92 protein-coding genes, 1 tRNA gene and 1 pseudogene (2 of these 94 cut by a window edge) are annotated in these 115343 nt (G+C 67.1%); 51 read left to right on the forward strand and 43 right to left on the reverse strand.

The genetic code is table 11. From position 1 onward, the window contains the following. The 3 genes from Pla133_RS06175 to Pla133_RS06185 form a co-directional block, all read left to right on the forward strand. Positions 1-88: the 3' end of a hypothetical protein gene (locus tag Pla133_RS06175; protein WP_145063557.1), read on the forward strand. 1310 nt of this gene lie to the left of the window's left edge; only the last 88 of its 1398 coding nucleotides appear in the window; its start codon lies beyond the left edge, outside the window; it ends in the stop codon at positions 86-88. 161 nt (positions 89-249) lie between these two features. Next, on the forward strand, positions 250-3108 hold the full coding sequence (locus Pla133_RS06180; RefSeq protein WP_145063559.1) for a sulfatase: 2859 nt from the start codon (positions 250-252) through the stop codon (positions 3106-3108). A gap of 327 nt (positions 3109-3435) precedes the next feature. Then, positions 3436-4464, forward strand: a complete 1029-nt coding sequence (locus Pla133_RS06185; protein ID WP_419192473.1) for an NADH:flavin oxidoreductase/NADH oxidase — start codon at positions 3436-3438, stop codon at positions 4462-4464. A gap of 1016 nt (positions 4465-5480) precedes the next feature. Here Pla133_RS06185 and Pla133_RS06190 read toward each other — a convergent pair. Then, entirely contained in the window at positions 5481-5687 is a 207-nt protein-coding gene (locus Pla133_RS06190; RefSeq protein WP_145063563.1) for a hypothetical protein, read from the reverse strand. 728 nt (positions 5688-6415) lie between these two features. Between Pla133_RS06190 and Pla133_RS06195 the strand changes: the two genes are divergently transcribed. Together Pla133_RS06195 and Pla133_RS06200 are read left to right on the forward strand one after the other, a co-directional pair. Then, positions 6416-6625 (forward strand): hypothetical protein, encoded by a 210-nt coding sequence (locus Pla133_RS06195; protein WP_419192180.1) that lies wholly within the window; start codon positions 6416-6418, stop codon positions 6623-6625. A 351-nt stretch (positions 6626-6976) separates the two neighbouring features. Continuing rightward, complete coding sequence (locus Pla133_RS06200) at positions 6977-7114, forward strand: helix-turn-helix domain-containing protein (RefSeq protein ID WP_419192474.1); 138 nt, start codon at positions 6977-6979, stop codon at positions 7112-7114. A gap of 314 nt (positions 7115-7428) precedes the next feature. Here the strand turns inward: Pla133_RS06200 and Pla133_RS06205 are convergent, their stop codons facing one another. After that, on the reverse strand, positions 7429-8529 hold the full coding sequence (locus Pla133_RS06205) for a hypothetical protein (protein WP_145063567.1): 1101 nt from the start codon (positions 8527-8529) through the stop codon (positions 7429-7431). A 665-nt stretch (positions 8530-9194) separates the two neighbouring features. On the opposite strand from Pla133_RS06205, the gene Pla133_RS06210 reads away from it, so the two are divergent. After that, on the forward strand, positions 9195-9755 hold the full coding sequence (locus Pla133_RS06210; RefSeq protein WP_419192181.1) for an ECF-type sigma factor: 561 nt from the start codon (positions 9195-9197) through the stop codon (positions 9753-9755). A gap of 9 nt (positions 9756-9764) precedes the next feature. On the opposite strand, the gene Pla133_RS06215 is transcribed toward Pla133_RS06210, so the two are convergent. Beyond that, complete coding sequence (locus Pla133_RS06215) at positions 9765-13010, reverse strand: protein kinase domain-containing protein (RefSeq protein ID WP_419192182.1); 3246 nt, start codon at positions 13008-13010, stop codon at positions 9765-9767. 656 nt (positions 13011-13666) lie between these two features. Between Pla133_RS06215 and Pla133_RS06220 the strand changes: the two genes are divergently transcribed. From Pla133_RS06220 to Pla133_RS06260, 10 genes and pseudogenes are all read left to right on the forward strand, one after another. Then, positions 13667-13849 carry a hypothetical protein gene (locus Pla133_RS06220; RefSeq protein ID WP_145063570.1) on the forward strand — a complete coding sequence of 61 codons (183 nt, stop codon included), beginning with the start codon at positions 13667-13669 and terminating at the stop codon, positions 13847-13849. A 141-nt stretch (positions 13850-13990) separates the two neighbouring features. Then, complete coding sequence (locus Pla133_RS26010; RefSeq protein ID WP_419192183.1) at positions 13991-14302, forward strand: hypothetical protein; 312 nt, start codon at positions 13991-13993, stop codon at positions 14300-14302. A gap of 63 nt (positions 14303-14365) precedes the next feature. Beyond that, on the forward strand, positions 14366-14689 hold the full coding sequence (locus Pla133_RS06230) for a hypothetical protein (protein WP_145063571.1): 324 nt from the start codon (positions 14366-14368) through the stop codon (positions 14687-14689). After that, positions 14683-15312 carry an IS66 family insertion sequence element accessory protein TnpB gene (tnpB, locus tag Pla133_RS06235; protein ID WP_145063572.1) on the forward strand — a complete coding sequence of 210 codons (630 nt, stop codon included), beginning with the start codon at positions 14683-14685 and terminating at the stop codon, positions 15310-15312. The genes Pla133_RS06230 and tnpB (Pla133_RS06235) overlap by 7 nt, the downstream gene beginning before the upstream one ends. A gap of 176 nt (positions 15313-15488) precedes the next feature. Continuing rightward, positions 15489-15584, forward strand: a pseudogene (locus tag Pla133_RS26015) (IS3 family transposase); the annotation flags it as partial. After that, entirely contained in the window at positions 15564-15887 is a 324-nt protein-coding gene (locus Pla133_RS06240) for a transposase (RefSeq protein WP_419192475.1), read from the forward strand. The pseudogene Pla133_RS26015 and the gene Pla133_RS06240, both read left to right, overlap by 21 nt. Positions 15888-16616: 729 nt before the next feature. Further along, a complete protein-coding gene (locus tag Pla133_RS06245; protein ID WP_145063573.1) occupies positions 16617-19619 on the forward strand; it encodes a hypothetical protein in 3003 nt (1000 codons plus the stop codon). Beyond that, positions 19619-20371 (forward strand): hypothetical protein, encoded by a 753-nt coding sequence (locus Pla133_RS06250; protein ID WP_145063574.1) that lies wholly within the window; start codon positions 19619-19621, stop codon positions 20369-20371. The genes Pla133_RS06245 and Pla133_RS06250 overlap by 1 nt, the downstream gene beginning before the upstream one ends. 41 nt (positions 20372-20412) lie before the next feature. Beyond that, positions 20413-22557 carry an IgGFc-binding protein gene (locus Pla133_RS26020; protein WP_419192184.1) on the forward strand — a complete coding sequence of 715 codons (2145 nt, stop codon included), beginning with the start codon at positions 20413-20415 and terminating at the stop codon, positions 22555-22557. 256 nt (positions 22558-22813) lie between these two features. Next, the gene (locus Pla133_RS06260; protein ID WP_145063575.1) at positions 22814-23272 is read left to right on the forward strand and encodes a helix-turn-helix domain-containing protein; all 459 of its coding nucleotides are present in this window, start codon (positions 22814-22816) and stop codon (positions 23270-23272) included. Positions 23273-23668: 396 nt separating this feature from the next. Here Pla133_RS06260 and Pla133_RS06265 read toward each other — a convergent pair. The 4 genes from Pla133_RS06265 to istA (Pla133_RS06285) form a co-directional block, all read right to left on the reverse strand. Continuing rightward, a protein-coding gene (locus tag Pla133_RS06265; protein WP_419192185.1) for an IS3 family transposase occupies positions 23669-24813 on the reverse strand; the annotation gives its coding sequence in 2 pieces (ribosomal slippage) (positions 23669-24540 and positions 24540-24813; 1146 coding nt in all). Between the two features lie 130 nt (positions 24814-24943). Next, positions 24944-25594 carry an integrase core domain-containing protein gene (locus Pla133_RS06275; protein WP_145063578.1) on the reverse strand — a complete coding sequence of 217 codons (651 nt, stop codon included), beginning with the start codon at positions 25592-25594 and terminating at the stop codon, positions 24944-24946. Positions 25595-25640: 46 nt separating this feature from the next. Then, a complete protein-coding gene (gene istB / locus Pla133_RS06280; RefSeq protein ID WP_145063580.1) occupies positions 25641-26414 on the reverse strand; it encodes an IS21-like element helper ATPase IstB in 774 nt (257 codons plus the stop codon). Beyond that, positions 26411-28039 carry an IS21 family transposase gene (istA, locus tag Pla133_RS06285; protein WP_145063582.1) on the reverse strand — a complete coding sequence of 543 codons (1629 nt, stop codon included), beginning with the start codon at positions 28037-28039 and terminating at the stop codon, positions 26411-26413. The genes istB (Pla133_RS06280) and istA (Pla133_RS06285) overlap by 4 nt, the downstream gene beginning before the upstream one ends. A gap of 280 nt (positions 28040-28319) precedes the next feature. On the opposite strand from istA (Pla133_RS06285), the gene Pla133_RS06290 reads away from it, so the two are divergent. The 3 genes from Pla133_RS06290 (at position 28320) to Pla133_RS06300 (ending at position 30639) form a co-directional block, all read left to right on the forward strand. Further along, a complete protein-coding gene (locus tag Pla133_RS06290; protein ID WP_145063584.1) occupies positions 28320-29000 on the forward strand; it encodes a hypothetical protein in 681 nt (226 codons plus the stop codon). A gap of 6 nt (positions 29001-29006) precedes the next feature. Continuing rightward, entirely contained in the window at positions 29007-29324 is a 318-nt protein-coding gene (locus Pla133_RS06295) for a hypothetical protein (protein ID WP_145063586.1), read from the forward strand. 439 nt (positions 29325-29763) lie between these two features. Beyond that, complete coding sequence (locus Pla133_RS06300; protein ID WP_145063588.1) at positions 29764-30639, forward strand: DUF2971 domain-containing protein; 876 nt, start codon at positions 29764-29766, stop codon at positions 30637-30639. A gap of 453 nt (positions 30640-31092) precedes the next feature. Here Pla133_RS06300 and Pla133_RS06305 read toward each other — a convergent pair whose 3' ends face one another. From Pla133_RS06305 to istA (Pla133_RS06315), 3 genes are all read right to left on the reverse strand, one after another. After that, positions 31093-32646 (reverse strand): hypothetical protein, encoded by a 1554-nt coding sequence (locus tag Pla133_RS06305; protein WP_145063590.1) that lies wholly within the window; start codon positions 32644-32646, stop codon positions 31093-31095. Between the two features lie 548 nt (positions 32647-33194). Further along, positions 33195-33944 (reverse strand): IS21-like element helper ATPase IstB, encoded by a 750-nt coding sequence (gene istB / locus Pla133_RS06310; protein WP_145061396.1) that lies wholly within the window; start codon positions 33942-33944, stop codon positions 33195-33197. After that, positions 33928-35523, reverse strand: coding sequence for an IS21 family transposase (gene istA, locus Pla133_RS06315; protein WP_145061394.1), 1596 nt, complete (start codon positions 35521-35523; stop codon positions 33928-33930). Before istA (Pla133_RS06315) ends, istB (Pla133_RS06310) begins: the two co-directional genes overlap by 17 nt. Before the next feature lie 1174 nt (positions 35524-36697). Between istA (Pla133_RS06315) and Pla133_RS06320 the strand changes: the two genes are divergently transcribed. Continuing rightward, positions 36698-37330 (forward strand): ECF-type sigma factor, encoded by a 633-nt coding sequence (locus Pla133_RS06320; RefSeq protein ID WP_145063592.1) that lies wholly within the window; start codon positions 36698-36700, stop codon positions 37328-37330. A 4-nt stretch (positions 37331-37334) separates the two neighbouring features. Here the strand turns inward: Pla133_RS06320 and Pla133_RS06325 are convergent, their stop codons facing one another. Next, complete coding sequence (locus tag Pla133_RS06325) at positions 37335-39764, reverse strand: serine/threonine-protein kinase (RefSeq protein WP_419195432.1); 2430 nt, start codon at positions 39762-39764, stop codon at positions 37335-37337. A gap of 555 nt (positions 39765-40319) precedes the next feature. On the opposite strand from Pla133_RS06325, the gene Pla133_RS06330 reads away from it, so the two are divergent. From Pla133_RS06330 to Pla133_RS06345, 4 genes are all read left to right on the forward strand, one after another. Next, entirely contained in the window at positions 40320-42821 is a 2502-nt protein-coding gene (locus Pla133_RS06330) for a hypothetical protein (protein ID WP_145063596.1), read from the forward strand. Positions 42822-43565: 744 nt separating this feature from the next. After that, the gene (locus tag Pla133_RS06335) at positions 43566-44726 is read left to right on the forward strand and encodes a hypothetical protein (protein ID WP_145063598.1); all 1161 of its coding nucleotides are present in this window, start codon (positions 43566-43568) and stop codon (positions 44724-44726) included. Between the two features lie 629 nt (positions 44727-45355). Continuing rightward, positions 45356-46423: a hypothetical protein gene (locus Pla133_RS06340; RefSeq protein ID WP_145063600.1), complete on the forward strand. Its 1068-nt coding sequence runs from the start codon at positions 45356-45358 to the stop codon at positions 46421-46423. A gap of 448 nt (positions 46424-46871) precedes the next feature. After that, positions 46872-47753 (forward strand): tyrosine-type recombinase/integrase, encoded by an 882-nt coding sequence (locus Pla133_RS06345; RefSeq protein ID WP_145063603.1) that lies wholly within the window; start codon positions 46872-46874, stop codon positions 47751-47753. A 114-nt stretch (positions 47754-47867) separates the two neighbouring features. Here Pla133_RS06345 and tnpC read toward each other — a convergent pair whose 3' ends face one another. The 12 genes from tnpC to Pla133_RS06415 all read right to left on the reverse strand — a co-directional run bounded on the left by tnpC (position 47868) and on the right by Pla133_RS06415 (position 61343). Next, entirely contained in the window at positions 47868-49454 is a 1587-nt protein-coding gene (tnpC, locus tag Pla133_RS06350) for an IS66 family transposase (RefSeq protein WP_145063606.1), read from the reverse strand. A 31-nt stretch (positions 49455-49485) separates the two neighbouring features. Continuing rightward, entirely contained in the window at positions 49486-49863 is a 378-nt protein-coding gene (gene tnpB / locus Pla133_RS06355) for an IS66 family insertion sequence element accessory protein TnpB (protein ID WP_145063612.1), read from the reverse strand. After that, the gene (locus tag Pla133_RS06360) at positions 49857-50201 is read right to left on the reverse strand and encodes a hypothetical protein (RefSeq protein WP_145063617.1); all 345 of its coding nucleotides are present in this window, start codon (positions 50199-50201) and stop codon (positions 49857-49859) included. Before Pla133_RS06360 ends, tnpB (Pla133_RS06355) begins: the two co-directional genes overlap by 7 nt. Positions 50202-50506: 305 nt before the next feature. Continuing rightward, on the reverse strand, positions 50507-51106 hold the full coding sequence (locus Pla133_RS06365) for a hypothetical protein (RefSeq protein WP_145063622.1): 600 nt from the start codon (positions 51104-51106) through the stop codon (positions 50507-50509). Positions 51107-51888: 782 nt separating this feature from the next. After that, positions 51889-52398, reverse strand: coding sequence for an IS3 family transposase (locus tag Pla133_RS06370; RefSeq protein ID WP_145063625.1), 510 nt, complete (start codon positions 52396-52398; stop codon positions 51889-51891). Beyond that, a complete protein-coding gene (locus tag Pla133_RS06375; protein ID WP_145063628.1) occupies positions 52392-52658 on the reverse strand; it encodes a transposase in 267 nt (88 codons plus the stop codon). The genes Pla133_RS06370 and Pla133_RS06375 overlap by 7 nt, the downstream gene beginning before the upstream one ends. A gap of 343 nt (positions 52659-53001) precedes the next feature. Then, positions 53002-54906, reverse strand: a complete 1905-nt coding sequence (locus Pla133_RS06385; RefSeq protein WP_145063635.1) for a TIR domain-containing protein — start codon at positions 54904-54906, stop codon at positions 53002-53004. 585 nt (positions 54907-55491) lie between these two features. Next, positions 55492-56526 carry a hypothetical protein gene (locus Pla133_RS06395; protein WP_145063640.1) on the reverse strand — a complete coding sequence of 345 codons (1035 nt, stop codon included), beginning with the start codon at positions 56524-56526 and terminating at the stop codon, positions 55492-55494. Between the two features lie 532 nt (positions 56527-57058). Then, the gene (gene istB / locus Pla133_RS06400; RefSeq protein ID WP_145061396.1) at positions 57059-57808 is read right to left on the reverse strand and encodes an IS21-like element helper ATPase IstB; all 750 of its coding nucleotides are present in this window, start codon (positions 57806-57808) and stop codon (positions 57059-57061) included. Next, the gene (istA, locus tag Pla133_RS06405; protein ID WP_145168304.1) at positions 57792-59387 is read right to left on the reverse strand and encodes an IS21 family transposase; all 1596 of its coding nucleotides are present in this window, start codon (positions 59385-59387) and stop codon (positions 57792-57794) included. The genes istB (Pla133_RS06400) and istA (Pla133_RS06405) overlap by 17 nt, the downstream gene beginning before the upstream one ends. A 469-nt stretch (positions 59388-59856) precedes the next feature. Further along, on the reverse strand, positions 59857-60741 hold the full coding sequence (locus Pla133_RS06410) for a nucleotidyl transferase AbiEii/AbiGii toxin family protein (RefSeq protein WP_419192186.1): 885 nt from the start codon (positions 60739-60741) through the stop codon (positions 59857-59859). Then, a complete protein-coding gene (locus tag Pla133_RS06415) occupies positions 60738-61343 on the reverse strand; it encodes a type IV toxin-antitoxin system AbiEi family antitoxin domain-containing protein (protein WP_145063650.1) in 606 nt (201 codons plus the stop codon). The genes Pla133_RS06410 and Pla133_RS06415 overlap by 4 nt, the downstream gene beginning before the upstream one ends. Positions 61344-61955: 612 nt before the next feature. Here Pla133_RS06415 and Pla133_RS06420 point away from each other — a divergent pair. The 6 genes from Pla133_RS06420 (at position 61956) to Pla133_RS06440 (ending at position 66315) form a co-directional block, all read left to right on the forward strand. After that, complete coding sequence (locus tag Pla133_RS06420) at positions 61956-62831, forward strand: helix-turn-helix domain-containing protein (RefSeq protein ID WP_419192187.1); 876 nt, start codon at positions 61956-61958, stop codon at positions 62829-62831. A gap of 29 nt (positions 62832-62860) precedes the next feature. After that, positions 62861-63004 (forward strand): RNA-binding protein, encoded by a 144-nt coding sequence (locus Pla133_RS26025; RefSeq protein ID WP_419192485.1) that lies wholly within the window; start codon positions 62861-62863, stop codon positions 63002-63004. Positions 63005-63550: 546 nt separating this feature from the next. After that, positions 63551-63967, forward strand: coding sequence for a hypothetical protein (locus Pla133_RS06425; RefSeq protein ID WP_145063656.1), 417 nt, complete (start codon positions 63551-63553; stop codon positions 63965-63967). Positions 63968-64195: 228 nt separating this feature from the next. Next, entirely contained in the window at positions 64196-64636 is a 441-nt protein-coding gene (locus Pla133_RS06430) for a hypothetical protein (protein WP_145063661.1), read from the forward strand. A 201-nt stretch (positions 64637-64837) separates the two neighbouring features. Beyond that, positions 64838-65905 carry a restriction system modified-DNA reader domain-containing protein gene (locus tag Pla133_RS06435; protein WP_419192189.1) on the forward strand — a complete coding sequence of 356 codons (1068 nt, stop codon included), beginning with the start codon at positions 64838-64840 and terminating at the stop codon, positions 65903-65905. A 143-nt stretch (positions 65906-66048) separates the two neighbouring features. After that, positions 66049-66315: a hypothetical protein gene (locus Pla133_RS06440; protein WP_145063668.1), complete on the forward strand. Its 267-nt coding sequence runs from the start codon at positions 66049-66051 to the stop codon at positions 66313-66315. Between the two features lie 6 nt (positions 66316-66321). On the opposite strand, the gene istB (Pla133_RS06445) is transcribed toward Pla133_RS06440, so the two are convergent. Further along, complete coding sequence (istB, locus tag Pla133_RS06445) at positions 66322-67095, reverse strand: IS21-like element helper ATPase IstB (RefSeq protein WP_145061753.1); 774 nt, start codon at positions 67093-67095, stop codon at positions 66322-66324. Beyond that, on the reverse strand, positions 67092-68720 hold the full coding sequence (gene istA, locus Pla133_RS06450) for an IS21 family transposase (RefSeq protein WP_145061410.1): 1629 nt from the start codon (positions 68718-68720) through the stop codon (positions 67092-67094). The genes istB (Pla133_RS06445) and istA (Pla133_RS06450) overlap by 4 nt, the downstream gene beginning before the upstream one ends. Positions 68721-69052: 332 nt before the next feature. On the opposite strand from istA (Pla133_RS06450), the gene Pla133_RS06455 reads away from it, so the two are divergent. Then, positions 69053-70159, forward strand: a complete 1107-nt coding sequence (locus tag Pla133_RS06455) for a hypothetical protein (protein WP_145063673.1) — start codon at positions 69053-69055, stop codon at positions 70157-70159. Positions 70160-70422: 263 nt separating this feature from the next. On the opposite strand, the gene Pla133_RS06460 is transcribed toward Pla133_RS06455, so the two are convergent. Beyond that, positions 70423-70498, reverse strand: a tRNA-Gly gene (locus Pla133_RS06460). Positions 70499-70698: 200 nt separating this feature from the next. Here Pla133_RS06460 and Pla133_RS26030 point away from each other — a divergent pair. The 14 genes from Pla133_RS26030 (at position 70699) to Pla133_RS06535 (ending at position 87243) form a co-directional block, all read left to right on the forward strand. Further along, positions 70699-72108 carry a sensor histidine kinase gene (locus Pla133_RS26030; protein ID WP_419192190.1) on the forward strand — a complete coding sequence of 470 codons (1410 nt, stop codon included), beginning with the start codon at positions 70699-70701 and terminating at the stop codon, positions 72106-72108. Positions 72109-72129: 21 nt separating this feature from the next. After that, complete coding sequence (locus Pla133_RS06475) at positions 72130-72699, forward strand: response regulator transcription factor (RefSeq protein WP_145063679.1); 570 nt, start codon at positions 72130-72132, stop codon at positions 72697-72699. Between the two features lie 397 nt (positions 72700-73096). After that, entirely contained in the window at positions 73097-73738 is a 642-nt protein-coding gene (locus Pla133_RS06480; RefSeq protein WP_145063685.1) for a cytochrome c3 family protein, read from the forward strand. Between the two features lie 2 nt (positions 73739-73740). Beyond that, a complete protein-coding gene (locus tag Pla133_RS06485; protein ID WP_145063687.1) occupies positions 73741-76848 on the forward strand; it encodes a TAT-variant-translocated molybdopterin oxidoreductase in 3108 nt (1035 codons plus the stop codon). 4 nt (positions 76849-76852) lie between these two features. Further along, entirely contained in the window at positions 76853-78298 is a 1446-nt protein-coding gene (nrfD, locus tag Pla133_RS06490; protein WP_145063689.1) for an NrfD/PsrC family molybdoenzyme membrane anchor subunit, read from the forward strand. A gap of 13 nt (positions 78299-78311) precedes the next feature. After that, positions 78312-79622 carry a quinol:electron acceptor oxidoreductase subunit ActD gene (locus Pla133_RS26035; protein ID WP_419192191.1) on the forward strand — a complete coding sequence of 437 codons (1311 nt, stop codon included), beginning with the start codon at positions 78312-78314 and terminating at the stop codon, positions 79620-79622. Next, on the forward strand, positions 79622-80881 hold the full coding sequence (locus Pla133_RS06500; RefSeq protein WP_145063694.1) for a quinol:cytochrome C oxidoreductase: 1260 nt from the start codon (positions 79622-79624) through the stop codon (positions 80879-80881). The genes Pla133_RS26035 and Pla133_RS06500 overlap by 1 nt, the downstream gene beginning before the upstream one ends. Positions 80882-80884: 3 nt before the next feature. Next, positions 80885-81175, forward strand: coding sequence for a hypothetical protein (locus Pla133_RS06505; RefSeq protein ID WP_145063697.1), 291 nt, complete (start codon positions 80885-80887; stop codon positions 81173-81175). A gap of 41 nt (positions 81176-81216) precedes the next feature. Further along, positions 81217-82128, forward strand: coding sequence for an SCO family protein (locus Pla133_RS06510; RefSeq protein ID WP_145063702.1), 912 nt, complete (start codon positions 81217-81219; stop codon positions 82126-82128). A gap of 2 nt (positions 82129-82130) precedes the next feature. Beyond that, positions 82131-83132 (forward strand): cytochrome c oxidase subunit II, encoded by a 1002-nt coding sequence (gene coxB, locus Pla133_RS06515; protein ID WP_145063710.1) that lies wholly within the window; start codon positions 82131-82133, stop codon positions 83130-83132. Between the two features lie 13 nt (positions 83133-83145). Beyond that, positions 83146-84867 (forward strand): cytochrome c oxidase subunit I, encoded by a 1722-nt coding sequence (locus Pla133_RS06520; RefSeq protein WP_145063715.1) that lies wholly within the window; start codon positions 83146-83148, stop codon positions 84865-84867. 5 nt (positions 84868-84872) lie between these two features. After that, positions 84873-86006, forward strand: coding sequence for a cytochrome c oxidase subunit 3 (locus Pla133_RS26040; protein WP_419192192.1), 1134 nt, complete (start codon positions 84873-84875; stop codon positions 86004-86006). A gap of 17 nt (positions 86007-86023) precedes the next feature. Continuing rightward, positions 86024-86368, forward strand: a complete 345-nt coding sequence (locus Pla133_RS06530) for a cytochrome C oxidase subunit IV family protein (RefSeq protein WP_145063717.1) — start codon at positions 86024-86026, stop codon at positions 86366-86368. 236 nt (positions 86369-86604) lie between these two features. Further along, positions 86605-87243 (forward strand): cytochrome c oxidase subunit 3, encoded by a 639-nt coding sequence (locus Pla133_RS06535; RefSeq protein ID WP_145063722.1) that lies wholly within the window; start codon positions 86605-86607, stop codon positions 87241-87243. Positions 87244-87438: 195 nt separating this feature from the next. Here Pla133_RS06535 and Pla133_RS06540 read toward each other — a convergent pair whose 3' ends face one another. Beyond that, positions 87439-88035, reverse strand: coding sequence for a helix-turn-helix transcriptional regulator (locus tag Pla133_RS06540; protein ID WP_145063727.1), 597 nt, complete (start codon positions 88033-88035; stop codon positions 87439-87441). Here Pla133_RS06540 and Pla133_RS06545 point away from each other — a divergent pair. Further along, positions 88034-88660, forward strand: coding sequence for a DUF2231 domain-containing protein (locus Pla133_RS06545; protein WP_145063732.1), 627 nt, complete (start codon positions 88034-88036; stop codon positions 88658-88660). The genes Pla133_RS06540 and Pla133_RS06545 overlap by 2 nt on opposite strands. Positions 88661-88791: 131 nt before the next feature. On the opposite strand, the gene Pla133_RS06550 is transcribed toward Pla133_RS06545, so the two are convergent. The 4 genes from Pla133_RS06550 to Pla133_RS06565 all read right to left on the reverse strand — a co-directional run bounded on the left by Pla133_RS06550 (position 88792) and on the right by Pla133_RS06565 (position 95088). Continuing rightward, on the reverse strand, positions 88792-89058 hold the full coding sequence (locus tag Pla133_RS06550) for a hypothetical protein (RefSeq protein ID WP_145063735.1): 267 nt from the start codon (positions 89056-89058) through the stop codon (positions 88792-88794). A 168-nt stretch (positions 89059-89226) separates the two neighbouring features. Then, complete coding sequence (gene typA / locus Pla133_RS06555; RefSeq protein ID WP_145063737.1) at positions 89227-91050, reverse strand: translational GTPase TypA; 1824 nt, start codon at positions 91048-91050, stop codon at positions 89227-89229. A 262-nt stretch (positions 91051-91312) separates the two neighbouring features. Then, positions 91313-92824, reverse strand: a complete 1512-nt coding sequence (locus Pla133_RS06560; protein WP_145063739.1) for a right-handed parallel beta-helix repeat-containing protein — start codon at positions 92822-92824, stop codon at positions 91313-91315. Positions 92825-92985: 161 nt separating this feature from the next. Then, positions 92986-95088 carry a protein kinase domain-containing protein gene (locus Pla133_RS06565; protein ID WP_419192193.1) on the reverse strand — a complete coding sequence of 701 codons (2103 nt, stop codon included), beginning with the start codon at positions 95086-95088 and terminating at the stop codon, positions 92986-92988. A 100-nt stretch (positions 95089-95188) separates the two neighbouring features. On the opposite strand from Pla133_RS06565, the gene Pla133_RS06570 reads away from it, so the two are divergent. Continuing rightward, positions 95189-95962 (forward strand): hypothetical protein, encoded by a 774-nt coding sequence (locus Pla133_RS06570; protein WP_145063743.1) that lies wholly within the window; start codon positions 95189-95191, stop codon positions 95960-95962. Positions 95963-95984: 22 nt separating this feature from the next. Here Pla133_RS06570 and Pla133_RS06575 read toward each other — a convergent pair whose 3' ends face one another. The 8 genes from Pla133_RS06575 to Pla133_RS06610 form a co-directional block, all read right to left on the reverse strand. Beyond that, positions 95985-96713: a redoxin domain-containing protein gene (locus Pla133_RS06575; protein ID WP_145063745.1), complete on the reverse strand. Its 729-nt coding sequence runs from the start codon at positions 96711-96713 to the stop codon at positions 95985-95987. Between the two features lie 141 nt (positions 96714-96854). Then, positions 96855-98045 carry a hypothetical protein gene (locus tag Pla133_RS06580; protein WP_145063747.1) on the reverse strand — a complete coding sequence of 397 codons (1191 nt, stop codon included), beginning with the start codon at positions 98043-98045 and terminating at the stop codon, positions 96855-96857. A 177-nt stretch (positions 98046-98222) separates the two neighbouring features. Next, positions 98223-99545, reverse strand: a complete 1323-nt coding sequence (locus Pla133_RS06585) for a right-handed parallel beta-helix repeat-containing protein (protein ID WP_145063749.1) — start codon at positions 99543-99545, stop codon at positions 98223-98225. Positions 99546-100324: 779 nt separating this feature from the next. Then, positions 100325-101920 carry a B12-binding domain-containing radical SAM protein gene (locus tag Pla133_RS06590; protein WP_145063754.1) on the reverse strand — a complete coding sequence of 532 codons (1596 nt, stop codon included), beginning with the start codon at positions 101918-101920 and terminating at the stop codon, positions 100325-100327. A 122-nt stretch (positions 101921-102042) separates the two neighbouring features. Continuing rightward, positions 102043-103659 carry a B12-binding domain-containing radical SAM protein gene (locus Pla133_RS06595; protein WP_145063756.1) on the reverse strand — a complete coding sequence of 539 codons (1617 nt, stop codon included), beginning with the start codon at positions 103657-103659 and terminating at the stop codon, positions 102043-102045. Positions 103660-104006: 347 nt separating this feature from the next. Beyond that, a complete protein-coding gene (locus Pla133_RS06600) occupies positions 104007-105299 on the reverse strand; it encodes a hypothetical protein (RefSeq protein WP_145063761.1) in 1293 nt (430 codons plus the stop codon). Then, positions 105299-106027, reverse strand: a complete 729-nt coding sequence (locus tag Pla133_RS06605) for a hypothetical protein (protein ID WP_145063765.1) — start codon at positions 106025-106027, stop codon at positions 105299-105301. The genes Pla133_RS06600 and Pla133_RS06605 overlap by 1 nt, the downstream gene beginning before the upstream one ends. Then, positions 106024-106710, reverse strand: a complete 687-nt coding sequence (locus Pla133_RS06610) for a hypothetical protein (protein ID WP_145063768.1) — start codon at positions 106708-106710, stop codon at positions 106024-106026. The genes Pla133_RS06605 and Pla133_RS06610 overlap by 4 nt, the downstream gene beginning before the upstream one ends. Positions 106711-107083: 373 nt before the next feature. Here Pla133_RS06610 and Pla133_RS06615 point away from each other — a divergent pair, with 373 nt between their 5' ends. Then, the gene (locus Pla133_RS06615) at positions 107084-108778 is read left to right on the forward strand and encodes a hypothetical protein (RefSeq protein WP_145063770.1); all 1695 of its coding nucleotides are present in this window, start codon (positions 107084-107086) and stop codon (positions 108776-108778) included. Between the two features lie 200 nt (positions 108779-108978). Then, positions 108979-110844 (forward strand): ABC transporter ATP-binding protein, encoded by a 1866-nt coding sequence (locus Pla133_RS06620; protein ID WP_145063774.1) that lies wholly within the window; start codon positions 108979-108981, stop codon positions 110842-110844. Between the two features lie 122 nt (positions 110845-110966). On the opposite strand, the gene ispF is transcribed toward Pla133_RS06620, so the two are convergent. Both ispF and ispD read right to left on the reverse strand, forming a co-directional pair. After that, positions 110967-111443, reverse strand: a complete 477-nt coding sequence (gene ispF / locus Pla133_RS06625) for a 2-C-methyl-D-erythritol 2,4-cyclodiphosphate synthase (protein WP_145063780.1) — start codon at positions 111441-111443, stop codon at positions 110967-110969. Beyond that, positions 111440-112147 carry a 2-C-methyl-D-erythritol 4-phosphate cytidylyltransferase gene (ispD, locus tag Pla133_RS06630; protein ID WP_419192194.1) on the reverse strand — a complete coding sequence of 236 codons (708 nt, stop codon included), beginning with the start codon at positions 112145-112147 and terminating at the stop codon, positions 111440-111442. The genes ispF and ispD overlap by 4 nt, the downstream gene beginning before the upstream one ends. A 257-nt stretch (positions 112148-112404) precedes the next feature. Between ispD and ruvC the strand changes: the two genes are divergently transcribed. Then, on the forward strand, positions 112405-112953 hold the full coding sequence (gene ruvC / locus Pla133_RS06635; RefSeq protein WP_419192195.1) for a crossover junction endodeoxyribonuclease RuvC: 549 nt from the start codon (positions 112405-112407) through the stop codon (positions 112951-112953). A gap of 385 nt (positions 112954-113338) precedes the next feature. Further along, a complete protein-coding gene (locus tag Pla133_RS06640) occupies positions 113339-114322 on the forward strand; it encodes a hypothetical protein (protein WP_145063794.1) in 984 nt (327 codons plus the stop codon). On the opposite strand, the gene Pla133_RS06645 is transcribed toward Pla133_RS06640, so the two are convergent. After that, the gene (locus Pla133_RS06645; protein WP_145063799.1) at positions 114301-115047 is read right to left on the reverse strand and encodes a lipid-A-disaccharide synthase N-terminal domain-containing protein; all 747 of its coding nucleotides are present in this window, start codon (positions 115045-115047) and stop codon (positions 114301-114303) included. The genes Pla133_RS06640 and Pla133_RS06645 overlap by 22 nt on opposite strands. Next, positions 115044-115343, reverse strand: partial view of a glycosyltransferase family 2 protein gene (locus Pla133_RS06650; RefSeq protein WP_145063804.1) — the final stretch only. The gene runs 561 nt beyond the window's last position; only the last 300 of its 861 coding nucleotides appear in the window; its start codon lies beyond the right edge, outside the window — the gene reads right to left on this strand; the stop codon is at positions 115044-115046. The genes Pla133_RS06645 and Pla133_RS06650 overlap by 4 nt, the downstream gene beginning before the upstream one ends.

Genomic DNA, 115343 nt, shown 5'->3' on the forward strand with positions numbered 1-115343 from the left:
CTACCAGGTCATGTTCATGGACGCGGGCGCGGCCGGCCCGCTCCACCTCGCGATGACCAACGGACTGAACCACGTCTTCGGTTGGTAGGCGCCGCGGCTTCCACGGCAGAACATGACGAGCCGCTTCTCTCGAGCAGGGGGGCGGCTCCCTCCATTCTCCGGGGCCCCGCGCCTCGTCGCGATTCCTCCCACCGTCGGCGCTCTCGACCGGCAGAATGACCGCCGCCACCCCCCTCGGGAGACTCTCCAATGATGCGCTACGCTGCTCTCGCGCTGCTCCTCTTCGCTCCGGCATGTGCGGACCGTGAACCGGCCCCGTCGCCGCACCGGATCCGGCTCTTCGACCTGATGGACAGCGCGACCCTGGAGACCCCGTCGCGACCGGACGCCCCGCCTGCTACCGAGACCGTCGTCCTGGCTGACTTCGAAGACAGGACCATTGGACGCATGTGGATGGTCGTTGACGAACCGGGGTCCGAGGTCGTCGACGACGACGGGCGCCTCGGCATCGGCGACGGGGCAGGCGGGATGGGGGCCGGCCTTGCCGTCGGTCCCCTCGCTCCCGGCGAGGCCGGAGCCGCCGTCCTCTTGGTCCCGGCTCACGGCTTCGCTCGCTACGACATCACGGGGCGCGTCCGACTGGATCACAACGGACAGCAGGACTCCGCGTCGACGCGCGAGGCGCTGCGCGTGCTCGAGCACCGGGGCGAGGTCGAGGACCCGGGAAGCGTCCAGTCGTTCATTCGAAGCCTCGCACCGACCCACCGAGTCTCACGCCAGAGCGATCCCTCCGGGTGGGATCGGTTCTCCGTCTCCTTCGTGACCCGGTCCGAGACAGGCACCCTCGAGCTGCAGCTCCGACACCAGGACGATGGCAGCGGCCAGTCGGTCACACGCTTCGACGACCTCACGGTGCGGCACACACCCCTCACCGAGGCGGACCTCTGGGATCACTTGCGAGGGCTCCACGCAGCCCGGGACGGCGAGCAGGTTTCGACCCCGTGGCGGATCCGTGCCTTGCTCCCGCGGGCCGGCATCCGCGCGGAGGAGGCCCGGGATGCGGTGCTGCTCCCGCCGCCTTCGACGCTCTCCTTTCCGCTCACCCTGCCCCCGGCGAAGACCGCGCCCCGACTCCGCTTCCACTGCGGGATGCTGCCTGACGCTTTCGAGGCGCCGGGCGACGGCGCGCGGATCGTCGTCCGTTTCCGACCCGACGGCGGCGAGCTGACCGAGGTCGGCGCAGTTGACTTCGACCCGAAGCAGAATGAGAAGGACCGGGGTTGGCAGTCCGTGGAGCTCGATCTGACCGCCCATGGCGGGCAGACGGGAGTGCTGTCGTTCGAGAGCCGCGACGCCCCGGGGAGCTCGAAGGACCCGTTGGACGCGGTGGTCCTCGGGACCCCGCGTATCGAGCCGGGGAGCGGGGCGCCGGACGCCCTCAACGTGCTGCTGATCGGGGTCGACACCCTCCGTGCCGATCGAGTGAGCGCGCTGGGGTACGAACGTCCCACGACTCCTCAACTCGAGCGCATCGCCCGTGAGGGGATCCGATTCCAGAAGGCCCGGTCGCAGGCGCCGTGGACGCTGCCCTCCTTCGCGTCGATCCTGACCTCGCTCTACCCGTCCGCGCACGGGGCGGGCCGCGGCGGTCACGGGGAGTGGACCGGGATCGACCCCGGCACCACGTCCCTCGCCGAGCTCCTCGCGCGCGCCGGCTACGAGACGCACGGCATCGTGGCCAATGGTCTGCTGTCACCCAGGTACGGCCTCGACCAGGGCTTCGAGGGGTATCACTTCAGCTGGGCACGGGAGTCGGCGAAGGACGACGCGAGCCTCGCTGCTGAGTTCATCGACGCGCACCGGACGACGCCCTGGCTCCTGTTCTGGCACGTCATGGATCCCCACCTGCCGTATGCGACGGAGCCGTCCTTCTGGGAGGAGTTCACCGATGCGGACTACGTCGGCCGCTTCTCCGCACGGAGGTCCGTGCCCACCCAGGCCCTCCACGAGCCAGGACGGCGGGCGTTCGAGGGCCCGACGCCGGCGCCCGAGCTCTCGGGCGCCGACCGGCGCTTCGTGAGCGACCTGTACGACGCCGAGATCGCAGAGACCGACGCCGCCATCGGCCGGGTGCTCGATGCCCTGGTGAAGAGTGGCCAATGGGAGCGCACCATCGTCGCGCTGGTCGCGGACCACGGCGAAGCGCTCGGCGAGCGTGGCTACTACCACCACGGGTACACGCTCTACGACGACCAGGTCCATGTTCCGATGCTGCTGCGGATCCCCGGTCGGGACGAGGGCCGGGTCGTCGACACCGCGGTGGCCTCCATTGACCTCATGCCGACCGTCCTGGCCGCCTTGGGGCTCGAGCGGCCCGATTACTTCCACGGCGTTGACCTGCTCGCGCGAGACTTCGAGGAAGAGCAGTCGTACTTCATCGAGAGCCCGACCTACGACAGCTCGGCGCAGAAGGCCTGGGTGCTGGGCGACTTCAAGTACTTCCACGACCCCGTCTTCCGGACCGAGGCCCTGTTCGATCTGGCGCACGACCCCGGCGAGGTCACGGACGTGGCGGCGCAGCATCCGGAGCTCGTCCAGCGAGCGCGGAGGGAGCTCGAGCGGTTCCGCTGGGAGCACCTCCAGCTCGGGCGCTACCACCTGCGCGTCGTCGGCCGACCGGGTCAGCGCCTGACCGTCTCGATCGGGACCGACGACGTCTTCGACGCCAACTTCACCACCCGACCCGCTACGCCCGAGGCCGACGTCGAGCTGGACCTCGACCGCCGGAGCCTGGTCCTCGACACCACCCTCGAGGACTCGCGCTGGGAGCTCGTCTTCTGGGGCCGCGGGCAGCAGCTAGATGTCGACGTCCGCCTCGACGGTCAGCCCCTCGAGGCCGGCGCCCTCCTCGGCAACGCGGACCGCTCTCGATCGCTTCCGCTGGCACTCACCCGGGACGAGATCCCCGCCCTCGATGCGGACGATGTCTCTGGACCGAAGCTCGACCAGGCCCTGCTCTGGCTCGACGCCGGCGCCTCCACCGAAACGTCGACGCTCTCTTCACCGGACGAGCTCGAGATGCTGAGGCAGCTCGGCTACGTGCGGTAGGGGAGCGCGGGACTCGCCTGAGTCTCCGGACCCCTCGAGCGAACCCGAGTACTGCACCAAAGCCGGGCAGCGGCCGGACGACGGCCAGCACCTTGCTAGCCTGGCCTGCATCGCTCTCAGGGGAGGGAGTCCAGCGCCCTCGATGACGACGACGAGATCATGAACAGACGGCTCTTCTTCCAATCCGCACTGGCTGTCGGTCTTGCCGCCACGACCGCGACCAGGATCGGATGGTCTCGGGCGCAGGAGGGCGAGCGCCGGGCCGGAAGCCCGAGCCTCTTCACCCCGCTCCAGCTCCGCGGGGTGACCCTGCGTAACCGGGTTGCGATGTCGCCGATGTGCCAGTACTCCAGCGAGGATGGCTTCGCGAACGACTGGCACCTCGCGCACCACGCCGCGCGCGCCGTCGGCGGCGTGGGGTTGCTGATTGCGGAGGCCACCGGCGTGGTGCCCGAGGGACGCATCACGCCGAACTGCCTCGGCATCTGGAAAGACCAGCACGTGCCCGCGCTGCGCCGCATGACCGATTTCGTGACCGCGAACGGCGCGGTGCCCGGCATCCAGCTCGCGCACGCCGGAGTCAAGGGGTCCCGCCATCGCCCGCTCCACCCGCAGCGGAACCGGTATGTGCCGCTCGAGGAGGGCGGCTGGCTACCCGTCGGCCCGACGGCGAAACGATACGGCTCGGACGGCCCGGTGCCACACGAGCTGACCGTGCCTGAGATCCACGAGGTCACCAACGCGTTCGCGGCGGCGGCCGAGCGATCGATCGCCGCGGGCTTCCGCGTGGTCGAGCTGCATTTCGCGCACGGCTACCTCGGCCACAGCTTCCTGTCGCCGCTCATGAACGAGCGCGAGGACGACTACGGAGGCTCGTTCGAGGGCCGCGTGCGGTTCCTGATCGAGACGGTCCGCGCGGTCCGCGCGGTCCTGCCCGAGGACGCCCCGCTCTTCGTGCGGCTCTCGTGCACCGACTGGGTCGAGGGCGGCTGGTCGCTCGACGACTCGGTGGAGGCCTCCCGTCGCATGAAGGAGGAGGGGGTGGACCTCGTCGACTGCTCCACCGGCGGGGCCACGCGGGACGCCAGCATTCCGGTTGGACCGGACTATCAGGTGCCGTTCGCGGAGCGGATCCGGAAGGACGCCGGTATCGCGACCGGCGCCGTGGGCCTCATCACCGAACCGGCCCAGGCCGAAGCGATCGTCGCCGAGGGACGCGCGGACCTGGTCCTGCTGGGCCGCCAGCTCTTGCGAGAACCGCACTGGTCGCTCCGCGCATGGGGCGAATTGGGGGCGACGACACCTGCGCCCATCGCGCCGGAGTACGCCTGGGCGCTCGCCGAGACGCGCCGGTGATCGAGGGTGGGTGGGTCATGGGGTCCATCGACTCGGCCCGAATCGGAGCGGCTGGCAGATCACCCGTAGCTGAGACAAGAAGGGCAACCGCGGCGATCGCATCGACTCCTGGTCGGAACTTGGGGAGGAGGTCACCGCTCGAGGTTCAGGGGAGCTGCCGCCTGCGCCTCACCGACGACCTGCGCCGGCGGCTCGCCGCCGAGGTCCAGAGCCTCGGCCGGTGTCAGCGGGAAAGGCGTGTCCGCGCGTCAACTCGCACCGTCACGCACCGCATCGATCCACGGCCGCCACCGCCGCGGGAGCGTGGACCGGGTGCTCGGACGCCAAGCGCTCACCTTCGCGGCTACGGGGATGTGTCCAGCGGGCCAGACGGCGGCCGGATCGTCCGTTGGATGGGCTCCGCCTGACGAGGCCGTCGTGCCCGCGCCGCCCGATAGCGGCGGTCTCGGCTGAGAGTCGGCGCAGACCGGGTGTCGATCGTGCGAGCGAGCGAGTGATTGGGGCCGGATGGCGCTCAGCCGAGTCCCCGCAACTTTCGAGCGGCACGGGAGCGGGTCGGACCGAGACGGAGGCCGCGCGATAGGTGGACTGATCGACCTGCGACCAACGGAAAGGGCTGCTGCGGGGTGTGGCTCCGTCGGCAACCAGGCCGTCGGCTAGTGTCCTGGATCAGAAATTCGGCGTCACTTCCCGGGCTCCGATCGCCGCTGGCGTCGTTGCGCCTCCTCCGAGTATCGCAGCGGATACGCGTCGTCGGCGCGCCTAGCCAGCATCGATCGGACCTCCGGGCAGTGACGCCGAATTTCTGATCCAGGACACTAGCCCGGACTATTCATGAAGACGTGCTCGAAACTGCCCAGCTCGGTTCCTGCCGGCACTTTGCGGACGGCGGCCGCGCAGGCGACCCCTACGGGTCGTCGAGCACGCCGGCGTTCGCATAGTGCCGGCAGGGGCCGAGAGGCCGGCACGGCCGGCCGATTGGGCTGTTTCGAGTGCGTGTTCATGAACAGTCCGGGCTAGAGGCCGAAGAAGTCGATCCCGTTGCGGACGCAGGAGATGAACATCCACACCAGACCGACCCCGACGAAGGCGATTCCAGCGACACCGATGATCGTACTGTCCGTCGCTCGGGCGAGCGCCAGGAGGCCGCCCCCACCGAGAACGAGAAGGAGCGGAGCCACGAAGCCCCGCACAAAGCTCTTCAATTCTCGACCGTCATCCATCTGTTTCTCCGTCGGTCGAACCTAGATCGTCTAGAGGGGGCGGGGCCGCCGTGGCATGGCCCGATCTTCAGCACCGGAGGATTCCGGCGCGACGACATCCGCGCATCTCGCAGACCCGGCTCGATTGGGGGGTGGGCAGCGCACAGCGCGACGTCGCATCAAGTCCGCGAGAGGGTATCCGCCGCGCGCGCCACGGTTTGTTAATTGGGGACTCGGTCCTGGGCCATCAACTGTGGTCGGCGGCTCGCAGCCCAGGTCGTGCGAGGGGCTTACCGCTCGGCCAAGACTCGGCCGATCACCCCCTCTCGCGCGACCCCGCCCGGCCCAGCCCCTCGATCCGTCGACGCCCGGCCCCGTCTGCCCGTCCCCGACCTTGCTTGGCTTTCCTGAGCAGTTGTGGTTCGAGCGGCGGGGTGTAGCGATCGCGCCATTCCCTATGACCATGATCTTGTCTGGGCTTGCGGCGATCAGAGTTCGGCGGCGCTGTCGAGAGTGTCGGGGCTACATGGCTTCGTTTGGGGTGACGAGCCCCGGCCTACTCATGCGCCCTATGGTGGCGCCACGGGCCTTTGCGCCGAGGAATGCCTCTGGGACTCACTTCGGCTGCCGATTGCAGGACCGAAACGGGAGGCGGCTGTCTTGAGACGTTGGCCGCGCCCCCAGTATCGAGACCCGAGGCCGTGGACGCCCAGGTCGCCGATCGGTCGTTGAACGAACGGCAGCGCAGGATGCTGAACCGGCTCCTCGACGGGTTCGAAGGCAAGCTCACGTCGTCCAAGTACGCCAAGCTCGCGAAGTGCTCGAGCGACACAGCGCTGCGCGACATCCGCGATCTTCTGGAGCGCGGCCTCCTCTCCCAGAACGAGGGCGGGGGGCCGGAGCACGAGCCACCGGATCGCGGACGACGTCTGAGCGGCGGAGCTGGGCGGGGCGGGTGATGCTCGCGGATGCCAGATCGATCCAGACCAGGCAGCCCCGGGACGCTCGTGAGAGGTGGCCAGCCCCCGGGGCTATCCGGCCGATTCCGGGCCGCAGGTGCTGAGCTACGCGGCATCCGGCAGATGCTCCGGCTCGCGGCGAAGCCGCTCCGATGGATCGGTGGTAGCCAGGTCAAGACGCCGCCGGTAGGCGCGAGGCTCGGCGAGACCTCGACGGCGCGTTGTGGGTGCTGCGGTCCGGTGAGCAGACCGGGATGCCGATCCCGCGGTCGATGCTCTTCGCTGGCCCGCAATGCCTCGAGCTCTGTGTCCGCGACGAGGGCAAGCAGTGCCAGCTGATCTATCGGTTGGATCGGCACTTCGCAGGCGCAGGTCTCCAAGCTGGAGGCGGGCTATCCGTCGATCACGGTCGATCGGATTCTGAGGGCTCTCGCTGCGCTCGGTGTCTCCTGGCCGGCGATCGTGCGCGCGCTCTCGTCGGCGCCCTGACGTCGCGATCGAGATTCACCGTGGCTTCGATCCTCCAAAGCCAACTGCCGCTCGGCCTGGTGCAGGTCCTGTTCGGGAAGGGGCCCCTTGGAGCCCCTTCCCGGCGGCGACTAGGTCTTCGAGGCTGAGCCCGCCGAGGGCCGACTGGCCCGGACGGTAGTGAGCCACCGCGATCTGCAGGCTCGTAGGCAGCGCCAAGGCAAGAGGGGTCGAACCCAGAACCCACCTCAGCGACGTGCCACGACGCAGCTCGATCGAGAGCGACGGTATGGGTGGCCCGAGTGGGGTGCTCATAGCCCGGGCTCGCTACCTCCCTACTGGAAGGTCAGCGTCCACACGTTGCTGCTGTACCACTCGAACGGGGAGCCCTGGTAGAGCTGGAAGGCCTGCAGTCCGAGCGAGACGCCCGAGACCGCCGGTGACGTCGTGAAGGGCAGGGTGTGACTCCCGGCGCCATCCGCGATGAACGGTACGGAGACGAGGGGGCTGGGGAGGATGCCGAGGATGGCCCAGGGCCCGAACGGGACCCCTAACCCGGTCGGGAGTCCACCGACGAGGTAGACGCCGAGGCTCCCGGCCTGGCCGTCGGCGAAGTAGAGGTTCGCGCCCGAGCCCGCGACGAGCGGCCAGTCCGAGCCCACGAACGGAGTGATCTGGGGCGAGGCGACCGAGCGGACGTTGTTCACGATGCCGGCCTGCGCCGAGTCGGCCGTGATGCCGGCGTTCAGCACGAACGGCACGCTGCTCCAATCGACCCAGCCGGTGGAGGCGCCGTAGGCGCCCTGGTTGCCGCCTCCGGAGAAGAAGGCGTCGATGCGCAGCTCGTAGGTGGTTGCCGTCTTCACGCTGAGTGAATCGGAGACCACGGTGAAGGGAATGCCGCCGCTCGGGGAGTAAGGCTGCGAACTCCAAACCGGGCCCAGACCGTTCGGATCGATGAACGTCGCGGTGATGCGCAGCTTCGCGCTGCTCGGATCGTTGCCCGAGAGCAGGTCGACCGCGGCGGTGAAGTCGAGCGCGACGGACGTCGGGTTGACCGCGCCCGGGCTCGCCGTGTCGGTGAAGACGACGTCGGTGAAGACGTAGCTCGCGATGCCCTGCCCGGTCGCTGAGACCGCGGGTTCCGCATAGCCCAACCCGTAGCCACTCAGCCGATCAGGGGCGCTCGTGGCCCCCGCTCTCTCCTCGTACTGCGTTTGGGCGCAGTTGAACGGGGAGAAGGGCAAGCCGTCGCAGGCTCCGCTGATGGAGGCGATGAACGGCGAGGTCATCGACCCTCCACTGACGAAGCCGCTTCCCGCGCCGATCTCCCAGGTGATCTCGGCTCGGTAGGGGGATTGCGCGTGGGCCGGGCTCGAGCCCAGTGTCAGGCCGGCCAAGGCGGCGAGGCAACCGAGGAGGGGGGTCATCTTCATGGTGAGGTTCTCTATAGATGTGGGGTTTGGTGGGGAGGCGTCGCCGAAAACGATTCCCGACCAGACACGTCCTCAGGAGTCCTCGTTGTCCGCGCAGTGAAGCCCTCACGCTCGCTGCGATTGGGTCTGGCCTGTGGGTGCAAGTCATTGACTGAAAAGGCCTTGAGGCTGCCTGCATAGGAAGGCGGAAAGTGGCCTCGCCTGGTGACGCGGTCGGCCCCTCGGCCTCGAACCCGTGGCGCGAGGGGGCTTGCGGAGCAGACTGTTTGCTGCGGCGGCGGGCCGCAGTCGGCGGCTTCGCCCGAGTCACGGACACGAATCGACTTCCCGACCGGAGGCGTGCCGGTCCTGCGCTACTGCGCATTCGCCACAGCACGATCGCGGCAGAGCTGCGGCTTCTCGTCCTCCGCCTCTGCATCCGGGGCTCCCGAGCGCGCGTAGCCAGCCTTCGAGCGTCGACCTCGGCGCGAGTTCCATCGCCACCGGGGACGAGGCTTCGCTCGCGCCTTCCGGCAGATCACCTCCGCTTCCGCAGAGGGGTCCCCGTCATGGAGCCCGTAGCTCCCTCAATCGAATCTGCGCGGGGTCCACAACACGCTGCAAGAAGAGGCCTTAGGATGTCTGGATCCGGTGCCCTCCCAGACCCATCCGGTGCTCGACCGACCGTGACTCTCCCGAATTCGACCAACGGCTACACGCGGACCGATTCGCAGCTCTACGAAGTGCTCGCGGCTCAGCTCAAGGGCCTAGCGAGCGCCAGCCTGCGCCGGCAGGCGCCGGGGCACACGCTGCAGACGACTGCGCTGGTGCACGACGTGTGGCTCCGGCTCTTGGGACCTGGCGGATCGGAGTCGGAGGGAGCGCCGCGCACCTTCGCCAGCCGCGAGCACTTCCTCGCGCTCGGTGCACGGGCGATGCGCAGCGTGCTCGTCGACCACGCGCGGCGGAAGGGCCGCGACAAGCGCGGGGGCGATCGCAAGCGCCTGCCCATCGAAGACGCGTACGAGATCTACGACGAGCGCTCCGTCGACCTCGTCGAGCTGGACGACGCGCTGCGCAGCCTCGCGGAGCGCGACGCACGCCAGGCGCGGGTCGTCGAGCTGCGCTTCTTCGGCGGGCTCACGATCCGCGACGTCGCGCGAGCACTGGAGATCTCCGAAGCGACCGTCGAGCGCGACTGGCGCATGGCGCGGATCTGGCTGCTGCGCGAGCTTGGCGAGAGCTGAACGCGGGGATCAGTCGGCGGTCCAGAAGCGCACCGTGCCTTCGCCGCCGCACGAGACCAGGGTGTCGCCGTCGGGCGTGAACCGCAGCGCGCCGACAGGGCCAGAGTGGCCGCGCAGCAGCACCAGCGTCTCGAGCCGCTGGCTCTCGAGAACGCGAATGTCGCCGTTCTGCTGCCCGACGAAGAGGCGCTGCTCCTGCGGATGAAACGCGAGCGAGCGGAGCTGCGCCGCGATCGGCACGCGACTCGGCGGTCCGTCCGTGTCGGGCTCCCAGATCGCCAGGAAACCCTCGGCCGAGCCGTCGCTACAGCCGGCTACGAGCCGACCGCTCCCGGGCTCGTACGCGAGCGCTGTCACGGCTCCGTGCTCGCGATCGCGGCAGGCCTCCCACTGTCCGAGATAGGCTCCCGACGGCAAGCTCCAGCGCAGTACCTGCCCCGACCGCGATGCAGCGAGCTCGCCCCCGTCAGGCCGCATGGCGACGACGCCCGACGTGCTCAGGGCTTGCCCCCCCTCGTCGACGAGCTCTGTCCGCCGGCCGCTGCGCAAGTCGACGAGCAGCGCGTCCGCGCCGAACACCGCCAGCAGCGGCGACGCCGGCACCGGCGCCACGGCGATCGCTCGGTCCGCATTCGTAGAGCGGGCGACGCGCGCCAACGCGGTTCCGTCTTCGACGCGACGCAGCTCGTAGGCGTCGCGCTCGAGAGACAGCGAGACGAGTCCGTCCACGCCCCAACCCAGCGTGGCGCGGTGCCCCACGGCACCCCCGGTCGACGGCGGCAGGTCGGACCACTCCAGCGGCTCGCCCGCGCTCGTCCAACGACGAATCCTCCCGTCCCCGCCGGTGATGGCGACCTCCGTTCCGTCCGGCGAAAGGACCAAGGCCTTCGAGTACTCACACGAAGATCGCGTGGGGACGTCCTCGTCCAACAGCGACCAGCACCGAACGCCGTCCGTGCCAGCCGTGACGAGTCGCCCACGCACCCCGTCGACAGCGACATGCTGCACCAGACCTGTGTGGCCGATGAGGCTCGTCACTTGCTTGCCGCTGTCGAGCATCCAGCGCAGAACCTGGCCGCCGTAGCCCACGCTGATCGCCTCGGTGTCCCCGGGTAGCACAGCCACGTCGCTCACGCCGCCCCGATGCAGCCGTTCGCGCACCAGCAGAGCGCCGCTGTCCGCGTCCCACACTCCCACGGTTCCGTCGAGCGAAGAGGTCGCGATCCGCTCGCCGTCCTGGGTCCAGTCGAGCCCCGTGACCCAGCGCTCGTGGCCGCGCAACGTTGCGAGATGCCGTCCGCTGGCGGCTTCCCAGACCTTGACGTCTCCGTCCCACGACGCGGAGGCCAAGCGATGCCCGGTCGGCGAGTAGCGCAGCGTGAGCTGACCGCGTCCGTGGGCCTGCCAGCGCGCGAGCTCTACGTTGCGCTCGAGGTCGTGAACCGCCACCGTCCCGTCGTAGCTGCCCCAAGCGAGGTGCGGCTCGGTGGGGGCGTAGACCACGTCCACACTCAGGGTGTCCGGCACTGCGATGGTCCCCACGACGCTGCGGCGCACTGGATCCACTAGCGAGACTTGGCCCTGGCCCCCAACCGCGAGCTCTCCGCCGTCCGGTCGCCAGGCGGCCCCGCCGGCGACGGACAGCTCGAGCGCTTCCTCGCGGCGTCCGGACTCGAGATCGATCCACTCCAGACGGTCGTGTGCGAGAGCGACGGCCAGGCGCGCGCCATCGGGGGACACCGCCACGCCGCTCGAGACCTCCGAGGTGACGATCCCCGTCCAACGGTGCAGACTGCGGTCCGCGCGCGTGCTGAGGTGGCGCCACTCCCAACCGCGGAGCTCCGGCGACGCGTCGCCAAGGGCCGCAGCCGCCACGCCCGCCGCGCTGCGCTGCAGCTCTCCCTCCGCCGCGACGAGCGACGCACGGTAGGCTGTCCGCGCCTCGGTCGCTCGCGCCCGGAGCGCATCGCGGTACAGCACGAGCGCCACCAGCAGGCCCGCGCCAAGCGCGAGGATCGTCGCCGCCGTGCCGGCCGTCAGCCCGCGATGGCGCTCCACGAAGCGACGCGCACGATAGACGCGGGACTCCGGCCGGGCGGCCACCGGTTCGCGCGCGAGGTGGCGCCGGAGGTCGTCGGCGAAGTCGCCCACGGTCGCGTAGCGCCGGTCAGGCTCCTTGCGCAGCGCCGCCAGCAGGATCCAGTCGAGGTCGCCGGTGAGACGAGCGCGCAGTGATCTTCGGTCGGGCAGGCCGCGCACCACCCACGGCGGCTCGTCGTGCCCGCTCGCCTCGATCACGGTGCTCGGGCGCGCGGGATCCTCCTCCAGCGTTGCTCGCTCGAGCGCGAACTGCGACGAGCCCTTCGCGGGACACGGCGCGTACCCAGTGAGCAGCTCGTACAGCAGCACCCCGAGCGAGTAGACATCCGCCGGGGCGCTCGTGGGCTCCCCGCGCACCTGCTCGGGGCTCGCATAGCGCGGCGTGTACAGTCGCTGGCCCGTACGGGTCACGCCGGGGCTCTCGAGCCCCTCGATCTGGCCCACCTCGCCGACGACCTTGGCAATCCCGAAGTCCACCAGGCGCGGCGAACCGTCCGCGCCGACCAGCACGTTGCCGGGCTTCAGGTCGCGGTGCAGCACGCCGCGCTCGTGTGCGTGCTGCACCGCGTCGCACACTCCCAGAAAGAGCCGGATTCTATCGTCGAGCGCCAGGCGCCTCCTGTCGCACCAAGTGTCGATGGGGTCGCCGTCGACGAACTCCAGCACCAGATAGCGCGTGCCATCTTCCGAGCGCCCCCCGTCGAGCAGCCGTGCAATGCCCGGATGCTCGAGCGCGGCCAGGATGCGCAGCTCGGCGTCGAAGCGCAGCTCGCGGTCGGCGAGCCCGAGGCTGATCTTGAGCAGCTTGACGGCCACGCGCATCGAGAACGCACCGTCCGCGCGCTCGCCGCGCCACACCACGCCCATGCCGCCCTCACCGACGCGCTCGATCAGCCGCCAAGGCCCCAGGCAGGTGCCCGGACTTGCGCTCTCGACGCTATCGAGCGCGCCCACCAGCACCTCCGCCGTGGGCGGAAGGAGCCGCTCCTGCGCATCGGCCCGGCGCTCCATCGCGATCAGCCGCAGCACTTCGTGCGCCTCATCGGGCCGAGCCTCCGCCCGCAAGAAGGCCGCACGCTCCGCCTCGGCCAGCCCGAGGCAGCGCTCGAGCAGCGGCTCGATGCGCGTCCAATCGGGGCGGGGGCGTGCTTCCATCGTCCCATCATCATGGGCGCGTTGCCTAAGGGCAACCAGCAGGCCTTTCGATGGCAGCGCGCGGCTTGGATCAGCCCCTTGCCCCTCGCTCGCAAGTCGTCGAGGGCGCGCGCGTCGCCGCATGGCGCGGGGGGCCTGCGGGATCTCGAGGAAGCGCCTGGGCCCGGCGAGGCGTCGGCTCCGGCGCGCTGCGATGGACGCGGAGGTCTCCAACGCTGCCAAGCTGCTCGAGGTCTCCGCTGCCGAGCCTCGATCAGACGAGCTGGAGGCCCGCACCGATGGGCGACTGACGCCGCAGTGGACCCACTCGGCCGTGGAGATCTGGAGCCAGGTGTGGCTCACGTCGCCGATGGGGCGCTGGACGCTGCGCAACACGCTGTTTCACTCTCGCGAGGCGCGGTGGAGGTGGGGCCGATCCCGGAGCTGCGTCGACCGCGCCGTCAAGAATGGCCACGGCGTCGGAGGAGTCGGCTGGCCCGAGGCAGAGCGATTCTCAAGTTGATTGTCGGGTCCACGGCCTCGGCCATTGGCTCCCGAGCCCATTCGAAACCTTGCGTCGGACGGGACGGCGTTGGCTGACAACGGGGAGCCGATGGTGGCGAGCGAGCCTTGGGCCGACCTGGTGCTCTGCGTCCTGGTCGTCGAGGCCTCCTGCCGTGCGCACGCTCATCCTGGAGGGGCATGCGGAGGCAGTTGCAAGCAGCCCAACTCGCGAGGGCTCGAGCGCTCGCGGGACCGGCGCGCCGCAGGTGCTGCGTCGCCAGCTCCTGTCCGCGGTGCCCGCCTCGGTCAGCGACCTGGACGCTGGTGGCCCCCTGGTGCGCGGGCGCTGTGCGTAAGACGGGGGAGCCCCGAGTGGCCCCTGGGAGGAGCGGGAGACGGGGGCGCCGACCTCCCCAGTCGGATTTCGGGGAATTCGACTGTTGCGGTTGCTGCGATTGAACGACACGCCTTCTCAGCCCCCTCAGTGAGGACGCATCATGGTCTCCAACGACACCCCTGAGCTGACCGCCCGCCCCCCTGACGAGGCTGGGATCAACCTGGCTCGCGAACTCACCCGGAGGCTCGCGCCGCCGTCGCGCCGGCAGCTGAGCACGTGGCTCGCGGAGGACGGCGAAGCCGAGGAGATCGCCCTGTCGCCCCACATCGTCGAGCTGCTCCTTCAGGTGCTGACCGAGACGGCGAAGGGCAATGCGGTCACGATCGTGCCGATCCACGCCGAGCTGACGACCCAGCAGTCCGCCGACCTACTTGGAGTCTCCCGGCCCTTCTTGATCGTACGTGTCCGGTGAGCCCATCTTGCGCGTCCGAAGGGAGACGGGAGGCTGCGCGGGATGAACCCCAACTCGAACTCCGTGCCCCGTTCAGTCCCGGCCGAGGAGGCACTCGCGCTGCTGAAGGAGCACTCCAGGTCCGATGTCAGCTTGGCCGCGTTCGCCCGCTCCAAGGGAGTGAAGCCCTGGAGCCTCTACAACGCTCGGGCGGCCGAACGTCGCCGGGCAATGCGTCCGCGACCGGAGCCCTTCTTCGAGTTTCGGCTCGAGGAGCCGGCCGCAACTAGGTACGCCGACGCAACCCTGATCGAGCTGGTGCTGCCCTCGGGCCTGACGCTGCGCCTGCGGCGTGACTTCGACGAGGTTGCGCTTCGTCGCCTGCTCGGCGTGCTCGGGTCATGCTGAGCTTTCCGCCCTCACCGCAGGTGCGGATCTTCGTGTGTCGCACGCCGGTGGACATGCGAAAGAGCTTTGACGGGCTCAGCGGAGCGGTGATCGACGTCGTGGATCAGGACCCGCAATCGGGGCACCTGTTCCTCTTCTTCAACAAGCGCCGCTCGATGATGAAGGCGCTGGTCTGGGAGGCTTCGGGGTACTGGGTGCTCTCGAAGCGACTCGAGGGTGGTCGCTTCCAGGTCTTCGACAGCGCAGAAGCGGTCTGGCCAACCGGAGCCACGGGCCAAGCTATGCTGGCGGGTGCCAGGAGGAGGGGCATCAGTAGCCAGATGAAGCGGAAACGCAGGACGCACAGCGCCGAGTTCAAGGCGCGAGTCGCGATGGAGGCACTCAAGGGCATCAAGCCGGTGCACCAGATCGCGGCCGAGAACGAGATCCACCCAGTCCAGGTGTCGCAGTGGAAGAAGGAGCTGGCCGAGCGGGTCGGCGAGATCTTCGAGCGCAAGAACGCTCGCTCGGACGAGGCGGTGGACGACAAGCGGCGAATCGCCGCGCTCGAGCGCAAGCTGGGCCAGGTAATCATCGAGCGGGACTGGCTCTCGGAAAGGTCCAAGGAGCTGGGGATCGACTGATGAGGAAGCAACTCATCGACCGAGGCCATTCCCAGCTCAGCATCCGCCGGCAGGCGGACTTGGTCTCGGTCAATCGGAACCGAATTGAGGTGAGCGAGCGTCGGCTGAGCGCGGACGACCTCATCCTGAGGCGGGCGATCGACGAGCTGCATCTCGAGTAACCCGTTTTCGGGTCGAGGCGGCTGGTCGTGATGCTCGAGCGGAGAGGGATCGTGGCGAGCCGTGACCGGGTGAGGCGAGCGATGCGCGAGATGGGGCTCCGGGCGACCTATCGCCGCCCGCGCACTTCGGTCAAATCGCCCGAGAACCGCGTCTACCCGTACTTGCTTCGAGATCTGGCGATCGAGCGTCCGAACCAGGTTTGGTGCTCGGACATCACCTACGTCCCCATGGCTCGGGGCTTCGTGTACCTCGTAGTGATCATGGACTGGCACAGCAGAGCTGTGCTGTCCTGGCGCATGTCGAACACGCTGGACACGGACTTCTGTGTCGAAGCGCTCGAGGCGGCTCGCGAAGCGGCGGGCAGCTGGCCCGAGATCATGAACACGGATCAGGGCTGCCAGTTCACCCGTTAGGACCGCCGCAGAAGCGTCGGCCGAGTATTCGGACAGTACGGTCTCAATGGCGCGACTGGGGCAGTTTGCCAAGGCCAGGTCCCCCTTGGTAGACGCCTTGGTTCCGCCAAAGGGCCCTGCGTCCGGGGTTGCCTGGTCGGCATCGAGGGAGGTCCAAAATTTTTCAAGCGATTCCGACTCAGCCATGGCGCCCATGCGTTAAAGGGGACGAGCAGTGAGATGGCCCATGGTGCATGTGCAGCAAGTGGTGGCCGGCGACGAGCGAGCTGTCTACCCGCCTCGGCGGGGCCGCTGACGCCAGCGCCGCGGCGTCGCCGGCAGGATCTGACGAAGATCTATGGGTATGACCGCCCGCCGAACTTGACGGCCTATCCAGTACAGCACTTCGAGCGACCTGTTCGATCTTGCTCTGCATCCCGTTGCTATCGGGCAGAGACCGCAGCTTCGGACCTCGGTTCCCGGCCCTTGACGATTTCATCCACAATTCCTCCTCGACCTCGCACCTGCAGATCGAAGGAGCCTCCGATGTCAGCTTCGACACCCCACGACGGCGGCCGCGCCGTAATAGCGCTCGCCTGTCTGCTCGCCCTCGCAGCTCTCTACGCTTGCGAAGGTGGGGGGAATTCTGTGAAGGCAACGGCGGCTCCGCCCTCCTCCACGACTGGCCCGACCCTCGACCAAACGGCTTCGCCAACCTCGGCCACGTCCGCGACTGTGAAGGGCGTCGCCTTGAAGATGGGCAGCACGATTCGGATCGAGAGCAGCCTCGCGCTTATGGAGGTCGCCGCCGCTGCGGACAAGTCCTTTGAAGTGGTCGTCGATCTACACGCCAACGCCGTTAACCACTTCGTGGTGACCGAGCTGTTCGCCGGCGGCGGCGTGAGCCCCGCGGTAGCCCTAGAGGTCGTGCAGGACGGGCAGCCACCCAAGCTGTTCATCGACTTCCCTGCCGACGGGGAGGTGCTCTCCGCGCCCAAGACCAACGTCAGCGGCCGGGTGAGTGACGTCCTGAGCGGCTTCCTCGGGCTCGACGTCTTCGTCAACGGTCAACCCGCCGCCGTGAACGTCGGCATCGGGACTAATGCGACCTTCGAGTTCCAGAAGCTCCCACTCGTCGCCGGGGCGCCGAACCAGATCGTCGTCCGGGCCGTGGACGCAGTGGGGAACGAGGTCGAGAAGGAGATCACGGTCCAGTACGAGGCCCCCTCAGGCAACCTGGTCGAGAAGCTCTCGGGCGACGACCAGAGTGGCTTGGTCGAGACGCTACTCGCGGAGCCGATCCGCGTGAAGGTTCGGCGGGCAAACGGTCTCCCGTTCGCCGGAAAGGTCATCTGCTTCGCCGTAACAAAGAGCGACGGACAGCTCACGCCCAACGGGAACGGTCCGGGGAAGACCGCATTGAGCGTCTTGAGTGATGCGTCGGGAATCGCGGAGGTCTACTGGCGCCTCGGCTCGGACGCCGGATGCGGCAACAACCGCCTGGCGGTGACGAGCAAGGACGTCAGCGGCACGGTCTACTTCTGCGCCTCCGCTCTCGCCGCGCCGCCCGACCAGGTCAACGTGGGCAGCGGCAGTGAGCAGGTGACTCAGGTCGGCGGTCCGGCTCCGGAAGTCTTGCGCGCGTGGGTCAGCGACGGCTGCAATGGCGTCGCTGACGTGCCGGTCACTTTCAAGGTGACTCAGGGCGGCGGATTGGTGTCCGGGGGAGGAATGTACAACCAGACCTTGGTTACGGTCACGACCGGGCCGACGGGACACGCGCAGGTGACTCTCATCGTGGGCCCAAAACCGGGCAACAACCGCGTGGCGGCGACAATCGAGGGCTCCTCCACGCCCGCGGTCTTCGGCGTCGTCGGCGTCGAGGGCGGCGCCGACGAGACCCGCTTCGAGGGCCAGGTCCTCGACAACTCCGGGCAGCCGATCCTCGGTGCTACGTGCATGCTCGAGTTCAGCGACGGGACCGAGGAGACCACGACGACAAGCGAGGAAGGCTGCTTCGAATTCACGGACCTCCAGTCCTCGGGCCTCGCCCACCTCCACATCGACGGCTCAACCGCGACCGAGGTCGGCGGCCCGACGGAAGGGGGGACCGTGCCGATCGACCCCGAGCTTCTTCGCTTCCCCGCGCTCGCGTACGAGCCGGTCGTCATCGCAGGAGCGGTCAATTCGCTCCCGCGTCCGATCCTCCTGCCTCGTCTCGACCCCGCAAATGACGTCGTCTACGACGGCCTCGCGGACGTTGAACTCGGCGTCGAGGGTATCGACGGCTTGAGGATGTTCGTCACCGCGGGATCGATGACGCTGGCGGACGGGACGGTGCCCGACGAGCTAGGCCCCGTCACCCTGTCTTTGAACCAGGTGCACTCGGACGACATCCCGATGCAGCCGGGCGACGGCGCCGCGCCGCCCTTCGCCTGGACGCTCCAACCCGCCGAGGCGCGGTTCGATCCGCCGGTGCGCGTGTCGTACCCGAACATCTCCGGCCTCGCGCCAGGCGCGGTCTCCTTCTTCCTCAGCTTCAACCACAGCACTGGCCGGTTCGACATCGTCGCCACAGGGTCGGTGAACGACGACGGTTCGTGCATCGAGACCGACCCCGGATCCGGCATCGAGGTCTCTGGTTGGGGCTGCAATTGTCCTCCGTACTCGGTCGCGGGGAGCGTGGTGGTCCCCAATGTCGAGATTTCGGGACCGGACACGGTCACGGCCGCCGCCGATGCGGAGTCCACCTTTACCGCCGCCGGCTTTCCCTCGCCGGGCACCTACGCCTGGACGGGCGGGGCGGCGGTCGGGTCGACGACGGGCGCATCCTACAAGACCAAGTTCCTGAGCTCGGGGACGGTGGCCGTGACGTACACGTGTCAGAGCGGCGCGACCGCGACCGACTCGGTCAAGGTCGATGTCGACACGCCGGTGAAGGTCAAGATCGACGATCCGGCTCCCAACCCGCTCTACACCTGTCCGTCGACCCAGGTCACCTTCAAGGCCACAGGGTCACCCGCGGGCGGCACGTGGTCGTGGTCCGGCGGCACGGCGGTCAGCGGAGCGTCGACAGCAAACTACACGGCGGAGTTCTCCAGCGCCGGCTCGGTGAAGGTCAAAGTGACCTACACGGGACCCGGCGGCACGTCAATGGACACTGCCGACCTAACCGTCGAGGTCGAGAGACCGACCAAGGTCGTCGCATTCACTCGCTCGCGTCACCCCAACCTCGCGAGCCCGAACGACCTCCAGTCTCTCTTCGACTCGGGGGCTGCGCTGGTCAAGGGCGACGACGACGGACCCGGGGACGGGGGATTCGACGACGACGTCTGCCTCGACCTGTCCTTCACGCTGACCGTGGCAGCGCAGGCGACCTTCCCGGACCAATCGGCCGGGACTTTTCCCCCTGCGGAGCAGTACGATTACACGCTGCCTATCTACAACGACATCCCCAACTCGACGGCGAAGTCGCAGCTCCTCGCCGCCACCTTCGCCAACCTGAAACAGGTCAACTCCGGCCAGAACGGACCGGGCAAGGTGTTTACCGCGTCGGCCAAGAAGCCCGGGAAGTCGATTGTTTTCACCCAGATCGCCGTGGCCGCCACGACGGTACACGAGTGGGGTCACAACGCCGGTCTCGGCCACCGTCCGGAGACCGACGACCAGAAGCCGGCAATCCTCTACTTCTCGAACGTCCCGGGTCGCAACGAGATCAACCGCGACGAGCGCAAGAAGATGGAGGCGTTCTGATGGCTGCCCTGACGGCTCCCCGAGGCGCCCTGCTCGCTGCCGGCGCTGCCGTCCTCATGGCGGGCGCCTACTACGTCGCGTTCAGCGCCGGAGCGGGAGAGCGGAGACATGCAGCGACCCGCGACGGAGGCTCGCTCGTCGACCTGCTCGTCCAGCACCGCGGCCCCGAGGCGTCGGAACGGGTCTGGGCGCTCGTCGATGAGGGCGGTGCCGATGCGCTGGAGGAACTCGAGGGGCTCCATGACCACGACTACGAAGGGCTCCCGCTCGACAACGAGCAGGAGGGGGTCCTGATCGAGGCGGTGCTCGGTCTCGGCGCCCTGGCGCAGGACTCCGACCTCGCATACGCGCGCGTCCAGGCGATGAGCGATCCCGAGTTCTGGGCGGCGCACTGCACCTGGACATCGGGGCGTCGCGACTACGCGCCCGACTTCTTCACGAGCTTCGGCATCCAGTCGCTCGGCGTCGCGGGCCGCCCCGACCTCGACGAGCAACTCGGACGCCTCCGCGCGCGCGACGCCAACTTCCTCCACCGCTTCGCAGGCGACGTCGTCCAGTCGAGCTTTTACGGCGACATGCGCCGCGAGCTCGGCGGCGAGTTCCTGAGCTGGCTGCGCGGCAGCTCGCACGAGCAGGATGAGGACTTCGAGGCTTGGACCGCAACGGAGAGCGGACGAAATTGGTTCGAGTGGGCCAACGCCTGCATGCGCGGCCCGCGCCCGCCTGCGAGTAGCGAGGAGGGCGGAGGGTGACCTCGGCCATGGACCGGCACACTCCCCTGGGAGAGGACGACATGCAGCAGGTACAGGGAATCCCGTGCTCCGAGGTCCGCGCGTTCGGCCGAGGAGGGCCGTTCGCGCTCCTGCTCGTGGGCGCGCTGCTCGGCGCTCCGGGCGGGCTCGAGGCGCAACAGCTCGACGAGACGTGGACCTTGACCGTGAACGGTCAAGCCGCGCAGGTGAACCCCGACGGGACGTTCGAGATTCCGAACGTCTCCGCCGCGGACGAGTACGGAGCGGGGGGGCCGGGGACAGCACCCGACTTCCTAAGCGACGAGTTCCTCCGCCTGACCGGCGTCAGCACCGTCAACGGAGTGGCGACGTACGTCTTCAGCGAGTTTTTCCAGATCGCGCAGAACCAGGCGTACGCCGTCTTCCCTCTGACGTTCACGGGTGACCCGCCCCCGTTGCCGGTCTCCCTCTCCATGGCGCTCGAGTCGAGCTCGCTCGCCGTGGACGAGGGCACCCGGGCTTTAGTCTACGCCGCGCTGGCCGACGGGAGTGTCGTCGACGTCTCCCTATCGACCGAATGGACCGCCTACAAGACCTCGAACCCGAATGTCGCGACGGTCGACTCCGACGGCAACGTGATGGGCATCGGCGGGGGCGAGGCGTTCATCACCGCGATCAACGGCGGGGCGACGGCTGTGCGCAAGCTCGTCGTCTCCCCGGCCGCGTCGCTGACGACCGTGGTCGGCTTCGTTGAGTACGAGGACGGCTCGCCGGCGGTGGGAGCGGAGGTCCGCGTCGCCGGGCAGCTCGCGATGGCCTCGGTTGGGTCGGACGGGGGCTTCCAGCTCGCGAACGTGATCGTCGACGGCGCGCCGATCTCGGTGATCGCAACGGTCTCGACGCCCGAGGGAACGTTCTCCGGCGCCTCCGGCGACCTCCAGGGGGTGCCCGGAGAGTTCACCGATGCCGGCATCATTACGGTCATCATGGCCGACTCGTCGGGCAGAGACTTCGCGTTCTGCTTCCCGCGGAACTTCATCGAAACGCCGACCTTGACCGTCTTCATCGCCGGAGACACGGCGACGACGGGGGAAGTGCGCGTCCCCGGGATCGGCTTCAAGGAGGCCTTCGCCGTGAGCCCCGGCAACGTTACCGCCGTGACCCTCCCGGCGACCGCTCAGAGCACCCAATCTGACGGAGTCGATGCCCGAGCGGTGCTGGTCAGCGCCGAGAACGACGTGTGCGTCTACGGGCTCAGCCGAATCGCGTTCACGACCGACGCGTTCGCCGCCTTGCCGGTCGACACCTTCGGTCAGCGCTACCGCATCGTCAGCCACGCCGCCTTGGGCTCCTCCCAGAACGCGACCGGCTTCGCCGTCGTTGCGACCGAGAATGCGACCACGGTGACGGTCACGCCGAAGACAGCAGTGGACGGACATCCCGGGAGCGTTCCGTACGACATTGAGCTAGACGCCGATCAGGTGTACCAGTTCCTCAGTGCGAGCGGCGACGCCACGGGTACGCTGGTCCAGTCTGACAAGCCGGTCGGCGTCCTCGGTGCTCACTCGTGCGCCCAGATACCGGTCGGCTTCAACTTTTGCGACCACCTGATCGAGATGCTCGCGCCTGTCTCGACCTGGGGCGACGAGGTGCTGACGGTCAACCTCGCCCAGCGACTGAACGGCGACTTCTTTCGCATCGTGGCGGACACCGACGGAACGACGGTCGAAGTCGCGGGGGTCGTGCCGGCGTCTTTCACGCTTGACGCTGGCGAATTCGCCGAACTAAACCTGGGCGGAACCAACCAGATCACCGCGAGTGCTCCGATCCTGGTCGCTCAGTACGCGACAGGCTCGACCTTCGGGGGCAACCCGGGGGATCCGTTCATGATGACACTCCCACCAGCGGACCAGTACCAGAACTCCTACGTCTTTAGCACCCCGGCGTCGGGGTTCAGCGTGAACTATGTGAACGTCGTTGCGCCGACGAGCGTGGCGGCCTCGGGCGGCGTGTTGCTCGACGGAACGCCGATCCAGGCCGGTCTGTTCGTCCCCATCGCGTCAACGCCATTCCAGGGGGCACAGGTTTCAATCGCGCTCGGCAGCCACGACATCGCGAGCGAGTTCCCGATTGGCATCTTCGTCTATGGCTTCAACAACGACGACTCCTACGGCTATCCGGGAGGGATGGCGCTGAACGTGAAGTAGCGCCGAGGATCGGCGTTGGTGCATAACTCAGCCCGCCCTGGGCCCCGTGAGGCCGTATTGTCCGAATACTCGGCCGGCCGCTGGTTGCCCCCTGGTGCGCGGGCGCGGGGCGCAGGTCGGGGGAGCCCCGAATGGCCCCTGGGAGGGGCGGTAGAGAGGCCGCGCCGACCTCCCCAGCCGGATTTCGGTGACTTCGACTGTTGCGGTTGCTTCGATTGGGCGATACGGTTCCTGAGCCCCTCAGTGAGCACGCATCATGGTCTCCAACGACACCCCTGAGCTGACAGCCCGCCCCCCTGACGAGGCGGAGATCAACCTGGCTCGCGACCTCACCCGAAGGCTCGCGCCGCCGTCGCGCCGGCAGCTGAGCATGCGGCTCGCGGAGGACGGTGAGGCCGAGGAGATCGCCCTGTCGTCCCACATCGTCGAGCTGCTCCTTCAGGTGCTGACCGAGACGGCGAAGGGCAATGCCGTCACGATCGTGCCGATCCACGCCGAGCTGACGACTCAGCAGTCCGCCGACCTTCTTGGCGTTTCCCGGCCCTTCTTGATCGGCCTGCTGGAGAAGGGAGAGATCGAGTTCCGGCGAGTGGGGACCCATCGCCGAGTGCGGTACCAGGACCTGGCCGCCTACGCCGAGCGCCAGCGGGCAGCGCGCAAAGCCGCCCTGGACGAGCTGTCTGCGATCGGGCAAGAGCTGCAGCTGGACGATTGATCCTTGTCCACTTTCACCGCCGTCTTCGACGCATGCGTTCTGCACCGAATGACGGTCACCGATCTGCTGATGCAGCTCGGGGCCACGGGGCTCTTCCGCGCGCGATGGACCGATGAGATCCACGAAGAGTGGATTCGGTCGCTGCTGAGGGTCAGGCCCGACCTGAGCCGAGAGGCGCTCGAGAGGCGGAGGCGGGCCATGGACCGAGCTGCCGACGGATGTCTGGTAGAGAAGTGGTCGAGTCTTCGGAGCCAGCTGAGGGCCGGGATTAGCTATGCCGAGGATGCCCGGAGGCTTGGGGACTTGGCTTGGGTTGTTGGGGTCGTGGGTGGTCGCGGTGCCGAGGGCCCGCGGAGGCCGTAGGCCGGAGCGGGCCCTCGGCACCGCGGGTGCTCGTTAGGCAGCGGGTGCCTTGGCCTGCGGCGCGTAGACATCCATCGGCGTTTGCCAGCCGAGGGATTGGTGAGGACGGTCGTGGTTGTAGTGGGTCAGCCACCGGTCGAGTCCGACTTCGAGCTCGGCCAAGTCCTGGTAGGCCCTGAGGTAGATGTCCTCGTACTTCAGGCTGCGCCAGAGGCGCTCGACCATCACGTTGTCGATCCAGCGTCCCTTGCCGTCCATGCTGATTCGGACACCGGACTCGCGAAGCACAGAGGTCCAGGCGTAGCTGGTGAACTGGCAGCCCTGATCCGTGTTCATGATCTCGGGCCAGCTGCCCGCCGCTTCGCGAGCCGCCTCGAGCGCTTCGACACAGAAGTCCGTGTCCAGCGTGTTCGACATGCGCCAGGACAGGACAGCTCTGCTGTGCCCGTCCATGATCACTACGAGGTACCCGAAGCCCCGAGCCATGGGGATGTAGGTGATGTCCGAGCACCAAACTTGGTTCGGACGCTCGATCGCCAAATCTCGAAGCAAGTACGGGTAGACGCGGTTCTCGGGCGATTTGACCGAAGTGCGCGGGCGGCGATAGGTCGCCCGGATGCCCATCTCGCGCATCGCTCGCCTCACCCGGTCACGGCTCGCCACGATCCCTCTCCGCTCGAGCATCACGACCAGCCGCCTCGACCCGAAAACGGGGTACTCGAGATGCAGCTCGTCGATCGCCCGCCTCAAAGTGAGGTCGTCCGCGCTCAGCCGACGCTCGCTCACTTCGATTCGGTTCCGATTGACCGAGACCAAGTCCGCCTGCCGGCGGATGCTGAGCTGGGAATGGCCTCGGTCGATGAGTTGCTTCCTCATCAGTCGATCCCCAGCTCCTTGGACTTTTCCGAGAGCCAGTCCCGCTCAATGATGACCTGGCCCAGCTTGCGCTCGAGCGCGGCGATTCGCCGCTTGTCGTCCACCGCCTCGTCCGAGCGAGCGTTCTTGCGCTCGAAGATCTCGCCGACCCGCTCGGCCAGCTCCTTCTTCCACTGCGACACCTGGACTGGGTGGATCTCGTTCTCGGCCGCGATCTGGTGCACCGGCTTGATGCCCTTGAGTGCCTCCATCGCGACTCGCGCCTTGAACTCGGCGCTGTGCGTCCTGCGTTTCCGCTTCATCTGGCTACTGATGCCCCTCCTCCTGGCACCCGCCAGCATAGCTTGGCCCGTGGCTCCGGTTGGCCAGACCGCTTCTCCAGTTGCCAAGGTGAATGACCCGCTCGCCGCCCGCTCTCGATGGATGCGTTCACTAACTGTTGCTGCCGTTGCCCCTGATTCGATGCCCCTGGATCGCGCATGCCCTGCCTCCGTCCCGCATCGTAGCGAGTGGGCTTCGCCTCGGGGTGCCCAGGATCCGGGCTGACAGGATGCGGCGCCAGGACAGGGGCCCGGCGACGATCCCGGCCTGCTGAGCCTGTGTCCGCTTCTTCCGCCCAAACTTCAGCGACGAGTGCGGGCGGATGAAGTTGTAGTAGCAGCGCAAGAGCTCGAGCTGCTCGCGCAGGCTGGCTTCGGACCGGCACATGGCCGTCGTCTTCCGCTGCAGGCAGGCGAGGGAGCGACGGATGGTCAGGTTCAGCCGCTCGACGTAGGACGTGTTGATCGTCTTCGAATCCTCCGACCGCCCCAGCGCCTCGTCGAGCATCCAATCCTGCCCGAGGACGAGCCTGCGTTCCGCTCGCACGACCCGCCCCTTTCGGTACCGCTTCTCCACCTGGGCGTGCACGCAAGTTGGGCCGAAGACGCGCGCGATCACCCGCTCGTTGTACTTGAAGGCATCCGTTGTCACGAGCGTGCGTCCGGCCTCCACGCGGCACCTCCACCGCGCCTCGCGAAAGTGCAGCAGCGTGTTGCGGACCTCGGGGATCGGGTCAAAAGCGGCCAGTTGTGATCGGGTCAAATGCGGCCAGTTGGAGCGACCGGGACGGGTGTCGGTTTAGCGGATTTCAGTCGTTCAAGGCAAGCACGGGTTGATCCGTTCTTGCGCAGGCCCGCTTCTGAGTGCGCCAGCTCTTGGGTCCACACTTCAGGACGTGCGCGTGGTGCAGCAGCCGATCGAGCAGTGCTGTGACAGCCGCGGTGTCTCCTAGGAGCTTGCCCCAGTCGTCGACAGGCCGGTTCGAGGTCAGGATGGTGCTGGTCCGCTCGTAGCGCCGGATGATGAGCTCGAGCAGATCCTCGGCCGCGGTATGCGGCAGCTTGCGCATGCCCAGGTCGTCGACGATGAGCAGTGGGACCTTCTCCATCTTGGCCAGGTACTCGCTGCGGGCGCTGTCGAGCGTCGCGTCGGCCATCTCCTCGATCAGGACGTGGGCCTCGCGGTAGGCGACGGCCCAGCCTTGCAGGATCGCAGCCTGCCCGATCGCCTGGGCGAGATGACTCTTGCCGGTGCCGGGGGGGCCCAGGAAGAGAGCGTCCTCAGCCTTCGAGACGAAGCGAGCGGTCGCGAGATCGAAGACCAGCCGGCGATTCATCTCCTTGTTGAAGTCGAAGTCGAAGTCGTCGAGCCTTCGATCCGCATCTCGGAAGCGGGCGTACTTGATGCGGCGCTCGATCAGTCGATCCCCTCGCCGCTCGAGCTCGTCCGAGACGAGTTGGGAGAGGAAGTCGATCGGAGGCATGCGCTCGGTCTGGGCTTCGAGCAGTCGTGTCTCCAGGGTGTTGGCCATGCCCGAGAGCCGCAGCTTCCTCAGGGCCTTGTCGATCTCGATCCTGTTCATTGGGTTCCGGTTTCGGTTCTAGAGTCGATCAGGTCGCGGTACAGCGAGAGTTCGCGGATCAGCGGATCCACCTGCCGCAGCGAGAGCGGCGCCGGTGGCTTGCGGTCGATCCACTTCTTGACGAAGCGGTAGTTGGGAGCGCCGACCTCGAGGGCGACGGCGCACGCCTTCTCGATCGGTGCGTCGCCGTACTTCTTTACGAGGGACAGCACGCCCTGGATCTGGCGCACGCCGCCTTCCTCGCGCCTCTTGTGGATCTCCTCGCACAGCGCGCCCACGGATGCACCCGCGCCGCGAGACCTGGCAAGCAGTTGCAGCGTCGTGACAGGCGTCTTAGCCGGACGATCCGACGGATGGACCGAGCGCCATCCTCGACGCTTCTTGCGATGCTCGCGCAGGAGCTCGCCGGTCCCGAGGTCGAGCAGACGCACCCAGCTACAGCTCCACTGCACCGCGACCTGGCGACCGATCCAGCCGGGCGGCGCTCCGTAGTAGGCGGCATCGACTTCCACGCAGCCGTCCAGGTGGACCGTGCGTGTGCCGTACTGGTAGTAGCCGAAGGGCTCGACTGGCAGCGCTTGCAGCGTCGGCTGCTCCTCGGCAAACATCGCGGCGACCTGACGCTTGGTCGTGCCGTGGATGCGCGTGTCGGCCCAGCGTTCCGTCCAGCGATCGAGATGAGCCTGAGCTATCTCCAAGCTCTCGAAGCGCATCCCCTTGAGCGCCGTGTCCTGGGCGTAGCCGACTGAGCGCTCGACCTTGCCCTTGCGATCGGGATGCCGCACGCGCGCAGGCAGCGCGACGACGCCGTAGTGCGCGAGCATGTCGCGGTACAGCGGGTTCAGATCGGGGTCGTACACGTCGGGTTTCAGCACGCCTTCCTTCAGGTTGTCGAGCACGACCGTCCTCGTCGTGCCGCCGAGACGGCGGAAGGCGTCTTCGTGCAGCTCGCACCACGTCTGCGAGCTCGACTTGAAGCACAAGAGCCACACCGCCTTGCGGCTGCACCCGAGCGTCAGCGCGAAGAGCCGTGTCCGGCGGTACTTGCCCGTCTCGGGGTGACGCACCATCGGGCCCGTGCCGTAGTCCACCTGTGCTTCCTCGCCCGCCGCGGTCACGATCGTGGGGTGGGCTTCGCGAGCGACGCTGCCCCGCAGCTTGTGCACGAAGCGCCGTACGCTCTGGTAGCCGGCCTCGAAGCCGTGCTCGTCCACCAGCTCCTGCCAGATCGACTTCGCATTACGGCCCCTCGCCACAGCCGCTTCGATCTGCTCGCGGAAGGCCTCGCACCGGCTCGCCATCGGACTCCAGCCTGGAGCCGGCGCCCGCTCGAGGTCGGTGGTCACCTGACTGGCCGCTCTTGGATCCGGCCCGGGGTCGGTGATCGGGTAACTGGCCGCATTTGAATCGGCCTCGGAGTCGGTGGTCGGGCAACCGGCCGCATTTGAATCGGCCTCCAGGCGCCGCTGACGCCGCCCCCGGACTTCGATCCCGGCCGCCTTCAGATGACGGCTCACCGTCTCACGACGCACCCCCGTCGCATCCTCGATGCGCCTCATCGACCAGCCCAGCCGGCCCAGTGCTCGGATCTGCTCTTGCTTCTCGTGCTTCAAGACGTTGCCCATCCGGCACGAAGAGCACACGCCCTCCTGCCGCGTCAACGTCCCGGGATCACCCCTTCAACTGGCCGCTTTTGACCCGATCACTACTGGCCGGTTTTGGGTGATCCCCAAGGCTGGAGGGAGCGGCTGCTCAAAAAGCGGGGGCAGGTGGGGTGAGGGCTGGCGGGGTGGTCGTGGAACGCCTCGTACTGGCCCGGTAGCCTTGTCATCTACAGGAAGGCTGATGGAGTCGATGACTGGCAAGTGGCGGGGTAGTGACCAACAGCGAACCGATGATCCATTGTTGAAGATCATCGATCGTCACGAGAAAATGCTGGGCATGTTAAAGAAGTTCACCATCGCTGCTGCGGCTCTGCTGCTGTCGGCATGTTCGACCGTGACTGCCTCGTATGAGCCGCCCACGCCGTCTACGGACCCAGGGGACTGGTCGAGGGTGATCGACCTTCCTATGGATCCTGTGTGGGAGGCGCTTGTGGACCACGTTTCTGGGACCTACTTCGCGATTGACAACTTTGAGAAGGCGTCGGGGCTCATGACGCTGTCGTTTGGGGCGTCGAACGTCGGTGATTTCGTCGATGGCGGGACGTGGGACTTTAAGCAGACGCAGGGGCAAGTTGGGGCTACGGGTGAGGTACGTCAGCGGCTGGTCTTCAACGGCAACTATGCAGAGTTTCTCGAGCTGTACCGGAGTGGCGATCTGTCCGGGCGGATGAACCTCTTCGTTCGGGAGGTCGGAGAGGCGACGACTGAAGTGAAGGTTCGCGCTAGGTACGTCGTGGAGTCCTTAGGCGAGTCGGGCGGAAGCGTCATACGCAGCTCGTGGGCATTTGATACTGGCGGTTCAGATACTCTCGCCATTGCGAATCCAACTCGCGGCGCTGGGCCAACGCGAACGATGTGTCCGACGCATCTTGCTGAGCGTTCGATCCTTAATGCGGTTGAGGCGCTCGCGGCGGACGGCTGAAGCACCATGATCCACTTTCGCCTTCCGCACCCATCGACTTTGTTCGTCCAGCGTCTATGCAGCTTCACCCTCTGCGCCTGCGTCCTCGGCTGCATTTCAGTTCGGGGGCCACAGTTCGATCTGGAGGACGCTAAGCGCGTCGAGCTCGGCATGACAAAGGCCGAGGTGGTCGAGATCCTCGGCAGCGAGCCCTCCGACACAGCAATCGATGCAACAGGCGAACTCTGGATGTGGATCCGCGTCGTTGTGACGCCTACGTCGTCAAGCGCGAAGAGCTTCAGCGTCAAGTTCCAGGGCGATCGCGTTGTTTTCATCAACCGCTAACCGTCCCCCACCCTTGGTGCATGGAGTTCGAAGTCGACCTAGATGTGCTTCGTCGAACGGCGGAATGTCACCATCCTGCGCGCAATTGTGTCCCTCCGGCGGAAGGCCGCGGCAATGTGGCGATCCAAGGAGAGACAGCGCAGGCTCCTGCACCGCTACTACAACTTCATCCGCCCGCACTCGTCGCTGAAGTTTGGGCGAAAGAAGAGGACGCCGGCTCAGCAGGCCGGGCTCGTCGCCGGGCCCCTGTCCTGGCGCCGCATCCTGTCAGCCCGGATCCTGGGCACCCCGAGAAGGAGCCCGCTCGCTACGATGCGGGACGGAGGCAGGGCATGCGCAATCCAGGGGCATCGAATCAGGGGCAAGGGCAGCAACAGTTAGTGAACGCATCCATCGAGAGCGGGCGGCGGGCGGGTCATTCACCAGTTGACGAGAAACAATGTTGAGTGAGCACGAGCAGCCCCCGTACCTCTACCGCTTCCTCGATCTCTCGACCGGATTCGAGGGGTGGTTGTCGGAGCTGCTGCTTGCGCGTGTCTGGCGTCTTCGGCCGCTAGCATGGCTGAACGACGCGTACGAGGGCCAGTTCACGGTCGAACAGCCGACCATCGACGATGGGCGGAGGTTCATTGAGCGCCATCTTGATCCAGATGCTAGCGAGCTCGAGGTCACGGATGAGATGGCGATGACGGCGGCCGGGGCTCTTGATCAGGGTCGCAACCAGCTCGTTGCTTCGCTCCGGAAACACGCAATGACTGGCGTCGCGAGCATGTCGTTGTCCGAGAGCCATGGCTCGGCAGTTCTCTGGTCGCTGTATGCAGGCGGGCACTCCGGGATCGCGATCCGCGTCCGAACTGGCGTCCCGTCTGGTCTCTTTGAGACCATCTCGCAAGTCCAGTACTCCTCCGCTCCTCCTCGTCTGGAGTCCGATGTCTTGGTTCGGGACAGGGACTCGGCTTGGTGGCAACAGACGATCTACCGCGCATTCACTACGAAGTCCGCCGAGTGGAGCTACGAGAGGGAATGGAGAGTCCTCTTCTCCGACGAAAGCGAAGGTCGGCGTGACGCAGACATCTGGAAATGCTCGGGCGAGGGTGAGATCAGCTCGATCCTCATCGGTGTACGCGCACAGCCAGCGATCGCGCGCCAGGTCTATAAGCTCGCTCAAGAGGCTCCGGATCAACCAGATGTTCAGGTCGTTGTTCAGGGCGTGGATGACTACGCTCTCTCGACTGTGCGAGTCGAGAATCATGCGACGCTTGACGCGCTTCTCGGCAGCGCGCGAGACTCGCCCGACAGCCTCCAGAAGTCCTGAGGTACCCTCCGAGTCCGGGTCAACCTTGTGGTGCTCAAGAAACTCGTGCCAGCTAGCCCCAACGGTCGCAAGTCTCGCTACCGGCCTGAGCACGATGTGATCACGCCGTAGGTCGGACCGGGCCTGGTGGACCACGGGATACGCCTGCTCTAGATTCTCCAGTGGAACGGGTGCCACGGACGGTCGTCACCCGCTAGCGTCGACCTCTACAGGAAGGCCGATGGAGCCCACGACTGGCAACTGGCGGGCTGAGCACCAACAGCCAACGGATGAAGCATCACGCGCGGCGCAGAGCGCGGGAGACTGGCCTGATCTGGCAGGGATCAGCGGGAGAGGTGTGCCTGCTCATCAGATCGACCGGATCAAGCACGACCTCGACGCCCCGTCAGAACTGCCGGAGAAGCGTTGGCGGAGTATTCGGGCAGTACGCCTTCGGGCTCGAACCCGCGACATTCAGAACGTCCCTATGGTGATGTCTAGCCCGTTGGTTAGTGCGATGGCCGTCGCATTGATCGAGACGCCTTGAGTGCAGAGGGTGACCCCGACGAGGCTGCAGTCTGATGGGACCAGAACGCTGAAGGGAATCCCGGCCGCCGACTGGACGAGTTGAAGGGGCCCTGCAGGATCACATAGCAGGGTACCGAGCGGCGGAGCGGGGATGTTGACGGGACCGACGCCGAGCGCGAGGACGTCAACTAGAGCGCCAGGCATGAACGTCGTGTGGTCGATGACCGGATCCCACATCGCTCCGATCACTGGTCCACTCGTTTGGCCGGGCGAGAGTGCCGCGGGGTTGGGCGGGACTCCCTGGCGTATGGTTTCGCTGGCAAGCAAGTGGGTCGCCGTAGTCGCGTAAGCTAGATCATCGATCAAGACGCCGTCGATGTTCGCGCCAGTGGCGAAGTGAATGTCGACCGCAGTGAAAGGCACAATGCTGACGACGCCTAGAAAAGAAAACGTCCCCTGACCTTGCGGCGACGAGAACGCAACGTCGGGTAGAGCTGCGCCGAGAGACAACCCGAGCCCGGTCGATGCGAAGTCCGCCTCGACGTCGATAAAGATGGCGCTGACTGCTCTGACGGGTTCGCTGAAACTCACGCGAATTACGCCCTCGCACGATGGCGTGCATGCGGGCGAAAGCATGTTCGGAGGGCTCGGCGGGTTGGGCACTTGGCCGGGCGCGGGGTTGCCGACGAATATCCCGTTCCCGGATGTGTCTGTAAGAATCGGGCAGGAGAGCTCGGCCAAGAACTCGTTACCGACGATCGGGACGGAAGTCGATCCTGCGACGTTGTCGAAGTCCAGAGTGACGACCGAAGACCCCGCGGTAGCGATCAGCCAACCAGACGGGTCGTTTTCATACACCGTGAGCTGCGCCGCCGCAGTTGTGACTACGCGTAGCTGGTCAAGCTCTTGCACTACCGACAGGGATAGCTCGAGGGTGTGCAGGTCTTCTGAGATCCAGACTGCATCCTCTTGTGCTGAGGTGTTCAACTCGAGTCCGCGCTGGGACGGAGCTATTGGATAGGCGACCTCAGCAAGTCCAAGCACTGAGTCAGTAGCGTCGAGTCTTGAGGTCGTGAGGATCAGACCAGCCACCTCGCCTTCGAAAGTAAGGTGGATCGACCCTGGCCAAGAGTCCAGGTCTACCGGGTCATAGTGGACGAGGTAGCTCGAAACAATCTCTCCAGCCCCAATTTTGCCGGGTATTAGGTCGGCATCTGTATCGAAGCAACCGGCCCCTGCGGCGTCGAGCAAGAGCGGTGCCTCTAGGAGTAGGTCCGTGCGTTCCTCGATCACCCGGACCGAGTACCCCTCATACTGGTCCTGTTCGATGGACGGAGGAGGCAGGCAAACCGGAGACACGGCACCGGCAACCGACAGCAGCCCGGAGACACACAACTCTGGATTCGAGGCGAGGGGCTCGAAGGGGATGCAGTCCTGCATCAGCGTCGGAGTCAAGCCCGTGCAGGCCGATGCCAAGGCGATGGTCGAGAAGATGTTCATGGCAGTGCGAAGTCGATGTTGGCTCTCGTCGATTGGAACGAAAATCGCGGGCCTCGAGAATCAAGATTGCTCAGGTTTCCTGTGGTGTTGACGAAACTCCTTCTACCCTGTTGTAACTGCTCGATCCACTGCCGACGGTTCGTGAGGTGAGTCCTTCGTGCTCAAGCGCGCCGAGGATTGCTTCGCGCACGGCCCTCCGACGAGCACGACCACGGGGAGAGCCTTGCAGGGCCGCCTCGATCGCGCAAGCCACTCGCGTTTGTAACTTGGCGCGGGTCGTGCATGCGCTCCAGCGGGGCAGTGCACGGTCCATTGCGGAGGCCGTCAGCCAGCCCCGACTGCGCCGCGGGCGGTGATCGTCGAGCTGTCAAGGTTCGGCTGGTCAGGTCCACCCTCAGTTCGGCCAAGCTGGTCCAGCTCAGTGCCCTCGGAAATCAGTCATTGAGTGCTCGGCAAGGGAGGTTCGGAGCGCCAGAAAGGGGCGCCCAGGAGGGGCTGGAAAAACAGATCCTCCAGTTCGGCCAAGCTGGTCCACCTCGATCGGGGCATCAGACAGCCTCGCGCCCTTTGGTCGGCGGGTTGCGGTAGGAGCTCCCTTCCATCACCAGGACGTGCGAGTGGTGGAGCAAGCGGTCCATCGCGGCGGAGGCCATCAGGTCGTCGCGGAAGAGCGGGTACCACTCCTCGATGGCGCGGTTCGACGTGACCACGATCGAGCCCCGCTCGTAGCGAGCTCGGATCACCTCGTACAGGTCGATCGGCTCGTCACCTTCGAGCGGCCGCAGGCCGAGGTCATCGAGGATCAGCACGTCCGGCGTTGTGTAACGCAGGAGCCGCTTGTCCCAGCCTTGGTCGGCCCGTGACGACCGCAGCTGGGTGAGCATCCGGTGGGCGGTCGTGTACAGCGCTGAGTGGCCAGCGCGGCAAGCGCGTTCTCCCAGCGCCTGGGCGATGTGGCTCTTGCCGACGCCGGCAGGCCCGATCAGCAGCACGTTCTCCTGCTTCGCGACGAAGCCACAGGTCGCGAGGTCGATGATCTTGGTCTTGGGGATCTGCGGGTTGAAGGACCACTCGAAGTCGTCGAGCCGCTTGGTGGTTTCGAAGGTCGCGCGTCGCAAGCGCATCTCGAGCTGCTTCGAGTCGCGCCGCTCGACCTCGTCGCTGCAGAGGCGGAAGAGGAATTCGGAGTGGCTGAGATCCGCATCGACGGCTTCCTTCGTGCGCAGGTCGAGCGTCTGAAGCACGCCCGAGAGCCGGAGCTTCTTGAGTACGGGGACGAGGTCATCGGCGATCGCCATGGGTCTTCTCCTGGATTGCTGTGAGCGTTTCGCTCGGGTTGCGGGCGAACATCGATCCCTGAGACCACGCTCGCCCGGACTCCTCCGGCAGGGGCTCGAGGTCGAGCCCCTGCTTGAGGATGCTCTTGATGCTGCGGTACTCGAGGCAGCCGAAGTGCAGCGCGCGTCTGGCCGTCGCGCGTGCGCGCTCGCGCGGAAAGCCCTCGAGATGCGTGACGACCGCCTGCACCTTGCGCAGCTGGTAGAGCACATCGTCGGAGTCGAAGATCGCGGCAGCGAGCACTTCGACCTCCTCACCGATCACCCGAGCACGCACGATCCAGTGCTCGCGGCTGCGGTGCCGGAGGTCACGGCGGTGCTCGGGGAGATGCGACTCGATCGTGCTGCGCTTGCCGCGCGGCACACGCGAATGAGCGTGAAGACGGCAGTCCTCGGCGTAGATCACAATCGAGTGCGTCGTGCAGCGCAGCCAGAGGTCTTGGCCCAGCAAGGTCCACGGCGCGGAGTAGAAGGCGCCGTCGACCTGGACGTGGCTGTCACGATGCAGGCGTGCCTTCTTCCAGATCACGAGCTCCCACCGCGACTGCGGCAAGCTCAGCAGGGCAGCGCGCTCTTCCTCCTCGAAGTACTCGAGCGGTGCGCGGCCAGTCGTCCCGTGCCGGCGCCGCCCTGCGATCTCCAGCGTCCAGCGCCGCAGCGCCCGCCGGTCCTCGTGGATGTCGACGGACTCGTGCGTAGCGAAGAAGTTTCCCTTCGTGTAGCGCACTCCGCGCTCGACCTTGCCCTTCTTCTCCGGCGCGCGTGGCGGCGTCGGGTCGATCTGGAATCCGTAATAGCGTGCGAGTTCGACGTACGTGCGGTTCAAGACGGGTTCGCCGTCCACGCCGAACGAGGCCCGAATCACTGCCGCCTTCAAGTTGTCGGGCACGATGACGCGCGGCACGCCGCCGAAGTACTCGAACGCCTCGACATGCAGCCTCACCCAGGTCTCGATCTTCTGGTCGAAGACGATCTGGGTGTGCATGTGGCGGCTGCAGCCGAGCGTCATCACGAAGAGCCAGCTCTTGCGCAAGACGCCGCGCTCGGGGTCGTAGCGCTTCCCGACGTAGCCGAAGTCGACCTGGGCCACCTCGCCCGCGGTCGTCTCGACGGAGATGGCTACGTCCGTCGGCTTGGGACCCTCCGCGTCGGCGAGTCGCAGCACCAGACGCTTGATGGCCGAGAGGCTGCCGTCGAAGTCCGGCTCGTTCAGGCGTAGCCAGTCGTGGATCGCACTCGGCCCGGCCCCCTTCTTCCGCAGCCGCTCGATCGTCGCGACCCACCGCTCGACCGAGGAGCGCTGCTGCGGCGCCTGCCTCGACTGGACGTGCTCCTCGACTGCCGCTCGCAGCTGATCGAGGTCGGGCAGCTCGTTAGGCGCGCCCTCGAGCAGCCCCGCCGTAGCGAGCGCGCGCATGTAGGCACGGATCGTGTCCCGCCCAATGTGCAGCTGTCGCGCGATCCCTCGCGATCCCTGCCCCAGCCTGTGCAGGCGGAGCATCTCCTGAAGTCTGTGCATGTCGGTCCTCCTGGCGCCCATCCATCCTCCTTGGCTCGTGGGAGCCGAAGAGGATGAGGGCGGTCAGTAGACCGGCGGGAGGACCTTCGGGACTGGCGGCGGTGGACCAGCTTGGCCGAGCTGAGGTGGACCAGCTTGGCCGAACCAGGGTGGACCAGCCTGGCCGATCTCACCCGCCCATCACCCCGCCGCCGGGGTGGACCAGCTTGGCCGGGCTACAGGTGGACTTGATACCCCGAGCTGCAACATCGAGCCGATGACGGGCGGCCTCGAGCGCGACCAGGCATCCATCCAGGTCGACCACGCCGCCCTTGTGCCTCGACCTGTCGCCGCAGCCACGCAGTCCCAGGCCGGCTTCGCGCTTCAGCTCGCCGACGCCGTGTTCCGCCCACGGTAAGCGTCCGGCAGCCCCTCGGAGCGATGCTTCATCCGCTCGTTGTTGGTGACCCGTTCAGGCTAGTGAAGCGCCCTGGCCCGCGATGAGGCGAGGGCAGCCTTAGCTGAGAGCGGTGAGCCGATTGCGGCGAGCGAGGTCTGGGCCGACCTGGGGCTCTGAGTCCTGACCGTCGGGCCGTTCTTCTGGACACGCGCTCACCCCGCAAGCGCTTGCGGAAGCGGTGGCATGGCGCCGACCCCCCCGAGGGCGCATGCTCTGGGAGGTCCGGCGTGCCACTGGTCCTGCGCCGGCAACTGTTGCCGTCGGCTCGCAACCCAGGCCGGGCCGGGGACTTGCCGCTCGACTGAGAGTCGGCCGATCAGGCCCCCTCCCGCGAACCCTCGGCCCAGCCCCACGATGCCCCGACGCCCGGCCCCCGTCTGCCCGTCAACACCGCGTTCATTGGGCGGTTGAACCTCACCATCCGCCAGAGCTCAGCCTACCTGCGCCGCAAGGCCTCGGCCCACCCGCGCTCGATGCGGCGGCTGTCTGGGAGACTCGAGCTGCTACGGGCCTGGTACAACTTCTGCCGACCGCACCGCGGGCTGAAGTTCGGGCGCGAGTGCCGGACTCCGGCGCAGCTGGCGGGGCTGGCGAGCCGTCGAATGCGCCTGCTCGAGATTCTCCGTTGGAAGGCGTGCCACGGCCGGTCGTCACCCGCTAGCCTCGACCTCTACAGGAAGGCTGATGGGATCCACGACTGGCAACTGGCGGAGTGGCGACCAACAGTGACCGGGTGAAGCATCGGACGTTGGCACGATGGAAGAACCGACCAGATTGATCAAGCGAGCCGCCGGCGGCGACCTCGAGGCCTACGACACCTTGTTTGCCATCCTACGACATGACATGGAAGCGATCGCCGGGTCCCTGATGCGTGGCGAGTCCCGTGAGATCACGCTCGAGGAAGGCGTGCTCCTGTCAGAGTGCTATCTGCGACTGCGCCACCTGTTCGAGCAACGCGGCGAATCCGAACGCCTGCCCAAGCCCGACGATTGGCAGAGCCGTGAGCACTTCCTGCGCTTCGCAGCGCGCGCGATGCGCTCGGTCCTGCTCGATAATGCACGCCGCCGCGGTGCACTGAAGCGGGGTCGGTATGCCTCCCCTGCTCGGATTGACGAGGCGGCGATATGCGTTCATGCATCTCCGGACGACGTCATCTTCGTTGACGAGGCGATCGAGAGACTCAGTGCTGTCGACGCGGACTACGGTGCGCTGCTCGAGTTGGTCCGTTTCGGCGGCCTCCGGCCACGCGAAGCCGGTGTCGCATTGGGCCTCTCACGAAAGCGCTTCGAGGCGGCTTGGGCCTACATTAGGGGCTGGTGGATGCGCGAGTGCGACCAGCGCGGTAAGCGGGCGCACAAGGGAACTCCCGAAGGGGAGTCGCCAGAGTGACCGCTCATTCGAGCAGCTCGCGGTAGACGCGCGCGCGCTCACCGAAGCCCTGGTCGGGGCGCATCGCGTCCAACCCCTCGAACAGCTGAGCGGCGAGTGCGTAAGGCTCGACTAGCTTCGCGTGGCCAGGGGCGAAGCGCGCTTCGTAGATCGCTAGCGATGCGTCGAGCGCCGCGAGAGCCTCGTCGAGTTGAGCTAGACCAGCCAGGGCCACGACGCGCCTGAGCAAGAGCTTGGCGGTCACCTCATGCCCCACCGGCAAGTTCAGGTGGGCCAGCTCCAGGCTCGCGTCGCACAGCGCCAGGGCCTCCTCGCAGCGGCCGAGCGTCGCTAGAAGCTGGACTCTTTCGGCCCTCAATTGCAGCGACGTTGGATGACCGGCGGTCGCGCGGGCCTCGTGCCCGAGCGACGCCCGGTCCATCGCCTCAAGCGCCCCCGCGAAGTCCGCTGTCGCCTGTCGCGCGCGGGCCAGGGACGAAAGGGCGATTGTGGTTCGATCGTCCTCGACTCCGAGCGTCTGACAAAGATCCTCGACGATCTCCTCGAGCAGCACCCGCGCGCCTTCGAGGTCGCCGAGCGCGCTCCGCGTGCGCGCCAGTCCGATCTCGGGTCCCCGCCCGGGGAAGTCCGACGCGAGGTGCCCCTCGGTGACCAACTCTACCGCGCGCTCGTAGGCCTCGAGCGCGCGGGGGTGGTCGAGCCGTCCCTCGTATACCGCCGCGAGTGAGACCCAGGCGTTCACCGTCTGCCGATTGGGATCGATGCCCGGGGCCTCCAGCTCGGCCAACAGTTCAAGCAGGGCGGGCTCGGCCTTGTCGGGTCGGCCCTCGTCAATCCACACCTGCGCTAGCCCATAGGTCCCGGCGCGCCGAGTGTCCGCCCCCAGGTTGCCGCCGAACGAACGCAGTCGTTCAAAGTAGGTTCGCGCACGCTCGAGCTCACCCGAGCGCCGGGCCACGTTGGCCAGCTCGAGCAGCACATTCCTGGTCTCTGCGGAGTTGGCTCCATAGACCGCCTCGATGAGGCCGAGTGCTTGCTCGGCCAGCTCACCGCGCTCGAAGTCGAGGCCGAAGCGTCGGCGCGCCTCGATCATTGAGACCGCGAGCTGAGCCGTTTCTGCGCGCCCGCTGCCGAGCTCGGCCTCGATAAGCGCTTGTACTGGATCAAGCACCCCGCGCGCGATCACGCTGCGCGCCAGCGCGACCGGATCGATCGCCCGCTCCACCGCCGCGAGCAACATCTCCCGGTCCGGCGAGGGAGGCAGACGCACCGCGAGCTGCTCGAGCAACTCGCCCTCGAGCGCAGGCGCGAGCGCTGCACCTTCCAGGTTGTCGAGCAACGAGGCCTGGAAGCTGACCGTCGCCTCGAGTCGCTTATTCGCCTCCCTTGATAGGGCACGCCCGTGTTCGGCGGAGGCTAGTACCCCGGCCAGGCCGAGGAGGAGGGCCGCCGCGGGAATCAGAGCCGCGCGATGGCGCCGCAGCCAGTAGCCGCTCTGCTTGACAATCCCCGGCGGTGCGGCGAGGACGAGTTCGCCGGCGAGATAGCGCTCTACGTCCTCGCGCAGCTCCTGGGCCGAAGGGTAGCGGTGGTCGTGATGGGTGGCGCTCGCTCGTCGCACAATGGCGTCGAGCGCCTTCGGCACCGGGTCGACGCCGCGGACGCGAGCCTCGCGGCGGGGGCTCGGAGCGTCGCGCATGAACAGGTCTTCCAGGGCCTCGAACTCAAGGCCCGACGGGACGTTGCCGAGATCGACGGCTGGCGAACCGACGAGCAGGCAATGCAGCAGCCGACCGAGAGCGAACACGTCGGAGCGCGCGTCGACCGCCGCCCCGCCCACGCCTGCCTGCTCTGGGCTCATCCAGAGCGGGGACCCGATTCGCCGACCGTCCTCGGTCCGACTCGCGCCCGGATCGTCGTCAGCGGCGAGAACCGACGCGATGCCGAAGTCAATCACCTTCGGACGTGGCTCGCCGTCCTCCTCCAGCACGAGCACGTTCGAGGGCTTGAGGTCGCGATGCAGAATACCCCGGTCGTGGGCGTGCTCTACCGCGCGGCAGACTCGCACGAACAAGGCCAACGTCGCGGCTGGTTGAAGCTCGGCCTGCCGGACGTAGGCTGTAATCTCCGGGCCATCGACGAGCTCCATAACCAGGTACGGCCGGCCTCCGTCTGAACGTCCCGCGTCCTTGATCGAGGCGATGCCCGAGTGCCCAAGCTGTGCGAGGACATCGCGCTCGCGCCGGAAGCGCCGGAGGACCGCCGCAGTATCGGTGCCGGCCTTGATCAGCTTGAGCGCAACGTCGGGCATGCCCTCGGCCGTGGTCTGGGCGCGCCAGACGCGTCCGAAGCCACCCTCGCCGAGCACCTGCACAAGCCGGTAGCCGCCGACCAGATCGCCCGCCTCGGGCTCGGGGGCGGGGCGCAGCTCCATCTGACGCTCGTACTGCTCGAGGAACGGCAGCAGCTCGCGCACCTCGGCCGCCAGTCCTGGAGAGGCCTCATCGAGGCTGGCCAGATAGGCCTGCTGCTTGGGCCCATCGAGCGCCGCGGCCTCGAGCAGCGACCGCCCTACGCGGTCGGTGGGGGGCCCCGAGGGCGGTTCGGGAGTGTGATTCGGTTCGTCGAGCATCGCGAGCGGAGCGGGTCCCTGTGTCAGTCCTGAAAGTCGCCTCGGTCGGCCCGACGAGAAGATCGGGCTCTCAAGCAGTCGCCCAGCCGGACCGGTGAGGGAGGTCGAATCCCAACGGGTCGGCGCGATGGGGCGCTGAGCAACGCGAACGCGGCGCTTTGCCAGACAGTGAGAGCCGGAGCTCCCCTGAACGCGCGCCGATCCATCAGCAGACCTAGATCTCGGTCACCGCGCCACGGGTTTCTCGAAGTCCCGGTACACACTGGGACGCGACTCGCGTCCTTGACGGTGGAGCCCCGCTCGACGCCCGCGTTGCCTGCTGATGCGCGGCGTTCCGACCCACGACCCACGACCCTCATGCGCCCCACTTCCCGACTGTACCCAGCCGGAATCCTCGCGAACTCGATCCGCCTCCTGCTCGTCCTCGTCGCCCTTGCAAGTCTCGTCCGCCCCACTGACGCACAGGTGCTCGTCAACGGTAGCTCGGTAGCCGGCCAGATCACCGTCCCAGGCGAGGTCGACACCTGGTTCTTCACGGCCTCCGCAGGTGAGTCGGTCGAGGTTCGCGCTACGACCACTCCATCGCCGTCCTTTGCCCCGCGATTGGAGCTCATCGATCCGCTCGGGCAGTTGATCGGAGCAGACGAGAGGTGGCACGTAGCTGCCGTTGGTGGAACGCTCTCGATCGACGGCGTTTACACCGTCACGATTCGTCACTGGGGATACTTCTCAACGAAGACCGGCCCCTACCAGATCGAGTTTGTGCGGGCCCCAGGGGCGAATGAAGGCGGCCCGCTACCCAACGGTGGGTCGATCACGTCTGATCTTGACGTTGGCGATCTCGACAGTTACACGTTCGACATAGCGGCGGGAGAATCCTTCGCAGTGCGTCTGGCCGAGCTTCCGGGTGGGTCTATGGTGCCTACACTGGCCGTTTACGATCCGACCGGCGCCCTAGTTGGTTCTAAGGCGGCTAGTCAGGTTGCGAATCTGGGTGGCATAGCGTCGGTCCCCGGTACCTACGTGGTGCTGGTGTCCGATTCAAGCTGCTGTAGCCTCGGCCCCGATGGCAGCGGGCCCTATCGGCTGTGGTTCGTGCGAGTGCCGGGGGCAAATGAAGGTGGGACGTTACAGAATGGTCTGCCGGTGACCAATACGCTCGATGTCGGCGACCTCGACAGCTATACGCTCGAGATGACCGCTGGTGATTACTACCTACTGCGGCTGGCGGAGCTTCCGGGTGCGAGCATGATTCCAACCTTGTCTCTCTATGACCCGACCGGCGCTCCCGTCGGGAGCAGCGCTCTCAGCGCCGTCTCGGACTTGGAAGGCGTCGCAGCTCTGTCGGGGACCTACACGGTTCTGATCTCGGACTCGTCTTGTTGTAGCTCGGGCCCCTACGGCAGCGGCCCCTATGCGCTCCACGCCCTGACGCTGCCCGGACCGAGCGAAAGCGGCCCGCTGGCGAGCGGAGGCGTGGTCTCAGCGGACCTCAGCCTAGGCGACCTCGACAGCTATGACTTCGTCGCTGAATCCGGCGAACGAGTCCTCCTCCGCCTGGGCGAGCAGCCCGGCGCGGCGATGACGCCCACAATGAGAGTCTTTGACCCCAACGGAGCGCTTCTCGGGAGCAGCAGCCTCAGCACGGTCTCGGTGCTCGAGCTAGTAGTGGCGTCCACAGGATTGCACACGGTGGTCGTCTCCGACTCGAGCTGCTGCAGCCAGGGCCCCAATGGAACGGGCCCGTACGACCTTCACTACCTGCGCCTGCCAGGCCCGACCGAGTTCGGCCTGCTCGCGGCTGACTCCGAGCTCGCGGGAGAGATCACGGTCGGCGATCTCGACAGCTACACTCTGAAGCTTGCGGCCGGCGAGTCGTTCGAGATCACCCTCGCTGAAGTCGGTGGCACTGCCCTGGCGCCGGCCATGACCCTCTACGACCCGAGCGGGACGCCGATCCTCGCTGACGGGGACGGCGAGGTCGCGGGGGTCTTCGGTAGCGCTGCGACGGCCGGGGAGCACACGCTCGTCTTGAGGGACACGAACTGCTGTAGCTCTGGTCCGTCCGGATCAGGGAGCTACCTGCTCCGGGTGGTGACGGTTCCCGGGGCGAACGAAGGAGGAACTCTACTCGACGGCATCACGATCTCTGACTCGATCGACCTCGGAGACGTGGACAGCTTCACGCTGCTGGCCGATTCGGGGGTCGCCGTGAGTGTTGATGTGACTAAATCGGGCGCTACGTCGCTCGCTCCAAGCCTCAAGATTTACGGTCCGAGCGGACAGTTCCTCGCCGGAGACCTCGATGGAACTCAGGCCGTTGTAGGCCTCGTGACTCAGGGGGCAGGCATCTACACGGTCGTCGTGCGCGACGGTGGAACCTCACTGGTCGGGACTGGTGGCTATGGCGTGACACTGACTGGAGCGGTCCTGTCGCCGACCTCGACGCCGAACGTCCTGCTTTCCGCAGCCAGTTCTACCGACCCGGCTCTGTTCGATATTGGCGGCGATCCCCTGCTCGGACCGCGAATCGGCGACCTAGACGAACCCTTCAACTTTGCGCTCGACTGCAGCGGGACTACCGGATCAACTTTCTTCTTACTTCGTGCCACTACCGAGCTGGCCTCGGTTCCGATCTCGACGGGCGCCGGTACCCTGTACATCGCCGGGGCGCCCATCCTCGAGTCTGTCGGCTTCCAAGATCAGTCGGTCGTACTTTGGTTCCCGATCTCCGGCGGACTGGAGGTCCCCAACGACACGGCTCTCGTCGGCTTGAGCTATGTAGTTCAGGGATTCTGCGGCGATCTACTCGGCGGCGGCCGGCTCAGCAACGGGCTGATGCAGGAGATCGGACTATGACCCGCAGGCCGTCCCGAAGTCTGAGCGGATTCTTCAGCAATAGGGCACCGGGATGCTGCGAGCCTCCTGCGGCGGAGTCGGGGCTGCCGACGACCGCCGAGATGGAATGCGACCTGCCGCACCGGAGCGCCTGGCCGCCCTGCTGGAAGTTGCATACGAGAGTGGCTCGCGCGATCGAAGTGGCCCTGCAAGGCTTGTCTCGTGGTTGTGCTCGTTGGTGGGCCGTGCGCGAAGCGATCCTCGGCGCCCTCGAGCACGAAGAACTCATCTCACTTACCGTCGGCAGTGGATCGAGCAGCTACAGCAGGGTGGAAGGAGTTTCGTGATCACCACAACGGGGCACGGTCTTCGAATCTCGCCCCATCTGTCACTAGAGGCGAGCCGTAGGGGAACCCATAATTAGTAGGATCATGTGGTCCGTCTCGGATTAGATCTAGTACTCGTTCAAATATGCGAAGGCGAGCGCTGTAGGGATGCGCAGCTGCTCGGGAGAGTTCAGGGCCTAGTTCGTTAGCCCTTCAATAATCGAGGAGATCCGTCGTGGCGTCACATCGCTTCAAGTTGGTCCTAGTACACTTCACAATCACGCTCTTCTCTATTTCTGGTTGTCGGACAGCGGAGAGGGAGCCTGCGGGTGGCGGGCGGCGTCTTGGCGATAGTGGCGAGGTGGGGGGGGGAGGCAGCGCGATTGGTCAATCTGCGCGCTCCGCTGCCGACATCGAAGGCTTTCACTCAATTCTAGACATGGTGGAGCAGATCGAACCGCTTCGCAATAGGCAGATTACGCTTGAAAGCTGGCAAACTGACGGAATGGAAATGATGGGGCCATTGCGCCCAGAGGACCGCAAAGCCCTCGAGGAGCGTATTGCTGCTGGGCTCGCAGACGTCGTCACGCGGCGGATTCAAGCCCACACTGCGAAGATCGGCAGTCTCGGCGATGGGGTAGCCGCGGTTTCCCAGGGCAGTCAGTGGTACCGAGAACTTGTTAACGAGTTTGAGCAATATAGAGAACTCCCGGAGTACGAGGCGGCCATAGACGCCTTTCAGTCTCGCCGGGCCGGGGACTACGGGCGCTCAATGGGCATGATGGTTAGGTATATCGATGCGTGTTCGACTGAAGAGCTTGAGGAGCTAGAACGCGAGTGGTTTGCTTCTGACTACGACCTGGCGTTGCCCGCTCGAGAGGTGGTTCATCAGGCCATCGCGGATCGGCGGTCAAGCTTGGCTTCGTCATGGGGCGTCAGGAGTGTTGAGGCTGCAACTTTGGCGCAAATGGAGGTTGCTGTAGACCCGAGCACCGCTTTGCGTTACATCGACTTCAGTGGTTTCCCGTCCGCGGACTTTCTCGAACTGATCTACTACGGCTCGAGGGGGAACACGAGTGCCGCGGCCCAGCTGATGGAACTTTGGATTGCCGAACTAGTGACCCCGTTGGATGTCGCATTTCTGCTAGCGGACATGAAGGCCGCGTGGCGCATGTACCATGTGGCGTACTTCGATCGGTTTGGCTCCACGGAGCGGCTCCGAGATGAGTCAGGGGAGGTCTGGGTAGAGACTTCGCTCGGCGAAGGGGGAGGAGGCGACATCTTCGTTCGGAGTCGCTACATCGAATCCTATTCGCGGGCCAGGTCGACCGAGTTCACGGGCGGGTTGCTGATCTTGCAGGCTGCGTCACGCGCCGAAGGGGTGGATCCGACAGGTTCAAGTGGGCCCGGTCCGCTGCTCGATGGCATGATTGATGAGAGCTTCGGGAAACAGCTGAGATACTTCGAGGCTTGCGCGTCCTTCCTGGATGCCTACGCCGAGGAATATCCCGCAACAGTGCAGCACTTTGAAGGGAATCTCGAGCGTGCTTCAATGCTGCAGGCGTTGCAGGTAATTGAGAGGCTGGAGGTTCAACGCTAGGTGGGTGCCTGGTCGTTGTCGGCAATTTGGTCGGCAATCGTCTGCATCGCCTCAGCTTGGAGCCTAACGCTCTGCGCCAATCCGCGTGGCGCTCAACGGAACACCTGCCAACTAGTCCCAGCCGTAGCACAGCTTGTTCCCTGCCTCAGCACGCGGTGACAGCACCACAGGAGCGAGGACATGGAAGACCGAGCATTGAACCCGAGGCAGCCCTGGGCGATGGGACGGCGGGGGCCGGTGCCCCGGCGTAGTCGGAAAGAACAGGCGCGTTTGCTGGATGGGCTGGCGAGCCGACGGATGCGGCTGCTCGAGATTCTCCAGTGGAAGGCGTGCCACGGCCGGTCGGCAACTGCTAGCCTCGATCTCTACAGAGAGGCCGATGGGATCCACGACTGGCAACTGGCGGGCTGAGCACCAACAGCCAACGGATGAAGCATCGGGTAAAGGAAGGATCGGAGTGTCCATGTTGAGGCACTGGAGTCGGATAGGACTAGGGCATGCTTAGATGGATCAGGAGTGAAGTTCGATCAGGTGTTCAATGGGCTATATTGGGAGGCGACATCGTGAAGGTGCCAGCTTGTCAGCTCCAGTGGATGGTTACGTGTGTCCTAGTGTTCAGTGGGTTCTGCGTGAAGGAGGCAGATGCCCAGGTGATTGATTTCGAGACGTTTCCAGCCGGAGGGAGCACCGGCGATATGGAGGAGATCTCGAATCAATACATGCAGAGTGCTGGAGTGTCGTTCGCAATCGTCGATAGCGAAGAGAAGTTCGTGCGATACCCCTTGATCGCCAAGGTGGGGCCACCGCTGACGGCCTTCTACGGCTGTCCGGGTGAGGACCAGCCGCTTCCCGGCCAAGGCGTCGGGCAGAGCTTCTTGACTGATGACGATCAGCTTGGATACACGGGGAGCCTCTTGGTTACCTACGCGGATCCGGTGGTCGAGGCTTCAGGAGTCATTCTCGATGTGGACATTCACAGTACTGGCCAGTTCGAAGAGTGGACAGTCATTGCACGGAACGCTGCGGGCGCGACAGTGGACTTCGATGTGATCTCGGCCCCTGTTGGTCCTGCGTACTCCTGTAGCGCAGGCGGCTTTCTCGGGCCTGGAGATAGCCTCGCTTTTCAGTGGACGCTTCGCTCTCCTGCGATGATCGCCGAGATTCAGTCGATTCTAATTGAGTTCACTGGCAATGCGACGGCCGTCGGGCTCGCTTTTGACAACTTCAGTCCGTCTTCTGTCGGTGCGGCGGCGACTTCTTACGGGTGCGAAGTGAATCCCGTCGGAAGTCTTACTGTATTGGCGGGGAGCTCCTCTGTCGGCGATGTGGTCGTGTTCGGCGTGGATAATCCGTTTGGGACGCAGTCCGTCGGGTCTCTGCCGTTGGTTCTTCTCTCGCTCGCCGCGGACGCTGCCTTTCCATGTGGGACCCAGTTTCCGGGGCTGGGGATGGCGGGGGCTGGCGCTCCTGGGGAGGTCTTGATCGATCTTGGTTCAGCTAACCTAGTTAAGCCTTTCCTGTTCAATGCCCTTTGGGCTGGGCCTGGCTCTCCAGCGCCTGTTCTTGCGGCGTTCCCTGAAGCGCCGGAGTTGGTCGGCCTGAAGGTCTATGCCCAGGGAGTTATTCTCGACCAGTCGCCGAGTTCCGCGGTGCCCATCGGCCTTACGAACGGAATGGCGATCGTGGTCGGTGGCTAGGCGGTCTTTGTGACATCAGCGTGCAACTCTCCTGGGTTTCTAGTGCGATCTTGGTTGTCGCTCATCGTTGAGGAGCCGCCCCCGGTGCGGACTACTCCCGAATATGGGCGTCACCAAGTCGTTGGTCGCATTCTCACAAGAATCGGACGGGTGACCGGGACGAGAGGGTCGGGGCTCGATTCGGCCAGAATCGGGCCACCGGAGGGCCATCGCTAGGTGGCCAGAATCGGGGTGTGAAATCATGGCGTGCTGGGGCGGATAGAGCCTCGAATCACGCCTGAAGACCCCGAGAAGGCCGATTCTGGCAGGAGTTTTGAGGCGCCCTTCGAGTGGGCCTTTGGCCTCTGAAAGGGCACCTGGGGAGGCTTGGTGCGGAAGGGCGCCCCTGGGCCAACGGTGGTTCCCGGTAGTGCTTGCTCCGACGCCGCGGTCGAGCGTCTATGGCGACATGGACTTCGCCACTGCGGTCACCCGGCACCGCGCCCAGCTCCTCGCCAACGGCCGCTCCCAGCACACGCTCGAGCAGTACCACCGGCACCTCCAAGCCCTGGCCCGTTGGCTCGCTGCGTGCGCACGCGACACGGGGGATGTCGCCGACATAGACCACCTGGCACTGGCTGATTTCCTGGCGAGCCCAGAGGCCCTATTACGGCCCGACGGGCGCGCGAAGAAGACGACCTCGGTCAACGCCCTTCGCAACAGCCTGCGAGGCTTCTTCCGCTACCTCCACAGCTCCGGAGTTCTGGCTGACGACCCTGGCCGTCTGCTCGCGAGGGCCAGGGCCGGCGAGGGGCCCCCGGAGGCCCTGGTCGATGCCGACCAGGAGCGGCTGCTGCAGGCGCTTGCGGCCGAGCAGTCGCCGGCTGGCCTGCGAGACCACGCCCTCTTCCGCCTCCTCCTCTCGACGGGGGTACGCCTGGGCTCGGCCCTGGCCCTGGAGGTGGGGGACCTGGATCTCGACCGCGGTGAAGCGCTGCTGCGCCGCTGCAAGGGCGGGCAGATCCAGCGGGTCTTCTTGCCCGAGGCAACGGTCGGGGCCCTGCAGCAGCACCTGGGCCCGCGTGCCGCCGGGGCCGTGTTCCCAGGTCAGGCCGGCGCTCCCATGACGGCGCGTCACGCCCAGCGCCGACTGGATCACTGGCTCGACAAGGCCGGCTGCCATCCCAGCTCGCCACACAGGCTCCGCCATGCCTTCGCCCTGGGGCTCTATGCCCGGACCCGCGATGTCCTGCTGGTCCAGCGCGCCCTTGGCCATCGCTCGATCGAGTCGACCCTGCGTTACGCCCGCGCCACGGATGACGAGTTGCGACTGGCCATCCGCGGGCGCTAGACGAGGGGTATACGCGGGCGTATAATCTCGCCAGTTCGCCGACGGGTCCCCTCCAAGGTACGTGTCCGGCCGTCCCATCTCGCCGCAAGGCGGAAGATCGAGTAGGAGCGGTCCTCAGGAATTCGCCTGAGCTTCGACGTCGGCCGCCTGACGAGCCTTCCAGCCCCACGGTGTCAGCTCAGCGATGCGCTCCTGCGGCGTTGTCGAGACCCGCTGGATCACGTCCTCGATGTAGGCGTCGGGCGGTACCTCGGCGAGCTTGCAGCTCATGGTGAGCGAGTAGAGCCGCGCGGCGACCTCGCCGCCACGTTGGCTGCCGAAGATCCCCCAGTTCTTCCTCCCGACGGCGACGTGGCGCAGGGCCCGCTCGGTGTCGTTGTTGTGGATCGGGAGGCGGCCGTCGCGAAGCATGGCCGTCAGCGGCTCGCGCTGATTGATGACGTAGCGGGCGGCTTTGCCGAGGCTGCCGCGCGCGCCGATCGATGCGTCCTCGTCGAGGGCGAAGACGACCTCGAAGATCGTCTCGAGTACGTGACGCGACCGCCGATCGCGGACCGTCGCGCGCAGTTGGGCGAGTCCGCCCAGCTCCAGACCGTCACGCTGCGCCCTGGCCACGACGGCGCGTTCGATCCAGAAGAGTCTCTGGATCGGTCGAAGCACGGCCGCGGCCTTCTTTTGGTTCGAGTCGAGCGCGTCGACGAATTTCCGTCGCGCATGGGCCCAGCAGCCCGCGCGCACGATGCCGTTGCGATCCGCGACCGGATTCACTCCGTCGTACCCGTCGGTCAGCAGCGTTCCGGACCAGTCACCGAGGAAGGCCGCGGGTTCTTTCGCCGACCGGTCGGGCCAGAAGTCGGCGAGGACCTTCTCCTCGGGACTGCCGCGAACGTTGCGCCAGGCCCAGAGCTGTCCTCGGCGGGTCCCCTTCTGGCCCTCCGTCTGGACCGCGATCGGCGTCTCGTCGGCCTGCAGGACCTCTTCTTCGAGGAGCTGGCGGCGCATCTCGCGCAGGACCGGCCGCGCGACGATCTCGTCGAGCCGCACCATGAGGTCCCACATCGTCTGCCGCGCGAAGTGGACGCCGTCGCGTTTGAAGATCGACTGGATCCGATTGAGCGGCAGGTGATCGGCGTACTTCGAAGTCGCCACGTGGGCGTAGACCGACGCCTCGTACTTGCCACCGTCGATGACGCCATCGGGCAGCGGCGCGACCTTGACGGTGTGGCCGTCCTTGCAAGCGTACTTCCGACGCTCGTAACGTTTCACGACGAAGCGCGCCGGGATCAGGTGGCCGCGCTCGGTTACCTCGACGCCAATCTCGTGCAGAGGTCCACTGCAGTCCGGGCAGCTGCGGTCCGCTTCGGGGACGTCGAGCGTCACCGTCTGGCGCGGGAGGTCCTCCGGGAAAGGCGCACGTCCGTGTCCCTTGGCGGGCTCGCGCTTCGGCTTGCGAGGCATCGCTGCCACTTCCTCCTCGAGCTTGGTCAGGAGGGCCTGGCTCGTCTCGAAGAGCCGCAGCTGGTTCGGGTCGATCGTTTCGCGGCGACGACCGAAGAGGTGTCGCTGCAGGTGGGCGAGTTGCTCCCGCAGCACGGCGATCTCTTCGCTCTTCGCGTCGATCGCCCGCTGCTGCTCCTCGACGGTGGAGTACAGCGTCTGAAGCTGGGCATTCGCTTCGTCGATGTCCGTCAGCGGCGTCACGTCCGCAAACTTAGCCCAGCGAGTCTCGCGGTCAAGCGCCGATTAGCTCCTTCACCTCCGCTCTTTGCATCACCCGCCGGGCGCCACGATGATCGATACCGTCGAGCAGCAGCGCAAGCTCATGGCTCGCGAGCTCGTAGCTCGTCGCGTTGCCCGATGCACGATCGAAGACCTGGAAGCGACCACCCTCGAGTCGCTTCGAGAGCACCCAGTAGCCTGAAGCCTCCCAGACCAGCGCCTTCATCATCGAGCGGCGCTTGTTGAAGAAGAGGAACAGGTGCCCCGACTGCGGATCCTGGTCCACGACGTCGATCACCGCGCCGCTGAGCCCGTCAAAGCTCTTTCGCATGTCCACCGGCGTGCGACACACGAAGATCCGCACCTGCGGTGAGGGCGGAAAGCTCAGCATGACCCGAGCACGCAGAGCAGGCGACGAAGCGCAACCTCGTCGAAGTCACGCCGCAGGCGCAGCGACAGACCCGAGGGCAGCACCAGCTCGATCAGGGTTGCGTCGGCGCCCTCCGTTGGGGCCGGCTCCTCGAGCCGAAGCTCGAAGAAGGGTTCCGGTCGGAGACGCTTTGCCCGGCGACGTTCGGCCGCCCGAGCGTTGTAGAGGCTCCAAGGCTTCACTCCCTTGGAGCGGGCGAACGCGGCCAAGCTGACATCGGACCTGGAGTGCTCCTTCAGCAGCGTGAGTGCCTCCTCGGCCGGGACTGAACGGGGCAGGGAGTTCGAGTTGGGGTTCATCCCGCGCAGCCTCGGGTCTCCCGACGGGCGCGCAAGATGGGGTCACCGGACACGTACTACGCAGGGCATGCGCGATCCAGGGGCATCGAATCAGGGGCATCGAATCAGGGGCAAGGGCAGCAACAGTTAGTGAACGCATCCATCGAGAGGCGGCGGCGGGCGGGTCATTCACCCATTCACCCTTTGACGTCAAGGTGGATGTGGATGACCTTGACCGGGTGATCCGCGCACACGAGGGCACGCTCTCTGGTGGATCGATCACGAGCCTGACGCGCGACCCCTGCAATCACTCACGGCGATCTTGCCTACTCACTCAGGCTTAGCTGGCCACCAAATAGGATCGAAGCGCATGTCAGACCGATCGTTCCCGTCGATACGAGCAAGCCGTATGCGAGCACAAAGCAAGCCTTCGACAAGGCCCGACTCAACCTCGGCCAGACCTTATCCGGATCGTAGGCTGCCCCGAGGAACAACTCTTGAATGGTAAGCCCACGCTGACGCCGCTTCTGCGATGCTGCCTGGGTCAACCAGAAGCCACCTATAATCTTCTCAGAGTGGGTCTCATTGGGCGCCGTCGCCACTACACGTTCATAGGTAAAAACAGCTACAAGAATGCCGTAGATGACCAGGCTTACCACACAGCTGGCGCCCAACCCGACCGAGACCTCAGTAAGAAGACGCACCTTAGCAGGATCGCGCATCCAGTACCAGATTGCCGCGATCCCAATTGCTGAGAGCAGACCCGTTGCCTTCCGAGAGCCACCTGGCAGATCCTCTTCAACTGGCTCCCATCGAGCCTTCCCTCTCCATGCCGCCGCGATCGCAGCCATTGCAGAGAGTAGAGACCCCGCGGCAGCAACAGTCTGCGCGAGCGGTCCATAGTCGGCATCAGCCAGGCCAGTCACGGCGCACTCAATGTAGCGGTGTGCCGGGGGGGGACGTCATACTCTCCGTGATCCCAGTACGTCAAGCCACCCGGCTCCTCCAGGGCGAAAATGTAACGTCCGGGCTGAAGCCACTGGACGACCGGAGATGTAGGCGATCCGAAGACCGTGTGCGGGCAGACGAAGTATGCCGGAGAATAGAACACCCGCAGACCGTTCCGATTCGCGTGAACAGTGAATCGCATGCCCGGGTCGCCAGAGATGTCTGATCGGCGTGCATCGAACCGAGCCTGAAGAAAGTCAACAAGTCGGCGTGAGAATGATCTTAACAACTCGCCAGAGGAGACCAACTGGGTCGCGGGGGTTGAGGGCGAAGAGAACCATCTCGACGCCAAATGATTCAAGAGGTCGGCGATGTGTCCCCTACGCAGTCCCAAGTCATGTGTGGAGAGTCGATTGGACTCGTAGAACCCAGCCATCTCGAGCTGCGTCGACCAGTCAATCGCAACTGGATCCCCTCCTGAACGGATAAGGCACGGGATCTCGCCAACTCCTGCTTCGCGCAGCTGATAGAGCATCGACCGAAACCGCTCAACAGATAGCTCAACGTCGGCAAGAAAGACATCACGCTTCCTGAGAAAGGCCGACGGGCCTCGAGCCGCGAAACCGAGAAGCTCCGCTGCTACTTCATTGGCAAGTCCCAAACTATCGTCCACCAGTCCTCCTTAGATTTGTTTCGCACGAACGAGATGGGGCGCTGCTACTCGCTCAGCAGGAGGTTACTCCGTGAGGATGAGCTGAAACTACCTCAGAGCGGGGAATTTGGGGCGGCGACAGAGGTCCTGTGAGTACGTGTCCGGCCGGGCCGTGCAGAGCTTTGAGTGATCGTCGACGACGGCGAAGACCCGCAGGGCTCGTCCATCGGTCATGGAGTCGGACAGGAAGTCCATCGACCAGCAGTCGTTCATGGCCTCCGCCGGCGGCTTGGCCTGCCTGGGGGCCTGTGAGGGGCGATTGCGGCGCCTGCGCCGCACAGCGAGCCCCAGGGACTGACACAGCCGCCAGATCCGCTTGTGGTTCACGAGGAAGCCCTCGCGGCGCAGCATGATCGTCAGTCGCCGGTAGCCGAATCGCGGTCGTTCGCCAGCGAGCTCGACGAGCCGCTCTACGAGTCCTTCGATCGGCTCAGCCACGCTCCGATACTGCTGGACCGACCTGGGCTGCCCCGCCAAGCTGCAGGCTCGGCGCTCGCTCAGGCCGAAGCGGGCACGGAAGTGCTCGACCACGGCCCGGCGCCCGGCGGGGCTCACCATTTTTTTCCGAGGGCCGACTTGAGAGCCTCACGGTCGAGCGAGAGGTCGGCGACCATTTGCTTCAGACGCCGATTCTCGTCCTCCAGCTCCTTCAGGCGCTTCGCCTCGTTCACCTCGAGGCCGCCGTACTTCGCTCGCCAGTTGTAGATCGTCTGCGTGCTGATCCCGTGCTCGCGGGACAGGTCGGCGACCTTCGCGCCGCCCTCTGCCTGCTTCAGAATCTCGATGATCTGAGCCTCGGTGAATCGACTCTTCCGCATGGGGCCCTCCGGACTGGTTCTACACCGAGATCCAAGTTCCGGGTGGCCCGAGATTCCGGGGCTGCCTCACTCTGGCGCCGTGATCACGGCCCGTCCAGATGGCCTGACCGGACCCGTACCCCGCTCCGGCCTACGGCCTCCGCGGGCCCTCGGCGCCGCGACCACCCACGACCCCACAAGCCCAAGCCAAGACCCCAAGCCAAGACCCCAAGCCAAGACCCCAAGCCAAGACCCCAAGCCAAGACCCCAAGCCAAGACCCCAAGCCAAGACCCCAAGCCACCGGGCATCCTCGGCATAGCTAGTCCCGGCCCTCAGCTGGCTCCGAAGACCCGACCACCTCTGTCAGCCTCGGCCGGGCCTACGCCGAAGTGCGAACACGATCATCCGTGTGTCGACGCGAGCCTGGTGGACGACTTCAAGTCCAGCTTGATCGAAAAGTGCTTGAAGGAGATCCAATCTAGGGGACCAAGCTCGAATGCGCTTCCTGGATACCTCATCGTAGAGATGGGCGACAATGCGATCACGTTCCACTGCATGCTTAGTCCAGGTGCTCAGAAGAAGCAGTCCTTTGGAGTCCAGAAGCTCCACAATCCGAGAAAGCGCCAATCTCAGCGATCGGTCACCATCCCAAGCAAGGTGGCTAATAGTGCCCATCATTGCAGTCACGAGCTCAAACGGGCCTGACAGCTCTGCCACTGAGGTATCAAACAGATCTACTGGCTCAATCCTAATGCTCATCGGCGGCGGCTCGTGTGTGAGGCATTGGCCCTTTGCCACCAGTATGCAATCGTCGTCGCTGTCAATTCCAGTAATCCGGCAACTCGGATCGAGAGCCTCGCTGCGCTTAAGGGCCAAGGGGTACCGTCCGGTGCATGTTCCGATGTCCAGGTAGCTCCTGAACTTGCCCCACATTTCCGAATCTCGAATCAATTGTAGGGCGGCCTGTAGCTCTTGGCTCTTAAGCTCGCGAGCATCCTGATCTGGAGGGTCCACGTAAAGTCCCAGTGCAGCCTGCTTCATGTCGATGCGCTGGTCGAAGTACCGGATCGCCTCGTCGAGCCGGAGAAGGAAGTCGCTAGCAGGCATGGCTGATTGCCACAGATCTGTAAAGTAGGTAGAGGCAACTTCGAGGATGCGATCGAACAGCGCGTAAGCGTGCGTGTACGCGCGAACTCCCGTGACGCGGCCCACCCGCCCACCGTCGAAGAGGTCAACTCGTTTTGAGTCATAAATTGCGAGTTCGGTGTCCCCTTCGACGAACCCCTCTAGCTCAGCGAGAAACCCTCCGTGCCGGTGCGAAGGAGGGGGGTAGGTGACCTTGGTGGTGCATCCCGCGTCCTCAAGCGCACTGATTCGGGAACGCAGGCGTCTGTGGGCGTGCCGGAGCTGCTGAATGGAAGGGTTGTCGTCAATCCGCCGGAAGTGTTCTAGCGCCGAAACCTGGAGCCGAAGCTCCGTGCGCTCGGGGGCAGCCAAGATGATCAGTCGTCGTGCGCTTCCCTCCTTTGCACTAGTGCGCCTTAGCATGTCCAAGTTTGCTTCAACGAGCCTTTCTGATCTCGGGCGCGTCCAGAATCCAGAGGTGAGGTATGTTGTCGTCCAAAACCGACTTTCTACAGATCCTAGTCCTCCGACATATGCATCGAGAGCGCACACCTCGGATTCGATGGCAATGGGTGCGCGTTGATCTGAATCGCCAAAACTTGCGGAACGGATGAATGCTTCAAGGGTCGAGTGTGCTGACTTGGCGTGCCTGAACACTGCGGGCGCGAGCCCCAGGCCCGAGTCGACTGGATTGCCGTACTCACGGGGCACGATGCGGCCCCATGCATCGGCGATCTCTTTGATGCTTGGGTCTAACGCCGAAAGGTGGTGAGGCTGCCCTGACTTAAAGTACGCTACGGTGATCCCCGCCATATCCGTAGGTGTGGCAACATCGCCTTCGCAGAACGCTCTAACGCGCTCTCGCGCAAGGGCTCCTACGAACATGCCGTACTCAAGTACCACGTTGTCTCTTGTGACGAAGTCGATGCTATTGCGGAATCCACGAGTGTCATCGGCCCCGAAAATGAGGACGGCCGCGTCAACCGTCCGGGCGAGTCGAGCAAGTCCCTCCATGGTTGATTCGCTGGGAGGCAGAGCGTTCCACCAAGGGTACACTTCAAAGGTGGGAGCAAGTTGGTCTGCGACGTACTCAGCCACAGGCCGTTTCTCTTGTGAGCTGCCAATAAACACGCGAGGCTTCATGAAAGTGGCACGGCAGTAGGTTTGTCGTTTCGGCCAGTTCTGAGGTGGTCGGGTCTTCGGAGCCAGCTGAGGGCCTGGATTCGCTATGCCGAGGATGCCCGGAGGCTTGGCTTGGGTTGGTGGGGTCGTGAGTGGTCGCAGTCCCGAGGGCCCGCGGAGGCAGTAGGTCGAAGGTCGAAGGTCGAAGGTCGAAGGTCGAAGGTCGAAGGTCGAAGCGGGCCTTCGGGACCGCGACCACTCACGACCCTACCAACCCAAGCCAAGACCCCAAGCCACCTGGCATCCTCGGCATAGCTAATCCCGGCTCTCAGCTGGCTCCGAAGACCCGACCACCTCTAGCTGCAGAAGGGGGAAGGAGTTTCGTGGGCGCAACACCCATAACCCAGGGAGGTGCGCGAGACTACGTGTCCCCCCAACTGCGCGAAAGGTGGTGTCCCCTAACAATGGGCTCACCGGACGCGTACGGAGGGGGCGGCGGGAGTCAGATTCGCGATCGTCGGACATGACCCATGAGCACGTCCGGGCTAGCTCACATGCCACTGGGGAGGTCAGAGGCCTGCTCGTGGTCTACTACGGAGTCGGTCGTCACCGTAGTGACTGTTCAGTCGCGGAGATCCACTCTCCAAGCCCCTTGCGAAGCTCACTTGGCTCAGTCCACGACAGATAACGAATCTGCGAGACATCAAAGTGGAGCTGCTTCGACTCGGCTCTCGGACCGTCGACGTGGTCGGACCTGATTACGTGATATGCACGCTTCCCAAGGCCGCGGGCCAGCCCTGATTCGAAGTAGACCCCCGGATTGTTGTATGTGAGGTCGGCAACTATGAACCGTGCGTTCTGAATCTCCGTGATGATTCTATCGGTGATGTAGTCGGTGTGGTCCTGACCGACGATGTTTGCCTCGAGCCCGCAGTCTTGGCATGCCCCCTTGATTGCCTCGAGTGAGTCCACTCGAAGAGACTCCTCGCCCTCTGGCCATTCAAACTGGGTCGCAACGAACACTCGGCGATCTTCGGAGGCTGCACTAGGTCGGATCTCCTGCCAGCCTTCGAACGTCATGCGATACTGATCTCGGATCTGGGCCGCAGGAAACGTCCGATCTTGGTTGTTCTCTCCCATCTCTGCGATGTGCCCCTTGTTGGCGAGGTAGTCAAGGGCGGCGCGGAGTTCGCTAGTCGATGGAATGCGAGCAAACGCAGAGTCTTGATAGAGGATTGAGGTCTTCTCCAATGCATCGCCACGCTCTAGTCGCGCTGCAATCGCGCGTAGAAGCTCGAAGGGTTTTCGAGAGTGGTCGACCCGCGAACTCAGCATCGGCTCGATTCCTATCGGAACCAAGCCTTCAGTCTCAAGGCGGCGACGAAGGCCTTCGTCGACTTCGCTCTCGGAAACCCAGAATGCCTGTGCGCTTCGTCCGTCGGAGGCAACATCTAGGCATGCCCGGGCGCAGTTTGCGAGTCCTTGTTTCGGCAGCCGGTCATTGAGGAAGGTGGTTTCGAGCAGAAACTCGTCGATTGCATACCGGCCACAAGCCTCTGATTCGAAGTAGGCTATTCGGCGCTCGAATCTGTCGTGTCGATGCGCAGGTGCACCGGTGAAGATGCACTTGGTGTTTTCCATTGCTTTGGGGGCTGAGGGCGGGTGAGGCAGCTCTCCCCAGAGAGGGCCACAATCTTCTTGGATCTGCGGCGGGATGCTCGGCGCGCCTTGGTGGTCGGACCGCTGAGAATCTGGGGTTCACCGTCCAGGGCGAGCAATGATGCCCGGACAAGTCCGGCCGAGCTACCAGCAAGTAAACGCCGACACCCCAATCGAGCGTCCGCAGCAGCTGCCCCCAACTGCCTCCCACCGGGCTAACATCTGGTTCGCAAAGTTGGAGCGGGCGATGGGACTCGAACCCACGACATTCAGCTTGGGAAGCTGGGTTCGCAGGGTAGGCACGAGCGGACATGTCGGCCAGAGGCGGACATGTCAAGGTTCGGCTGGTCAGGTCCACCCTCAGTTCGGCCAAGCTGGTCCAGCTCAGTGCCCTCGGAAATCAGTCATTGAGTGCTCGGCAAGGGAGGTTCGGAGCGCCAGAAAGGGGCGCCCAGGAGGGGCTGGAAAAACAGATCCTCCAGTTCGGCCAAGCTGGTCCACCTCGATCGGGGCATCAGACAGCCTCGCGCCCTTTGGTCGGCGGGTTGCGGTAGGAGCTCCCTTCCATCACCAGGACGTGCGAGTGGTGGAGCAAGCGGTCCATCGCGGCGGAGGCCATCAGGTCGTCGCGGAAGAGCGGGTACCACTCCTCGATGGCGCGGTTCGACGTGACCACGATCGAGCCCCGCTCGTAGCGAGCTCGGATCACCTCGTACAGGTCGATCGGCTCGTCACCTTCGAGCGGCCGCAGGCCGAGGTCATCGAGGATCAGCACGTCCGGCGTTGTGTAACGCAGGAGCCGCTTGTCCCAGCCTTGGTCGGCCCGTGACGACCGCAGCTGGGTGAGCATCCGGTGGGCGGTCGTGTACAGCGCTGAGTGGCCAGCGCGGCAAGCGCGTTCTCCCAGCGCCTGGGCGATGTGGCTCTTGCCGACGCCGGCAGGCCCGATCAGCAGCACGTTCTCCTGCTTCGCGACGAAGCCACAGGTCGCGAGGTCGATGATCTTGGTCTTGGGGATCTGCGGGTTGAAGGACCACTCGAAGTCGTCGAGCCGCTTGGTGGTTTCGAAGGTCGCGCGTCGCAAGCGCATCTCGAGCTGCTTCGAGTCGCGCCGCTCGACCTCGTCGCTGCAGAGGCGGAAGAGGAATTCGGAGTGGCTGAGATCCGCATCGACGGCTTCCTTCGTGCGCAGGTCGAGCGTCTGAAGCACGCCCGAGAGCCGGAGCTTCTTGAGTACGGGGACGAGGTCATCGGCGATCGCCATGGGTCTTCTCCTGGATTGCTGTGAGCGTTTCGCGCGGGTTGCGGGCGAACATCGATCCCTGAGACCACGCTCGCCCGGAATCCTCCGGCAGGGGCTCGAGGTCGAGCCCCTGCTTGAGGATGCTCTTGATGCTGCGGTACTCGAGGCAGCCGAAGTGCAGCGCGCGTCTGGCCGTCGCGCGTGCGCGCTCGCGCGGAAAGCCCTCGAGATGCGTGACGACCGCCTGCACCTTGCGCAGCTGGTAGAGCACATCGTCGGAGTCGAAGATCGCGGCAGCGAGCACTTCGACCTCCTCACCGATCACCCGAGCACGCACGATCCAGTGCTCGCGGCTGCGGTGCCGGAGGTCACGGCGGTGCTCGGGGAGATGCGACTCGATCGTGCTGCGCTTGCCGCGCGGCACACGCGAATGAGCGTGAAGACGGCAGTCCTCGGCGTAGATCACAATCGAGTGCGTCGTGCAGCGCAGCCAGAGGTCTTGGCCCAGCAAGGTCCACGGCGCGGAGTAGAAGGCGCCGTCGACCTGGACGTGGCTGTCACGATGCAGGCGTGCCTTCTTCCAGATCACGAGCTCCCACCGCGACTGCGGCAAGCTCAGCAGGGCAGCGCGCTCTTCCTCCTCGAAGTACTCGAGCGGTGCGCGGCCAGTCGTCCCGTGCCGGCGCCGCCCTGCGATCTCCAGCGTCCAGCGCCGCAGCGCCCGCCGGTCCTCGTGGATGTCGACGGACTCGTGCGTAGCGAAGAAGTTTCCCTTCGTGTAGCGCACTCCGCGCTCGACCTTGCCCTTCTTCTCCGGCGCGCGTGGCGGCGTCGGGTCGATCTGGAATCCGTAATAGCGTGCGAGTTCGACGTACGTGCGGTTCAAGACGGGTTCGCCGTCCACGCCGAACGAGGCCCGAATCACTGCCGCCTTCAAGTTGTCGGGCACGATGACGCGCGGCACGCCGCCGAAGTACTCGAACGCCTCGACATGCAGCCTCACCCAGGTCTCGATCTTCTGGTCGAAGACGATCTGGGTGTGCATGTGGCGGCTGCAGCCGAGCGTCATCACGAAGAGCCAGCTCTTGCGCAAGACGCCGCGCTCGGGGTCGTAGCGCTTCCCGACGTAGCCGAAGTCGACCTGGGCCACCTCGCCCGCGGTCGTCTCGACGGAGATGGCTACGTCCGTCGGCTTGGGACCCTCCGCGTCGGCGAGTCGCAGCACCAGACGCTTGATGGCCGAGAGGCTGCCGTCGAAGTCCGGCTCGTTCAGGCGTAGCCAGTCGTGGATCGCACTCGGCCCGGCCCCCTTCTTCCGCAGCCGCTCGATCGTCGCGACCCACCGCTCGACCGAGGAGCGCTGCTGCGGCGCCTGCCTCGACTGGACGTGCTCCTCGACTGCCGCTCGCAGCTGATCGAGGTCGGGCAGCTCGTTAGGCGCGCCCTCGAGCAGCCCCGCCGTAGCGAGCGCGCGCATGTAGGCACGGATCGTGTCCCGCCCAATGTGCAGCTGTCGCGCGATCCCTCGCGATCCCTGCCCCAGCCTGTGCAGGCGGAGCATCTCCTGAAGTCTGTGCATGTCGGTCCTCCTGGCGCCCATCCATCCTCCTTGGCTCGTGGGAGCCGAAGAGGATGAGGGCGGTCAGTAGACCGGCGGGAGGACCTTCGGGACTGGCGGCGGTGGACCAGCTTGGCCGAGCTGAGGTGGACCAGCTTGGCCGAACCAGGGTGGACCAGCCTGGCCGATCTCACCCGCCCATCACCCCGCCGCCGGGGTGGACCAGCTTGGCCGGGCTACAGGTGGACTTGATACCCCGAGCTGCAACAGACATGAGCGGGCAGCCTGACCGCCCGGGGGTGGACAGGAGGGGACAGGAGGGCACGGACTTCCGCCAGCAATGCGGCGACACGGGGGTCGCGACTCGGGGTTGTGGGTCGGCCGAGCCCGGCACCCTCGGTACTAGAGTGCGCAGAGCGCAAGCATCCAGCCTGCCGGCTCCCGGGGCCATGGCCGAGCGCCTGCAGGCGGCTGCGGTTCAGCGCGGGTCCGAGACGGGGCGGCCCCTCGGTCAAGATTCCGGTCCGGATCCCCCCAGCGCTTTCGCAATCGGCGCCGCGACGAAGGCCCAGACTTCCTCAATCACGCCAGCGAGCTCGCCTGGTGCAACCGAGATCGACAACCGGGCCAGGAAGCCGCGCCATTGCGAGATCTTCAGGCGATCGGCGGCGAAGGAGGGTGACAGCCCGGTGGGGCGGCCGAGCGGGAGGTCGGTGCCGCGGCGCTCGAACGTGGCGTGGATCGCTGCGCCGAGTGTGTCGGCATCGAGGTCGAATCGCCGGCCAATGATCAGCAGGTCGTAGAAGTCCTTCATCCGGCTGTTGGCCAGTCCCAGCGTGCAGATCGCCTCGAGCTTCTCGGCGACGACGGTCTCGGGCGGGTAGATCCTGAGCCGCGGCGGCTCGTGATCGAGCATGGCTGGCATCAAGACCAGCTTGGGAGCGGGGATGACTGCATCGCCGAAGCCGACGTCGACGCGAACTACCAACCGCATTTCACCCAGGTAGGCGTCGAGATCCACATGGATGCCGCCGTAGCTCTGTGCCTCGCGGATCTCGCGGGCAACGATGCTGCTCAGGTCGAATCCGATGCCGTCGGGGTCTACCGGCGTGGCTGCGATCGATCGAATGGCGGAGGCCATGGAAGCAGGAGTCGGGTCGCCGTGCCCGAGCAGGTCGACGTCCTTCGTCGGGCGGTGCAGGTCACCGGTCCAGGCACGGAAGAGCATCGCGCCCTTGAGCACGAAGCGTTCGGCCTGATCGGAGCGCGCGAGTCGGTAGAGCAGCCGCTCGATCGCGAACTGGACGCAGAGGGCGTTGAAGTCGGCGCCCTCCTGGCGCGCGCGGGCGAGGAGGGCGCGGTGGATAGCGCGCGGGTCGCCGCTGCCGGACGTCACGCGAGGGACTCCAGGTACGGGCGGATGACCGTCGAAACCCGATCTACTCGCGCGAGCTCGAACAGCTCGTCCATCGTCACGGTCCTCCTCGTCCAGGCGTCGCGGAGCGCCTCGATGGCAACGTCGTCGCCGATCCGAGAGCGGTACTTGAAGCAGTCGACGACGGTCTTCGCGACGCTGGTGACCCGCGCCTCGACGCCCTCGATCTGCTGCATCTGGACCCCTGCGGTCAGCGATTCGCCCGAGGCGCGGACAACCTGGAGACGTGGATGTTCGATCGCCGGCTTGCGCGCTTTCCGGTCGATCATGATCCAGACCTCGAAGGGGTTCTGGGTGGTGAGGCCGTGAAGGCGCAGTGCGGTGAGGAGGCAGAGCGTTGCCGACGGGACTCGAGTGACCACCTCCGCGAGGCTTGCGTTCTCGGACAAGGGCGAGCCGACGGGTCCGTAGAGGCCGCGTCCGCGTTGCGCGATCAGGCCGCGCTCGACGAGGCGCTTGAGCTGCATGCGGTGGTAGCCCAGCTCCTCGAGTGTCGAGGCGCGGACGAGGCCCCGCTGGCGGAGGAGGGCGAGGAGGTCGTCGGTGGAGTGAGGTGTGGCCATCGTGACGAAGTGTCGGTCATGGTGCGCGATGACCGACGAAAAGTCACGTCGAGATCGAGAAGGTCCTGGCTGGGGGCACCGGCCGGCTCGGAGCCTCCGCCGAGCCAGTCCAGGGCCATCAAACGTCCGACGCTCTCGCGAACCGGCTGGTGCCGACGTCCTCCTGCACGAGCGGCGAACCCCAGGCCGGTCGCGATGGACCCGCGATCGATCGATATTGCCGGCTTGGTAGGTGCGATTCACCGGCGAGGCCGACGGAGCGAGCGTCCAGGCGGGTGCGGCGAGCTGCAGGTGCTGCGCCAGAAACTGTTGTCGACCTCGCACAACATCCTCGGGCCGAGGCACTTACGGCTCGGCTAACACCTGGGCGATTCGACCCCCTCCCGCGACCCCCTGGCGAGCCCCGCCCAGATGCCCCGACGCCCGGCCCCCGTCTGCCCGTCCCCGACCTGCTCCGACCAGCCCGCTCGGACGATCCGGCACTCGATCCTGAGCACCCGCCAGCGGTCCCAGCGACGCTATCGGTGCCACGGCTGCGGGCGGACCTTCGCCGCCAACGCGGGCACCGCCTACCACCGCCTGCGACACCCTCCCAAGCTCTTCGATCAGGTCGTGTCCTTGGCGGTGGAGGGCTCGTCCCGGGCGGCCACGGCCCGAGCACTCGGCCTGTCGCCAAGCACGGTCCGTCGCTGGCTTGCGCGCGCAGCGGTGCACGCGCAGGCGTTCAACGATGCCAAGCTGCGCGAGGTCTCCGCCGTCGAGCTGCAATCGGACGAGCTCAAGGTCCGCACCGAAGGCCGACAAGCGCCGCTGTGGACCTATACAGCCGTGGAGGTCTGGAGCCGGCTGTGGCTCACGTCGCTGGTGGGCCGCCGAACGCTCCGCAACACGCTGCTACACTTTCGCGAGGCGCGGTGGAGGTGCCGCGTGGAGGCCGGACGCACGCTCGTGACGACGGATGCCTTCAAGTACAACGAGCGGGTTATCGCCAGAGTCTTCGGCCCAACTTGCGTCCACGCCCAGGTGGAGAAGCGGTACCGAAAGGGGCGGGTCGTGCGGGCGGAACGCAGGCTCGTCCTCGGGCAGGATTGGATGCTCGACGAGGCCCTGGGGCGGTCGGAGGACTCGAAGTCGATCAACACGTCCTACGTCGAGCGGCTAAACCTGACCATCCGGCGCTCGCTCGCCTGCCTGCAGCGGAAGACGACGGCCATGTGCCGGTCCGAAGCCAGTCTGCGCGAGCAGCTCGAGCTCCTGCGCTGCTACTACAACTTCATCCGCCCGCACTCGTCGCTGAAGTTTGGGCGGAAGAAGAGGACGCCGGCTCAGCAGGCCGGGCTCGTCGCCGGGCCCCTGTCCTGGCGCCGCATCCTGTCAGCCCGGATCCTGGGCACCCCGAGGCGAAGCCCACTCGCTACGATGCGGGACGGAGGCAGGGCATGCGCGATCCAGGGGCATCGAATCAGGGGCAGGGGCAGCAACAGTTAGAGAGCGCATCAGTCAATAGCCAGCAGCGAGTGAGTCAGGCACCCTGCCTCGCCATGGTCTACAAGCTCGCCAAGTCGGCCGAGAAGACCTGGCGGAAGCTAAACGGCCACGAACACCTCGGAGACGTCATCCGAGGAGTCCGATTCAAGGACGGCATCAAGGTCGCTGCGTGACCTCTCCAGGACTTCCATCCACAGCTCTTGGCGATATCTCCAGCCGCCAGAGACCAACCAAACCGACCACCCGCGACTGGGTCGAGGATCGTCAGAACGAGTTCCTCGGTCTGTACCGGTACCTGAGCGGCGTCGGAGGGGGCTGCTCCTATGCTGATTGCAGTTGCGACTGCGATTATTCGAGCGAGAGGGGTCCACGGATGAAAAGCCTGGCAGGTCGTTCTGTTGATTGATGTCACTGGTGGAGGAGGCCGAGGCCGGAAGCGCGGCAGTCGAGGCTCAAGGGATCGTCGCAGTCCTCGCCCAGGGCGCAAGCCCGAATCTTGCGCAGGGACGGAGTTGGCGGGCGTCGCTCCGACTGCGTCGGCAGCCGAAGCCCGAAAGGACCTCGCAGTGCTCGAGGGGCGGCGATGGGCGCCTGTAGGGAACGCGTTGCGACGGAGTAGACGTGCGTTCGCAAGCTGGCGCGATTCAGGAGAGGACCCGACCGACAAGTTCCAGTGGGGCATTGACGGATCGTTCACTGATGCCTAGCGTCGCCATGCAATGAAACTCCATACCCCCTCTGCCGTGGCCGGTGCCTTCGCTCTGGTCGGACTGATGACTTCGTTGACCTTGCTTGTGTCCTGCGGTGAAAGCGACCCGGGAGAGCGGGGTGACCGGTCGTCAGCTCAGCAGTCCATCAATTGGTATTCGGGCGGCTCTCTACATCAGGCTGATGGCGGCGATTGGAGGCAGGCAACCGAACCGAATCGGCTGGCGACCGCAGCTGACTTCGTCGCGATCCTGCACAGTAACGACAATGGCCAAGGCGCGCTGACCCGCGATCGACTCAAACAGAAGGCTCAGGTTCTTGTGAGCGAGCTTAATGCGGCGACCGAAGGAGGTGTGGCAGACTCGCAAGCAGTATCTGAGCTAGCCGCGATGATTTGGTTGATGAGTGAGGAGCTGCGTTCGCGATGATTCGTGTAATCAGAGAAGATGTTGGCGTGTCGTCGCGCAGGAACCAGGGGACGGCAGTGTCAGCCTAGTTGAGGCCGCGAGTGCCTATGCCGCGCCAAGGATTGGGGCCAATGCGGCATCGGAGCCCTGCGGTGCGGATGCTCTTGGGACGCGGCCTGCTAGTCCTAGCCTGTCTGCCTGTTTGTCCCGGGGTTGCGCCATAGTTGGAGGCTACATACCTTCGTTCCCATGAAGCTCCATGCCCCCTCTGCCGTGGCCGGCGCATTCGCGCTGGTCGGGATTCTCTCGCTGGTGGCCGCCGCTCAGTTGACCCAGCCGGGCTCGGCGCTGGTAAAGGTTGACATCACGCGGCCTCTTGAGGTGAAGCCGTCCCCAAGGGACCTCGTCGAGATCCGAGAGGGTGACTCATACTTGGTGCCGCCTGGTAAGAGATTGGTCGTCACCGATCTTGGGGTTTGGTTGCCGATCTCCGGTGTCGATCAGGTGCATCTGATGTTGGAGGGAGCCGACCACTTCATTGTCAAACCGCTGCCCACAACGGAGGTTCGGTCCGGCATGGTGCACTTGAACCGTGGGCTCATCATCGATGCGGGAAGGGTCGTGACGGTTCGGGACAGTAGCGAGAGCTTGCAGTCGGCCGTCTTCTGGGGCTACCTCGGCGACGAGTGAGGGGCGGCGAGGGGTTGTGGCGCGTGCGCTTGGGGTGGCAGGATGACCAACCCCTGTGCTGCGCGTGCACTCTTCGGAGGCGAGTGTCACGCCGCGGTCCATCGAGGCTGTACTGCCGCGATTGTGGCCTCCGCCCCGACCCAGTTGCCTCAGGCCTGCCAGGGCGGCTCCCAGCGCCGCCAGCATCCAAGGGAGGTTGAGTTGGCCGATCTGAAGAAGGCGGTTGAGGCGGTCCGTGAGCGCATCGGGAAGCACCGAGGCGCGCGGCAGCTCAACGAGGAGAACACCAAGGCGACGCTGATCGAGCCGGTCCTGCGTGCCCTGGGCTGGGCTGTCGAGGATCTCGACGAGGTCCAACGGGAGTACCGGCGCAAGCGGAGCGACAAGCCCGTCGACTACGCGCTGCTCGACCTGCGGACCCCGCTGCTGTTCGTCGAGGCCAAGGCGCTCGGGCACGACCTCCAGGACCCCAAGTGGACGGCCCAGATCATGGGCTACGCCACGGTCGCCGGGGTGGAGTGGGTCGTGCTGACCAACGGTGACGAGTACCGAATCTACAACTCCCACGCGGCGGTGCACGTCGACGAGAAGCTCTTCCGCTCCGTCAGCATCACCGAGGAGTCTCAGGACCTCCTGGAGACCCTCGAGCTGCTCAGCAAGGCACGGATGCAGGAGAACCGCTTGCGGGTGCTCTGGCGGGCTCAGTTCGTCGACCGGCAGGTGGGGGGCGTGCTCGAGGAGCTCTTCTCTGCGGAGGGCGACATGCTGCTGGTCAACCTGATCGAGCGACAGACCAAGGACCTGACCGTCGAGGAGATCCGGTCTTCGCTGGGTCGGTGTCAGGTCGAGCTGGACTTCCCGCTGCCTCAGGAGGGGCCGCCTCCGGCGCTGCCGAAGGGGCGCAGGGTCAGGACGTCCCCGGGGACAAAGGCGGCCGTGTCTGACGGCGCCATGGGCGTATCCCTGGCGGACCTCTTGGAGGCCGGGCTCATCGCCGCGCCGCTCGAGCTGAAGCGGACCTACAAGGGCAAGGAACTCCGCGCCCGGGTTGAGGCCGATGGGGCGGTCACCATTGGGCGGGAGCGCTTCCAGTCGCTGTCGCAGGCAGCCGCAGCGGCTCGAGCGTCGGTCGTCGGGATGGGCAAGGACGGGAAGCTGCCGGCGACGAATGGGTGGGACTTCTGGAGGTGTCCAGGGACGACGGGCAAGGTGGGGCCGATCGGGAACTGGAGGGAGCGGCTGCTGAAGGAGCGGGGGCAGGTGGGGTGAGGGCTGGCGATCTTGCCGTGGAATGCCTCGTGCTCGCCCGCTAGCCTCGACCTCTACAGGGGAAGGCCGATGGGATCCACAACTGGCAACTGGCGTGCTGAGCACCAAAAGCCAGCGGTGTCAAGCATCCGGAAACTCAAGCCGTGTACTTGCTCAGTGCACAACTCACCGTTCCGATTCATCGTCGGGGTTCCGACGAGAACTTTGCAGAAGGAGATCAGGTGTTCGGAGAAACTCTCAGGTCGTCGTTCTTCGCGCTTGCCGTCGGCGCGGCGGTGGTTATCGCTGCCCCGGTCGCCCCTGCGCAGACCAATGAGCTGGTCAAGACCTCGGGGATCGGGTCAAAACCGGCCAGTTGTGATCGGGTCAAATGCGGCCAGTTGGAGCGACCGGGACGGGTGTCGGTTTAGCGGATTTCAGTCGTTCAAGGCAAGCACGGGTTGATCCGTTCTTGCGCTGGCCCGCTTCTGAGTGCGCCAGCTCTTGGGTCCACACTTCAGGACGTGCGCGTGGTGCAGCAGCCGATCGAGCAGTGCTGTGACAGCCGCGGTGTCTCCGAGGAGCTTGCCCCAGTCGTCGACAGGCCGGTTCGAGGTCAGGATGGTGCTGGTCCGCTCGTAGCGCCGGATGATGAGCTCGAGCAGATCCTCGGCCGCGGTATGCGGCAGCTTGCGCATGCCCAGGTCGTCGACGATGAGCAGTGGGACCTTCTCCATCTTGGCCAGGTACTCGCTGCGGGCGCCGTCGAGCGTCGCGTCGGCCATCTCCTCGATCAGGACGTGGGCCTCGCGGTAGGCGACGGCCCAGCCTTGCAAGATCGCAGCCTGCCCGATCGCCTGGGCGAGATGGCTCTTGCCGGTGCCGGGGGGGCCCAGGAAGAGAGCGTCCTCAGCCTTCGAGACGAAGCGAGCGGTCGCGAGGTCGAAGACCAGCCGGCGATTCATCTTCTTGTTGAAGTCGAAGTCGAAGTCGTCGAGCCTTCGATCCGCATCTCGGAAGCGGGCGTACTTGATGCGGCGCTCGATCAGTCGATCCCCTCGCCGCTCGAGCTCGTCCGAGACGAGCTGGGAGAGGAAGTCGATCGGAGGCATGCGCTCGGTCTGGGCTTCGAGCAGTCGTGTCTCCAGGGTGTTAGCCATGCCCGAGAGCCGCAGCTTCCTCAGGGCCTTGTCGATCTCGATCCTGTTCATTGGGTTCCGGTTTCGGTTCTGGAGTCGATCAGGTCGCGGTACAGCGAGAGTTCGCGGATCAGCGGATCCACCTGCCGCAGCGAGAGCGGCGCCGGTGGCTTGCGGTCGATCCACTTCTTGACGAAGCGGTAGTTGGGAGCGCCGACCTCGAGGGCGACGGCGCACGCCTTCTCGATCGGTGCGTCGCCGTACTTCTTTACGAGGGACAGCACGCCCTGGATCTGGCGCACGCCGCCCTGCTCGCGCCTCTTGTGGATCTCCTCGCACAGCGCGCCCACGGACGCACCCGCGCCGCGAGACCTGGCAAGCAGTTGCAGCGTCGTGACAGGCGTCTTCGCCGGACGATCCGACGGATGGACCGAGCGCCATCCTCGAGGCTTCTTGCGATGCTCGCGCAGGAGCTCGCCGGTCCCGAGGTCGAGCAGACGCACCCAGTTACCGCTCCACTGCACCGCGACCTCGCGACCGATCCAGCCGGGCGGCGCTCCGTAGTAAGCGGCATCGACTTCGACGCAGCCGTCCAGGTGGACCGTGCGTGCGCCGTACTGGAAGTAGCCAAAGGGCTCGACTGGCAGTGCTTGCAGCGTCGGCTGCTCCTCGGCAAACATCGCGGCGACCTGACGCTTGGTCGTACCGTGGATGCGCGTGTCGGCCCAGCGTTCCGTCCAGCGATCGAGATGAGCCTGAGCGTCCTTCAAGCTCTCGAAGCGCATCCCCTTGAGCGCCGTGTCCTGGGCGTAGCCGACTGAGCGCTCGACCTTGCCCTTGCGATCGGGATGCCGCACGCGCGCAGGCAGCGCGACGACGCCGTAGTGCGCGAGCATGTCGCGGTATAGCGGGTTCAGATCGGGGTCGTACACGTCGGGCTTCAGCACGCCTTCCTTCAGGTTGTCGAGCACGACCGTCCTCGTCGTGCCGCCGAGACGGCGGAAGGCGTCTTCGTGCAGCTCGCACCACGTCTGCGAGCTCGACTTGAAGCACAAGAGCCAAACCGCCTTGCGGCTGCACCCGAGCGTCAGCGCGAAGAGCCGTGTCCGGCGGTACTTGCCCGTCTCGGGGTGACGCACCATCGGGCCCGTGCCGTAGTCCACCTGTGCTTCCTCGCCCGCCGCGGTCACGATCGTGGGGTGGGCTTCGCGAGCGACGCTGCCCCGTAGCTTGTGCACGAAGCGCCGTACGCTCTGGTAGCCGGCCTCGAAGCCGTGCTCGTCCACCAGCTCCTGCCAGATCGATTTCGCATTACGGCCCCTCGCCACAGCCGCTTCGATCTGCTCGCGGAAGGCCTCGCACCGGCTCGCCATCGGACTCCAGCCTGGAGCCGGCGCCCGCTCGAGGTCGGTGGTCACCTGACTGGCCGCTCTTGGATCCGGCCCGGGGTCGGTGATCGGGTAACTGGCCGCATTTGAATCGGCCTCGGAGTCGGTGGTCGGGCAACCGGCCGCATTTGAATCGGCCTCCAGGCGCCGCTGACGCCGCCCCCGGACTTCGATCCCGGCCGCCTTCAGATGACGGCTCACCGTCTCACGACGCACCCCCGTCGCATCCTCGATGCGCCTCATCGACCAGCCCAGCCGGCCCAGTGCTCGGATCTGCTCTTGCTTCTCGTGCTTCAAGACGTTGCCCATCCGGCACGAAGAGCACACGCCCTCCTGCCGCGTCAACGTCCCGGGATCACCCCTTCAACTGGCCGCTTTTGACCCGATCACTACTGGCCGGTTTTGGGTGATCCCCAAGGTCAGCGGGGGAGGCGTGCACGCGATGAGTCCAGGTCAGGTTGAGCATCGCTCTCGAGCCAGCCGGGGAGCGCCTCAAGAGTGTGGGCCGAGTTTCCGGACAGTACGGGCCCAGGGGCCGGTGATTCAGCCCGCGCGGCAACCGCATTCGGGCGAGGTACCTCGAAACGAAGGCTAAGATCGAAACCGCTTGACAGAGCTGCGGGTGATGAGAACATCTCGAAATGATTCGAGTCCCCCTTGTCGCCACTCTCCTCGCGGTCGCCGGCTGCGCCACGACTGCCGCCGAGATGTTTGCAGGCAATGCGGAGGACGCCGCTACCCTCGCGTCCGCATATACGTCTGCCTTCGCCGAGAACCCACGGACTAGGGGGGTGGTCCCGACGCCTGGCCGCTTCGGCACGGATCTCGACTTCGAAGTCGCCGACCCCGATCGCCCGTTGACGTGGAAAGTCAGTTCGAGCTTCGCGACCAAGCATGGCGGCCTGCGAAAGGAGATACCGGCCTACCCGCTTCGCCTCACGAAGGAAGCTCTAGGCATTCTCGACGGTCTTTGGGAGGTGCAAGCCAACCTGCATGCGACTGGCCAGGGTTTACTGGCGGAGAAGGCGCGTGAGTCGGTCAACGCGCTCGTGCAGCGAACGCGAGACTCCATGCAGCAATTCGTCGACTGGAATAGCAGCTACAGCGGAGCGTACGGGGTCGTGTCCGACAGCGATCACGGGCCCTCGTTCACAACGGCCTTGGACGGATTCCTCGAATCGCTGTCCGAGGACTCCATGCGGAGGGCATACCGCGCTGCCGGGCTCTATGTGGAGATCGGCGAGGCCACGCCAGAAGAGCTCGCGGCGCAGGCCGCGGAAGAGGAAGTGGCTCGACGCAAAGAGAGCGAAGCGCGTCGAGTTGCAGACGAGGCAGCGCGGCTGGAGCGCGAGGCGGAAGAAATCGAACGCGCAGAGCAGGCTGCGCGACTTCGGGAAGAGCATGAGAGTGCTCGACTGGAGTCGAAGCGGCGCCGCGAGACTCGCGCATCCGAGCTCGGGATCAAGGCCAAGTACGCCAATGAGGTTGCATACCTCCAAGCGCGTCGTGCTCTCCACGATGGACAGAGAAGAGCGCTGACCGGCAAGTCTCTGACCGCAGAGCAGCACGCAGCGCCCGGCGAGATGGGTGAGCTCTTGCTTCTCGGCACAGATTTGGTCTTCGTCAATGCCGTGAATGACATATTCGATGGGCTGCCCGTCACCCTTCGAGTGACTGACGAGGAGTTTGCGCGGAGAGTAAGCGCTCAATGCGATGAGGTTCTCTCCATCCTTCGCAATGCGCCGTGAAGTTGTGGTGCTCAACGTTACTCCAGCCAGGTCGTCCCAACGACGGCAGAGCTCGCTCCCTGCTTCGCCAGGCAGTCGAGGTCGCATTCCTGGAAGTTCGCCGCCGCCGGGGTCGATGATGACGCGAGATGGCTGCGGCGCTCTCGCGGGCCAAGTCAGGACGCGCGGTCGGACTACCTGCAACTAAACGACGACACCTCTTGAGGCGTCATTCGGTCGTGCCGGCAACTGCCCCTCACTCACCCCACGAGTGCATCCCAAGTTGGAGCGGGCGATGGGACTCGAACCCACGACATTCAGCTTGGGAAGCTGACACTCTACCAACTGAGTTACGCCCGCTCAGATGGGGGCGCGAGTCTAGCAGTTCCGGGGTGGGGGTCAATCGGTGGGGTGGGTGGTGGCGGGCGGGCTTGGGCGACCGCTGGGGCGGCGCTCGCCGGGGGGGGGCGGTGCGGCCCGACTCAGGGGCGGTCGCACCGCCGTTCCCTCACCCCCAGAACCCGCCTCGGCCGCGCCCTCGGCCCGCCTAAGATGCCCGCGTGGCGGAGCCCGATCCCTTTCATCCTGATAGTGCCGCCACGGAGCGGATCAGGATCAACTTCGCTTGGCTCCTGCGTTTGCGCCGGGCGGGGGTCCTGGGGCAGCTGCTGACCATCGCGGTCGTGTCCATCGGGCTGGACGTTGACCTCCATCTGCTGCCCTTGCTGACCGTTGTGGCGCTCGGTCTGGTCCTCAACTTCGGGCTGCAGGTCTGGTACTTCCGGGCCCTGCGCGACGGCGACGACGAGAAGTGGCGGCGGGAGGGGACGATGCTGCTCGGGGTGACGATGTTGGCGGACGTGCTGCTGCTGACGGCGCTGCTCTTCGTGAGTGGGGGGATCGGCAACCCCTTCTGGTTCTTCTACATCGTCAACCTGGTGCTCGCGACGGTGGTGTTGGGCGGCGTCTGGATGGCGATCGTGTACGTGGCGGCGGTGGCGTCGGTTGGGGGGCTGCTCTTCTCGCAACTGCCCCTGTACGGCGTTGGGGGGCCGATCATCGACTTCGCGCCGCCGGGGGAGTTGGCGGGCATCGGGGACATCTCGCTGTATGCCAAGGGGGCTTTCGTCTCGTTCGTCGCGGTCGCGACGTTCACGGCCTACTTCGTGCGGACCATCAACGCCGAGCTGGCCCGGCGGGAGGGGGAGCTCGACCGTGAGCGCCAGCGGCGTGCCGATGCCGCTCGGCTCGAGGCCCTCGCGAACCTCGCTGCCGGGGCCGCCCACGAGCTGGCCTCGCCCCTGTCGACCATCGCCGTGGTGGCCAAGGAGCTCGAGCGCGCCCTCGAGCGCTCGGAGGACGTGCACCTGCGCGAGGACGCCCAGCTCGTCCGTCGGGAGGTAACTCGCTGCCGGGAGATCCTGGATCAGATGTCCCTGGATGCCGGCGAATCGGTGGGGGAGCAGCTCGTGGCGCTGCCGACTTCCCAGCTGATCGAGGCCGCTGTGGGCAAGCTCGAGGCCGGGGCGCGGGTGCGTATCAGCTTCGAGGGGGACGCCGCCGATCGCGCCCTCCTGGCCCCGCGCACCGCTCTCACCCGCGCCGTGCGTGGCCTGATCAAGAACGGCCTGGACGCCTCCAACTCCGACGCGGGGATCGCCGTGACCATCTCCCCCCTGGGCTCCGGCGTGACCATCGAAGTCGCCGACGCCGGTACGGGCATGGACGCCGCCACCCTGGAGCGGGCCGTGGAGCCCTTCTTCACCACCAAGGATCCCGGCTCGGGCATGGGGCTGGGGCTGTTCCTCACCCGGACCCTGGCCGAGCGTTTGGGGGGGCGGCTGGTGCTGGACTCCGAGCCGGGCCGTGGCACCGTGGCTCGCCTCGAGCTGCCCGAGAGCGGCGTCTCCGTGCCCGCCACAGCTCCCCGCCGCCGCACTCCCAGCGGGATCTTCCGTCCGCGCGGCTAGACGTTAATTAGAGTCTCCCCCGTGACAGACCCGGACCCCTCCCTCGACGCCACCCGCTCGATCCTGCTGGTCGACGACGACGCCGTCTTCCGCGACCGCCTGGCCCGGGCCTTCCGGGACCGGGGGCTCGAGGTCCGCACGGCCGCCAACGTCGACGAGGCCCTGATCCTCGCCGGCGACGAGAGCCCCGAGCTAGCTGTGGTCGACCTCCGCATGCCTGGCCGCTCCGGCTTGGACGCCGTGCGCGAGCTGAAGTCCGTCGACCCGACGACCCAGATCCTGGTCCTGACCGGCTACGGCTCAATCTCGACCACCGTCGACGCCATGCGCCTGGGGGCCACCGGCTACTTGCCCAAGCCCGCCGACGCCGACGAGATCCTGGACGCCTTCCGCCGCGGTGCGACCGGCGAGCCCGAGTCGGCGGCCGACGACGGCGGGGACCACGAGGCCCCCAGCCTGGCCAGGGCCGAGTGGGAGCACATCCATCGGGTGCTCTCCGACTGCACCGGCAACATCTCCGAGGCCGCTCGCCGCCTGGGCATCCACCGACGCTCGCTCCAGCGCAAGCTGCAGAAGCTCGCGCCTGAGTGAGCGCCGAGCTTCGATCCCTGGAGATCGAGCTTCTCGATCGCGGGGACTGGGGCCGCCTCACGACTCGCGCCAGCGCGGTGCGACGAACTGCCGCAGTGGCTCGGAGCGCGTCGCGTCGATGATCGGCGTCGGAGGCCACTGCCCCGCTCCTGGGTCGTGCGACATTTTGCCGCATTCAACGGCACCTCCCGCGTCCCTAGACTCTCGCGCCTAGAACGGCGTCCCACAGCCGCGAACCGTCCCCCCCTCTCAGCCACGAGACCGTCCCTCGGACTCGGAGAGAACAGCACGTTCCGGTGACCGCGGACTGTCCGCACCGGCCCTCCGGCCGGCCCTCTTCAGCCCTCATCGACTTGCGCCGTCCGCCGCGGGCGGCCCAGACACCGAGCGACACGGCATGTTCCACTTCCCGAGCTGGACCCTCACTCTCCGCGACATGAGCGGTGGTGTCCTCCTCCTTGCGCCGCTCTACGTGATCGGTCTGGTCTGGTTCGGCGCTTCGCCGAAGACGACCGACGCCGGCTACCAGCCGACGCAGCCGATTCCGTACAGCCACAAGCTGCACGCCGGCGACCTGAAGATCGACTGCCGCTACTGCCACAACACGGTGGAGGACGCGGCGCACAGCGCGGTGCCCCCGACCGCTACGTGCATGAACTGCCACTCGATGATCTTCACGGAGTCGCACAAGCTGACGCCGCTGCGCGAGAGCTTCGAGACCGGTGAGCCCATCGAGTGGGTGCGTATCCACGACCTGCCCGACTACGCCTACTTCAACCACTCCGCGCACGTGAACCGCGGCGTGGGTTGCGTGAGCTGCCACGGCCGCGTCGACAAGATGGAAGTCGTCTGGCAGCACGAGCCCTTGAGCATGGGCTGGTGCTTGGACTGCCATCGCGAGCCGGAGCTGCACCTGCGGCCCCAGAGCGAGATCACGAACATGGACTGGGCCCCGGCCAACCAGCGTGAGATCGGTCAGCGCCTCAAGGAGCTGAACGGCATCAACCCCCCGACCAACTGCTCGACCTGCCACCGCTGAGCATGAAAACCGAGACGCCCAACACGCGCTACTGGCGCAGCCTCGAAGAGCTCGAGCGAACCGACGAGTTCAAGGACTTCGCGTTCCGCGAGTTCCCTGAAGGCGCGGACAAACTCGACGGGGTCGATCGTCGACGCTTCCTCCAACTGATGGGCGCCTCGACCGCCCTCGCCGGCGCTTCGAGCTGCCGCTGGGAGAAGACGAACATCCTGCCCCTGGCCGAGCGTCCCGAGGATCGCATCCCCGGGGTGCCGGAGCACTTCGCCACGGCGATGGAGCTCGGCGCTGCCGCCCAGGGCCTGGTGCTGACCTCCTACGACGGCCGCCCGATCAAGGTCGAGGGCAATGACCAGCTCCCCGGCACCCAGGGTGCCGCGAGCTGCTTCGCCCAGGGCGCGATCCTCGAGCTGTACGACCCCGACCGCAGCCGAGTGCTCACGCGCGACGGCAACGAGCAGAAGGGGTGGGCGCCGTTCGACGCCTGGTTCGATCAGGAGCTGTCGCGACTGGAAGCCAAGTCCGGCGCCGGCCTCGCGATCTTGCACCAGCCCACCAGCTCGGAGACCGCCAAGCGCCTGGTCGCCAAGGTCAAGGCGCGCTTCCCCCAGGCGCGCGTCGCGGCCTATGCGCCGGTCGACCGCGCCACCGAGCGCGCCGGAGGCGAACTCGCCTTCGGACGTCCGGTGCGGACCCACTTCCGCCTGGACGGCGCCAAGGTCATCGCGACCTTCGACGGCGACCTCTTCTCCGGTCACCCCGACGAGCTGCGCCACGCGCGCGACTTCGCCAAGCACCGCCGGCCCGAAGAGGGCTGGATGACGCGCCTCTACTCCGTCGAGTCGCGCTTCACGAGCACGGGCAGCCTGGCCGACCACCGCCTGCCGGTTCGCTCCGAGAGCGTCGGTGCGGTCCTGGCCGCCCTCGAGGCGACGCTGATCGCCAAGGGCGCCACGGTTCCCAGCGGCTGGGGCTCGCCCTCGGCCGCGCCTAGCGGGGCCCTGCTCGACGCGCCGCGGACCAAGAAGTTCGTCGACGCCCTGGCCAACGACCTGCTCGCTCACCGCGGCGAGTGTGTGATCCAGGTCGGAGCCGGCCAAACTGCGCCGGTCCACGCCGTGGCCCACCGCATCAACGCGATGCTCGGGGCCATCGGCAAGACGGTCGTGCTGACCGACGAACCCGTGGTCAGTGGCACCGCCGAGCTGGAGGCCCTGGTGGCCGCCATGCGCGGCCGCCAGGTCGAGACTCTCTTCGTCCTCGGCGGTAACCCGGTCTACGACGCCCCGGCTGACCTCGACTTCGAGGCCGCCCTGGGTGAGGTTGGTAGCGTCGCGCACCTGGCGCTCTACGCCGACGAGACCTCCGCGGCCTCGACCTGGCACCTGCCCCAGGCGCACTTCCTCGAGAGCTGGGGCGACGCGCGCGCCTGGGACGGCACCCACTGCCTGACCCAGCCGCTGATCCACCCCCTCTACAAGGGCCGCACGGCTCTCGAACTGCTGGCCCGCATGGGCGGCGAGCTCTTTGCCGACAGCCAGGAGCTGGTCCGCGCGACCTTCGACGAGCGCTACGCCACCGACGATTCCGGTTGGCGCCGCGCCCTGCACGACGGCTTCGTGGCCCAGAGTGCCTTCGGGGCGATCACCCCGGCCGGCCGCGGCTTCGCGGCCCCGAGCTTCCCGCCCAGCGCCCTGGCCGCCGGGATCCCGGCCAACGGTTCGCTCGAGCTGACGCTCTTCCCCGACGCCAGCACCTACGACGGTCGCTACGCGAACAACGGCTGGCTCCAGGAGCTGCCCGAGTTCATGACCAAGCTGACCTGGGACAACGCGGCCCTGATCGGCCCGGCCACGGCCAAGTCGCTCGGCGTCAAGCATGAGCAGTTGGTGGAGCTCGAGATCGACGGGCGCAAGCTCGAGTGCGCGGTCTACGTGATGCCCGGCCAGGCGGCCGGCGCAGTCGGCCTCGCCCTGGGCTACGGGCGCACCCGCGCCGGCCATGTCGGCGGCTTGATCGACGAAGACGCGCCCTCGGTGGGCTTCAACAGCTACCGCCTGGCGACCTCGGCCGCCGGCTGGTCGGCCACGGGGCTCACGGTCAAGAAGACCGGCCGCACCTACAAGTTGGCGTCGACCCAGGACCACCAGGACATCGACACCACCGGTCTGGTGGAGCGCGAGGCCCGCATCGAGGACCTCGCCCGCCACCAGACCCTGGAGCAGTACACCGAGCATCCCGACGCCATGCAGCAGACGCTGCTCGGGACGCACTACCCGCCGCTGCAGTCCCTGTGGAAGGAGTTCGAGTACGCCGGCAACCGCTGGGGCATGTCGATCGACCTTTCGACCTGCACCGGGTGCAACGCCTGCGTGATCGCTTGCCAGTCGGAGAACAACATCCCGATCGTCGGCAAGGAGCAGGTCATCAACAACCGTGAGATGCACTGGTTGCGGATCGACCGCTACTTCGAGACCGGCGAGGCCGAGGAGCACTCCTACGCGCCCCACGAGTCCGCGAAGCCCGTCGAGCACCGCAGCCACGGGGAACTCGACGAGGACAACCCGCGCGTGCACCGCCAGCCGGTGGGTTGCATCCAGTGCGAGATGGCCCCCTGCGAGCAGGTTTGCCCGGTCGCGGCCACCGTCCACTCGGACGAGGGCCTCAACGACATGGTCTACAACCGCTGCATCGGAACTCGCTACTGCAGCAACAACTGCCCGGTGAAGGTCCGGCGCTTCAACTTCTTCAACTACCACAAGGACCTGAAGGACCCCGACAACGCGGTCAAGAAGCTCGGCTTCAACCCCGAAGTCACGGTCCGTCACCGTGGTGTGATGGAGAAGTGCACGTACTGCGTGCAGCGCATCCAGGCGGTCAAGATCGACGCGCGCAACAAGAAGCGCCCGATCGAGGACGGCGAGATCGTCACCGCCTGCCAGCAGACCTGCCCGGCCGAGGCGATCACCTTCGGCGACCTGGCCGACGAGAAAAGCGCCGTCCGCAAGAAGCACGAGCTGCCCCGCGGCTACGCGATGCTGGCGTACCTGAACATCAAACCGCGTACGGCCTACCTGGCCCGCGTGACCAACCCGAACCCCGAGCTGGTCTAGATCGATGGCTGGGAAGACCTACGCGCCCCTCAAGGGGATCGACAACACCGGCGACGTCCCCGGTCCGCGGACGCCGCTGATCCTCGAGAACAAGACCTACGGTCAGATCACCGAACAGGTCTGCTCCGTCGTCGAGGATCCCAAGGTGCACCGCACGTGGCTGCTGTCCTTCATGGCGGCGGTCACGTTCCTCGGAGTCCTGTTCAGCCTGATCGTCTACCTGATCGTCACCGGCGTCGGTGTCTGGGGTAACCAGATCCCGGTCGCCTGGGGCTGGCCGATCGTGAACTTCGTGTTCTGGGTCGGTATCGGGCACGCGGGCACGCTGATCTCGGCCATCCTGTTCCTGCTGCGACAGGACTGGCGCACGAGCATCAACCGCTTCGCGGAGGCCATGACGATCTTCGCGGTCGTCTGCGCCGGCACCTTCCCGGGCATCCACGTGGGCCGCATCTGGCTGGCCTACTGGCTGTTCCCGCTGCCCAACCAGATGTTGATGTGGCCGAACTTCCGGTCGCCGCTGCTCTGGGACGTGTTCGCGGTCGGTACCTACGCCTCGGTCTCCCTGGTCTTCTGGTACATGGGAATGATCCCCGACCTGGCGACGATCCGTGACCGCGCGCGGCACCCGCTCCGCCGCTTGGGCTACGGCATCCTCTCCCTGGGCTGGCGCGGCTCGGCGCGGGCCTGGCACCGCTACGAGCGCGCCTACCTGCTGCTGGCCGCCCTGGCCACGCCGCTCGTGCTCTCGGTGCACACGGTCGTTTCCTTCGACTTCGCGGTCTCCCAGCTCCCCGGCTGGCACACGACGATCTTCCCGCCCTACTTCGTCGCCGGCGCCATCTTCAGTGGCTTCGCGATGGTGGTGACCCTCGCGGTCCCGGCGCGGGCGTTCTACGGGATGCGGAACATCATCACGATGCGCCACCTGGAGAACATGAACAAGGTCATCCTCGCGACCGGTTCGATGGTCGGCTACGCCTACTCGATGGAGTTCTTCATCGCCTGGTACGGCGGGAACAAGTACGAGCAGTTCGCGTTCATGAACCGCGCCTTCGGTCCCTACGCCTGGGCGTACTGGACGATGGTCAGCTGCAACGTGATCACGCCGCAGATCTTCTGGTTCAAGAAGTGCCGGACCTCGATCCCGATCATGATGGTCGCCGCGATCCTGGTGAACGTCGGCATGTGGTTCGAGCGCTTCGTGATCACGGTCACGTCGCTCGCTCGCGACTTCCTGCCCTCGAGCTGGGGCTACTTCCACCCCACGATCGTCGACATCCTGATGCTGATCGGCAGCTTCGGACTGTTCTTCACGCTGTTCCTGCTCTTCCTCCGCTTCCTGCCGATGATCGCCATCAGCGAGGTCAAGTCGGTCATGCCCTTCCCGAAGCCGACTCAGAAGCAGCCCTCCGAGGTCGAGTCCGCTCCTGTCCCGTCGGTTAACTGAGGGGGATCGAACGATGGTGGAACTGCGATTCAAGAACACGTCGTCTGAGGACCCGAACTGGGTCCGCAGCCTCAACGAGCACGACGAGGGCTCCGAGCAGAAGCTCAGTTGCGTGATGGCGGAGTACGCCACCCCGCAGGAGTGGCTCGCCGCCTGTGCGAAGGTCCGTGACGCCGGCTACAAGCGCTGGGACGGACTGACCCCCTTCCCGGTCCACGGGATGGAGGAGTACATCGGGATCAAGCCCACGATCCTGCCCTGGATCACGCTGGTCGCCGGCATGACCGGGATGACCGTCGCCGTGGCGCTGCAGTACTTCACCAACGCGGTGCTGTACCCCTACCTGATCAGTGGCAAGCCCCTGTTCAGCCTCCCGGCCAACGTGCCGGTGATGTTCGAGCTCACCGTGCTGTTCGCGGCGTTCACGACGGTGTTCACCATGCTGGCGATGAACGGGCTGCCCCAGTGGTTCCACCCGCTCTTCCGGCGCAACAACTTCGAGCGCATGACCGACGACCGCTTCGGCATCGTGGTCGAGGCGTCGGACCCGAAGTTCAACCGCCAGCAGGTCGAGTTGCTGCTCGCCAATGCCGGGGGTGCCAACGTCGAGGCGATCTTCGAGCCCGCGAAGCGTGCGCCACTGCCCGTCGTGATCCACGGCGTCGGACTGTGCGTCACGGTGCTGGCGCTGATCCCCGCCGGGCTCGCGATCAAGTCGCGCTACGTGAAGTCCGACAAGCCCCGGATCCACATCATCCAGGACATGGACATGCAGCCGAAGTTCAAGGCTCAGGCGCCGAGCCCGATCCTTGGTCAGCTCTTCGGGGACATGCGCGCCTCCATGCCCCAGGTCGAGGGCACGGTCGGTCGCGGACAGTTGCGCGAGGACGACCACTACTACCGTGGCCGCTTCGGCGAAGGCGAAGAGGACTACTTCGACGGCATCCCGCCCCAGGCCCTCGAGCACTTCGGCAGCGCGACCGCGCTGCTCGAGCGCGGGCGCGAGCGCTACGGCATCAGCTGCGCGCCCTGCCACGGTCTGACCGGGGTCGGCGACGGCCTGGTGGCGCAACGGGCCGACATGCTCCAGCAGGGCACGTGGGTGCCGCCGACCTCGTTGCACGCGGACACGGTCGTGCCCCAGGCGGACGGCCGGATCTTCGAGACGATCTCCCTGGGCCGCAACAACATGAAGCCCTACGGCGCATCGGTGAAGGTCGCTGATCGCTGGGCGATCGTGGCCTACGTCCGCGCCCTGCAGCAGTCGCAGGCCGCCACCTCCGACATGGTTCCCCCCGCCGAGCTCGAGGCACTGAAAGACTGATGGCACACGCTCACACGCAAACGCTGACGGAAGAGCAGACGCGCCTACCCGCGCGGGTCGCCAGCCTGGCGCCCGGGATCATCTTCGGCGGTTTGGTGCTGATCCTGGCCGCCCTCGGCTGGGCCTTCGCCACCGAAGACGGTCTGGTGCACTTCCAGTACGCCTACCTGACGGGCTTCATGGCCTGGCTGATGGTGGCGCTCGGGTCGCTGATCTTCCTCTGCCTCCAGCACGTCTTCCGTGCCGGGTGGAGCGTCGGGATGCGCCGCATCCCCGAGATGATCGTCAGCAACTTCTGGCCCTGGATCATCGTCGCCTTCATGCCGATCTTCATCCCGATCTGCATGGGTGACACCACGGTCTACAAGTGGCTCGACCCGGCCATGGTCAACCCGACCTCGCCGCTGTTCGACCAGATCCTGGCCAACAAGTCGGGCTACCTGAACAAGGGCTTCTTCATCGGCCGTCTAGTCGCCTACTTCGGCATCTGGACGCTGATGGCGCGCTTCTTCGTCAAGAACTCCGTGGCCCAGGACGCTGACGGCGATCCCGCGCGCACGCGCCGGATGGAGATGCGTGCCGCGCCGCTGATCATGGTCTTCGCCCTGAGCCTGACCTTCGCCGGCTTCGACCTCTTGATGTCCCTGGACCCGCACTGGTTCAGCACCATCTGGGGCGTCTACCTCTTCGCCGGCTGCATGATCAGCTCGGTCTCGTCGATGATCCTGCTGCTGATGTTCATCCAGAACTTCGGCGGCATGAAGCACATCGGTCCGGAGCAGTACAGCGACCTCGGCAAGCTGCTGTTCGCCTTCGTCTTCTTCTGGGGTTACATCGCGTTCAGCCAGTACATGCTGATCTGGTACGCGAACATCCCCGAGGAGACGACCTTCTTCCACTTCCGCCAGGCGGGTGAGTGGGCGAACTTCTCCCTGCTGCTGCTCTTCGGGCACCTGCTGCTGCCCTTCCCGGGCCTGCTCTCGCGCCACATCAAGCGCGGTCGCAAGACCCTGGCCTTCTGGGCGATCTGGATGCTCGTGTTCCACTTCGTCGACTTCTACTGGATGGTCATGCCCTACCTGGCCAAGAAGCTGGGCCACGGCATGGAGGTCGTCTTCCATCCGATGGACGTGCTGATCTGGCTGGGCCTGGGCCTGGGCCTGTTCGGCCTTACCCTCTCGCGGGCGAAGCGTCAGTCGATGGTCCCGCTGCGGGATCCGCGCCTGCCCGAGTCCCTGGCCTTCGAGAACTACTACTAAGCCATGGCAGCCGCACCCGATTCAGTCAACGCAGGCAAGCTGGCCGTCGTCGGCTTCGCAGGCATCGTCTTCACCTACTTCTGCGTGCTGATGCTGCAGGGTCTCTACTTCCGAGAAGTGGACATCCAGTGGAATGACAAGGTCGTCGACGTGCCCAACGAGGTCTCGGACGCGGCCCTGGCCGAGCAGATGCACCGGCTTCGTAGCTACGCGGTGGTGGATGAACAGGCCGGGACGTACCAGATTCCTATCGAGCAAGCGATGAAGACCGTCGCTGACCAGATCGGCAACTGACGGATCTCGGCCAGACGCCTCGATCAAGGACTCCAACGACCATGAACGCCTTCACCCGAACCAGGACACTCCTCGCCACGGTCGCACTCGCGACCGCGGTGGGGCTGTCGTCGCCAGCCGTTGCCTACGGGCCGGTGCGCGCGGTTCAGGTGAACGACGCCGTTCCGGAGGACACCGCCGGCGTGGGCGTGGAGCAGCGGCTGGGTGAGCAGGTCCCGACGGACGTGCCCTTCACCGACCACCTGGGGGAGCGGGTCACCTTCGGGGACTGCTTCCAGTCCGGACGGCCGGTGATCCTCACGCTGAACTATTCCGACTGCCCGATGCTCTGCGGCATGCAGTTGGACGGTCTGATCGACGTCCTCAACCAGCTCGGCTGGGTCGTGGGTGAGGACTTCGACGTCGTCACCGTTTCGATCGACGAGAACGAGCTCTTCACCAAGGCCGCGGCCACCCGCGAGCACTACCTGAACCGCTACGTGCATCGGGCCGAGATGCCCGACGGCGACGGGGGCTGGCACTTCCTGGTGGGGCAGCAGTCGAGCATCGACGCGGTGGCCCAGGCAGTCGGCTTCGGTTACCGCTTCGTCCCCTCCACGGGGGAATTCGCACACGAGGCAGCAATCATGCTGCTCACGCCCGAGGCGGTGGTCTCCCGCTACCTCTTCGGTGTCTCCTTCGAGGAGCCCACCCTGCGGCTGTCCCTGGTCGAAGCCTCGGACGGCAAGCTCGGCGGCATTGCCGAGCGGATCACGATGATGTGCTTCGTGTACGACCCGACCAGCGGGTCCTACGTCGCCGAAGCCCTGTCGGTGATGAAGCTCGGCGGTCTCGTCACCGTCGTGGTCCTGGGCGGCTTCCTCCTCATCTTCTGGCGCAAAGAACTCATCGGGGTCCTGGGATCACGTCGATCCGGACCGCGAACGGAAAAGACCCTCGAGGGCGTTTCCTGATCATGAACGGACTGTTGAGTCTCGCCCTGCAGGGCGCGGGCCAGAGCTTCTGGTTCCCCGAGCAAGCGTCGACCGTCGCCGGTCGCATCGACGCGGTCTTCTACTTCATCCTCTGGGTGTCGATCATCTCCTTCGTGGGGGTGGTCGGCGTGACCCTCTGGTTCGCGTGGAAGTACCGCGCGCGGCCGGGTCACTCCGCCGTGAAGACGTCCAGCCACGACAACACCCTCGAGGTCACCTGGACGATCATCCCGACGATCCTCGTCGCGGGCATGTTCTGGGTCGGCTTCAAGGGCTTCCTCGACCTGCGCAATGCGCCCGAGGGCTCCTACCAGGTCAACGTCACCGCCCAGAAGTGGTCCTGGGAGTTCCAGTACCCCAACGGCCACCTCTCGCCCGAGCTGCACAGCTGGGTCGGGCAGCCGACGCGGCTCCTGATGACGTCGACCGACGTCCTGCACAGCCTCTACATCCCCTCCTTCCGCGTGAAGCAGGACGTGGTGCCCGGCCGCTACACCAGCCTGTGGTGGGAGGCGACCAAGCCCGGCGTCTACAACCTCTTTTGCACCGAGTACTGCGGCGACCAGCACTCGGCCATGATCACCAAGTGCGTGGTCCACGAGTCGAAGGAAGCCTTCGACGCGTGGATGGAGAAGGACGCAGACATCATCGGCAACTCGCCGTCGCTCGTGGCGGCCGGTGAGACCCTCTACAACCGCAAGGGCTGCACCCAGTGCCACCTGACCACCGCCGAGACCCTGAAAGGCCCCGGGTTCCTGGTCCTGTCGAAGGCCTGGGCGGACGGGAAAGCCCTGCCTCTTGACGGTGGCGGCTCGGTGATGCCCGACGAGAACTACGTCCGCGAGTCGATCCTCGTTCCCGGCGCGAAGATCCGCGACGGGTTCAAGGGTGTGAACATGCCTGCCTACCAGGGACGGATCAAAGACGACGAGCTCGGCGCGATCAGCCTCTACATCCAGTCCCTCGCCACCGACGGCAACTGATCGGACCCCAACCATGGCCACTACCCAAACTGCGGGCGTCGAGGTCCATCGGCCTGGTGTGACCCCGTCCAAGGACAACTACCTCAACCACTCCAAGGGGTTGATGTCCTGGCTGTTCACCCTCGATCACAAGCGGATCGGGGTGATGTACACGATCGCCGTGCTCGCGGCCTTCACCCTGGGCGGGTTCTTCGCCCTGGCGGTGCGCACCGAGCTGGCGGCCCCGAACACCGGTGACGGCGCCTGGCAGATGCTGCCCAGCGGCGCCGTCTACAACCAGATGTTCAGCCTCCACGGCGCCATCATGGTGTTCCTGTTCATCATCCCGAGCATCCCGGCGGCACTGGGCAACTTCGTGTTGCCGATCATGTTGGGGGTGAAGGACGTGGCCTTCCCGCGCTTGAACCTATTCAGCTTCCACCTGTGGATCCTGGGCGCGGCCTTCTTCCTGCTGGCCCTGGCCACGGGCGGTCTGGACACCGGCTGGACGTTCTACACGCCCTACAGCCTCGAGGGCCACTCGACCAGCGCGGTCATCGCCGCCACGACGGGTGCCTTCGTGCTGGGCTTCAGCTCCATCTTCACGGGTCTCAACTTCATCGTGACCCTGCACAAGATGCGGCCGACGGGGATGACCTGGTTCCGCATGCCCCTGTTCCTGTGGGGCCTCTACGCCACCGCCGTGATTCAGGTCCTGGCGACCCCGGTGCTCGGGATCACCCTGCTGCTTCTGATCGTGGAGCGCGCCTTCAAGATCGGCATCTTCGATCCGAGCCTCGGCGGGGACCCGGTGCTGTTCCAGCACTTCTTCTGGTTCTACAGCCACCCGGCCGTCTACATCATGGTGCTGCCGGGGATGGCGATCGTCTCCGAGCTGATCGGCACCTTCAGCCGCAAGCACATTTTCGGCTACCGCTTCATCGCGATGTCGTCGGTCGCCATCGCGATCTTCGGCTTCTTCGTCTGGGGCCACCACATGTTCACCAGCGGCCAGTCGGCCCTGGCGTCGACGGTCTTCTCCGGTCTGACCTTCTCCGTCGCGATCCCGTCGGCGATCAAGGTCTTCAACTGGGTCACGACCATGTGGAAGGGTGACATCCACCTGAAGACGCCGATGGTCTACGCCCTCGGCTTCATCCTGCTGTTCATGATCGGTGGGGTCACGGGCCTCTTCCTGGGGACCCTGTCCACCGACATCCACCTGCACGACACCTACTTCATCGTGGCCCACTTCCACTACGTGATGGTGGGGGGGACGCTCTGGGCGTTCCTCGGCGGGCTGCACTACTGGTGGCCGAAGATCAGCGGGAAGATGTACAGCGAGAAGGTCGGCGTCACCGCCAGCTTGATCGCCCTGCTGGGCTTCAACTTGACCTTCTTCCCGCAGTTCATGCTGGGATCCCAGGGCATGCCGCGGCGGTACTTCGACTACCTGCCGGAGTTCCAGGCCTACCACGTGTGGTCGACCATCGGCGCCTACGTGCTGCTGATCGGCCTCGTGATGGTCGCCTACAACCTCGTCATGTCGATGATCAAGGGCAAGCAGGCCCCCGACAACCCCTGGGGCTCCAACACCCTCGAGTGGAAGTGCTCCTCGCCGCCGCCGCACCACAACTTCGAACACCAGCCGACGGTGGGCGACCCCTACGACATCGAAGGCTACGTCTACGAGCCGTCGATCGACGGGTACGTCCGTCCGGATGAAGCCGCGGTCGAGACCGCCGGTAGGAGCTGAGCCCCATGTCCTCGACCCAGGCCCCCCCCGCCGCCGCCCACGTGGCGCACGACGACCACCACGACCACCCGGCTCACCTCGCCCATCATTTCGATGACGAGGAGCAGCAGTTCGACGCCGGGAAGCTCGGGATCTGGTTGTTCCTCGTCACGGAGATCCTGTTCTTCTCCGGCCTGTTCTGCGCCTATTCCATCTGGCGTCACGAGCACCCGGAGGTCTTCCTCTACTCGCACTACTACCTGAGCACCTTCTGGGGCGCGCTCAACACCTGCGTGCTGCTGATCTCGTCGCTGACGGCGGCGTGGGCGGTTCGCACGGCGCAGTTGGGGGACAACCGCAAGACGGCGTTGCTCTTGGGTCTCACGATCCTGTGCGCCTTCGGGTTCCTCGGGATCAAGTCGATCGAGTACGGCGGGAAGTTCGCCCACGGCACTGGTCCGGGCAAGTTCTTCAACCCGCACCCCGAGCACATGATCGTGACCGCCGAGAACTACACGGTTCTCGTCGGCCACGCCGGCCACATGGCCGAGGGTCGCTTGGCGGAGATGCAGGCGGAGCACCCCGAGGAGTTCGACGCCCTGTTCCACGAGTCACGTGAGCACGTGCTCGAGGAGGCCTTGGCGGCCAAGGCTGCGAGCATGTCCACGGAGAAGGACCCGGTGACCGTCGCCGACCTCTCCGACGCGGTCAGGGCCGAAGTCGAAGGCGCGATCGACGCCGATCACGCTGCTCACGGCCATGGCTTCGAAGCCCACGCCGCGCCCGAGGCCCACGTTCCCGGCGCCCACGGTCACGAGGGCGACGTGCACGCGGCCGACGCCCACGAGTCCTCCGCCGAGGTCGAGCACTCGAGGATCGAGAAGGCGATGCTCCACCACGAGTCGGAGGTCGTGCTCTCCGAGTACGAAGAGCGCCCCGCCTCGGTGCGGACCTTCTTCTCGATCTACTTCGCGATGACCGGCCTGCACGGGATCCACGTGGTGGCCGGCATCATCGCGATCGGCTGGGTCATGCGACGCGCCATGCGCGGCGAGTTCAACCCCGGGTACTTCGGTGCCGTCGACTACGTGGCGCTGTACTGGCACCTGGTCGACCTGATCTGGATCTACCTGTTCCCGCTCCTGTACCTCATCCACTGATCGACGGAGACTCCAACATGTCGCACGACGAACACGGCTTCGCCCACGTCATGTCGATCAAGATGCTGATCGGTGTGTGGGCTGCTCTCATGATCCTGACCGGGATCACCGTCTGGTCCGCTCAGCACCACTTCGGTGCCCTCGACCTGCCGATCGCCATGGGCATCGCCACGTTCAAGGCCCTGCTGGTGGCGCTCTTCTTCATGCACCTGAAGTACGACCGGCCCTTCAACGGTCTGATCTTCCTGGCCTCGATCATCTTCGCGGGCGTCTTCGTGACGATCTCGATGATGGACACCGGCCAGAACCAGGGTGCTATCCAAGAGCTGCGGACGGCCACCGGGACGACCGCGGACGGCTGATCGCCGGATGGCGCGGATCGGAGGCCTCACGGCTTGATCCCGCGCTCCGTCTGTCCCAGGACTCAGCGGGCCGAGGCACGGGACTCCCGGGCCTCGGCCCGTTCTCGATGGGGGACCCGGGCCGGGGCCGATCCCGCTAACCTGGTCTCGCCCCCGATCCTCCCATTCCGTTGCGACGCTGACTCCGGCCTCAACGGTGCTCCGATCGTCGACGGTGGCCCCGCCGCGACAGTGCGATGGTCTTCCTCCAACTCCGCCCAACAGGCTCCTACGACTTGAAGTCGGACGATCTCGAAGCCATCCGTCGCGCCGGCGACCAGAGCAAGGGCGTCGGCACCCTCGGTGTGAAGCTGTTCCTCGCGAGCCTCAGCTTCCTCTTCGGCGCCAGCATCCTGCTGTACCTGGTCGTCCTGCTGCCCGCGGCTCCGCCCGAGCAGCCGGTGCTGCCGGTGGTCGGTCTGGGTCTAGCCCTGTCGACCATGGTCATGCTCGCCAGCTCGTTCACCTACTGGCTCGCCCTACGGGCCATCGGCGAGGACGACCGCCAGGCCTTCCGGCGCATGATGACCTGGACCCTGGTCCTGGGACTCGGCTTCATGGCGAGCCAGGGCTACAACTGGTGGGAGCTGGTCGCCTCGGGTCTGCCGCTGGACGCCAGCAACCGCTACAGCGCTCTGTTCCTGGTCATGACCGTGCTGCACGCCCTGCACGTGGTGGGCGGGCTGATCCCACTGGCAGTGGTCACCGCCAAGGCCCGCCGCGGCGAGTACACCGCGAAGAGCCACGAGGGCGCGACCAACGTCTCGCTCTACTGGCACTTCCTCGATGTGGTCTGGCTGCTGATGCTGGTCGCGATCGTCATCGCGACGGCTTGATTGCGGTTGCACGGCCTCCGATGGCGTCCGTCCAGAGGCTCCGGCCCCGTGCCGGGTCAGGACGGTGGGCGTCCGGATGGCCGACCGCTGGGCGGCGCTCATCAAGGGGCCTGGGGCCCGGGCCGAGACTGGACCTGTCCATCGGGACCGATGATTTCGCCCACACGCGCGGTCTCGCGATTGCCGTGCGGCGCGTCAGGGAGTTCGGCGAGTCGAGTTGCGCGAGTCGTCGCCTGGAGGCAGCAAGTCCTCGAGGAAGAACGCCGAAAGTTCATGGCGGCCACTGACCCCGGCCTTCTTGTAGATCGCCGCGGCCTGCTGACGCACGGTCGCCTCGACCACCGAGCGCAAGAGGGCGATCTCCTTGTGGCTGAAGCCCTTGAGAATGAGTCGCGAGACCTCCCGCTCGGCTTGGGTCAGGCCCCACCGCTCGAACTGGCGGTCGATGAGAGCGCCCAAGCCCTGCAGGAGCTCCTTGGCCTCTTCCCGCCAGCGCTGCGCCTCCGCGAAGGAGTTCTGAAGCCGCTCTGAGAGAGCGCCCGCCTCGCGCTCCAGTTCCCGCGTGCGCTTCTCGAGCGCGAGGACTCGGCTCGCGCCGAAGCAGAGGCCCAGTACCCCCAGGGCGGCGGTGGCGCCCTCGAGGATGACGTGCTCCGGAGTCGCTCCCTGCCGCAGGTCGACGGCGAGGTCGAAGATCGCGATGGCGGCCACGACTGCAAACGCCCCGGCCATGAGGGCGAAGCGCCGCTGCTCCGACCTGACAACCGTGCGATCCACCATCCCTAAGTCCATGTCTGAAGCGCTCCTATCGCACCTGTCGGATGGTCCTCGGGCCAGCAAGGGGCGATTGTCGGTGCACGCGGACTGCACGGGCAGTCCCGGCAACCCGGAGATTCCCGACATGAACACGACCCCTATTCACCCGCTGATCGTACACCTGCCGATGGCCCTCGCAGTCCTGATGCCGCTGGTCGCGGGCGGGGTGTTCGTCGCCTGGTGGCGCGGCTACTTCCGCAAGCGGACCTGGTCGGTGGTGTGCCTGCTGCAGGCGGCGATGCTCGCCTCCAGTCTGGTGGCCATGCGGACTGGGGAGAGCGACGAAGAGCGTGTCGAGCAGGTCGTCCCCGAGGCGGCGATCGAGCGACACGAAGCGGCCGCCCAGCTGTTCACCTGGGGGAGCGGCCTGCTCCTCGTCGTGAGCCTCTTGCCGCTCCTGTCTCGTAGCCCGGGCCGAGCCCGTGCTGCGGGGCTCGTGACCCTGGGGGGGACGCTCGTGGTGTTGGGCCTCGGCTACAAGGTGGGCTCGGCCGGTGGCCGATTGGTCTACGAGCACGGCGCCGCCGCCGCGTTCACCGCCACGGACCAGGGCGCGCCGAGCCGCCCGCCGGCGAGTCACGGCGACGACGACCGTTACTGAGCGTCAGTCGCTGGAGGCCCCCCGTCGTCGGACGGTGACGCTCCCCACCTCCCCGAGGCCGTCGGGGCAGGTGGAGAGCAGCTGGCCCGCTTCGCTCACCAGGATCCGTGCCCAGCACGCGAGTCCGAACTCTAGTTGCTCGACTCGTCCGCCACGGTGCGGTCGCTGGCCTCGAGGCCGCGGCGGCGCATGGCGTCGAGCAGCTTGCGGCCGAGCACTTCCAGGCTGGTGGCGGGCCAACCCACCGCTACCGTCCCGTCGCCCTGCTCGAGGACGACGACGCCGGCGTCGGACAGGGCGACGTCCGTGAGGGCCAGGCCGAGGGCCTCGACCAGCTCGGGATCGTCGAAGGGCAGATCGCCCACGAGAGCGTCAGGAACCTGAACGCGGTCGAACATGGAGCGAGCCTAACCCTGAATGCCACCGATTCCAGGGGCGTTCCGCGAGGCATTGCCGCGGGCCGCCGGAGAGGGCGCTCCCCGGCTCCGTGGCCGGGCACTCTCGTCCCCGGACGGGCAGGCGCAGGGGCCATTGGGCCCCGGCCATGCACGTCCGGGCCGGGCGTCTCAACCCCGGACCTTGGAGCTCTTGCGGCGCAGGTTGCTGTCGAGGATCCGCTTGCGCAGCCGCAGGCTCTGCGGGGTGACCTCGAGCAGTTCGTCGTCCTCCACGAACTCGAGTGCCTCCTCCAGGGACATGACCCGGGGCGGCGGCAGGTTGGCGGAGTCGTCCTTGCCCGAGGCTCGCATGTTGGTGAGCTTCTTGGCGCGGCAGACGTTGAGGTCGAGGTCGCCGGGCTTGGCCGTCTCGCCGACCACCATGCCCTCATAGACGTCGTCGCCGGGGGCGACGAACCACGTGCCGCGGTCCGACAGGCCGTCCAGGGCGTAGGCCACGGCCGGGCCGCTGCGGTCTGCGACGAGCACCGCGCCGGTGCGGCGCGGGATGGCCCCGCCATCGGGCCGCCAGCCGTCGAAGAGGTGGCTCAGGATCGCCTCACCCTGACTCAGGGACAGGAGCGACGTGCGCGCGCCGATCAGGCCGCGCGCGGGGATATCGAACTCGACCCGGGTCATGTTGCCCTGGGTGTCCATTTCGATCAGCTCGCCGCGGCGGCGGCCCATGAACTCGATCACGCGGCCGGCGAATTCGGTCGGGACTTCGACGGTGGCGCGCTCGAAGGGCTCCGAGCGCACGCCGTCGACCTCCTTGATGATGACCCGCGGCTTGCCGACGCAGAACTCGTAGCCCTCACGCCGCATGTTCTCGATCAGCACGCCCAGGTGCATCACGCCGCGGCCCTTGACCTCGGTGCCTTCGGTCTTGTCGGTGGGGGCCAGGGAGAGAGCCGCGTCCCGCAGGGCGGCGCGCTCCAGGCGCGAAAGCACCTGACGGCTCGTCACGAACTTGCCCTCGCGTCCACACAGGGGCGAGTCGTTGACCTGGAAGACCATCGAGATGGTCGGCTCGTCGATCTCGATCCCCGGCCGGGGGTCGGGCGCGTCGATGGGGCAGAGGGTGTCGCCGATGGACAGGTCCTCGATGCCCGCGACGACGGCGATGTCCCCGGCCACCACGACGTCCGTGGCGACCTTGCTCAAGCCCTCGTAGCGATAGAGGTTCTTGACCATCGAGTTGATGGGCTTGGGGCGGTTCGGGTGGCACAGGGCCAGACGCGCACCGACGCGCAGGGTTCCGCGCCAGACTCGACCGATCCCGATGCGACCGACGAAGTCGTCGTGGTCGATCGTCACCGATTGGAACTGCACCGGTCCATCGGGATCCATCGGCGGCGCGTGCACGTGCTCGAGCACCATCGCGAACAGGGGCCGCAGGTCGTCGGCCCGCTGACCCAGCTCAGCCACGGCCCAACCGTCGCGGCCGGAGCCGTAGCACACGGGGAATTCGAGCTGGTCATCCGTGGCACCCAGCTCGACGAACAGGTCGAAGACCTCGTCCAGGACTTCCGCCGCGCGCTCGTCGGGTCGGTCGACCTTGTTGACCATGACCATCGCTCGCAGGCCGGCCTCGAAGGCCTTGCGCAGCACGAAGCGCGTCTGGGGCATGGGCCCCTCGTAGGCGTCGACCAGCAGCAGCACCGCGTCGGCCATGCCGAGCGTGCGCTCTACCTGTCCACCGAAGTCGGCGTGACCGGGGGTGTCGACGATGTTGATGCGGACGCCGTCGTATTCGATCGCCGTGTTCTTGGCCAGGATCGTGATTCCGCGCTCGCGCTCCTGGGCGTCCGAGTCCATCGCCCGCTCGGGGATCAGCTGGTTGTCACGGAAAGTCCCCGCGAAGCGGAACATGGCGTCGACCAGGGTGGTCTTGCCATGGTCGACGTGCGCCACGATGGCGATATTGCGGATGTCGGTAGTGGTGCGGGTCATGGCCTGGGAGGGACAGCGGAAGCGGGTACGCGGCCGCAAATTGGCCGCACATGATATCCGCGCCGGGGCGTCCACGCCCTCTCCGGCATTCCTCGGTCACGATCCACCGCCAAGGGAGACGACCGGATCCGCCTAGCTTCCCTGGCCGGTCCGACCTCCGAGCCCGTCGCCAAGCGCAGATGGCGCGCCCCGCGATCGACCTCGGGGCGACGGTGGGGCCCGCTCGCAGCTCGCGATCGGACCCCGCGCGAGTCAGGCTCGATCAGGGCAACAGGTTCAGGGGCAGGGCGTTGGTCACCAGGGCCGGAACGAATTGGCCGTCCAGAATGACTCCAGCGTGGTCCACGTGCAGGCCGGCCAGGGTCGGTGCCGACCCGACGGGCAGGCTGAAGTTGGCCGAGCCCTCACCCGCCGCGTCGAGGGTGCCGACGCCGTTCTGGAGCGGGGACCCAGCGCCGCCGGCCAGGGTCAGGCTGAAGTAGGCGTCCGGCACGAGCGGGACGGTCAGGCCGCCCCCCAGGGGCAGCCCGGGCGAGGTGCCGCTCACGCTGCCGGCCAGGACGTGGATTCCGCCGCCGAAGCCCGCGCCGGCATCGATCTTGATCGATTGGTTGCCGCCGGTGGCCACGCTGATCGAGAAGCTGCTCGACTGCAGCACGCCCAAGAGCGGGTAGGTGCCCACGTCGCTGGTCGTGCCGTCCGCATCGACCGGCGCCGACGGATCCCCGGCGTCGATGCACGGCGAGCCGGAGCTCAAGTGGTAGTCGCCCCCGGCCGCGTCGACGAAGAGCGGGTCGGCGTCGAAATTCCCGCTGCCCGGGGTCGGTTCGGAGACGTTGGAGTAGCTGACCGCGCCGGTGAGCAGCAGCTGGCCAGGGACGTTGCCGCGCACGATCGAGTTGGTGATCGGACCGCCGCCGTAGATCCCGCCGCCTTCGCAGGAGCCCGTGCAGGGGAGATCGAGGATCTCGTTGTCCACGACCGTGCAGTGGTCCACGCTCGCCGGCTCGAACAGACCAGCGCCGCGCACGGGGATCCCGCCGAACGGCTGGACGCGATTGCCCGCGACCAGGCAGTAGGACAGGCTCGCCGGCCCGGCCACGCCGCCGCCGGAGTAGGCGTCGAAGCCCGTGAGGTTGTCGACGATCTCACAGTCGGCGATCGTGCAGGGCCCGGTGGCGAAGACGCCTCCGCCCTGGTTGTAGTAGCTGAGGTTGCCGGCGATGCGGCAGCCGTAGAGGTCGGCGTCGCCGTAGACGGCACCGCCCGCACCGCCGACGTTGTCCACGAGTTCGCAGTCGATCAGGATCCCGCCGCCGCTGAAAGCGCCGCCCAAGCTCGCATGGTTGTCGCGCACCACGCAGCCTTGGATGATCGGCGTGGCGCCCATGGCCCACACCGCCTGGCTGGTGATCATCGAGTCGGACCCGGTCACCGTGAAACCGGTCAGCCGGGAGCCGGCCGTCTCGCCGTCGTCGAAACGCACGACCGCGTCGGGTCCGGGCGGGCCGTCGATCACGGCCCCGGTGCCGTCGATGATGGTGGCCTGGGCACCGGCGGCGCTGATCAGTTCGATCGCCTTGCCCCGGAAGTCGATGCGCTCGTTGTAGGTGCCCGGCTGGACCAGGACCGTGTCCCCGTCGAGGGCGACGTCGATCGCCGACTGTAGGGTCGGGAACTGGCCGGGGACGTTCAGGACCGACTGCCCCAGGGCGGGAGCGGCGATGACGGCCAGGGCGAGTAGGTGGGCACAATGGGGGCGAATGGGCTGCATGGGGCTCCTCCGGACTCCTCGGGTTGATTCGGAGCGACTCGAGGCGACGTGTAGGGCCACGCCGAGACCCGGGGCAGCGGGTCGGGTCGCTCGAACACGATCGTAGCCAAGGGAGCGAATTCTGGCCGGAGCCCAGGGCCTGCGGCGCGGCCCTCCCGACCTCAACCCGCCAGCTTCTGGAAGCGCTCGAGCTCGCGTAGGGAGTCCAGGTCGGTGTTGCTCCAGAGCTCGCTGCGGACGTAGTAGCCCCGGGACTGCGCTTCCTCGAGGGCATCCATCGACTCGTCCTCGCTGCCGAGCAGGGCCAGCACGCAGGCGATGTGGAACAGGGTGTAGCCGTCCTTCGGCGCCCGGGCCCGGGCGCGCTCGCACTCGGCCCGCGCTTCGTCGTGGGAGCCCATCCGCGCCAGGAGCAGCGAGAGGTGCAGCCGCGCCTCCTGGTCGTCGGGCACATCGCGCAGGTGGGCCCGCGCGGCCTCGATCCCGCGGTCGGCGACCTCGAGCCCCTCCTCGTAGCGATCGAGTCGCTGCAGCACGTTGTAGAGGTGGTCGTAGGAACCGATGTGCGTGGGCGCCAGGGCGATCGCGCGGCGCAGGAGGGGCGAGGCCGCCTTCAGGTTGCCCTGCCGAGCCAGTAGCGCGCCCATGAAGCGGTGGGCCAGCCACTCGTCGTTGTCGCGCTGGATCGCCAGGCGGTACTCGCGCAGCGCCCCGTCGGAGTCGCCGCTCATGGCCAGGGCGAACCCCAGTGAGGTGTGGGCCTCGGCGCAGGTCGTGTCGACCACCAACGCCCGGCGTGCGGTCTCGAGCGCCTCGTTCAGGAAGCTGCGGTCGCCATCCCAGTAGAGGTACTTGCGGACCAGGGCCTCGGCCAGGCCCGCGTGGGCCAGGGCGCAGCTCGGGTCGGCCTCGATCGAGCGCCGGAAGGTGCTGATGGCCGACATCAGGTGCTTGCTCGTGCCGCGGTGCAGGACCTCGTGGGCCTGGTGGGCGAGGGCCGCGCCCAGCTCCGGGTCGCGCTTGCTGTCGCCCTCGGCGGCCGACGGCAGGGTCTGCTCGGTCAGCTCCTTGCGAACCCCGCGGATCACGCTACGCACGATCTGCCCTTGCAGACCCCACTCATCGGCGTCCACGTGCTCGGCGACGCCGGTGACCTGGGCCTCGGTGCTGCCCGGCCCGACGCGGCGCAGGCTGTACTCCATCGTGCCGTTGTGCCCGTCGAGCAGCAGTCGCCCGCGCAGCAGGTAGCCCTCGATCTCGATCGTCGCCGGGTCGTCGGACCCCACCAGCTCGACCTCGAGACCCGTCGAGCGCACCAGCTCGGCGGCCAGGTCGCGACGGATCCCGCCGGCGAAGGACGCGGTGTGCTCGTTCTGGGGCTCGGCCCCCAGGGGCGCCAGGAACAGTCGCCCACGAAGCTCGTGCGCCGTGGCGGCGCGCCCGCCGCCGGAGACGTCCTTCTCGACGCTGATCAGCGCCGCGTGCACCGCGGTGCCGTCGGGGTAGCGGTCCTCCGGCTTGCGTGCCAGGCAACGCAGGATGATCTCCTCCAGCGCCGGCGGAAAGCCGCTGCGCAGGGCCGAGGGCCGGCGCGGCTCGCCGTCGAGGATCGCCATGCAGACCTCCGGGAACGACTTGCCGCGGAAGGGCAGGTGTCCCGTCAAGGCGTGGTACAGCACCGACCCGAAGGCGAACACGTCCGAGCGCACGTCGAGCTCGTGCCCGCGCACCTGCTCGGGGCTCATGTAGAGCACCGTGCCCACCAACATGCCCTCCTGGGTGATGTTGGTCTCGCCGGTCGAGCGGCAGATGCCGAAGTCGAGCAGCTTCACCGTGCCGTCGGCCAGCAGCATGATGTTGGCCGGCTTCAGGTCGCGGTGGATCAGCCCGCGCTTGTGGACCAGCTCGAGCGCGTCGCCCACCTGCAGGGCCACCCGCAGGCCCTCCTCGTAGCCCAGGGTGCGGTCCGCCAGCACGCGGTCGAGGGCACGACCCTCGAGGTACTCCATCACGATGTACGAGGTGCCGCGGTCCTGGCCGTACTCGTAGATCGTCGCGATGTTCGGGTGCTCGAGGGCGCTGGTGTGCTTGGCCTCGCGCTCGAAGCGGGTCACCGCCTCGGGGTCGAACTCCACGTGGGGGCGCAGGATCTTGAGCGCCACGGTCCGACCGAGGCGCGCGTCCACGGCGCGGAAGACCTCGCTCTGGGGACCTTCGCCGAGGCGGTCGGTCTCGGGCTCGAACTCGAAGTTGCCGAATTTCATGGGGCGCGTCGGACCGGGGGGAGTCTGCGGCCGGCGTATTCTAAGCAGCCCCGGTGGCTCGATTCGCCCCCGGACCAGGCCCTCCGCCCACGCCGATCCCATGTCGACCGAGTCCACCGCCCCCGACGCCGAACCGCGCGCGCAGACCGGGGAAGTCCGCTTCGCCGAGGGCGACTTCCACGCCCTGTCCGACCCGCTCGACCGCGACCGCCAGTTCGACGACGCGCGCCTGGCCACCCGTCGCAAGCTTCTGGCCCTGGGGAAGCGCTTCGTGAAGGCGAGGGCCGAGGAGGGGCCCAAGCTCGACTGCCGAACTTCGATCCACCACCCGCGGGCCTTCAACGGCATGCGCGTGCGCAGGCTGTGGACCTACCTGATGCGGCCCAAGGCCGAGAAGACGCGCCTGCGGCGCACGATCGGGGCCGATCTGGCCAAGGACCTGGATGCCGCCTACCGCAACGCCTACCTGTGCCTGGCGATCGAGTCCGACGCCCTGGAGGTGAGCTTCCGGATCCATGCGGACGCCTGGTTCGACGGCCAGAACCTGCTGCGCCGGGTGAAGGCCGAGGGGCTCGACTCCTGGCTCGCGCAGCTCAACCGGTTGGACGGCTTCCAGCTGCGAATGCACGACTGGAAGGGCGAGTGGCGCTGCGGCCAGCTCGAGCCGGAGAAGCTCAAGGAGTACCTCTCCTACTACACCCCCGGCGAGCACAGCCTGGCCGTCGAGCGTCGCTTCCCGGCCCCCGCGGGGGCGCGGGACCACGCCTTCTCGGCCGATGCGCCGGAGCTGCTCCTTGCGGAGCTCGAGCGGTTGGTGCCGCTGTACCGCTTCGCCACCTGGTCGCAGGAGAGCGACTTCCTCTTCGCGGACTGACCGTGGACCGGCCCGCGTCCGCTCAGTTCGCGTACTTGATGCCGCAGCCGTAGGAGCGGGTCTCCTTCGGCTCGACGTCATTGCCCTGCAGCAGGGCATCGAGGGTCACCGCGACGTAGTTCGTCGCCCCCTCGAGGGTCGCGGGGCTGGGCGAGGCCTGGTCGTCGATTGCGCCGCGGTAGACCAGGCGACCCTCGCCGTCGATCACGCACATGTTGGGCGTGGTGCGAGCGTCGTAGGCCTTGCCGACGATGCCGGTCTCGTCCAGCAGCACCGCGGTTGCGGCGATGCCCTGGTCGGCGATGGCGGCGTTCCAACCGGCGCTGTCCAGGTGCCCCTGCTTGCCCGGGCCCGACGAGCTGATCGTGAGCCAGGTGACGCCTTCGCCCGTGTAGCGTTCTTGCAGCGCCTGCATGTTCCCCGCGCCGTAGTGCTTCTTGACGAAGGGGCAGTCCAGGTTGACCCACTCGAGCACCACCGGCTCGCCGCGGAAGTCCGAGAGCTCGTGGCTGACGCCCGCGGAGTCGACCAGGCGGAAGTCCGGGGCGGCGCTGCCGAGCTCGGCGACGCGGACCTCTCCGAGCAGGGCCGGCGCTGCATTCGAGCCGACCTCGAGCGCCTCGCTGTCGGCGGAGGATCCGTGGACCTGGCCCGCCGCGCTGCGGGGGGCGTCTTCCCCCGACTTGCAGGCGGTCAGGGTCAGGGCGAGTGCGGCGGCGAGGGTCGTTGCGCGGAGGGTGTGCTTCTGCATGGTGGGGCCGATCTGCCTCGGGAGGGGGGCCGCATCGGTGGGCCGCTGGGCGGCCGCGGTACCAGAGGCGCCGAATCGGCTGCCATACAGATAGATCCACCGGACGCCCGCGTTCCAGGCCCCAAGGGCCCGATTGGGCCCTCAGTGGCCCGCGGAGACCGTGGGCGCCAGGGTGGCCGCGGGCTGGACCGGCGAAACGCGCCCCTGGTCCAGCGGCAGGTCCTGCACCAGCCCCGCCGTCGGCCAGCGCCTGCTCAGCTCGTCGGCGATGCCCGGCATGGCGGCCAGGTGGACGGTGCTCCCGTCGTGCAGCAGCACCCGCGGGTCCAGGGCTTCGAGCATGCCGGCGGCGCCCAGATCGCCGTACTTGGCGGAGAAGACCTGGGTCGCCAGGTAGGCGTGGAACCCGGGCACGAGCTCGCGCCAAGCCTCGAACTCGGCCGGCCCGAGCAGCTCGGTGGGGGCGGAGCGCAGAGAGATGACGTCGTCGATCCCGGCCGCCTCGGCCAGCCACTGGTAGGGCACGACGGTGTGGCCTTCGTCCGCGGCTCGCAGGCACAACTCGTGCAAGTAGCCGAGGCCGTGCCGCTCGCGAATGCGCTCGACGACGACGAAGCCGATCCCGTAGAAGCAGTCGGGCAGGCGCTTCCAGCGGCGCTTGAGCGAGAGCGTGTCGTACGACAGCAGCTCCTCGAGGTTCACCTCGGCGCCGCCGCGGTCGTAGTGGAAGTCGATCTCGAGCCGGCCGTCGTGGGGGTCGCCGGGCGGCGCGTCGTACTCGACCGTGAGCGGCATGCGCCCGCAGAAGATGCTGCCCTCCACCGCGCGCAGGGCGCGGATGCGCGCCGAGGCCTCGGGGGTGAGCTGGGCCGCGACGACGTCGCACAGACCTTCTTCGAGCGCGCCCGGGAGGGTCTTCCAGTCCGGACCCACCAGCGCGTGGACCAACTCATGGGCCAGGAACCACTGGGGGAACTCGGTGTCGCTGCGCAGGTGGATGCGGCCGCGCTGGTTGTCGTCGCCGACGAGCGTGAAACCCTTGACGGTGCTCGGCACCACCTGGCCCATGCGGTGCCGCAGCTCGTGCTGCACCCAGACCTCGGTCTCGCGCTGCTCGGTTCCCGGCAGGACCTCGAGGATCCGCGGCTGCAGCTCGCCGACCAGGTCGCCGAAGCGCACGGCCTCGGCCTGGGACTCGGCGCGCACCAGGCCCCAGTCGTGGCTGACCGCCATGGGCGGGGCCGGAGCGGCGCAGGCGCCCAAGAGCGCTGCCCCCGCGAGTGCGAGGGTCAGTCGGCGCAGGCCCGCGATCCTGGTGTGAAGCTTCCCCATCTCGACCGGGCCCCGAGGGCACCCGAGGAATCCTACCCCCCTGCGCCGCCCACGGATGCTCGCCCGACCGCGAGTACGTTGCTTGCGAGGTCGAGCGTGGCCCCGGGCGGGAAGAACTTTCGCGTCCCGCGCCACCGGTCGGGCCCGCCGTCGTCGGCCGGCCCCCGGGGTGGGGCATTACAGCGCCTGGTTCAGGATCACCAGGGCGGTGCCTGGAGCCAGGGCCAGCTGTCCGGATTCGACCTCCACCAGCACGCCCTGCAGCGGCAGGGTCGCCCCGCCGAAGCCGGGGGCCTGCAGCGGCACCGGGATCGGCTGGATGGTCGTGCCCGACCCGGGCAGGGTCCATGGGCCGACCAGCGCGAGAACCTGACCGAGCATCAGCGGCGCCGGCTGGACCTCGAGAGGCAGCCAGGCCGCCGGCGCTCCGACCAGGCCGAAGGCCAGGTCCCCGGGCTGGCCGCTGAACTCCAGGCGGGCGTTGTTGCCGCCGCGCACCGGGCCGTTGACCGAGAAGCCGCGCGCCGAGCCGGCGAGCTGGACGACCTCGTGGGGTGCGCCCGATTCGATCAGCAGCGCGTCGCCGGCACCGCCTGGTCCCGCGCAGGGCGACGCGCCCCCGCCGCCGCCCGCCGCGGAGTGGTCGCGCAGGGTCAGCTCACTGCCGGACTCGAAGAAGGGCACCCCAGTCGCCGCGACCGCGCGAACCCCCGAGCCACCATCGCCTCCGTCGCCGCACTCCAAAGGACCCAGCGGCGGGATGAACACCTGCCCCCCCTGGCCGCCGGAACCGCCGGCCGAAGAGCCGCCCGCGACGAAGGCCTCCGACGAGACCAGGCGCAGGCCGTCGCCGCCGTCCGCGCCCGACGACGAGCTCTCCGCGGGCGCGTGCCCGCCGTTGCCGCCGACCAGGTCGCAGTCGAAGACGGCCAGGCGCGAGCCGCGAACGTGGACCGCGCTGCCACCTGCCGCGGGCGGGCCCACGAAGCCGGTGGTGATGCTGTCCCCGGCCGTCACCGTGCAGCGCGCCAGCAGGACCGCCTCGGATTGCTCGATCCGCACGGCGTCCTCGCCAGCGCCGGTCGACGCCGAGGCGACGAGCAGGCAGTCCTCCAGCCACACGCTCCCCGCGCAGCCCAGGATCTCGACCACCTTGGCCCCCGACACGCCCACTTCGAGCCCGCGCAGCACGACCAACTCACCGGTCGGCACGCCGCTGACGATCCAAGGCGCGGCCACCCGAACCGAGGCGTCCGCATCGGCGACCACCGTCAGCCCCACGCCGTCGATCGACAGGCTCCCGTAGTCCCCCGCTCGCACCAACACCACGTCCCCCGGCCCGGCCGCGTCGACCGCCGCCTGCAGCTCGGTGAAGTCCACGCCGCTCCCACCGTCGTCATCCACCACCCAAACGGTCCCAGCAGCGGCCACCGGGACATGTGCCGCCGTGCAGCCAGCGATCAGGAGTCCGGTCCAAGCGCGAGAGTCGAGTGCATTCATCGAAGTCTCCGAGGGGTCGAGGTCGAGCGCCAGCGGTCAAGCCCGCAACGCCCCCTGGTCGCCCCGAAGCCCCCCGTTACGCCCGCCCAGCCACCAACGGCGACCCGCGGCCACGAGCGACCCGCCGGCGATCACCAGCCAGCCGTCCTGACCCAACTCCCGCGCAAATGCCGGGCGACTCCAGCCGCGTCGCCCTGCGAAGACCATCCGGCGACCCGCCACCGATCGCCGCCCTACCTGAGGAGTGGGGCACCGGCGGCAGCGCGCTCACGACGAACCGCGACCGAGCGCCATCAGCCGTGAACCGTAGCGCCTCTTCCGCCAGCACCGATTCGCCCGCCGCGCAAGATCATCGCCGAGAGATCACGATCGCCCGCTCTCTCAGATCACCAATAGCCGGGCCCACACCGTGAGTCGCACGCAGTCGCACGCAGTCGCACGCAGTCGCACGCAGTCGCACGCAGTCGCACGCAGTCGGGCGCGAGCCATGCACCAACAACCACCAGCGCTCCGCATTCCGCATTCCGCAGTCACACCAATGCTCCAACGGCGCCAGCCGTTGGGCCAAGAGGCACCGTCAGGCGTGACGCCGTCGGCACCGACCAGCAGACGGCCCGGCGACAGCTCCGCTGTCGCCCAGCCGTCAGCTCGTCGGCGCCGACGGGGTCACCCCAATGCTCCAACGGCGCCAGCCGTTGGGCCAAAAGGCACCGTCAGGCGTGACGCCGTCGGCACCGACCAGCAGACGGCCCGGCGACAGCTCCGCTGTCGCCCAGCCGTCAGCTGGTCGGTGCCGACGGCGTCACGCCTGACGTGTGGTCGAGCTCGATCTGATCCGCCTGCGTCTGGCGGGAGAGCTTGACGTAGACGTCGAACAGCTTCTGCTCGATCGGGAACTGGTAGTTCCCCGTACGAAGGCGCCAGCCGGAGATGTGCTTCATCGCCTTGCGCACGACGTTGGAGCCTTCGCTCACGAGTCCGTCGTAGAAGGACGAGGTCGAGCCGTAGCGCTTCCAGGTCTCGATCACGTCGTAGGGCAGGCCCACGTCGTCGACCGCGTACTTGTACTCGAGGCAGGAGCCCCATTCCTCGAGGGTCGTCGGCGGCTTGTAGCCCATCGCGACGGCCTTGTTGTACTCCTCCGACCCGGGGATGGCGCGGAAGGGGAAGACGTCCGAGGCGGAGCCGGGGAACTTCTCCTTCATCAGCGCGGCGCGGCGGATGGTGGCCATCATCTCCTCGCGGGACTCACCGGGGTAGCCGATGATCCACGTGGTGCCGGTCTGGATGCGGCGGTCGTAGATGCGACCCAGGGCGAACTCGAGGTTGTTCTCGAGGTCGATCTTCTTCTTGATCCGTTCCTGCCCCTCGGCGGAGCCGGCCTCGGCGCCGAGCACGACCAGGTGGCAGCGGCTCTCCTTGAGCAGGTCGACCGACGGCTCCTTGTAGCGCGCGATGGTCTCGATCTCGTAGGTGGCGTTCCACCAGAAGGGGCGTCCGGCCTCGAGCAGGGTCTCGCACCACTCGTTGGAGCGCTTCTCCGCCACGCCGAAGTTGGCGTCCTGGAAGCGCATCACGTTGAAGCCGAAGCGGTCTTGCAGCTCGAGGATCTCCTCGGCCAACTGGCGCCCGGGGATCGCCTTCCAGCGTCGTCCGGTGACGATCGGCGAGCAGCAGAACGTGCAGGGCTCGGGGCAGCCGAAGCTCGAGAAGTGGCTGAAGCCGCGGTACGGCGTGCCGCGCGGCATGTCGAAGGGGTCGGGCAGCTTGTGCCGCACCTTCGCCAGGCCGGGGTTGTTCTGGCGGTCGACGTAGGCCTCGTAGTCGAGCAGGTGCCACGGCACCGGCGCGAACTCCTCGAAGCCGACCACCGGGCGGTGGTCGGTCATGACCATCTTGCCGTCGCGCCACAGGGCCAGGCCGGCCACGGCGTCGAGGGGCTCGCCGGCGTCGAGGGCCAGGACCACGTCGCGGAACAGGGTCTCGCCCTGGCCGATGCCGACCGCGTCGGCAATTCCGGAGCTGAGGTACAGCTCGGGCGCGACCGAGGGGAACCAGCCGCCCCAGATCATCGGCAGCTTGGGGTACTTGGCCCGGATGCGCTGGGCGACGCGCGCGCCGTGGGTGACCTGGAAGCCGAGGATGCAACTGCTGGCGAAGAGCAGCGCCCCGTCGCACAGCTCGTCCAGCCGCTCCATGTAGTCGTCGTGGATCATCGCGTCGACGATCTGGACGTCATAGCCCTCGGACGCGGGCCAGGCGGCGATCTGCAGCAGCTCGAGCGGCAACAGATCCGCGCTCACGCGCACACCCTGGTCGGGGTCGGCGCGGTGGGGCAGGAACAGGACGATGCGCTTGGAGGACTGACGGATCATCGCGCGGGCTGGGCCAGGGGAGGGGCGGCGTGGTGCGGAGCGGCGCGTTGGCGCGCGGCTCGCTTCGGATCGGCGCGAATCACGCCGATCGGGGCCCCGGCCGGGCGGGGCCCCAGTAGTTCTCAGTTCGCGGCCGAGGCCATCTTGGCTCCGTGCGACTCCGGCTGAAGCTGCTGGTAGTCCTCGGAGACGTCTTCGGCGGCCGCTTGCCGCTGCCCGGACACGCGCACGTACAGGTCGAACAGCTTCTGCTCGACCGGGAACTTGTAGTTGCCGTTCCGCAGACGCCAGCCGGCCATGCGCGACAGGGACTTGCGGACCCAGTCCCAGCCCTCCTGCACGTGCATGTCGTAGATGGCCGCCGTGTTGTTGTAGCGGCGCCACTCCTCGCGGATGGCCTCGGGCAGGGGCGTGTTCTGGGCGTTGTACTTGTACTCGAAGCACATGCCCCACTCGTGGAAGTCCTTCGGGGCCTGGTAGCCCGCCTTGACCGCCTCGTCGAAGTCGTGGGTGCCCGGGATCGGACGGAAGGGGTAAACCTCCGAGCCGGCGATCGGGAACATGTGCTTGATCATCGCGGCGTGCTTCAGCGTCGCCGCCATCTGCTCTTCGGTCTCGCCGGGGTAGCCGATGATCCAGAAGGTGCCGGGGATGATGTTGCGCTTCGCGAGGGCGCCGATCGCCTCGGGGATGTGCCCGAGCTTGATCTTCTTGCCGATCTGCGTCTGCATCTCCTGGTCGCCGGTCTCGGCGCCCAGCCACAGCAGGTGGCACTTCGACTCTTCGAGGAGATCGAGCGTCTCCTCCTTGTAGCGCATGATCGTTTCGATCTCGATCGTGCCGTTCCAGTGGATCGGGACCTTCAGGTCGACGAGGGTCTCGCAGAACTCCTTGGTGCGCTTCTCGGCCACGCCGAAGTTGGCGTCCTGGAAGCGCAGCACGTCGAACTTGAAGCGCTGCTGCAGCTCGGCGATGTCCTCGGCCAGCTCCTTGCCGCCGATGGCCTTCCAGCGCCGACCGGTGAGGCGCGGCGAGCAGCAGAAGGTGCAGGGCTCGGGGCAGCCGAAGCTCGAGAAGTAGCTGAATCCGCGCGGCGGGTTGTCGGGCGTCCAGTGGCCGGGCAGCGGGAAGCGGTGGCGCACCTTCATGCGCGTCGGCGTGGTCTGTTTGACGGCGTACTTCTCGTAGTCGAGCAGCTCCCACGGCACGCGCTCGAACTGGTCGAAGCCGACCACCGGGCGGTTGTCCGTGTAGACGACCTTGCCATCGCGCTTGATCGCGAGGCCGGGCACGGAGTCGAGCGGCTCGCCGCAGGCCAGGGCCTGGACGACCTCGCGGAAGGTCAACTCACCCTGCCCCAGGCCGACCGCGTCGGCGATGCCGCTCTCGAGGTACATCTCGGGGGTCACGCTGGGGAACCAGCCGCCCCAGATGATGGGCAGGTCCGGGTACTTCTCGCGCACGGCCTTTGCGACGACGTAGCCGTCGTAGACCTGGTAGCCGAGGATGCACGAGCTGGCGAAGCAGAGGGCCCCGTCGCAGGCCTCGAGGACCTTGGCGATGTAGTCCTCGTCGACCATCGCGTCGATCATCACGACCTCGTGGCCGTCGGCGATCGGGCCGGACGCGATCTGGAGCAACTCCAGGGGCAACAGGTCGGCGCTGAAGGTCTCTCCACGCGAGGGGTCAGCCCGGTGGGGAAGGAACAGGACGACTCTCTTCGACTTGGCCTGGATCATGAGTTGGGGGGGTCGCGCTCTCACTGGGCCACCGCGTCCTGGCGGACCGGCGCCGATACATGGGCGCCCGGCCGCGGGCAGCGGTCGGGCCCGTCTAGGCGGGTCTTGCGCAGATGCGGGTGGGCGGTAGACCCTTCCGTCCACGTCAAACTACTCGGCCCCTCGGCGCACTGGCGGATTTTTCCACCGAATGAGGTGCTGCGAAGGGCTCATCGACCGCGGCCGCGGCGCACCCGAAGTCGATCGTCAGGACGCGACTCGGGGCCCGCGAAGTTGCCCAGTCAACCGTCCGGCGGCGAGCGCGGCCGACTCCGCTCGGATCGGGTTCCCCGCCTCGCCGCGATCGCTCAGCGCAGGGGCTGGCCGATCCCCTCGTCGCGCTCCGGCGGAGGCGTCTGAGCCAGCTCCGCCGCCGGGCTCTCGACCCACTCGAGCCAAGCCGAGTCGAACTGGGCGTAGGTCATGCCCAGGTGGGTCTGGAAGGCCTCCCGGTGGTGGTCGAGCATGTTGCTGCCGTCGGGGATGTGGTCCTCGCTGAGCAGGCCGGTCAGGTCGCCCAGGATCTTGGCCAGGGCGTCGGGGTGGACCTCGGCCAGGTACTGGGCCTTCGACCAGCAGGCGAAGTGCAGGGGCAGGTCGAGCTCGCCGTAGCCGCGCAGGCGGACCATCTTGGCCATGCTCGGCAGCTCGTCCTTCTTGATCAGCTTGCGGGTCTCCCCGAGCCAATCCGATTTCGTTGTCTGGACCCCGGCCGAACCCTCGTCCCCGTCGAAGGTGTTGAAGACCGGGCTGACCTCGCGCTCCAGCAGGTGCCCGATCCCCTCGCGGATCCAGATCGGCAGCTCGTAGGAGTAGTGCTTGTAGCCGTCCAGCAGGTTGATCGCGAGGTTGAAGGCCATGTGGCAGTGCATGCCGGTGTCGTCCTTCAGGTCGCCGTCGTCCACCACCAGCACCGCCACCAGGGAGTCGCGCTCCAGCACGTTCCAGCGCTGCGATTGGTAGACCTGCAGGCCGAAGTAGTGGGACAGGAAGTCGTTCCCCATGCCCTCGCTGGGGACCATCAGCACCTCGTACTTGTTGCGCTGACCGAGGTAGGGCCCCATCCCCATGAATTTGGAGTTGATGTCGAACATCTCCACCGGCGGGGGGAACATCGAGTCGTCCACCTGCAGGATCTGCTGCATGCGCGTGTAGATCGCCTCGGCGCGCCGCGCGAACAGGTGGGCGCGCAGCCAAGGATCGAGGCTGCGCGGCTTGAGCGGGACCTCGGGCAGGACCAGCTGCAGCTCCGCCAGCTCCGCCTGGATCTTCTTCTTGTCGGTGCGCCCGGGCTTGTAGGGCCCCAGGGCCATGCCGATCTGGAAGTGCTCGGTCTCGATCCAGCGGATGTCCGCCTCGGCCATGTACTTGTCGACGTCGGCCGTGTCGGTGGTGCCGAACTCGAAGCCGCCCAGGGACGTCAGGCCCGCGGCCGCCAGCAGCACCGCATCGCCCTGGGTGTAGGGGTCGGTGCTGGGGTGGTTGGGCGGCAGGTCCTCGTCATCGCCCTGGGCCCAGGTGGGCGTGGCGGCGGCGAGGACCAGGCAAGTGGCGGCGAGGGCAGCAGTGGAGCGGATGTGGTCCATGGTCGTCACGGTCATCACTGTTGAGCCCCGGCGTCGGCGGAACTCGTGGCGGTGTCGTCCGAGGCTCGGTCGGAGTCGGTCTGCATGTTGGCGCGCCAGGCCAGGGGCACGATGCGCTCGTACTCAGGATCGACGATGGTCAGCTGTGTGTCCCAGGTCAGGTCGGCCAGGGCGTCGCGATCGGTGCCCGGGGGCACGAAGGGGAAGTCCCTGACCTCGATCTCGAAGTGGTCCAGGCCCGGGTGGGGGCCGGGAGCGTGGTCGAGGCAGCGCGCCAGGCGCAGGCGGCCGATGCCCGCGATGGGGCCGATCCACTCGCCCAGTGGGGCGTCCTGCAGGGCGGCCCAGACCTCCAGGCCGATGGTGCCCCAGTCGCCGACGAGCGCCAGCGCGGGGTCCGGCTCGGTCGGCTCGGCGCGCAGCTCCGCGAGCAGGTCCTTCGCCTCGGCCAGGGCCCCGTCGCGCGCTGCCCCGAAGGCGGCCTCGGCGGTCAGCCGCGGAAACAGGTGCCCGGTGAGGGCCCGGCGCCGGTGCTCGCGCGCCGAGACCCCTGGCATCACGGCGGCGACCCACGCGGTGACCTGATCGACCTCGGCCCCGGAGAGGGGCAGCCCATCCACCGCGAGCACGGTCCCCGCCGGCCACTGCTCGCCCGCGGAGCCGCCCGACCCGCAGGCTGACAGGACCGCCAGGAGGCCGGCGGCCAGGGGGGACAGGGCCCCTCGCGCCGCGGCCGAGCTCACCGCGCGCTCTCCTCGAAGCGGGCCAGGAAGGGCAGCACGCGCCTGGTCGTGAACTCGTAGGTCTCGTGGACCCGCGCCTCGACCGCCTCCAGGCCCCCGGCGACCACCAGCGGCGGGAAGGTCCCCTGGCACTCGATCCACAGGGAGCGGGGGTCCGACGGCAGGGACTCGATCCGCACCCCGAAGGCGCTGGGCTCGTCCGGCCGCGGGGTGAAGACCATACGGATGCCCAGGGCGCCCGCCGGGCGGCCGATCTCGGCCAGCTCCTCCTCGACCCCCAGCAGCCCCGCGCCCACGAACTCGATCCCGGAGTCGAAGCCGAGGGGGTTCACCAACATCCGCACCGTGACCGCCTGGGCCACGAAGGCGGACAGCCCGCGGGCCTCCGCCATGGGCTCGGAGGTCGAGCGCACCCGCGAGGCGAATTCGTCGGCGGTCAGGCCGGTCAGCTCCTCGACGAAGCGGAAGCGGTCCTGCAGGAAGGCGGCCTGGCTCTGGGCGCCTGGCCGCTGGACGGGGTTCGACAGCACGGCGCCCTCGTGGGTCACCGTGAAGCTGCGGTAGGTGGGGTCGCCGGAGCGGAATTGCGTGTCGTGGAGCCTCTGGACCGGTGCCGGATCCGGGGTCACCGGCGGGTGCAGCAGCTCGCAGAGGAAGGCGATCGTTCGGGGTGCGTGGGGCATCAGACGGGCATCCTACGCCGGAGGCGGTCGGTGGGGCCGAGGTGGGCGACACCGGCCCCGCGCGAGAGGTTCGATTCCGATGGTGAAGGGCCCGGGGAACGGAACAGAAGTCCGAGCCCGCGCGTTCCCGGACAGTGGCTGCTCCGCCGTCCGCGGACACCTTCCAGGTGGCCGGGCCCAGCCGGGACCCGTGTACCATGTTCCGCCCTCCGAGCCGGGGGGGAGGGCTTCCTCCCCCAGAGCCGGCGGGCTCGGCGCCAACGCCGGCCTCCCCTCTCCCGTAGCCCCCTCGAGCGTCCCTGTCACGCGGCCGTCCGGTCGCTTTCGTCCTCCGTGCGGGGACTTCCGCCTCGCCCCGCCGCGAGCCAGACCCATGAAGCAGCTTCCCTTCCTTCGCCGCCCGCTCCTCGCAGTGGGCGCTTGCCTCGCCACCGTCGGGCTCGCCGGCGCGACTCCTTTCTTCGTCGCGAGTCCCGTTGCGGCCGCACAGGAGGCTGGCACGCAGGCCGCGGCGGTCCGCCTGGACGCCCTCGCGGTGACGCGTGCGGTCGAGTCGGCCGGTGGCACCGCCGCGGCCCAAGAGGCCCTGGTGATCCCCGAGTCCGACGTCCATCGGGCCCTGGTCTACACCCTCGGCTCGACCGAGCTCGAGTCGCGCAAGGTCAACGTCTACATCGACGAGGAGATCCGCCGCCAGGTCGCCGAGGGCGCCGAACGCTCGGCCTTCGACGTGACCGACGAGGAAGTCGCCGCGGCTGTCGAGGACACCCTGCGCCAGATCAAGGAGCAGTACCCGACCATGGCCGAGGAGTCGGTGCTGGCGCACAACGGCATCCAGATGGAGAGCCTGGGGCGCATGACCGCCCAGTCGAAGCTGTTCGAGCGCGTGTTCCTGCCCGACGACCCGTCCGAATGGCCGGCGACCACCCGCGAGGCGATCAAGGCCAGCGCAGGTGACGAGTTCCTGCAGCGACTCGAGGAGTCCCACGCCCAGCGCCAGGAGCTCTTGGCCAGCGGCGACGAGGCCGCCGCGGCCCAGCAGGAGGCCGGTCAGGCCATGTTCCGCATGTTGATGCGGCAGATGGTGATGCAGAGCCTGAACTCCAGCAGCGAGATCGAGACCGCCAGCGACGGCCTGCCCGAGGGCGTGGCCATGCGAGTCAACGGCGTCGACATCAAGACCGAGGACATCTACGCCTCGATCGCCGGCCGTGTCACCGACCACGACCGCCACCTGGCGGAGCAGTGGGTCACCAAGTGCGCCTTGCTCGAGCGGGTGCTGAAGTCCACCGGCAACTACCTCTCCGACGAGGACTTCAAGGCCGCCTACGACGCCTATGAGGAGCCCTACAAGGGCTCGCCCCTGAACCTCGAGGTGATCGTGCGCAGCTTCAAGCGCTTCCCCTCGATGGAGGCCTTCCGGCGCTACTTCCGCCTGATGAAGTCCTACGAGGCCATGATCGGCGAGGAACTCACGGACGAGACCCTGACCGAGCACCTGCCGCGCGCCAACCGCTTGATGGGCGTGGGTTCGATCGACGTCGAGTTCATCCTCTGCAGCGCCTTCGACTTCGCCAACAAGCAGTGGCTCGAGGGCGGCTGGAGCCAGGCCGCGGCGGAGGCCCGCACCGTGGCCCAGGGCCTGGCGGACAGCGCCGGCGAGGACTGGGACGCCCTGCTCGCGCAGCACTCGGACTTCTGGGACCCGCCGCTGTCGACCACGCCCCAGCAGCAACAGCCCAAGCGCAAGAACCAGGGCCGCTTCGGCGCGCTCAACCGCAACGAACTGCTGCAGTACCTGGAAGAGAGCGACTACACCTGCTTCCTCGAAGGCTGGTCGGTGGGCGACGAGGTCTTCTTCAGCCTCGAGCCGGGCCAGCTCGGCGGTCCCTGGATCGGCCCCTACGGCTACTACTTCGCGCGGGTCAAGCGGCGCATCCCGCCCAGCAAGATCCAGAGCCTGGGTGACCCGACCTTCCGTGACATGGTCGTGCAGGACTACGTGGCTGTGCGCTTCAACGAGTTCGCGCGGGACATCTACGAAGCCGCGACGGCCGAGGGTCAGTGACGCCTGAGCGTCCGTGAGGGGCGTGGGGAGGGCCAGCCCTCTCCCATGGCCAGCCGGGCGAGCTTCGACTGCGACCGGGGGATCGGCGTCCAGGACGCCGATCCCCCGGTGCAATTCCGGCCGATGTACCTGCCCGCGGGCGGAATGCCGCAGAGCGCGTGAGAGATTCGCCCCCCGCCTCGGCCTATCCTGTTGACCCCGTGGACAGCGATTCGAACCTCAAGAGCTTCTGGGCTCTGATCAAGCCCCACGCGCTGCCGCGCCTGCCGTGGCTGGTGGCGGTGATCCTGCTCAGCTCGGTCGGCAGTGCGGGGCTGGCCTTCGCGTTGCTGCTCGCGAAACCGATCCTGGGCGTGCTCTTCCAGGGCTCGACTTTCAACACGATCGGACTTTCGACGGCCGGCGAGTCGAGCTGGTTGGACAACAACCTCGCCAGCCTGGCCCAGTGGATGGCCGACGCGACCGGCGCCGTCGACGGCAGTGCCCTGCCGATGATGCTGGCCATCGCCGCGGTCCTCTGCGTGATGGGCCTGGTCTCGGGCGCGGCGACCTACGGGTCGATCGTCATCGCCCGCTGGATCGGCCTGCGCCTGGTGATAGACCTGCGCCTGCGCCTGGCCCGTCACCTGATGGGTCTCAGCGTGCGCTACCACGGCACCCGGCGCTTCGGCGACCTGTTGAGCCGCATCAGCGCCGACGTCCAGCAGACGTTGATGACCGTCGACCTGGCGCTCAAGGAACTCGTCCGCAATCCGATCGAGGCGCTGTTCTACATCGTCGTCGCGGTGATCGTGGCGCCCCAGCTGACGCTTGCTGTTCTGGTCGCCATGCCGGCACTCGCGCTACCGGTGGTGCTGCTCTCGAAGCGCGTCCGCAAGGGCTCGACGCGCAGCCTGACCTCGTTGGGTGCGTCCGTCCAAGCGCTCAGCCAGATGTTCCAGGGCGTGCGCACGGTCAAGGCCTTCCGCGCCGAGGAGCGCGAGCTCGCCAGCTACCGCGAGCACAACGAGGGCTACCTCCGCAACGCCATGAAGATGGTGCGTGCGGTGGCTCTGACCCAGGGCTGGACGGTGCTCATCAGCCTGGTCGGCTTCGCCCTGATGTTGGTGGGGATCGGCCTGTTGGCCGAGTACACGTCAGCCTTCGAGGGCGATCCGGGCGTGTTGATGGTGTTCCTGGTCGCGATCTCCCAGGCCTACAACATGATCAAGCGCACCACGAACGCCGTCACTCGGGTGCAGGAGTCCATGGGCGCTGCGGCACGCTTGCAGGGCATCCTCAACGAGCCGGTGGACGTGGTCGAGAGCGCGAACCCGCAGCCCATCTCGGGCCTCGGCGCCGGCGTGCGCTTCGAGGGCATGACGTTCAGCTACGCCGAGACTGACCGTCCGGCCCTGCGCCACATCGAGCTCGACATCCGGCCGGGGGAGAAGCTCGCCATCGTGGGCGCCTCGGGCTCGGGCAAGAGCACGTTGATGGACCTGTTGGCGCGCTTCATCGATCCGACCGAGGGTCGCATCACGGTCGACGGGGTGGACCTGCGCGATGCCTCTCTCGACGACTGGATCGCTCAGTACGCGATGGTCGGCCAGACGCCCTTCCTGTTCCACACGACGATCGGCGAGAACATCGGCTACGGCAATCCGAACGCGAGCCAGGAAGAGATCGAGCGCGCCGCCCGGGCGGCGCACATCCACGACTTCATCCTGAGTCTGCCCCAGGGTTACGAGACCGACGTGGCCGACGCGGGCGCGCGCCTGTCGGGTGGCCAGCGCCAGCGCATCGCCATCGCGCGGGCGGTGCTCAAGGGAGCGCCGCTGCTGCTGCTCGACGAGGCCACCAGCGCCCTGGACTCCGAGTCGGAGGTCGCGGTGCAGCAGGCCCTGGACGAGTTGATGGAGGGGCGCACCGTGGTCGTCATCGCCCACCGGCTGTCGACGATCCGCAACGCCGACCGCATCGCCGTGCTCGAGGACGGCGACCTGATCGAGCTGGGCTCCCACAGCGAGCTGCTCGCGCGCGACGGCGTCTACGCGCGGCTGCACGCGCTGCAGACGACACCCTGAGCGGCGATCGCGCGGGGCGAGCGCCGCTTCGCGCGGTGCTGCGACCTGCGCGCAGCTTGGCGCTGGGACCTGCCTGGAGCCGGGCGGTGCAACCTACGCCGCAACCGGCGCCGCGACCCCTTTCAGCGCTCGAGCAGGCAGACCGCCTGCACCGCGACGCCGCTGCCGCCCGCCAGGGCACCGAGGCCCTCGAGGCTCTTGCCCTTCACGTTGACGGCGTCGACCGCGAGGCCGAGCAGCTCCGCCATCTTCGCGCGCATGGCCGCGCGGTGGGGCGCGATGCGCGGTCCCTCGGTGGCGATCACCACGTCCACGTTGATCGGCCGCCAGCCGGCGGCGCCCACGCGGCGCACGACCTCGGTCAACAGGGCGCGCGAGTCCGCACCCCGCCAGCGCTCGTCCGTGTCCGGAAAGAGCGTGCCCAAATCGTCCAGGCCCGCGGCCCCCAGCAGGGCGTCCGCCACCGCATGCAGCACCGCGTCCCCGTCCGAGTGCCCCGCCGGCCCGCTGGGGTGGGGGAGTTCGACCCCGCCCAGGATGCATGGACGACCCTCGACCAACCGGTGCAGGTCGAAGCCGGTGCCGACCCTCGTGCTCATGCCCGTCCTCCACGCGAGGCCAAGAGCGCCCGCGCCAACTCCAGGTCGGGGGGCGTGGTCACCTTGAAATTCGTCGGCAGGTCCTCGACCAACTCCGGCGGGCCCTCGTAGCGCTCCCACAGGGCCGCGTCGTCGGTGGCCCGCGCGCCCTCGCCGATGGCCGCCTCGAGCACCCGCCGGAAGGCGTCGGCGCGGAAGGCCTGGGGCGTGTGCGCCGCCCACACGTATCGGCGCTCTAGGGTTCGCGCGACCCGGTGGCCGTCCTCGGTCCACTTGAGCGTGTCGCGCGCCGGGATCCCCAAGAGGGCGCCGCCGTGCTCCAACGCGGCCAGGACCACGGCGTCCACGCGGTCCGGATCCACCAGCGGGCGCGCCGCGTCGTGAACGGCGATGACCTGCACGTCGGTGGGGCAAGCGGCCACCCCCGCGCGCACGGAGTCGGTCCGCTCGGCGCCACCGGGAACGATCGCAACCACGCCGGCCATGGAGGGCGATGTGGTTCGGAGTTCCTCCAAGAGACCTACATCGTCAGGGTGACCGACCACGATCACGTGGCCCACGGTTCGAGCCGCGGCCAAGTTGGCGCAGGCGTGCTCGAGCAGGGTGCGGTCGTCGAGCAGCAACAGCGGCTTGCGCGCGCCGCCTTCGCCGGCCGCGACCATCCGTTGCGACGAACCGGCGGCGACGACAACGACGGCAGCCACGGCAGTGGTGCGGTCGGCGCTGGGTTGCGACTTCGAATCCGAGGGAGCGGGACTCGGCATGGGGAATGGCGGACGACTGGATGCTCCAACCGCGGCCTCGAAGAGCGTACGGTGCCGCCATGCTCGCGGGGAAGCATCCGACCGGTCCGCTGGACGCCAACCGAGCAGGTCGGGTCTCGCCCCCGCGTCAGCTCTCCTCAACGCAGCAGTCCGATCCGACTGCGGCAGTCGTCCGCTTGGCGACCCCCGCTCCGACGGTGCCCGCTCCGACGGTGCCCGCTCCGACGGTGCTCGGCATCGACCCCGGGACCCGGGTCATGGGCTACGGCGCCGTCACCGCTTGCCTGCCCGTGCCGGTCTTCGTCCGAGCGGGGGTGATCCAACCGCGCAAGACTAACGACCTCCCCGGGCGCTTGGCCGTGATTGCCATCGAGCTGGAAGCGCTGCTCGAGGAGCTGCACCCCTCGGTGGTCGTGGTTGAACGCGCCTTCACCGGGCGCAACGTCCAAAGTGCTCTGCGACTCGGCGAAGCCCGGGGCGTGGCCATCGCCTGCGCGGCCCGCTCGGGAGCCATGGTCGTGGAGATCACCCCCGCGGCCGCCAAGCGCGCCGTGGCCGGCAGCGGATCGGCCGACAAGGATCAGGTGGCTGCGATGGTCATGCGGATGCTGGGCCTCGTGGACCCCGGTGGCCCCCGCGACGCCACCGACGCCCTGGCCATGGCCCTGGCCCACGCCCTACAGATCGCCGCCCCAGCGGCCCAGGCCTCGGCTCTGGGTCGGCGCACCCCGGGGGGCTTGCGATGAGTCTTTCCGAGGCGAGTCGCCCGTCGTCCCGGGGCGGCCGGGGAGTTCTCGTCGGGGAGTCACATCGGTGCGACTCGAGTGGAGGAGGAACCCTTCGGTCGTGCCGCGTCCGATTCGTCTTCAACCCATTCGGAGCTAGCAAGACCCGGCAATTGACAGCTCGTCAATGGGTTTTCCTTAGGCCCTGGTCGTTCGGCGACGAGCCCCTGGTCCGTTCAGAGCGGCGTCGCCCGACTCGATTTCCATCAACTTCGCAATCGCGGAAATCGCTAGTAGACTTCATCGTCGGCCGCATCCCCCGCAAGGGACTGCGACCCTCGGCGATCTCCAGGGACTCCGCAACGAGCCAACGGGGGGCCGACGCCGGCCAGGAAGGCGGGAGTCGATGACCCATCCCCTAGTGCCCTCGGTGCTCCGAGCGGGCGACAACGCGGGTGATGACGCGGTCCAAACGCGTCGTCGACGCGTCGTGCGGCCGCCCTTGGACCTGGGCCTGGACCGACACCAAGACCGCCAAGCTTTGGATCCCCCCTACCAGGAGCCTGCCGAAGGCCAGCAGCACGTCGACGCGTTCGCCGTGCGGGGGGATCAACCGCTGCTCGACGCGATCGGAGCGGTCATTCCGGGCTTCGAACTCGTCGACGAGCAGCTCGAGCTGGACGCGGGCCCGCGCGTCGACCTGATCGGCGTCGACGGCATGGGGCAGCTCTTGTTGGTGTTGCGGGTGTCCGGTCACGGTCCCTCGGCGGTGACCGCCGTGTTGGACGTGATGGCCTTCCTCCAGCGCCATGGGGGCGTGCTCTGCCGCCACCTGGCGGTCCCTCGCCTGCGGCCCGAGCTTGTCGGCAAGGTCGTCGTCCTGGCGGAGCACTGGGAGCCCGACGTGCGACGTCGCCTCGGAGCCCTGAAGGGCTGTGGCGTCGAGATGATGGAGGTCGGAACCCTGCGCTCGGCCGCCGGCGACCGACTCTTCGTGCTGCCCCTCGAAGGCGAACCGAATCCGACCGGTCAGCCCCTGCGGACCGGTCTCGAGCCGGCCCTGGCCGACCTCGCCGACGAGCAGCGCCAGAAGATACGGGCCATCGCCCGCCGCCTGGAGCGCCTCGACGACAGCCTGCAGATCCAGGCCACGCGCCAGAGCGTCTCCTGGTTCCTGGGCGCCGAGGTCGTGGCCCGCGTCGACTTCAGCGCCGACGCCCCGCCGCGTGGGCTGATCCCGGGCCGCAGTGCGCGCAACCTGGGGGCGCCCCACGACGTGGAGCTGTTCCTGGACGAGGTGGTCGCCTCCTACGTCGACCGAGCCGAGCTGGCCCCGCGCGTCGAGCTCACGCCGCGCCCCGGTCGCGGTTACGCCGGCGGCGACGACTGAGGCTCGCGGGCCGGGTCGCGATCGATTCGGCCCTGCTCGGTCGCTCTGGTCGTCGCAGCGCCGCTCCCATCCGCGCCGGGCGCTCCCTCGTCGACCCGCGCCACCGGCACCAACTCGCCCTTGGGGCGGTAGATCAGCATCAGGTTCCGCACCTGCACGAAGGGGCCGATGGCGAAGCCGGCCACGTAGAGCGGATCGGCCAGGTGGATCGCGTAGGCCAGGAGCAGCGCGTTGCCCGCCAGGCTGGTCCACCAGAAGGAGGGCGGGAAGTGGCTCGCGCCGCTGCGTTCGCTGGCCCACCACTGGAGCAGGAAGCGCGAGGACCAGATCGTGGTTCCCACGCCACCCAGGACCAGCCAAGCGTGGCTCTCGCGCAGGTCGGCGCGCGGTTCGAAGGCTCCGCTCAGCCACAACGCCACGGCCGCGGCCAGCCCCAAGAGCGCCGCGATGCGGGGCCCGATCAGCAGTTTCCCGCGGCTCTCCCCGGCCAAGAGCAGGTTGCGGGCGTAGATCGCGCTGTTGATCGCGAAGACCGGCAGCAACACCGCCTCACCGCGCTGGAAGGTGTAGCCGCCCACCAGCACCGTCCCGACCAGGGACAGCCACCAGAAAGAGATCGGCGCCACGCTGCGCCCGGCGCGCTCCGAGTGCCACCACTGGACCAGGAAGCGCGAGAAGAACATCGCCTGCCCGGTCCAACCCAGAGCGATCCACAGCCAACTCATCGCGCTTCGCTCCCCGCCCCGTGGGGCGGCGTGACGCGCCCGACGGGCAACTCGACGATGCGCGAGCGCATCCAACGCACGGCCAACAGGTCCAGGAAGGCGCGCAGGGCGCGGTTGCGCACGCCGTACTTCGACACGCCGGCGACGCGCGGATGGTGGTCGACCGGGTGCTCGAGCACCTCGAAGCCGTGGTAGCGCAGGAGCGTGGGCAGGAAGCGGTGCACGCCGTTGAAGAACGGCAGGCTGCGCACGGCCTCGGCCCGGAAGACCTTCAGGGAACAGCCCGTGTCGCGGAT

Source organism: Engelhardtia mirabilis (genome assembly GCF_007748095.1).
In the GTDB taxonomy this organism is placed as follows: Bacteria; Planctomycetota; UBA1135; order UBA1135.

What these genes read in the sequence shown, in the direction of transcription:
- Pla133_RS06180 (WP_145063559.1), top strand. Translation starts at nt 250, where the DNA reads ATGATGCGCTACGCTGCTCTCGCGCTGCTCCTCTTCGCTCCGGCATGT.
- Pla133_RS06185 (WP_419192473.1), top strand. Translation starts at nt 3,436, where the DNA reads ATGTCGCCGATGTGCCAGTACTCCAGCGAGGATGGCTTCGCGAACGAC.
- Pla133_RS06190 (WP_145063563.1), bottom strand. Translation starts at nt 5,687, where the DNA reads ATGGATGACGGTCGAGAATTGAAGAGCTTTGTGCGGGGCTTCGTGGCT.
- Pla133_RS06195 (WP_419192180.1), top strand. Translation starts at nt 6,416, where the DNA reads ATGCTGAACCGGCTCCTCGACGGGTTCGAAGGCAAGCTCACGTCGTCC.
- Pla133_RS06205 (WP_145063567.1), bottom strand. Translation starts at nt 8,529, where the DNA reads ATGAAGATGACCCCCCTCCTCGGTTGCCTCGCCGCCTTGGCCGGCCTG.
- Pla133_RS06215 (WP_419192182.1), bottom strand. Translation starts at nt 13,010, where the DNA reads ATGGAAGCACGCCCCCGCCCCGATTGGACGCGCATCGAGCCGCTGCTC.
- Pla133_RS26010 (WP_419192183.1), top strand. Translation starts at nt 13,991, where the DNA reads ATGGTCTCCAACGACACCCCTGAGCTGACCGCCCGCCCCCCTGACGAG.
- tnpB (WP_145063572.1), top strand. Translation starts at nt 14,683, where the DNA reads ATGCTGAGCTTTCCGCCCTCACCGCAGGTGCGGATCTTCGTGTGTCGC.
- Pla133_RS06240 (WP_419192475.1), top strand. Translation starts at nt 15,564, where the DNA reads ATGGGGCTCCGGGCGACCTATCGCCGCCCGCGCACTTCGGTCAAATCG.
- Pla133_RS06250 (WP_145063574.1), top strand. Translation starts at nt 19,619, where the DNA reads ATGGCTGCCCTGACGGCTCCCCGAGGCGCCCTGCTCGCTGCCGGCGCT.
- Pla133_RS26020 (WP_419192184.1), top strand. Translation starts at nt 20,413, where the DNA reads ATGCAGCAGGTACAGGGAATCCCGTGCTCCGAGGTCCGCGCGTTCGGC.
- Pla133_RS06260 (WP_145063575.1), top strand. Translation starts at nt 22,814, where the DNA reads ATGGTCTCCAACGACACCCCTGAGCTGACAGCCCGCCCCCCTGACGAG.
- istB (WP_145063580.1), bottom strand. Translation starts at nt 26,414, where the DNA reads ATGAACAGGATCGAGATCGACAAGGCCCTGAGGAAGCTGCGGCTCTCG.
- istA (WP_145063582.1), bottom strand. Translation starts at nt 28,039, where the DNA reads ATGGGCAACGTCTTGAAGCACGAGAAGCAAGAGCAGATCCGAGCACTG.
- Pla133_RS06295 (WP_145063586.1), top strand. Translation starts at nt 29,007, where the DNA reads ATGATCCACTTTCGCCTTCCGCACCCATCGACTTTGTTCGTCCAGCGT.
- Pla133_RS06300 (WP_145063588.1), top strand. Translation starts at nt 29,764, where the DNA reads ATGTTGAGTGAGCACGAGCAGCCCCCGTACCTCTACCGCTTCCTCGAT.
- Pla133_RS06305 (WP_145063590.1), bottom strand. Translation starts at nt 32,646, where the DNA reads ATGAACATCTTCTCGACCATCGCCTTGGCATCGGCCTGCACGGGCTTG.
- istB (WP_145061396.1), bottom strand. Translation starts at nt 33,944, where the DNA reads ATGGCGATCGCCGATGACCTCGTCCCCGTACTCAAGAAGCTCCGGCTC.
- istA (WP_145061394.1), bottom strand. Translation starts at nt 35,523, where the DNA reads ATGGGCGCCAGGAGGACCGACATGCACAGACTTCAGGAGATGCTCCGC.
- Pla133_RS06320 (WP_145063592.1), top strand. Translation starts at nt 36,698, where the DNA reads ATGGAAGAACCGACCAGATTGATCAAGCGAGCCGCCGGCGGCGACCTC.
- Pla133_RS06325 (WP_419195432.1), bottom strand. Translation starts at nt 39,764, where the DNA reads ATGGAGCTGCGCCCCGCCCCCGAGCCCGAGGCGGGCGATCTGGTCGGC.
- Pla133_RS06330 (WP_145063596.1), top strand. Translation starts at nt 40,320, where the DNA reads ATGCGCCCCACTTCCCGACTGTACCCAGCCGGAATCCTCGCGAACTCG.
- Pla133_RS06335 (WP_145063598.1), top strand. Translation starts at nt 43,566, where the DNA reads ATGGTGGAGCAGATCGAACCGCTTCGCAATAGGCAGATTACGCTTGAA.
- Pla133_RS06345 (WP_145063603.1), top strand. Translation starts at nt 46,872, where the DNA reads ATGGACTTCGCCACTGCGGTCACCCGGCACCGCGCCCAGCTCCTCGCC.
- tnpB (WP_145063612.1), bottom strand. Translation starts at nt 49,863, where the DNA reads ATGCTGAGCTTTCCGCCCTCACCGCAGGTGCGGATCTTCGTGTGTCGC.
- Pla133_RS06360 (WP_145063617.1), bottom strand. Translation starts at nt 50,201, where the DNA reads ATGAACCCCAACTCGAACTCCCTGCCCCGTTCAGTCCCGGCCGAGGAG.
- Pla133_RS06370 (WP_145063625.1), bottom strand. Translation starts at nt 52,398, where the DNA reads ATGGTGAGCCCCGCCGGGCGCCGGGCCGTGGTCGAGCACTTCCGTGCC.
- Pla133_RS06375 (WP_145063628.1), bottom strand. Translation starts at nt 52,658, where the DNA reads ATGCGGAAGAGTCGATTCACCGAGGCTCAGATCATCGAGATTCTGAAG.
- Pla133_RS06385 (WP_145063635.1), bottom strand. Translation starts at nt 54,906, where the DNA reads ATGAAGCCTCGCGTGTTTATTGGCAGCTCACAAGAGAAACGGCCTGTG.
- Pla133_RS06395 (WP_145063640.1), bottom strand. Translation starts at nt 56,526, where the DNA reads ATGGAAAACACCAAGTGCATCTTCACCGGTGCACCTGCGCATCGACAC.
- istB (WP_145061396.1), bottom strand. Translation starts at nt 57,808, where the DNA reads ATGGCGATCGCCGATGACCTCGTCCCCGTACTCAAGAAGCTCCGGCTC.
- istA (WP_145168304.1), bottom strand. Translation starts at nt 59,387, where the DNA reads ATGGGCGCCAGGAGGACCGACATGCACAGACTTCAGGAGATGCTCCGC.
- Pla133_RS06415 (WP_145063650.1), bottom strand. Translation starts at nt 61,343, where the DNA reads ATGGCCACACCTCACTCCACCGACGACCTCCTCGCCCTCCTCCGCCAG.
- Pla133_RS06425 (WP_145063656.1), top strand. Translation starts at nt 63,551, where the DNA reads ATGAAACTCCATACCCCCTCTGCCGTGGCCGGTGCCTTCGCTCTGGTC.
- Pla133_RS06430 (WP_145063661.1), top strand. Translation starts at nt 64,196, where the DNA reads ATGAAGCTCCATGCCCCCTCTGCCGTGGCCGGCGCATTCGCGCTGGTC.
- istB (WP_145061753.1), bottom strand. Translation starts at nt 67,095, where the DNA reads ATGAACAGGATCGAGATCGACAAGGCCCTGAGGAAGCTGCGGCTCTCG.
- istA (WP_145061410.1), bottom strand. Translation starts at nt 68,720, where the DNA reads ATGGGCAACGTCTTGAAGCACGAGAAGCAAGAGCAGATCCGAGCACTG.
- Pla133_RS06455 (WP_145063673.1), top strand. Translation starts at nt 69,053, where the DNA reads ATGATTCGAGTCCCCCTTGTCGCCACTCTCCTCGCGGTCGCCGGCTGC.
- Pla133_RS06480 (WP_145063685.1), top strand. Translation starts at nt 73,097, where the DNA reads ATGTTCCACTTCCCGAGCTGGACCCTCACTCTCCGCGACATGAGCGGT.
- Pla133_RS06485 (WP_145063687.1), top strand. Translation starts at nt 73,741, where the DNA reads ATGAAAACCGAGACGCCCAACACGCGCTACTGGCGCAGCCTCGAAGAG.
- nrfD (WP_145063689.1), top strand. Translation starts at nt 76,853, where the DNA reads ATGGCTGGGAAGACCTACGCGCCCCTCAAGGGGATCGACAACACCGGC.
- Pla133_RS26035 (WP_419192191.1), top strand. Translation starts at nt 78,312, where the DNA reads ATGGTGGAACTGCGATTCAAGAACACGTCGTCTGAGGACCCGAACTGG.
- Pla133_RS06500 (WP_145063694.1), top strand. Translation starts at nt 79,622, where the DNA reads ATGGCACACGCTCACACGCAAACGCTGACGGAAGAGCAGACGCGCCTA.
- Pla133_RS06505 (WP_145063697.1), top strand. Translation starts at nt 80,885, where the DNA reads ATGGCAGCCGCACCCGATTCAGTCAACGCAGGCAAGCTGGCCGTCGTC.
- Pla133_RS06510 (WP_145063702.1), top strand. Translation starts at nt 81,217, where the DNA reads ATGAACGCCTTCACCCGAACCAGGACACTCCTCGCCACGGTCGCACTC.
- coxB (WP_145063710.1), top strand. Translation starts at nt 82,131, where the DNA reads ATGAACGGACTGTTGAGTCTCGCCCTGCAGGGCGCGGGCCAGAGCTTC.
- Pla133_RS06520 (WP_145063715.1), top strand. Translation starts at nt 83,146, where the DNA reads ATGGCCACTACCCAAACTGCGGGCGTCGAGGTCCATCGGCCTGGTGTG.
- Pla133_RS26040 (WP_419192192.1), top strand. Translation starts at nt 84,873, where the DNA reads ATGTCCTCGACCCAGGCCCCCCCCGCCGCCGCCCACGTGGCGCACGAC.
- Pla133_RS06530 (WP_145063717.1), top strand. Translation starts at nt 86,024, where the DNA reads ATGTCGCACGACGAACACGGCTTCGCCCACGTCATGTCGATCAAGATG.
- Pla133_RS06535 (WP_145063722.1), top strand. Translation starts at nt 86,605, where the DNA reads ATGGTCTTCCTCCAACTCCGCCCAACAGGCTCCTACGACTTGAAGTCG.
- Pla133_RS06545 (WP_145063732.1), top strand. Translation starts at nt 88,034, where the DNA reads ATGTCTGAAGCGCTCCTATCGCACCTGTCGGATGGTCCTCGGGCCAGC.
- Pla133_RS06540 (WP_145063727.1), bottom strand. Translation starts at nt 88,035, where the DNA reads ATGGACTTAGGGATGGTGGATCGCACGGTTGTCAGGTCGGAGCAGCGG.
- Pla133_RS06550 (WP_145063735.1), bottom strand. Translation starts at nt 89,058, where the DNA reads ATGTTCGACCGCGTTCAGGTTCCTGACGCTCTCGTGGGCGATCTGCCC.
- typA (WP_145063737.1), bottom strand. Translation starts at nt 91,050, where the DNA reads ATGACCCGCACCACTACCGACATCCGCAATATCGCCATCGTGGCGCAC.
- Pla133_RS06560 (WP_145063739.1), bottom strand. Translation starts at nt 92,824, where the DNA reads ATGCAGCCCATTCGCCCCCATTGTGCCCACCTACTCGCCCTGGCCGTC.
- Pla133_RS06565 (WP_419192193.1), bottom strand. Translation starts at nt 95,088, where the DNA reads ATGAAATTCGGCAACTTCGAGTTCGAGCCCGAGACCGACCGCCTCGGC.
- Pla133_RS06570 (WP_145063743.1), top strand. Translation starts at nt 95,189, where the DNA reads ATGTCGACCGAGTCCACCGCCCCCGACGCCGAACCGCGCGCGCAGACC.
- Pla133_RS06575 (WP_145063745.1), bottom strand. Translation starts at nt 96,713, where the DNA reads ATGCAGAAGCACACCCTCCGCGCAACGACCCTCGCCGCCGCACTCGCC.
- Pla133_RS06580 (WP_145063747.1), bottom strand. Translation starts at nt 98,045, where the DNA reads ATGGGGAAGCTTCACACCAGGATCGCGGGCCTGCGCCGACTGACCCTC.
- Pla133_RS06585 (WP_145063749.1), bottom strand. Translation starts at nt 99,545, where the DNA reads ATGAATGCACTCGACTCTCGCGCTTGGACCGGACTCCTGATCGCTGGC.
- Pla133_RS06590 (WP_145063754.1), bottom strand. Translation starts at nt 101,920, where the DNA reads ATGATCCGTCAGTCCTCCAAGCGCATCGTCCTGTTCCTGCCCCACCGC.
- Pla133_RS06595 (WP_145063756.1), bottom strand. Translation starts at nt 103,659, where the DNA reads ATGATCCAGGCCAAGTCGAAGAGAGTCGTCCTGTTCCTTCCCCACCGG.
- Pla133_RS06600 (WP_145063761.1), bottom strand. Translation starts at nt 105,299, where the DNA reads ATGACCGTGACGACCATGGACCACATCCGCTCCACTGCTGCCCTCGCC.
- Pla133_RS06610 (WP_145063768.1), bottom strand. Translation starts at nt 106,710, where the DNA reads ATGCCCCACGCACCCCGAACGATCGCCTTCCTCTGCGAGCTGCTGCAC.
- Pla133_RS06615 (WP_145063770.1), top strand. Translation starts at nt 107,084, where the DNA reads ATGAAGCAGCTTCCCTTCCTTCGCCGCCCGCTCCTCGCAGTGGGCGCT.
- ispF (WP_145063780.1), bottom strand. Translation starts at nt 111,443, where the DNA reads ATGAGCACGAGGGTCGGCACCGGCTTCGACCTGCACCGGTTGGTCGAG.
- Pla133_RS06640 (WP_145063794.1), top strand. Translation starts at nt 113,339, where the DNA reads ATGACCCATCCCCTAGTGCCCTCGGTGCTCCGAGCGGGCGACAACGCG.
- Pla133_RS06645 (WP_145063799.1), bottom strand. Translation starts at nt 115,047, where the DNA reads ATGAGTTGGCTGTGGATCGCTCTGGGTTGGACCGGGCAGGCGATGTTC.